Consider the following 85,166-nt stretch of genomic DNA (forward strand, 5'->3'; position numbering starts at 1 on the left):
GCTCTTCTCTAAATCGGCTTCTCTTCATCGTCTGTATCCTCAGTTGGGGAACAGGCTAACCTCAAAGTGAGGACTCTAAGGGGAGCACGTCAGCTTGGGGGAGATCCGAAATTTCTTCTCAACTATCGTTGGCGTGATCCTAATAGCAAAACAAATACAAATGCAGCTCCGAGAGAAGTCGTTACGATACCAACGGGCAGCTCCTGTGGCGCTAATAAAAGTCGAGACAGAATATCTGATGCGGTCAGCAAAATCGCCCCGACTAAAGCTGCGGTGGGCACCAGTAAACCGTGTAGCGGTCCAACGATACCCCGGGCGAGATGGGGTACCATCAGGCCAACAAAGCCAATGACACCTGCGACTGAAACAAAGGCAGCGGTTGCGAGCGCCGACACCATGAAGGACATCACTCGCAGCCGGTGTACCGGCACACCAAGACTGGTCGCGGTCAAATCCCCGGCCAGCAACGCGTCAAACCATCGGCGGCGATAGAAAGCATAGAAGAAGATCATAAGCAAAGCGCTGAGAACCAGTGGTAAGGACGCCCAGCGGGACAGGCCAAGCCCTCCCAGCATCCAGAAAATGACGGAATGCGCAGCACGATTGTCACCTGAGAAAATCAGATAGTTGGTCACTGCCGAGAATAGAAATGATACAGCCAGGCCAGACAATATGAGCTTTTCGGGAGCGCTGGTACGGAGACGTTGCACCAGCAGCAGCACGATGCCGGAGGCGATCATCCCCCCCACGAAGGCGGCTATTGGCAAGGTCCAGATCCCCAGCACATCGCCCGTGATCGTAATCACGAATACCGCCCCTGCTGCGGCTCCGGAGGAGAGGCCAAAGAGGAACGGATCCGCCAGATCATTGCGCGTGGTTGTTTGCAACACAACGCCCACAATCCCCAAGCCCGCGCCGATGATGGCGGAAAATAGCGCGCGCGGGAAGCGCAGATCAAAGACGATACGTCCCATTGGCGTTGGGTCTGCACTGCTCAGGCCAAGCCCTGTCGCAATTGCCGACAATGCATCTGCAGCTGGGATAGAGGTTGTTCCATAAAGCACGGACAGAAGAATGAGGGCGGCCAGAACGGCCACCCCCAAGATCAGTATCAGACCGGTTCGGCGCATATTAGAACAGATCCGGATGCATCGCGGACGCGACTTTCTGGATGGCATCAATATTGGCGGGTCCAGGTGTCAGCTCTTCGTAGCGCAGACCAATCCAGCGGCCATTTTTGACAGCATCTGTGTGCTGCATCACAGGATGTTCCTGCAGGAATTTAAATGTGCCCTCTGCGCCATCACCATTGGAGTAGTCCAGCAGGATCAGGAACTCAGGATTGGATGCGGCAACAGCCTCCCAAGAGGAACGGCCCCAGCTGGTGTCCATGTCATGGGTGACATTTGTTCCGCCCGCTGCGGCGATCATGGCATCAGGAATAGCGAACTTCCCAGCGGTGAATGGTGCATCGGCTGGACCATCAAGCAGGAATACGCGTGGCTTTGCCTGATCAGCGGTTTTGGCTTCAATCGCAGCAAGTTGCTCCTTCCAGCCAGACACCAATTCATCAGCTTTCTCAGACACGCCCATTACGGTGCCGAGACGGGTCACATCATCAAAGAGCAGGTCCATGGTGGCTTCTGGACGGTCCTTGTCCATATGGACACAGCTTTCGGTGAGGACCATGGTCTTGATGCCAAATGGTGCAAGCGTATCTGGGGTCACGTCACCACCGGGTTTCATGCCGTAATACCAGCCCGCGAAGAACATCTCCGGGGACACAGCCACAAGATTTTCAACAGTTGGGTATTTGGGGGCCAGTTCGGGGATGTCGCCACGCTGCGTGTCAAAATCTGGGCTTGTTTTGTACCAGCCGGTGATGCCGGTCAGACCAACGATCTTGTCCTGCAGGCCCAGCGCAAAGGCCATATCGGTCATGTTCATGTCATGCACAACGATACGTTCAGGGGATTTATCGAAGGTGAGAGTGTCGCCGCAGTTATCGACGCTGATTTCAGCCGAAGCTGCGCCAGCCAGCCCCAGCACAATTGCTGTGGACCAGAGAGTTTTCATTTTGTTGCTCCTTTAGCGGGTTATTTCAGTTTTACGAATATCGAGCGCCGGTATTTGCCGTCCCTCATGGGGTAAAAGCAGATAGTCGACGCCGAATGTCTGGCGTACGGCTGCGGGGGTTAGGACCTTTTCAACGGTCCCGAAATCCGTCAGCCGGCTGTCTTTGATGAGAGCCACATGGGTGGCAAATTCCGGGATCATTACCAGATCATGTAAGATTGTGACCACCGTGATCCCTAATCCTGCCACCAAGGAGAGCATGCGCCCTTTGGCATCTGGATCTAGGTGATTGGTCGGTTCATCCAGAAAGAGAAGCTTGGGGCGCTGTACCAAGGCGCGTGCAATATGGGCGCGTTGCTTTTCACCACCGGACAGACGGCCCATCGGCTTGTTCGCGAGATGGTGGATGCCGGTCAGATCCAAAATACTGGCAAGTGCCTCTGTGTGCTCGGCATTGGAAAAATCGCCCCAGATCGGCATTTGTCCCAGTGCTACGTAATCTCGCAACATAAGCCGCCCGTCGGGTTCTGATTGCTGCGAAACGGTGGCTATTTTGCGGGCGCGGTTGAGCGCGCTGAGGCTACGCAGGCTTTGGCCCTCAACCCTGACATCTCCATGGGTGATGTCAGCCATACCGGAAAGAAGATTGAGCAGCGTTGTCTTTCCTGCACCATTTGGTCCGGCGATGGCCAGCACAGCGCCTTGCGGCAAATCAAAGCATACATCGCGCAGCATCGCATTGCCATTTGGGGCAAAACATTCCAGCCCTTCAACGTGGAGAAACAACATCAGGTCTTACCTCCCAATAAATAGGGCAGGGAGGCGGGCAAGGGTCTTGTCTTGTAATGCTACCGGCCGCTCTGTGCTGCTGGTCCATCCAGTTTTGCTGTCAGCATATTGCAATGAGAACTCGGCAAATCCTGCGATTTCTTGTGGGGTGCTGATCGCGCCAAACAAATAACTGGCTTTGCCTGCGCCCTGAAGGCCAATCACCGGAGGGAAATCGCAGCCAGCGAGGCAATCCACCGCCCGAAACTTTGTTCCACTTGGCACATGGCCTGTCAGCGCGGCTTTGAGGTGGCGAGCTTCGCTAGCACCGCAACAGCGGCTACAGATCAAAATGGTTTGTTCAGATAAGTTTGTCACCACGACCCTAACGTAAAGCCAAACGTGGATCGAAGGTGCCTATTGCGTAAAGTGACTTACGTGGGTCCATAAAGCCTCCTTCCAAAGCGCCCCGCCCTGGGTTGGTGAAAGTGCAATGGCAGGTCTCCTGACTCGCGGGTCGTAGCTTGGCCAGCCTTCCCAGGAAGCACCCAGTGGCATGTATTGGCCTCGCTCTCCGCTCACAGTTGCGGGGGCAGTCACGGATTTGGCGCGTTTGAAAGGCACCGCACCGTGTTCCCTTTTCATTCTTTCAGGCATTTGCCTGTCAGAAACCATCGCGGCCTAGGTGCAGTACCAAAGAGTTTCTGTCAATAAAAAACTCCCGGTAGGCCGGAAAGCGCGCTTGATAGATCCGTCATGCAGGGGCGCACGTCCTATCTACAGGGTGTTTTTAATCTGATCTTGATCAAAATTGGCACCACATAGGAGGACGGCACTTGTTTGGTTTTTGTACTTTTCTGGAGCGTTCAGGTAAGGTGCTAGGGCAAGTGCGGCGGCGCCTTCGACAAGCATGTTGTCTTGCCAAGCGAGTGCTTTCAGGGCCTCGGCGATTTGAGCTTCATCGCAGTGAATGATTTCGTCGATAACCTCTGTGGCCATGGGGAGAGTCACAGACCCTTCATCCACACCGCCGGCAACGCCATCGGCCAGCGTATCGAAATGATCTGTTTCGACGATTTTACCTGCATTGATGGAGGCAGCCAAGGCCGCGGTGTTTAAGGCGCTTACGCCAATCACCTGTGTATGTGGCGAGAAGGCCTTCAAGACCGCGCCAATACCAGAAATGAGGCCCCCGCCGCCCATGGAGATAAAGATGTTATCAAGCCTTGGGAGTTGGTCGAGCAACTCGAGACCGATGGTGCCCTGACCTGCGATGACCCCAAGATCGTTGTATGGGGAAATATAGGTGTATCCTTCTTGCGTGGCCAGCTTTCGTGCATGTACTTCCGCGAGCGAAGAATCTGCGCCTGCGATGATCACGCGTGTCCCATAGCTTTCGATGGTTTCGCGTTTTTGTGTCACGACATTTTCTGGTAGGACCACCGTCAATTTATGCCCGGTTTTTTGCGCTGCAAAGGAGCAGGCGATGCCGTGATTGCCGGAGGAGGCTGTGATGACGGGCCGCTCTGTCGGAGTCGTGGTGAGCTTGGCTGTGGCACCGCGCAGCTTGAAAGATCCGGTAAACTGGAAGTTTTCCGTTTTATAGACCAGTTGCGTTCCCTCAGGCTGTGTCAGTCGGGATGGGATGATTGGTGTTTTGTTGATCAGCGGCGCGATGCGCTTGTGTGTGGTTACGGAAGCGGCAGCGGAGCGTAGGATTAGTTCGGAAGGCTTGGACATGGAGGGGCTCATAAAGATGTGTTTTGAAGATTGGCCGCGCGCAAGATCGCGAGGGACACGGCGGCATCCTGTACGGCCAGTCCTGTCAGGTCCGCGATGGTGATTTGAGTATCATTTGTGCGGCCGGGGTGATCCTGGTTTAGAACGTGACCGAGGCAGATTGGGCGGCTGTTTGGCGGGAGGTGTTGAAACTCGCCCAATTGCAGAGATTGAGAGGAAGCGTCACAAATCAAAAGCTCCGCAGATGTGATCAGGTTGATGGAGAGTTCCTGTTTGCCGGGGCTATCCGCACCAAGAGCCGTGATATGGGTGCCGGGCTCGATCCAGTCGCTTGTGATCAATGGCTTTCTTGAAGGCGTGCATGTGATAATGACCTCAGCGGCGCCACAGGCTTCAGCCAGATCTATGACCGACACGGCATCAATTCCGTGTTTCCGAAGATCTTCAGCGGTTGAATGAGCTTTGGCGGTGTCTCTTCCCCATATTTTAAAAGAGAGGCTCCGATCGGGGGTCAGCTGTTGCAAGCACCGGGCTTGATGACGGGCCTGCAAGCCTGTTCCAATCACCAGGACGGTGCCGAAGCCTGATTTTGCCAATGCCTTCGTGGCAAGTGCGCCGCCAAGTCCGGTGCGAATGTCGGTGAGCCAGCCTTCATCCCTAAGTATCGCCAAAGGCGCGCCTGTTTGGGCGCAAAAGACAAGGTTCATTCCATTTGAAGAGGGCAGGCCATTGTCTGGATTGCGGTAAAAGCCGGTTGAGACTTTCACAACAAAACCTTCTGTCCCCTCAATAAACCCGGTTTTGACACAGCATTCCCCTTGGGAGGCTGGAAATGCCAGTTGCGCTATGGGTGGGGTCTGTGTGTGGTTTTGAGCGGACGCGATAAAGGCGTTTTGGATCGCCTCTGATGCAATCGAAAAGTCGAACAGCTCTTGAATTTGGTCTTTGTTAAGGTCGATCACTGGAAAGTCTCTGTGGCGGCTCTGTCAGCGGGATTGACCGTTGACCTCTGTTTTGGACTAAAATATCTAAAATAGACATATGAGTCAATTGGGCGTGTCGCCAGACGTGCGTTGAAAGGACAGTTTCTTGTCTCTGATAACCTTGCGGGCCAACGCCTGTGCCACTGCGGATGCAATTGGATCTTTGTTTGGTCAAAGTGTCGAGGTTGTGGTGCATGATTTGGAAGCGGGCACGATTGCCCATATTGTGAACCCTTACTCACGTCGTGTTCCTGGAGATCCCTCAAACGTGCAGGACGTGGATTTCCGCGCTATGGATATGGTGATTGGCCCATATGAGAAAATCCACTGGGATGGCTCCATCTTACGTTCGATCAGTATTGTGCAGCGTACTGAGGAAGGGCGTGCGGCTTATATGATTTGTGTGAATTCGGATCAGTCTGGATTGCTGTCTCTACAGCGCGCTGTGCAAGCACTGCTTCCGAGCAAGGCCGCAGGATCGGATGTAGGGGATGTATTTCGCAATGACTGGCATGAGCGGCTCAATATCTTTGTTAGCGACTGGTGCCGCGTACGGGATGTTTCAATCGAACGGCTCGACCGTAGTATGCGTCGCGCGCTTTTAGCTGAGCTTGATGTGTCAGGCGCATTGAATGAACGCAATGCAGCCGCTTATGTTGGCCGCCTCTTAGGCGTGAGCCGCGCCACTATTTACAATGATCTAAAAGCAGGAGCCACTGATGTCTGATCTCCAAAATACGTTGAGCATTCTGGAACTCTTGGTTGGCTTTGCGACAGTTTCTGAGCGGTCCAATACAGACCTGATTGTCTATGTTGCCGAGTATCTCGAAGAGTTGGGGGTTGAGGCACATGTCTTCCCCGATGCAACCGGACAGAAACATGGCCTCGTTGCACACATCGGTCCCTTGGTCCCCGGCGGCGTTGTTTTGTCTGGACATACAGATGTTGTGCCGGTGACAGGACAGGATTGGCATAGTGATCCTTGGACCTTGACTGAACGAGGTGGCTGCTACTACGGGCGTGGCACATGTGACATGAAAGGGTTTCTGGCTCTGGTATTGGCGGCTGTTCCTAAAATGCTTGCCGCGCCTCTGCAAAAGCCGATTCAGTTGGCGTTGTCTTTTGATGAGGAAGTTGGCTGTACCGGGACTGTTCCATTGCTTGCAGAACTGCAGGCGCAGTATCCCATTGCCGACCGAGTGATTGTTGGTGAGCCGACCAACTGGCGTGTTGTGACAGGCCATAAGGGGGGCATTGATGTGACAACTGACATCAAGGGAAAGGCGGCCCACTCTTCCATGCCGCATTTGGGGGTTTCTGCGATCTCCGCCGCAGCCCGTCTTGCGGCATGGCATGAAGAAGAAATGCGGCGTTGTGCAGAACATGCGGATTTGACATCCGGTTTCATGCCTCCGCACAGCACATTACAGGTAGGGACCATTCATGGGGGTGTTGCCATGAATATTGTCCCTGACGCTTGTGTGATGGAGACGGATATTCGCTTTACGCCACCTGAAACGGCAGAGGAGTGGCTGCAACGCTACGGATGTTTTGCGGCTGAGGTTGAGCGTGACATGCAGGCACTGCACCCTGAAGTCAGCATCAACTTGCGTGGCATCGAGGTGATTCCCGCGATGATGCCGGAAAAAGAGGGGCCGGCGGAACGTTTGGCGCGTCAATTGACAGGAGACAATGCTGGTCATTGTGTGTCCTATCAGACGGAGGCGGGCCATTTTCAGAGTGCTGGGTATTCCACGGTGGTCTGTGGGCCGGGAGATATCGCACAGGCACATCAACCCAATGAATTCATCACGGCAGAACAGCTGCGGCGTGGGCAGGATGTGATGGAAAAGCTGATCGACAGATTGTGTTAAAGTCGGTTGAGCAAAGGGCCCAAGGCGGGCCCTTTGCTGCGCAGGTCAGATGGCGTGGCGCTTGAGGAAGGCAGAAAACTTGGCCAAGCCAGCAACCAGATCAGCTGTTGGATTGGTGTAGCCAAGTCGCAGCCAGCCCTCCATGTCCATTGCGCTGCCGGGGGTGAGCATCACACCTTCTTCTTTGAGCAATGTGACGCAGAGCTCGCGGGAGGTCATGGGCAGGTTGTACTTCAAGAGCGCGGTGGTGCCCGATTTTGGTTTGACCCAGCTGATCAGAGGCTCGTTTTCGAGCCAATCCTCAACAATCTGAAGGTTTTTGCGAGTGATGCTCTGCGCGCGCGCAAGAATTTTTTCGCGGTTTTCCAAAGCCATCGCCGCCAAGAGTTCATCAATCTGACCAACGGAAATTGTGTTGTAGTCACGATGGATCATCACATCATGCAGCATGTCTTTGGGGCCTGCGATCCAGCCGACCCGCAGGCCCGCGAGAGAATAGGCTTTGGACATGCCCGCAGTGCTGATGCCTTTTTCATACAGATCAGCGACTGCTGCGGTCATACCATCGCCGTCCTGATCTGTGCCGCGGTAGACTTCGTCACACAGCAGCCACGCATCAACTGACCGTGCGATTGCGACTATCTCTTCCAGCAGAGCCTTATCCATCAGCGCGCCGGTGGGGTTGTTGGGATTGTTGATGGCGATCAGTTTTGTGTCAGGGCGCACCATGCTGCGCAGTTTGTCCAGATCTGGTAAGAAGGCCTGCTCTGGGCGCAGATGCAGCAGTTCGATATCTGCCCCGATGCTTTCAGGGATGGAGTAATGTTGTTGGTAGGTGGGGATGACCGAAATCACATGATCGCCACGTGCAACAAGTGCTTGATGCACCAGAGAGTTGGCCCCAATTGTGCCATGGGTTGTCAGCACATTTTCACGATTTTGGGTGGTGTAGAGGCTGGCAATGGCATCGCGCAGCCGGTCAGAACCTTCGATGGCTCCGTATGTCATCTTCATGCCTGACAGTTGGTCTAGAATGCTGTCTTGCACGCCCGCCATCTCAAAGAGTTCACCAAGAGTGATGGATTCAACGCAGGTTTCAGCGAGATTGAGATCACATTTCGTCTCATACTCGTTCATCCACATTTCGACGCCAAAGGGACGAATATCCATTGGTTTGTCCTTTCTCAGCTTTGGTTCTTTGCCGCGTCATAAACGGCGCGGGCCATGAAAATATCTTCGAGCCCCAAGCCAATGGAGCGGAAGAAAATCGGTTTGTCGCCTGAAGGACTGGCACAGGATGCGGTTTGCAGCTCTGCAAGATCGCCACGGATGCTGTCAGCGGACCAGCCGGCTTCCGTTGCCAGCTTCATGTCACCGGCGGAGGCTGGAGTGGTTGCGCGATAATCGCAATAGACGTCGGCTTCAGAGAGAAATGCCGGGTCAACCTCATGTGCGTTGGCCACATTGGTGCTGATCGAGGTCACCAGTGTTGCGGGCGGGAGGTCGTTTGTGTTGAGGACAGGCGTGCCCGAAGAGGTGCAGAGCATGATCACATCGGCATCACGCGCTGCGGCTTCGGCGCTTTGGGCGCATTGCACGCGCGTGTCGAGAGCGTGCCAGTGTTGCTGAAGTTCCTGGTTCTCGTTCAGAGAGGGGGAGAAGACGTGAATGTCTGACCAGTTCCGCAAGGCTGCCGTATGGCGCAGGTGCGCTTGGGCCACTTTGCCCGACCCGATCATGGCCAGCTTTTTTGCATCCGATTTGGCAAGATGGTCGACCGCCAGAGCGGTGGTGCCCGCAGTGCGTTCTGTTGTCAGCTCGCCGGAGTCACACAGCAGGAGGGGTTGCCCGGTATCCATGGACATAAGAACGGTCCAAGCGGTGATCACCGGTTTGCCCGGTTGCACAAGATAGGGGGAAAGCTTGGCTCCAAAGAGGTTGGCACCGGTGCTGGCTCCCTGGTAGGTGATGAAATCCCCTTTGTCTTCGGGGAAAAGTGTCAGGGTTTGTGACGGTTGCACGGCCTGACCTTTGCCCAGCTCTGTAAAAAGTGCACGCATGGCACCAAGGGTGTCCACCTCGGGTAAAATTGACTGAACTGCAGCGGCATCCATGACCAAAGGGGTGGGGGAGGCGGTTGACATGTCTTTGTCTCCTGAACGGTTGGTCGCTTTTGAAGCTATATTGATTGGGCGGAGCGAAGGGATGGCTTGAACCAAATGCCTTTCGCAAATGTGCTTGGCGCTGCTTTATTCTGTGGGTTTCTTTGGGAACATTCGAAATATTGACCGGATGCATCGAAAATCTCGATGTTATGTCTCTAAGGGGGCCACCGCACCTGATTGTACAAGGTGATCTGTGAGCAATGGCTGTTCGCGTACCCGATTGATGAAGGATCGTAAGATGATGTTATGCTCAGCATTCTTGCGGTGGGCGAGATAGATTGGGGAAAAATACTGAAGCTCAGGTCCAGTTTTCAACGCAACGAGATTGGGGAGAGATGCACCGTAGTAATCTGGCAGAAACCCTACGAAGCGACCGCTGCGGATCAGAATGGCATGGGTTTCCATTTGATCTACCGTTGCCGAAGACGTGATGCTGCCATCGCTTGCATGGGCCGTTTTGCGTTTGTCTTTGCGAATGAAGGGGAAGCGTTGCAGTTCGCCGGGTGTAACAATCAATGAGTGCTGACTGAGCTCTTCGAAGCCGATGTGAGGCAGTTTCGTCAAGGGGTGGTGCGGCACCGCGTAGAGTGAGTGGCGTTCTTGAAAGAGGGGGATGTATTCAAGTCCAATACGTTTTTGCGGGAAGGGCCCAATAACAGCGTCCTGCTGCCCCTCTAGGATCTGGGCTTCCATGGTTGAGGGTGAGATGAGCGACAGGTCCACATGCGTGTCGGGCGCGCGTTCAGAAAAGCGTCCAAGCACATTGGGCAGCGGCCATGCCGTGTTGGCCAGCATCGCATCCATGATCCCAATGCGAAGCACGCCGCGCAGGTCACCTGAGATTGTCGCTGTTGCGTTTTGAAACCGGTCTGCTGCGGAGAAGAGATCTTCCAGCGCTGTCAGCAGCTTTTTACCCTCTGGGGTCACCGAAAAGCCGCTGCGCCCACGCTTGCACACCCTGAACCCAAGGCGCTTTTCCAGATCCGCCAATTGCGTCGACAGTGTGGATTGTGAGCAGTTCAGCGTTGCTTGGGCACCTGTGATCCCCCCCGCGTCCACGATGGCCTTAAAACTGCGCAGGAGTTTGAGATCAATGTCTTGTAGGCGTTTCATCTATGTTTCTCACCGGGGCTATTTGCATCGAAAAAGTAGATGTTACAGGCGTATTCCTCGACAAAAAAGATGAAATCAGTGCGCAAGGCGTGTCGCGCAGAAACCCACAAAAGCGCTCAAAAGTTGGAGACGGCCACTCGTATTTAGGGAGTAACTCAAAAATATACGGAGTTTTTGGTTGCATTGTTGGGTGGTTTTGTGGGTTATTGCCGGAAAATGACTGAATTTGGTTTTGGGTTCTATGGACGCTGGAAATTTTTCGCATCGGGAGCTGGAACTCCTCTCTGCTTTGCGCAACCTCGGAGGATCTGCACGTTCTTCCGAGTTAGCTAAGCACATGAATGTATCGGAAGAAACGATCCGTCGTGGCATTAAATCTCTGTCTAAGGCCGGTGCCTTGGAGCGCGTACACGGGGGGGCCTATCTGATTGGAGGGGTTGGGGATCCCAGCTACTTTCAGAGAATGGGGTTGTTTCAACAAGAGAAACGGCGCATTGCGAAACATGTGGCCAAGCAAGTTCGTGGGAATATGACCGTTTTTCTCGATGTTGGCTCGACCACGGCTTTTGTTGCAGAGCGGTTGCGCAAGCTGTCGGGGCTGACAATTGTCACAAACTCCATGGGGATTGCTCAGACACTGATGGGTACAAGCGACAACAGGGTGCATTTTTTGGGCGGTGAAATGCACAGCAAAGAGCGTGGTACTTTCGGGACGCAGACCGAAAAGCAGGCGCAGCGGTTTGTGTTTGACGTTGCTGTTCTGAGCGTGGACGGCCTTTCGGCAAAGCGTGGAGCGTCTTTTGCGAATGTGGCCGAAGCGACCTTGTCAGAAGTGGTGGCCGACTGCTCTGAGCGGGTCGTAATCGGTATGGATCATAACAAATTTGGCCTGAAGGCCCCGCATGTCGGGCTGTCGCCTAAGGCCATTCACAGTCTGATTGTGGATAAAAAGCCAGAAAAAGAAATGGCGCGTGCGCTGAAGTCTTGGGATGTGGCCCTTGTGGTTGTGCCCGATGAAAAAACGGATGGCGAAACGGATGCGTGTCTGGAGGACAAAGAGTGACAAACCTAGAAGAACTGGCCCAGCACGCGGCAACCATGGCAAAAACGATTGTGCCCACGGCGCTGTCGCATTTTCGCGGAGAGTTGGGTGTTGAATTTAAGTCCGATGAGAGCCCGGTGACACAAGCGGATAAAGCTGTGGAGGCGGATGTCAGAGCGTATCTTTCCAAGCATTTCCCGGAACACGGAATTTTCGGGGAAGAAGAGGGTATGGATCTCAAAGACAGTGCGCATCTTTGGGTGATTGATCCGATTGATGGGACGCGGTCGTTCCTTTCCGGAAATCCTTTGTTTGGGTTTCTGCTTGCGCATTTGATTGATGGGCGGGTGGAGATCGGGGTGATTGGTATGCCTGCGCTGGGGGAGGTCTTTATTGGTGTGCGGGGCACCGGTGCGCGGCTGAATGATGCGCCAGTCTCTGTGTCTGCACAGCGTGATCTGTCTAAAAGCGTTCTTTATGTGAATGAGGGTGACAAGATCTATCACAACCACCCGGAAGTTTTTGCGCGGTTGATGCAGGCAGGTCAGACGCGGCGCATGGCCTATGATTGCTATCCGCATGCGCTTTTGGCGATGGGGCATGTGGATGTGGTGGTTGACTATGATCTGCAACCTTATGACTACCTCGCGGTGTCCGCCGTCATCGAGGCCGCGGGTGGGATCATGACGGATTGGTCTGGCGCTCCTTTGACTCTGGAAAGTGATGGGCGCGTGGTTTCTGCTGCCACGCCTGAACTGCATGCACAGATTTTGAAAGTGTTGAACGACTGATGGAAATCTTGAGTTTTCTGCTGAGCCTGGCCGGTGCCACAATGCTCCTACTATTTGCCGTTCGTATGGTGCGTACGGGCATTGAGCGCAGTTTTGGGGCGTCATTTCAGAGGGTTATGACTGGCTCGCGCGGGCCTCTGGCGAATTCGTCTCTTGGTTTGGGGTTGGCGATGGTGCTGCAGAGTTCCGCAGCTGTCGCACTGTTGGCCACGGGGTTTATGGCGAGCGGATATCTGCAATTTCCCGCAGCCTTGGCGATTGTTTTGGGGGGAGATCTTGGATCTGCTTTGGTGATCCAGATCCTGTCTTTCCGCCTCGATTGGTTGGTGCCTCTGCTGCTTGCAGTGGGGGGATGGCTTTTTGTCAAAGTAGAAGAACGACGCTGGCGGCAGGCTGGGCGGATCCTAATGGGAGTTGCGTTCATCCTGATTTCGTTGCGCTTTTTGCGGGAAGCTATGGATCCGATACGGGACAGCGCTTTTTTGCCAGCGATTGCCGAGTATTTGGCGCGTGACTATGTGACTGCGTTCCTTGTTGGGGCAGCTTTGGCGTTTGTTATGCATTCCTCTGTGGCAGCTATTTTGATGTGTGTGACACTGGTTCAAATTGATGCCATTCCTTTCGCTGCGGGACTGTCGCTTGTCTTGGGGGCTAATCTGGGGTCTGCGTTTATCCCGGTCTGGCTGGCGCGTGGCATTGAGGGCGAGGCAAAGCTTTTGCCTTACACGAACTTGGTGCTACGCGGCGTTTGGGCTGTGATTTCTCTGTTTGTGGTTAATGTGTTGCTGCCAGAGGGCTTTTGGGGTGCCTCGCAATCTGGTCAGATGCTCGTTGTCGCGCATGTGACCTTCAACGCGGTTCTGGTTGTTTTGGCGATGCCTTTTGGCAAATTAATCGCGGCCACTGCTTTGCAATTCGCTCCGAAAAGGAAGACCGCCGCTGATTTCGTCGCTGATATTCGCCCGGGGTCAGCCTTGGACATTGAGAATGTTGGCACACCTGCTCAGGTGATTGCCAGCTTGAAGAAAGAGCTGCTGCGCATGTCAGAATTGGTGGAAGTGATGTTCCGACCAACACTTACGCTTTACCGAGATGGGGATCCTGAGCAGATCAAAGCGGTTCAGGAGATGGATCTTGAAGTGAACGCTTGCTTGCAGAACATTCGTGAATTTGTCGCCGTACTGCCGACCAAGAGCCTGGACAAAAGCAAGCAAAGGATGGCTCGCGATTTGATGGAATACGCCATCCGCCTGGAAACCGCTGGAGATGTCGTTGCAAAGCGCTTGTGTGTATTGGCTCAGGACCTGAATGAAGTGCACACCACGTTCTCAGATGATGGTTGGGCAGAGCTTACACGTATGCATGAAGCTATTCGCGCGAACCTCACGTTGGCGAGCAACACGCTTGTGTCCGATGATCTGGAAAGTGCACGTGTTTTGAGTTTGGAGAAAACCGAGATCAAACGCGCGGAGCGCAAGAGTCGAAAGCGGCATCTGAAGCGTCTACAGCTGGGGCAGGAAGACAGCTTTGCTACGTCGGACATTCATTTGGAAACACTGAGGGCTTTTCGCGAGTTCAACAGCCATATTTCCGCGATTGCTTACCCGCTGCTTTATAAACACGGTCAGTTGCTGGAGACCCGTTTGATTGAGGACATGCCGCCAGCCGAGGCTTGATAGGCCCTCTTGGGGCCTAAATGTCGGGCTGGTTGCTCGTGTACTCGACATTTCAAAATCCTGTGGTACGGAGGTCTTTGCCAGGAGACTCCTAGCCTCAACATACGGCGGTGCCTAAGTCCGGAAGATTGCGAAACCAGCCCTTTGGGGTGTGCCGTCTGAGGCGTATGTCCGCCTTATGTTGTTTTTCTTGAGCGAGGGAAGGCAGTATCATGTTTCAGACACCAAAAATGAATCGGCGCAATTTCTTGTGCGGGGCAGGTGCCTTGGCATTGGGGGGCTTGGCGGGTGTCAGTCAGATCCGAGCCAGTGCAGGGACGCCGCTGTCTTTTAGGACCCAAAAAACGGCCTATGCGATTGGGGAGCGCCCGGCGACAGAAGGGCTGTTCAGCTTCGCGGAAAACGCACCGCCTCCAGTTCTGCGCCTGAAACGCAATCAGGTGGCGCGGATTGATGTGACCAATGGATTGGAGGATTACACGAGCATCCATTGGCATGGGCTTAGGATTGCCAATGCAATGGATGGGGTGCCTTATTTGACCCAGTTTCCGATTGCTTCAGAAGAGACCTTTTCCTACGAATTTACGCCGCCAGACGCTGGCACGTTCTGGTATCATCCGCATTGCAACACGATGGAGCAGATGGCCTATGGGCTGACTGGCATTCTGATTGTGGAAGAGGATGAAGATCCTGGATTTGATGCGGATGTGCCGATCAATCTCAAAGACTTTCGCTTGGATGATGACGGCAGCTTGTTGCCGTATTTTACGGCGAGAGGCGCGGCGCGTGGTGGAACGTTAGGGACTGCGCGGACTGTGAATTGGCAGAGCGCACCTGAGTATGAGATCCCATCTGGAGGTTTGGTGCGGTTGCGCATTGTAAATACGGACCTCACGCGGGTCTATAAGGTGTTCCTGCCCAATACAGAGGGGCACATTATCGCTTGGAATGGCAATCCTCTGCGTGAAGGCATTGCTTGGCCGACCCAGGAGGCCCCCCTTTGGTTGGCACCTGGGGAGCGTGTTGATATTGCTCTGCGCGCGCCAGATGTGGCTGACGAGGTTGTGCAGGCACAAACCCTCATTGCGCGGCAAGCACAGCCCCTGTTTTCATTGCGGACCACTGGGGTCTCCAAGAAGCGCGATTTGGGAGAGTTGAAACCACTGGTTCCTGTGGAGGTGCGGGAGCCAGATCTCAGAACTGCCGAAACAAAGGACATCCTATTTGGTTGGTCGCCAGAGGGCACGGGCAGTAACAACGGTTTGTGTGGAGATTTCGGCTATACGTTTTGGTCCATAAACAGAAACCCATGGCCCGGGGATGCGATGAAGCGCAGTGGGCCGGTGGTCGAGCTCAAGCAAGGCGAGAGTTACATCCTGAAGCTCACCAACAAATCGCCAAATCTACATCCGATCCATTTGCATGGGCTCATTTTCCGCCCTCTCAGGTCTAACCGTAGGGCGCTTCCAAGCAACTGGACCGATACGATTTTGTTGTTGAAAGGTGAAGTGATTGAGGTCGCTCTCTTCGCGGATAATCCCGGAGACTGGGCATTTCATTGCCATGTCATTGAGCATCAGAAGTCGGGGTTGTCCGGCTATATCAGCGTTGTTTGAAACGCGTTTAGGTTACAGAGAGCAGACCGCCAAAAGAACGCGACCATGGCATATCATGCGGGTTGGGGGCAGCTGTGACGAGCCAAGAAAACAAGGCGCGCCGGCGCCTTGTACATTTGTCTTTCTGTCCCAATTCAGCGTTTACTGCGCAGCGTAATGCTGCGGTGTGTCCCAAGACGCAGGGAGGCGGTGCTTTGTTTGGAAGGAGATCGCATGTGATGCAGGCAGGCGGCAGGTAACAACAAAGTCGCCCTCTGCGTTAATCTGTGTTTCCATTTCGCCGCCGAGCGCGCTGCAGTTTGCGTGAAGTTCGCTCAGTTGCTCCACCCCGATGTTGAGGTAAGGGCCTAATAGTACATGTGTCATTGGTTTCCTTCCTGATGGATGTTTTTATGTGTCTTAGCTGAAGGCTTTGACGATGGCGGGCATCGAGAGGCGTTCTTCCAAAGCTTCGATACTCGCGGTTAAGAAGTGATCCCAGTTGTCGCGAATAGACAAAGCGCCGAGATTCAGCTCCGCGCGTACAGCGCGCTCTGCTTGTTGGGTCTCTGGACCGTATGTTCCGTCACATTCCAGTTCTTGGTCGAAGAGATAGCGCAGAGCATTTTGCAAAAACAAAGTACGGCTCTTGGAGTGTTTGCGAAATCCTATGGGATCACCGTTGTCAAAATGGATATGATCCTCAAATCTTTGATCGTAGCCATAGGTCAAAACGGTGCCAAAGGCGCGCCGTAGGTGGGCTTCGATGATCAGATATTCAAATCGCCGGGTGTTAAAGCTGTTTGCAACCCAAGTCTGACCGTCAGAAAAAACGAGGCCGTCCAAATCAAAGGCGCGCTTTCTTTCATGATAGCCAACGCCGCCACCTGAACGGGAGATGCCACCTGTGAGGATGGATGTCACCTCACCAACGCCCGCCGCAGCGAGGCTCAGGAACATCTCCTGAAATGCGCGGTCTGCCGCGACTGCAAATTTTGCATCGACATAAGGGCGTAGCGGGTACCCGGTGTGTCCATAATTGGAGTCAGGTTCGCGATCATATAGGATCGGAACACCTGCCAGAGCTTTGATGCGCTGAATTGGCATTTGGTCTTGTTTCCCGAAGAGGTTGCCTGGCGGATAAGCGTCAGGAGTAGGGTTCGAGGTCTCCATCCATGGAGAGCCTGAGTGGGGTGTCTATCGGCATGTAGTGCCCCTGCATAAGCCCGCATGCTGCGGATGGTGCAAAAGAGGCAGAGCTCAATAAACGCAAGATTGGTGCGGCACTTCCCCGCCCGCCTTTGCGATACTTCGGGAGAGGCCAGAGCATATCGATTTCCTCAATTGTGAGTCGCTTCTGCAACTTCGGTTCTTGAGTCAAATTAGAGATAGGTCGTGATGGCAGCGTGATTTTCCGCAAGAAAAAGCGCAGCATGTGTGGGGTGCACAAAAAAACGCCCGCTGTTAGGGAAGCGGGCGCAGGTACAGGGATTGATTGAAGGGGTTGCTTTACCGAGGCACTTTCGTGGCGCGCCCTTCTGGCACTACCCGCCCGGAGCCAATTTTTCTATCCACAACAGGGCATTTGAACCACCCGTCCTCAGCACGTTGACGCGTTGCTATGTTGGAGAGGAACCGATCAATCGAGATCGTTCCATACGGATCATGCTCCTTGTCCAGCCAAGCCTGCAAGATCACGCGTGTGGCCTGCGCGCTGGCGAAGCTGGTGCCTTGCATGGCAACGATTGACCCATCGCTTGCACCGTCGGCGAGAATGCCTAGATGGGCATACCCATCATCTGTTGGGAAGGCTGCGGTGGGTTGCGCGCGGCGATTTGCATTTGTCACCACACGTGGTCCAGTACTCGAGTAGGGCGCAGGACGACCGTCATTTGCGCGATATCCGGCAATGGTTGCGACAGCTTTGTTAGCCGAATAGCTATTCAGGCTGCCATGACGGCTTACCATATCTGCGGTGTCCAGATCCTTTGCTGGATCTGCGGACTGTGCCATTGTTCGGAACCCATAGCTGTAGGTGTCGCGGATCCGCCCATCGTCATTATAGGCTATGTATGTCGGATCAATGAGATAGGAGCTTCGTGGTTCGCTGGCACCCGGATGAGCGGCCTGATCCGTCTGGATCAGCAAGGATACAGTCACGGGGACACTTGTGGGGTTCTTGAGGTAAATGCGCCAGCGCCCGCTTGGTGGAGAGCTCCAAGTGTCGCTGCGGTAGCGATCTGGCGCAAGGCAGACCAGATACCGGAAACGCGTCATTGAACTGTCCGCAGTGTCGACACGTGCGCAGAAAATCTGCCCAAGGGGTTTGGCGGCGTTAGGCCCGCCTGCAAGCGTCTTGATTTGTGCGTCCATGCCCGCGGATGTACCTGATTGGGGCTGTCCTGGAGGGACAAGTTCAATTTCCAAGGGCGCGGTTGCTTGCGGCGCCGCGCTGGGCTGTTCGTTCCAGATCTCCAGAAAGTTGGAGGTGTCGTCATTTGGGGGGACCATCCAATCCAGATGCTTTTCTTCCCCCGGCTGAAGTATGACATGCGCGGCCGCGCGCTCAAGGTTTGAGTTTCCAGCTGCCAAGATTGCGTGAAAAGGCTCCGTACTGACCGCAGCATCCAGCGGCGGCACGTGATCCTGATCCAAGAGCTCGGCAACAAAGGGTTCTGCCGCATCTTTGGCACCCGCATGTTTCCCAATGGAAATATTGGTGACCAGAGGCAAAGGTTTGGACAATCCGGATTTCGCAGCAATGCGGGCATTCATTTCCAAAATCCAGCGCAACGCATAGATAAGGTAGAAATCCAGAAAAGTGCCACCTTCACCGAAGGCAAACTCTGGTGGCAGCGTCACCAAAAGGAAGCGCGTACGCTTGCTGAAGGTGCTTTGTAGTGGATCTTTGGCGTCTGCGCCGCCCACAAGGCCCATGACATGAGCGCCATGTGTTGCCCGCGTTGCCAAGCCTCGCTCGCCTTCTGGCAAATGAAAGTTCACCAGACCAGTGGCGCGGTTGAAGCCGTCTTGATCCAAGGGGCGGGAGAGATCTTGATCAACGCTAAATGCTTGGAGGGTGGCATTGATGTCAGCTTCCATCAATTGAGCGCCAAAAGGCAAGAAGGGTTGTTTTGGCGTGCCTGTGGTATCTGTTGGTACGGGGGCGCCTTGAAGCCAATGCCCTAAGACCCGTGTCTGGCCGTTTTCAAGTCGGAAGCGGCTGTGCCCCATTGGGAGCCCAATATCGATGATACCTGCGAGAAGCGTGTCTGCAGGAACCGTTGGGCACTCAAAATCCTTCGCAGGTGGCAACCAAGTGGATTTGTCGCTGCGATTATTCCACCATTTTGCAAACTTCTGGTTGGTCAGGTACGCCGGGGCGCGGATTACGAAAGGCGTAGATGGGCCGGCGGTCGTTTCTTCGGGGGCTGCAAGCGTGGTTTCAGCATGATCTAAAGTGTGAAACTGGTTCACAGCGCGCGGGACAACCTGTCTCACAAATTTCGGTTTGGGGCCAAGGCGGCCTTTATGGACCTTACGAAACCACGCCACATAGGGCGTTTCAGCCCCTTGTGGATGATCTCTCCAATTATTCCAGCTGTACATGATCATACCTCCGGATCGGTGCCGTTTTGTGGGAAGGCGGAGTTTTCGTTCCACGCTTTTGTGGCTTTTCTCCACTGCTGTGCGAGGAAGGATGGTGGTGCGGCGAATGCCGTGCCGTCCGCCCCCACGATGGCGCGTTTGAGCGTATCCGTTGTGCAGTCTTCATTGGTGATCACAGTGCCGTCTGGATCCAGTTTCACAAAACTGTCCGAGCGGAAGTTGAACGCCTTTGGTGCAGTTTCTGTGGCGTAGGCGGCAATCGCTTCGCCGATGCTGCACCCCAAAGTCGCACCAGCCAAGGAATCTACTGGATAGTGTACACCAGCAACGGTGCGATTAACCGCGATGCGGTGGGCGAGTTGAAAGACTTGTTTGCCTTCGGCGATGCCTTGCTGCGCGCTCTGTCCGAACTCTAGGCGGTTAAGAACCGTTGCGATGGCAAAGGCCTCAGTCGCGTGACCGGAAGGATAAGCACTGTGGTCTGGCGTATCGATCACCGGTTGGACCTTGTCTGAAAATAGTGCGGGGCGGGGGGATTGCAGCAGGTGTTTGACCTGCATTTCCACCATGATGCACAGGCTTTGTGTCAGTGCAACCAGCTCTGCGGATCCTGCGAACGTTGGCAATCCAAGTGGGCGTACAGCCATGAACGCAGTTGTGATATCATCCGCTTGCAGCAAAATTTCCGTCAGGCGGTCCGCGCGCAAATCTGCATAGGCTCTGAGCCAGGTCATTTGTGCGCCAAACTCGGCCACAGTCGGTTTTGTCATTGTGCAAATCGTGTTGTTGGGGTGACCTACGCTCACTTTTCCGCTGACATCTATTGATACCGGGAAAAGGGGCATCAGTGCGCCCAGCATGACGGTCAGGCGTCGTTGCACGCTCAGGTAATCCAGTTTCGCAGCATCAGGTTTCCAATGTGCACCGACATTCAGATTGCCTTCTGGTGGGGCCCAGTAGTTGGCCAGCGCGTCATGCGTGCTGATGCGAGCAGCGGCCACTGCGCCCGGGCTCCCCCCGATACCACCACCGATGCCACCACCAATACCGCCGCCGATGCCACCCCCGATACCGCCGCCGATGCCACCACCAATACCGCCGCCGATGCCGCCACCAATACCACCGCCGATACCGCCACCAATACCACCGCCAAGAAGATTGCCACCATTGCTCATTGAAGTGCCCCTTTAAAAATCGTTTAAAATCCTGACCTCACCATCAAGATGGAACCCTCCCTCCGTCAATTCTTAATTGTGTGGTTCACGCTGCGCTCACAAATGGCATTCCAACGTTCATGGGTTTCGCGTAAGGTTTTCCGGCATCTCTGAAGTGGGTTTTGATTGGGTGAAACAGACGTTGGAATATACTGGCACGCTAACCCTGCAGTTGACGGGACCTTTCTCTGTTACCGACGAGAGTGGCGTGGATTTTACCCCTCGTAGTCGGAAAGCACAGGCGTTGTTGGCACTCATTGCCACCTCCACGAAGCTCAGACGTAGCCGTACGTGGCTTCAGGACAAGCTCTGGAGCCAAAATGATGCGGCGCAAGGCAGTGCAAACCTGCGCCAAACTCTGACGACGTTGCGCAAAACACTGGGGCCCTATGCTCATGTTTTAGAAGCGACACGTTTGGATGTCGCTTTGAGCCCTACGGCCGTTGAAATTGCTTGGAACAGCGCAGAAAATGACGTGCAGGGGGAATTTCTGGAAGGTCTCGATGTTTCTGACCCTGAGTTTGAAACTTGGCTTCGGGTCATGCGTGGCAAAGATAAAGTTGTCGAGCCGGTAAGATCCGTTGCCGCACCGAGCGGCACTCGATGGAAGGTTGTGTTGCAGCATGAGGGTGGCGGGGAACACGCCGCTTTGGTGCAAAGCTGTGTTGATATGGTTGCACGCGTACTGCGCGAGCAAGGTGAACTGGAAATTACGGAAGATCCCCGAGATGTCGGTGAGGACCGCTTGGTCAGTGTTTATGTCAACATGGTGCCGGGGCCAAAGGGGGTATCGTCGTTACGCCTTGTCGCGCAAGATTTACAACTCAACAGGCAGATTTGGGCCCAGACATGGTCTGGCAGCATCACAAACCCCTACGAGTTGCAGGATCTGGACCTTCTGGGCATGATTTTCCAGCTGCAATCTGAACTCAGCCGTTACATGGCGCAATCACGCAATTTGTTGGAGGGAGATGGCGCGTCCCCGCTCGTTTTGGGTGCTGCGATCCCGCGCATTTTTTCTTTTCAGCCTGAGGAATTGGATCAGGCTGCGTTGATGTTGTCGGATGCGATGGACAGTCGCAATGCAGCTCAATTTCTTGGCTGGCAGGCGCAGATTGCGGTTATCAATCTGATCGAACAATTCACGGATGCGCCTGAGGCCTGCGTCGAGCAGGGCAAGATGCTGGCGGCTAAGGCCATCGAGATGGACCCTATGAACTCAGTGGTGTTGTCCACTGCGGCAAACGCACAGGTGTTGCTTGACCGTGGGGATGCGTCTGCTGGTGGGGATTTGGCCAAATTGGCGGTGCAGGTTAATCCAGCCAATCCCTTGGCTTGGTGGGCGTATGCAAATGTGGCGATCTATGCGGGTAAGACCGATGAAGCCCTTAAAAGTGCGCGGGTGGCTTCCAGGCTTGCTGCGCGCACCCCTCTGCAATTTTGGTGTGATTTTCAATTGGGATTGGCTGCCTTTAAGGCTGGTGATTTTAATGCCGCGCGCCGCGCGCTTGAAACTTCCGCAAGTCTGGCTCCGCAGTTTCGCCCGCCGCGCCGTTATTTACTGGCAATCTATGCCAATGAAAAAGAATTCGACAAGGCAGCACGTGTGCTTGTGCAGTTAAAAAAGCTGGAGCCGGGGTTCTCGTTGGATCACTTTGTCAATGATCCCAACTATCCCATTAGTCTTGTGCGGAAGCGAAACATGCTGTCCTGGAACCAGTTCCAACACCTTAGTACTATTGGTTAGGATCAGGTTCTGTTTTCGACATCTCCTCTCTTGAACTTGGTTTGATCAATTTGCATTTTCGCGCGGTTGCGGCCATGTACGATGGCGCGCCGCCCAATAGCTGAGGAGCCAATGACGTCCATTCCCAACTCCCATTTGTCTTTGGATCCGCACGGCGCAGAGTTCGCCCGAGATCCTTATGCGATCTATGAAGCCATGCGCGCTTTGCGTGAGCCATTTTACTATGATGACATCGAGACTTGGATGTTGACGCGCATGGCGGATGTCGAAGCGGTGGCTCTGAATAAGACGATGCTGCGCAACAACGAGGAGTATATTTCTGAGCAGGCGCGTTTGGCGCAGCAGAAAGCGCTGAATTTTCACGATATGCCTCATCACGAACGCTTCGTGCAGATCAACCTTTTGGAAAGTGAAGGCGACACCCACGCCCGCTTGCGCAAGGTTGTTTTCCGGGAGTTCACGCCAGCAATGATTTCCCGGCAGAGAGCGGCCATTCAGGCCTATGTGGATCACTTGCTGGATCAGCTCTCAGATCACGAGGAAATTGATTTTGTCGGAGATTTTGCAGCGCATGTGCCAGGGCATATTATTGGCCGCGTGCTCGGGGTTCCTGATGAAGATTGCGATCAGTTGCGCCATTGGTCTGAAGAGGTTGTGCGCTTCTTTGATCCGGGACGGGATGATGCGGACAAAGCGCGGGCGGAGCAGGCGACCAAAGAGTTTTACGAATATCTGCTGACGCTTTTGACAGAACGGGAGAAAAAACCGCAGGAAGATCTGCTTTCACGCCTTGTAGAGCAACGCAATGCGGGCAATCTCAGTCAAGATGAGTTGATTTCAACGGCAATGTTGATCCTTATGGCCGGGCATGGTTCGACCATTGATGTATTGGGCAGCGGCATGCATGCTCTCTTGCGTTTCCCTGATCAGCATGTGCGTCTGTGCGAGGATCCAAGCCTCATGAAGACAGCCGTGCAGGAGATGTTCCGCTTTGAATCCCCGCTGCCCTTTTTCCACCGCTTTGCGACGGAAGAAACGGAAGTTGGGGGGAAGACTTTCCCAGCAGGTACGCGCTTTGGTTTGCTCTATGGCGCGGCAAACCGTGATCCGGAACGCTTTGAAAATGCAGATCAGTTTGATGTGGGGCGGGTGCCCAACAGGCATATGGCCTTTGGAGGCGGTGCCCATTTTTGCCTTGGCAACCATCTCGCACGTCTCGACATGGATGTGATTTTCACAACTCTGAATACGCGGTTTTCTCAGATTGCTCTGGCAGACCCATCACCTGAATACAAACGCGGCCTGTCCGTGCGCGGGCCGAAGGCTCTGCGTGTGGGCTGGACCCGTGCCTGAGGAGGGCAATACCCAATGGTTAAAGTGATTTTTATCGAGGCAAGTGGCAACCGTATTGAGGCGGAAGGCTCGGTTGGTGATAGCGTGATGCAGGTGGCGGTTGCGGCTGGGGTTGAAGCGATTTCTGCGGATTGCGGTGGTGCCTGTGCGTGCGGCACTTGCCATTGCGTAATGAGCGAAGACTGGTTTGCCCGTTTGCCAGCACCTCAGAGCGATGAGGTGGATATGCTGGAATTTGTGATTGATCCCCAAAAAAACAGCCGTCTGAGCTGTCAGGTGACGCTTTCTGATGCGATGGAGGGGATCGAAATTCAGGTGCCTGCCAGTCAGATCTAAGCAGCACTTGGCGTAGCGGCCCCTTTCAAGGGGCCGAAGCGCTTAACGTCATCCGCCTGTGTGGCTCATGTGGCGCGACATTTGGCCGTCAACTTTCTGACGGGAATAGTCAAAGTCATGGCCTTTCGGTTTGAGCGCAATTGCGGCACGGATCGCCTCTTCCAGAGCCGCGTCGCTTTCGCTGCCTCTGAGAGGTGCGCGCAGATCGGCCATGTCTTCTTGCCCAAGACACATAAAGAGCTGCCCGGTACAGGTCAGGCGGACACGGTTGCAACTCTCACAGAAATTATGGGTCATGGGCGTGATAAAGCCGATTTTTTGCCCCGTCTCTTCCAGACGTACATAGCGCGCTGGGCCGCCAGTGCGCTCTTCCAGATCCGTGAGCGTATAGCGCTCAGCAAGCCGTGCGCGCAGATCTTCAAGGGACCAGTACTGATCCAGACGATCTTCGTTGCCAAGATCGCCCATGGGCATAACTTCGATCCAGGTCATGTCCATGTCCCGCTCCGCGCACCATTCGGCCATGGTGAATAGCTCGTCCTCGTTAAAGCCCTTGAGGGCAACAGCGTTGATTTTGATCCGTAGGCCGGCTTTTTGGGCCGCATCAATGCCGCGCAATACCTGAGGCAGGCGGCCCCAGCGGGTGATGTCGGCAAATTTGTTTTCGTCGATTGTGTCCAGAGAGACATTCACACGGCGCACGCCACAATCGTATAGCTCATCTGCAAAGCGTTCGAGCTGGGACCCATTTGTGGTCAGCGTCAGCTCTTTGAGATCACCACTCTCCAAATGCCGGGTCATACCACGGAAGAAAGTCATGATATCGCGGCGCACAAGCGGCTCACCGCCGGTAATCCGCAGCTTTTGCACGCCGAGACGCACAAATGTTGAACACATACGGTCGAGTTCTTCGAGCGTCAGCAGCTCTTTCTTGGGCAGAAATGTCATGTTCTCCGCCATGCAATAGACGCAGCGGAAATCACATCTGTCTGTGACGGACACACGCAGGTAGGAAACGGCGCGATGGAAGGGATCAATCAAAGGAGCGGTCATAGCCCATAATTAGTGGGCACCACTGAACAGGACAAGGGCGGCTAAAGTTGTAGGGCGATAAGTTTGCTGTAGGGGCGAAAATAGGGACAAAATGTCCAGCCCATTGCGTATCATCGCCCTATTGATCAGGTAAGATGCCTAGACGCTTCTTTCACAGCAAAGGGTTTCATTTCAGCGCTATTTGCCGTGAGAAAAGCGCGGGTGCGGTCTGGATCATGTTTGGAAAGGTCACGCAGCCACCAGGCCACCGCCTTTTGGATGAACCAGTCCTGATCCTGCACATAGCGCGCCGCCCAGCCCAAAACGCGATCCCGAATTTCGAGATCGGCGGGTTTGGGGAAATTCTGTTTGGTCCATGGCAGGGTGATGACCAAAGCGGCGCGGCGCGTCCACATGTGATCTGACTGTGTCCAGCTTTCCACGGTGTCGATCCGGCTAGGATCCGCCAAAAGACGGCGCTGCCCCGCCATACAGGCGTGGTCGGCGATCGCCCAACTGTCAAAATTGGGAACCCAGTGGCAAATCAACTGCCACGCCAGGTCATCCGGACGCAACCGTGCCTGCGTCAGCATCTTGGCGGCGACAATGCGCGCCTCAAAAATATCGGTGTCCCAAAGGCTTTCTGCCAACGTGACTCGGTCTTCAACCGAGAAGGACTGACGCCATGTCTTGCTGATGTCATTCAGCGCAGGATTGGTAATGCCTAGAACCTGTCGCGTCTGCTTGTGGTACGTGGCCATCCCTTCGGCGCGTCCCGGCTCGATGTGGTCACGCAAAACAGAGAGCGCGTCATCCAATGAGATCATAGAGTGCTTACTCCACCGTCACAGACTTGGCGAGATTTCGAGGCTGGTCCACGTCGGTGCCTTTGGCGATAGCTGTGTAGTATGCCAGAAGCTGCGCAGGAACGGCATAGAGGATTGGCGACAGCACTGGAGAGACCTGCGGCATCTGGATCGTTTGCCAAGTGCCTTCCGCGCCTTCCTTCAAGCCAGCGCTATCTGTGATCAGCAGGACCTTACCAGCGCGTGCCATCACTTCTTGCATGTTTGAGATCGACTTATCAAACAGCTCATCATGCGGCGCCATTACAACAACCGGCACATGTTTGTCGATCAGCGCGATCGGGCCGTGTTTGAGCTCGCCGGAGGCATAGGCTTCGGCATGAATGTAGCTGATTTCTTTAAGTTTAAGCGCGCCTTCAAGGGCAAGGGGGAACATGCGTCCGCGCCCCAGAAAGAGAATGTCACGTGCTTCTGAGAGCTTCTGAGCCACATCTTTGATGTGCGCCTCAGCACCCATGGCCTGGTTGATCAGGCCGGGAATGCCGCGCAGATCGCTCAGATGTTGCGCAAGTGCATCCGCAGAGAGGGCGCCACGATCTTCCGCAGCTTTCAGGGCCAGCATCAACAACACGGTCAGCTGGCATGTGAAAGCTTTGGTTGAGGCCACGCCAATTTCGGCACCTGCCAGAATGGGGAGAGCCAGATCGCTTTCGCGTGCGATGGAGCTTTCAGGCACGTTTACAACGGAAACAATGCTGTCCGCCTTGCCCGCACAATAGCGCAGAGCTGCGAGCGTGTCGGCGGTCTCGCCAGATTGCGATACAAACAAGGCCACGGTGCCATCCGTGATGGGCGGTTCACGGTAACGGAACTCAGAGGCCACGTCGACTTCGACGGGGATGCCTGCGATTTGTTCAAACCAGTATTTTGCAGTCAAGCAGGCGTAGTAGGCGGTGCCGCAGGCCACCATCGTCAAGCGGTTGATTTTAGTGAAATCCAACCCGTTGCCCGGCATGTTGACGGATTTACCGTCTTTGGACAGATAATGATCAATGGCCTGACCAAGGACCATTGGCTGTTCGCCAATTTCTTTGGCCATGAAGTGCTTGTGATTGCCTTTGTCCACCATCGATTGATCTATATTGATGATCTTGGCCTCGCGGGTCACTTCTTGGCCAGCTTCGTCCCGGATCAAAAGGCTGCTGCGTGTCACAACCGCGCTGTCGCCTTCTTCAAGATAGGTGATCTCATTGGTCAGCGGCGCAAGGGCAATGGCGTCAGAGCCCACATACATTTCCCCGTCGCCATGTCCAATGGCCAGCGGTGATCCTTTGCGTGCAGCGACGATCAGATCGTCCTCGCCTTCAAACAGAAACGCCAGGGCAAAGGCACCCTCAAGGCGGGACAGTGTTTTTAGGGCTGCATCGACAGGGGCGAGACCTTCGCTGACATAGCTTTGTGCCAGAAGCGCCACTGTTTCTGTGTCCGTTTCTGTGACGAAGGAAAAGCCCTTTTGGGCCAGTTCTTCTCGCAGATCGCGGAAGTTTTCGATAATACCATTGTGGACAACAGCGACAGGTCCTGCGCGATGTGGATGGGCGTTGACCACTGTTGGCGCGCCGTGGGTGGCCCAACGGGTATGGCCGATCCCGGATTTGCCGCGCAGCGGGTCATGCACCAGCAGGTCAGACAAGTTGACCAGCTTGCCCACGGCACGGCGTCTATCCAGTGCGCCGTCGTGCACAGTCGCAATGCCAGCACTGTCGTAGCCGCGATATTCCAGCCGTTTTAGGGCTTCTACAAGGATTGGGGCAGCTTCATGTGATCCAAGAACACCTACGATTCCGCACATTATTTTGCCTCCGATACCAATTTTTGTTTCTTTTTCTTTAACAAGTCGAACAATTTTCGTGCAACGCCGTGTTTGTTCACCTGATCAGTACGCGCCAAAGCCAGAGCTGCTTCTGGCACATCTTTGGTGATGACAGAGCCAGAGCCTGTCATGGCTTCGTCCCCTACAGTTACCGGGGCCACCAGCATTGTGTTGGACCCGATGAAGGCCCGGTTCCCGATGGTGGTGTGGTGTTTCATCACGCCGTCATAGTTGCAGGTGATGGTGCCCGCGCCAATGTTGGTGCCATTGCCCAAAGTGGCGTCGCCGATATAGGACAGGTGGTTGACCTTGGTGCCAGCGCCAATCTGTGCATTTTTGATTTCCACAAAATTGCCAATGTGCGTGTCCTCAGCAAGTTCCGCGCCGGGGCGTAGGCGCGCATAGGGCCCGACGGTGGCCCCACGAGAGACGTGACAGCCCTCGAGGTGAGAAAACGCACGAATGCGCGTGCCGCTTTCAACGGTCACGTCCGGGCCAAAATACACATTTGGCTCGATCACAGTGTCGCGCCCGATCACCGTGTCAAAAGACAACATGACGGTTTCAGGTTGTTGCAGGGTCACGCCTAAATCGAGCAGAGTGTCACGGGCGCGTGCCTGAAAAATCGCTTCGGCCTGTGCAAGATGCGCCCGCGAGTTGATACCCATGGTTTCGGCTTCGTCGCAAGCCACAGCGGTTACGCTCAGGCCTTGCGCGCGGGCCAGTCCAACCACATCCGTGAGGTAATACTCTTCTTGCGCGTTATTGGTTTCAATGGCTGCGATCAGATCGAACAGTGTTTTGCCATCTGCAAGCATGACTCCGGAATTGCAGAAGCTGACGGCACGTTCGGCTTCTGAAGCGTCTGCAAACTCGACAATACGCTCCAGACTGTCGCCCTGCATGATCAGGCGACCATATTTGCCCGGATCGGCTGCTTCAAACCCGAGGACCACAACGGCATTCTCCGCCTTTGCCGCAATCATTTTTTCAAGCGTTTCAGAAGAGACAAAAGGCGTGTCGCCGAACAACACAATGACGTCTCCGTCAAAATCTGCAAGCGCATCACGGCACATGTCAACAGCATGGGCGGTGCCCTTCTGCTCTTCCTGCAGCACAACCTGCGCGTCCGGATCATAAGTGGCGACGGCGGATTGGACCGCGTCAAAACCATGACCTGCGACGACCAGGATCCGCTCAGGTGCAAGCGCTTGACCCGCCTGAAGGGCATGGATCAACATAGGGGCGTTGGCGACCGGGTGCAGAACCTTTGGAAGGTCTGAGTTCATCCGGGTGCCTTTGCCTGCGGCCAGGATGACAAGTGCGATGCTCATGTGTTTTCTCTTTGAATTTCGATTGTGCCCGTTTTATCGCAGTGCAGATAGGGTGCAAGGCTCTGAAGGATCAATTCAGGTTGCGCCCTGTAACAGCGGTGCGCGGGATATCGCGCAATAACCTAAGGAAATGCGCATGAAAACCGTGATTTTTGATCTCGATGGTACGCTGGCAGATACCAGCGGCGATCTGATTGCCGCTGCGAATGTATGTTTTCGCGATATGGGGCATGGAGATGTGCTCACGGTGGCGCGGGATGCGGGCGTGGCTCTGCGGGGGGGGCGGCGCATGTTGACAGAAGGGCTGACGCGATTGGGCTGCATGGATGAGGCGGTGGTCTCGCAATACTATCCCGTGCTGCTGGAAGCTTATGGCGGTGCCATCGCTGAGCACAGCTATCTCTATGATGGGGCTATGGATGCTGTGGATGCTCTGAAATCCGCGGGGTACGGCGTAGGAATTTGTACCAACAAACCGGAGGCTTTGGCGGATCAATTGCTGAAAGCATTGGGCGTAAGAGACGCGTTTGGCGCGCTTGTCGGAGCGGACACTTTGCCGGTGCGCAAACCGGATCCTGCACCGTTGATCCAAACGGTAAGACGCCTTGGGGGAGATCCAGCGGCCACCACATTGGTCGGTGACAGCGATACAGATCGCAACACCGCAAAAGCAGCAGGTGTGCCCAGTATTCTTGTCACCTTTGGCCCAAGTGGGGAGGATATGGCGGCGCTCGAGCCTGAGGTCTTGCTACATGACTATGCGCGCCTTCCTCAGGTTGTGGATCTTTTGCTCGGACCGGCGGGCGCTTGATTGCAGGGCAGCAAGCTTTGCCCTAATGCTTGAGCAACGACAAAGGGCGCAAACCAGATGAGTGACGTGTTTACCGGCAATTTTACGCAGCAAGAGTCGATTTCCGAAGAGGCCATCGAGGCGGCTGTTGCGGTGCTGCGCAGTGGGCGGTTGCATCGCTATAACCTCACCGAAGGGGAAGTGGGCGAAACGTCCTTGCTGGAGCGTGAGTTCGCCGCTTATGTCGGTGCAAAATATTGTCTTGCTGTGGCCTCTGGCGGCTATGCGATGGGCTGTGCCCTGCGTGCTATGGGGGTAGAGCCGGGTGACAAAGTGCTGACCAATGCCTTTACGCTGGCACCGGTACCTGGGGCCATCGCCAGTGTTGGTGCGGTGCCCGTGTTTGTTGGTGTGACCGAGGATCTGGTGATTGATCTGGAAGATCTCAAGGCCAAAGCGGATCAGGCCGATGTGCTCATGCTGTCTCACATGCGGGGGCATATCTGCGACATGGAGGCGCTTATGGCGCTGTGTGATGCGACGGGCGTGCGCGTGGTTGAAGATTGCGCGCATACCATGGGAGGGGCCTGGAAAAGCACCGCATCGGGGCGTTGGGGCAGAATGGCTTGCTATTCGACGCAAACCTACAAACATATGAACTCAGGCGAAGGTGGGCTATTGATCAGTGATGATCCGGAGCTCATGGCGCGGGCGACGATGTTGTCGGGCAGCTATATGCTTTATGGGCGCAATGGCGCAGTGCCAGAGGCAGAGGTGTTTGAGGCGGTGAAATATGACACGCCTAATGTGTCCGGCCGTATGGATCACCTGCGCGCCGCAATTTTGCGCCCACAGCTGCGCAATTTGGATCACCAAGTTGCTGCGTGGAATGTCCGGCATGACGTCATTCTACAGGAACTGCGCGGCACACCGGGCTTAACGGTTGTGGAGCGCGCAGAGCACGAACACTACGTGGGAAGCTCCATTCAGTTCCTCCTGTTGGATTGGACTGAGCATGACATCCACGAGGCTTTGGCGCGTTGCGCGGCGCGTGGTGTTGAGTTGAAATGGTTTGGTGGGGCGGAACCTGTGGCCTTCACCTCACGCTATGACAGCTGGCGGTATGCCCCGAGCGCGCCGATGCCGAAGACGGATCGGATCCTGAAGGGTATTGTAGATATGCGCATCCCTTTGACGTTTTCGGTCGAGGATTGTGCCTTTATTGCCCAGATTATTCGCGCAGAGGTTGGCGCGGTCTTTCAGGGACAAAAGGGAACAGTTTAAGCACAGTTTGAGTACGGGGGCTGATTGTGCATGGGCCTCAGGGTAGGTGGGGGCCAGCCCCCACACCCCCGGAGTATTTCCTGTCAGAAGAAGTGCTGGAACACCGCTGGTTTCAGAGGATGTCCAGCACAGCTTCGGGAGGGCGCCCGATGGCGGCTTTGTTGTTGTCCATCACGATCGGGCGTTCGATCAGTATCGGATTTTCTGCCATCGCTTTGAGCAATGTCTCTTCGCTGTCCGCTTTGGAAAGCCCCATTTCTTTGAAGCGAGCTTCTTTGGGGCGCATCATGTCGATGGCATTTCCTCCCAGCAAAGACAGAACCTTCTGAAGCTCTTGCAGATTGGGCGCATCTTCGAGGTAACGGCGCACGGTCACTGTGCCGTTTTCTTCCAGAAGGGCCAAGGTCTGGCGTGACTTGGAACAGCGCGGGTTGTGCCAGATGGTGATCATAGCCAGTCCTTTCGTTTGCTGCCAATCGCTTCAGACACGTTTGCAAACCCATCACGCGCGAGAAGGGCATCAAGATCGCGGACAATTTTTTCTGCCAAAGAAAAACCGCCATAGACCAGCGCGGTGTAAAGCTGCACTGCGGAGGCACCAGCACAGATTTTGGCATAGGCCTGCTCTGCGGAGCTGATGCCGCCAACACCGATCAGAGGCAGCTTGCCTGCGCTTATGTCGGAAAGACGGGCGAGCACTTTGGTGGATTTCTCAAACAAGGGGGCTCCGGAGAGGCCGCCGGCTTCGCCTTTGTGAGCGCTGGCCAGACCGTCGCGAGAGAGGGTGGTGTTGGTGGCGATGATGGCGTCCAGATTGGCCTCCAGAGCGACTTCTGCAATTTCGGAGATTTCTGCGTCACTGAGGTCTGGAGCAATTTTCAGGAAAATCGGGATTTTGCGGCTTAGGCTGTCTCTGGTTTCCATCACGCCTTTCAAGAGCGCAGCAAGCGCGGCCTTGCCTTGCAGATCGCGCAGCTTTTCGGTGTTGGGCGAGCTGACATTGACTGTCGCGAAGTCCAGATGTGTGCCACAATGGGCCAGTACGCGCGCAAAATCTTCGGCGCGGTTGTCACTGTCTTTATTCGCACCAAGGTTCAGACCAATGACGGCGTTTTGGGGGCGTTTTGCAAGACGAGCGCCAATGGTCTCCATGCCGTCATTGTTAAAGCCAAAGCGGTTAATAGCCGCATGATCTTCGGAAAGACGAAACAGGCGGGGCTTCGGATTGCCAGGCTGAGGGCGTGGTGTAGCGGCCCCGACCTCGACGAAGCCGAAGCCGGATTTCGCCAACCCATTGAGGGCGGTGGCGTTTTTGTCAAAACCGGCGGCCAAGCCCACAGGGTTGGGCAGCGACAGGCCTGCAACGGTTGTTTTCAGTCGGGAAGAGGTGATTTCGCCCGGCGCATTGGCAAGGCCCATTTCCAACGCCCGAATGGCGAGGCCATGGGAATGTTCAGGATCAATATTGCGCAGGGCTTTCATGCCCAAGCCTTCAAACATTTTTGCGAGACTCATGACAGACTTCCTTCGGGGAATTGGTGATGACCATCGATCAGGGGCAGCTCTTTGGCCCAGAGAACATCGCTGAGTTTGAGTGTGCGATAGAGATGCGGGAAGAGGGCGCCGCCACGTGAGACCTCCCATTTAAGCGCATCGCCAAGCGTGTCTGCATCCACAGCCAGAAGGGTGAGGTCAGCTTCGCTTGCAAAATGCTTTGCGGCTGTCTCAGCAGCCTGTTCAGCGGTGGAGAAATGCACGTAGCCATCAGCCACATCGATAGGCGCGCCGGCGGTTTGCCCGTCTTCGCGCAGGGCCGACCATTCGTCGGCGCGGAAAATCTTGAAGATCAGCATGGTCTTGCTCATGCAACGCGCGTCAGGCAAGGTCAAGCACAGTAAGGGGGTGTTAATGTTTTGACATCTGTTGCTTTGAAACTGCACGATATTGATTGACTTATAAAACCTGAAGGGATTCTCCATGTTTGCTCGTTTGATGACTGGGGCGGCTGCGCTGGCCGTGACCGCCGGAATGGCCGCTGCCGATTACACTCTGCACATCGTTCACATCAACGATTTGCACAGCCGCATCGAACCCATCAACAAATATGATTCCACCTGTAAAGCTGAGGACAATGCGGAAGGTAAGTGCTTTGGCGGTTATGCCCGTGTGGCGAGTAAAGTTGCCGAGCTGCGCAAAGACTTGGAAGGGCAGAACCTGCTCGTACTGGACGCGGGCGATCAGTATCAAGGCTCCTTGATGTACACGACCTATAAAGGGGACGTGGAAATCGAAATGATGGAAAAGATTGGCTTTGATGCCATGGCCGTGGGCAATCACGAATTTGACGACGGACCAGAAGGTTTGCTGAAGCTCGTGGAGGGTGTCTCTTTTCCGGTGATTTCTGGCAATATTGATGTCTCACAATCGGATGTTCTGGCTGGCAAAGTCGCCAACCATGTTGTGCTTGAAGTGGGCGGCGAGAAAGTGGCCATCATTTCTGCCTTGGCAACGGACACGGCGGAGACCTCGAGCCCTGGTGAGGCGGTGATTTTTGAAGATGAGATCGCAGCTCTGCAAGCGGATGTGGATGCACTGTCCGCGGAAGGTGTGACCAAGATTATCGCCCTGAACCATGTCGGTGTGAACAAGGACATGGCGATTGCGGCAGCGGTGTCTGGCATCGATGCTGTGGTTGGTGGGCATTCGCATACGGAGTTCTCCAACACCAAGGAGGGCGCGATGGCCTATCCCACCATGGTGGGCAATGTGCCGGTCGTGCAAGCTTATGCCTATTCGAAATATGTTGGGCATCTTACGCTGACATTTGATGACGCGGGCAATGTGACGGCGGCGACAGGCGACACTATCCTACTAGATGCATCGGTTGCCGAAGATGCAGATATCGTGGCGCGTGTGGCTGAGCTTGCGGGGCCGATTGAAGACATGAAATCGCGCGTTGTGGCTTCAACGGATGCGGCGATTGATGGTGATCGCGGTTCTTGTCGGGCTGGTGAGTGTGCGATGGGCAACCTGATCACGGATGCGATGCTGGACCGCGTCAAAGATCAAGGTATTGAAATCGCGATCCAAAACGGAGGCGGTATCCGCGCGTCTATCGATTCCGGTGAAGTGACAATGGGCGAAGTGCTGACCGTTCTTCCATTCCAGAACACGTTGTCCACGTTCCAAGTGAGCGGTGAAACCATTGTGGCTGCGCTGGAAAATGGTGTGAGCCAGATTGAAGATGGCGCAGGGCGTTTTCCGCAGGTCTCTGGCATGACCTATACGTTTGACGCAAGCGCGGAAGCGGGCAGCCGTATCAGTGACGTGATGGTCGCAGGCGCGCCAATTGACCCCGCCAAAGTCTATGGGGTCGTTTCAAACAACTATGTGCGCAACGGGGGCGACGGCTATAAAATGTTCCGCGATGCCATGAATGCCTACGATTATGGCCCGGACCTTGCAGATGTGACGGCGGAGTATCTGGCGGCCAATGGCGCGAAGGCTGCTGTGTTGGATGGGCGTATCTCCAAGAAGTAAGTATGGGGTTGCTTGACCTTTTGAGCCTTCGCCGGGACACTGGCGAAGGCTTTTTCGTTTGGGGGTTTTATGGATCATCCGCTGATCGACCTGATCAATCAGAAAATTCGCGAAGCCGAAGAGGCGGGAGCGTTCGACAATCTGGAAGGGGCGGGAAAGCCTTTGCCCAGAGAGGTGGACCCTGAGAATGCTTTGCTCAATCGCCTTGTGAGGGAAAGCGGCGCGGTGCCAGAGTTTGTTTCTCTGTCGCGAGAGCTTGCGCGGTTGCGGGCAGAGCTGCGCGAGACGGGGGATCGCACCAAGCGGCGCGTCATAATGAAAGAGATGTCGCTGATGGAGGCCAAAATAGAGGTGGCGCGAAGGGCGCATCGCTAATGTGTGGACGCTTTGCAATCACGCTGCCCAACGATGCAATGGCGCAGATGTTTGGGGCTATGCCCGCCAATGATCTCCCGGAGGTGCCCAACTATAACGTTTGTCCCACGACCAAAATTCATGTTGTTTTGGGTGGCTCAGATATCGGTCGCCGGTTGGTATCGATGCGGTGGGGATTCCTGCCCAGCTGGTATAAATCACCGAGCGATGGGCCTTTGTTGATAAATGCAAGAGGGGAAACGATTGCCGAGAAGCCAGCTTTCCGAAACGCGTGTCGCGCGCGCCGGTGTCTGATCCCTGTCTCCGGGTTTTATGAATGGACCAAAGATGCCGCAGGGGAGCGTTGGCCGTGGTTTATACACAGTCACGGCACTTTGGCGTTGGCGGGTGTTTGGCAGAGTTGGGGGCAGGGTGAGGAGCAGGTGAATACCTGTGCCGTGGTCACGACCGCCGCAAATGAGACCATGTCTGACATTCATCACCGCATGCCTGTGGTCATAGATGAAGAAGATTGGGGGCTTTGGCTGGGGGAGAAGGGCCATGGAGCCGCGACTTTGATGTCAGCAGCGCGAGAAGATCTGTTATCTTTTCATCGGGTTGACCGCGAAGTGAATTCCAATAGGGCTGCAGGGGCTGAGCTTATCGAGCCGATCAAGTGATCGGAAAGCGATTTTCAAGAAATCCGCAATAATCCTTCAGCTTCCTTGGGGACGCTTCGGAGTTGGCTGCGATGACGCTCTTGAGGATGATGGGACAACCATATTCGGAGAGTTTTGCATGTCCCGTGCTCCTTACTATGCCCCTCAGGGGGGGCTGCCACCTCAGACACAATTGCTGACAGATCGTGCGATGTTCACGGAGAGCTTTGCAGTCATTCCAAAGGGCACATTGACCGATATTGTGACGTCCAATCTGCCGTTTTGGACAGGTACGCGCGTCTGGGTCATCGCCCGGCCCATGAGCGGGTTTAGCGAGACGTTTTCGCACTACATTGTTGAACTCAGCGCAGGGGGCGGCAGCGATCGGCCCGAGTTGGAGCCTCTGGCGCAAGGCGTGCTGTTTGTGGTGGAAGGGCAGATCTCCCTGACCATTGACGGCAAGGAACATGATCTTGCAGAGGGCGGATACGCCTATTTGCCTGCCGGTTGCCATTGGCAGGTTACAAATGCCAGTGATATTGCCGCGAAGTTCCATTGGATACGTAAGAAATATCAGGCTGTTGACGGGCTTGAAGCGCCGGAGGCTTTCGTCACCAGTGATGCAGACACCCCCATCCGTTTCATGCCAGATACAGATGGTGCCTGGGGCACCACACGCTTTGTGGACCCAGACGATATCCGCCATGATATGCATGTGAATATCGTGACCTTTGAGCCCGGCGGGGTGATCCCATTTCTGGAAACGCATGTGATGGAGCATGGGCTCTATGTGCTTGACGGCAAGGCGGTTTATAAGTTGAACAGGGAATGGGTCGAAGTGGAAGCCGGGGATTACATGTGGTTGCGCGCCTTCTGTCCACAGGCGTGTTATGCCGGTGGTCCGGGCAAATTTCGCTATCTGCTGTACAAGGATGTAAATCGCCACATGCCGCTTTGATTTGCTCAAGCTGGTCTGGTTCCGTCGGGGCAGGGGGCTTTTGCGGCATGATCATCACAAATGATAGCGATAACATGTGTTTTCTGTGCTCTTTCGCGCCTGATTTGGGCTGGCCTTTGCCGATCAAAACCGATCAATTGGCCATTCAAGACGCATGGGACTCAGATCATGGCAGAGCGCAGGATCAAAATCTTTATCAACGGTTTTGGACGCATCGGGCGAACGGTCCTGCGCATTCTTGCTACGGGGCAACATCCTGAGTTTGAGATTGTTGGCATCAACGATATCGAGCCGTTGGAGACCTGCGCCTATCTTTTTGAATTCGATAGTGTTTTTGGTGCCTATGCGGGAGAGGTGGAGAGTGACGCGGGGAAACTGTATGTGGACGCGCTCTCCATTCCGTTTTACGCGGAACGTGACCTAAGCGCATTGGATCTCAGTGACGTTGACGTCGTGCTGGAATGCACGGGCATGGCGGGCGCGCGTGCGATTGCGGAGCGCGGGCTGAGTGCTGGGGCTTCTAAGGTATTGATTTCAGGTCCGTCTGACGAAGCGGATGAGACGATTGTGTTAGGTGCGAATGATCATTTTCTGACCGATCAGAGGATTGTCTCTAATGCCTCTTGCACCACCAATGCACTGGCGCCTTTGATGCGCGCTCTGGATGATAGCTTTGGGTTGATCAGCGGGCATATGACAACGGTGCATTGCTATACCGGCAGTCAGCCCACGGTGGATAAGCCACGGGGGGATCTGGCGCGCAGTCGGGCTGCGGCTCTGTCGATGGTGCCGACGACCACTTCGGCACAACGGATGATTGATAAGGTTCTGCCGGCCTTGAAAGGGCGCGTGGAAGCGCGTGCTATCCGTGTGCCGACGGCGAGTGTTTCGGCAATTGATCTGACGATTCAGACGGAAAAAGACGTTTCTGTTGAAGCTGTTAACCGCGTGCTAAAGGCCGCGGCTGACCGCGATGGAATTCTGGGCTGGACGCAAAAACCGCTGGTCTCTACCGACCTGCGGGCGCGTCCTGAATCCCTGATTGTGAGCGAGAGAGAGACCAGTGTTTCTGTGGGCGGGCTGCTGCGCGTCTTTGGCTGGTATGACAACGAATGGGGCTTTTCCAACCGCATGTTGGATATGGCCAAACGTATGGGGCGGCGGTGAGCCGAGCGAGGGGACTTGGAGAGATAGAATGACGAGCACTAAAGATCAGGATCGCGCGCGCGAGGCTGCGCTGAAATATCACGAGTTTCCCAAGCCAGGTAAGCTGGAAATCCGGGCGACCAAACCGATGGCGACAGGCCGTGACCTGAGCCGAGCTTACAGCCCCGGGGTCGCGGAAGCCTGTCTTGAAATTGAAAAGAACCCTGCGGATGCAACGCGTTACACGGCTAAGGGCAATCTCGTTGCGGTGATTTCCAACGGCACGGCTGTGCTGGGGCTTGGCGACATTGGCGCGCAGGCGTCCAAGCCGGTGATGGAAGGCAAAGCGGTTCTCTTTAAGAAGTTTGCTGGCATTGATTGCTTTGACATTGAGGTCAATGAATCTGATCCGGAGAAACTGGCGGATCTGGTATGCCGCTTGGAGCCGACGTTTGGGGCGATCAACCTTGAAGACATCAAGGCGCCGGATTGCTTTTTGGTCGAGCGTCTCTGCAAAGAACGTATGAACATTCCTGTGTTCCATGACGATCAGCACGGCACGGCGATTGTGGCGGCGGCAGCAGCCTATAACGCGTTGATTGTTGCCAAGAAAAACGTCGAAGACATCAAGGTTGTGGCGCTGGGCGCGGGGGCGGCGGGGATCGCTTGCCTGAAGATGCTGATGACCATGGGTGTGCAGCATGAAAACATCCTCATGCTGGACAGCAAAGGCGTGGTGCACAAGCAGCGTAACGACCTGACACCAGAGAAGGCGGAATTTGCGCAAGCTACTGAAAAGCGGACCACAATGGAGGCCATGGAGGGCGCAGACCTGTTCCTTGGTGTGTCCGGTCCGGGGCTTTTGACCAAAGAAATGGTCGAGCAGATGGCGGATGATCCGATCATCTTTGCGCTGGCGAACCCGACGCCTGAGATCATGCCAGAGGAGGCGCGTGCGGCGGCGCCGGGGGCTTTGATCGCCACAGGGCGGTCAGACTACCCAAATCAGGTGAACAACGTCCTGTGCTTCCCCTTCATCTTCCGGGGCGCGCTTGATGCCGGGGCGACAGAGATCAACGATGCGATGAAGCTGGCCTGTGTGGAAGCGATTGCCGGTCTGGCGCGCGAAACCACCAGTGCGGAAGTGGGGGCGGCCTATAAGGGGGAAACTCTCACATTTGGTCCTAACTATCTGATTCCAAAACCGTTTGACCCACGTCTCTTGCCGACAATTGCGGTGGCTGTGGCCAAGGCTGCGATTGACTCTGGTGTGGCGACCAAGGAGCTGGATCTGCATGCCTATGAAGACAAGCTTCAGGCGCAGGTGTTCCGCTCTTCGATGATCATGCGTCCGGTCTATGAGGCGGCGAGCATGTCGCGTCGCAAGATCGCTTTTGCAGAGGGCGAGGATGAGCGGGTGCTGCGCACGGCGCAGGCGATGCTGGAAGAAACCGTGGACACGCCCGTGTTGATCGGGCGTCCGGAAGTTGTAGCGCATCGTATTGAAAAGGCTGGACTAAAGATCAAACCCGGCGTGGATTTTGAACTGATCAACCCGGAAAATGATGCTCGGTATCGGGACTATTGGACCCACTATCATGCCAAGCTGCGGCGGCAGGGGGTGAGCCCGGACAGTGCGAAGGCGATCCTGCGTACAAACAATACGGCGATTGCCGCGATTGCGGTGGACCGGGGGGATGCGGACAGCATGATCTGCGGCACCTTTGGCGAATATCGCTGGCACCTGCGCTATGTGACGGAAGTGTTGGAAAACAAAAACTTGCACCCAATTGGGTCGCTGTCTCTGATCATTTTGGACAAGGGGCCGTTGTTCCTTGCGGACACGCATATTCACATTGAACCCAATGCGGAGCAGATTGCGGAGACCGTGATTGCGGCGGCGCGCCATGTGCGGCGGTTTGGGGTCGATCCGAAGATTGCCCTGTGTTCGGGAAGCCAGTTTGGCAACCTTGACAGCCACTCTGGCCGGGTGATGCGCGGGGCGCTGGATGTGCTGGATCAGAGTGAGCATGACTTTGAATATGAAGGAGAAATGCACACTGACGCGGCGCTGGATCCAGAGTTGCGCGAGCGTCTGTTCCCCGGTGGGCGTCTTAACGGAAAAGCCAATGTTCTGGTCTATTCCAACACCGATGCGGCGGGGGCGACCCGCAACATTCTGAAGTCGGTGGCCGATGGGCTCGAAGTGGGGCCGATCCTGATGGGGATGGGCAACCGGGCGCATATTGTGACGCCATCTATCACGGTGCGGGGCCTGCTGAACATTGCCGCGCTGGCGGGCACTGAGGTTTCCACCTACGGGTGACAAACGCAATATTTTAGAGTGCGCAACAGCCCCCGTTAACCTTGGTTTTCGGGGGCTGTTTTGCGTCGGTATCCCGTCGGTATTGCGGAGGTGCGATTTTCGGGCCGTTCAAAAGGTTAAGGTAGCGCACGGTCGGATGCGCAATGGAGGGTGCGGGCGCGGTCCGGCTTTGTCGGGGGATTGGGTTACAGGGGCCAAAACACCAGAATGGCGGGGATCGACACGGCGACCACCAAGATCTCCAGCGGCAGACCCATGCGCCAGTAGTCGCCAAAGCTGTAGCCGCCGGGGCCGAGGATCAGGGTGTTGTTCTTGTGGCCGATGGGCGTGAGGAAAGCCGAGGAGGCCGCCACGGCCACTGCCATCAGGAAGGGATCCGCAGAGACACCCATGGCCTGTGCCATCTGAATGCCGACCGGGGCGGCGACGATGGTGGTGGCGGTGTTGTTGAGCACATCAGAGAGCGTCATGGTCACCAGCATGAGCACCGTCAGCACGGCCCAGGCGGGCAGGCCCGCAGTGAGAGACACAAGGCTGTTGGCGATGAGGGCGGTGCCGCCCGAGCTGTCCAGCGCGGCCCCAAGTGGGATCATCGAGCCCAACAGGACGACCACGGGCCATTCGACGTGATCATAAAGTTCGGAGAGCGGCACGATCTTGGCGAGCACATAGGCCACCACCACCAGCCCGAGCGCGATGGGCAGATAGATCACCCCCAGAGAGGCGGCGGCGACTGCGCCAACAAAGAGCCCAATGGCGAGCCACATCTTGCTATTGGCGGTGACCACCAGACCGCGGTCGGCCAATGGCAGACAGCCGAGCCAGTCGGTCACATCCGGGCCGCGATCTTTGTGGACAAGGATCAGGAGGATGTCGCCCGGCTGCACCACGGTTTTGCGGATCTGACTGCGGATGCGGCGGCCTTCGCGGGAGATCCCCATCAGGAGCGCGCCCTGACGCCAGGCCAGACCAAGTGCTGCGGCGGTTTTGCCCGCGATGCGGGCGGTTTCCGGCACCACCACTTCGATGATGTCCAGACCGTCGCCTGCAGCTTTGAGCTGTTCTTCGCGTTTTGCGTCCGAGAAGTTCAATGACAGCGCAGCGCGAAATTCATCCAGCGCGTCGGGGCTTGCCTCAAGCACCAGCGCATCGCCTTCGCGCAGGATGTTGTTGCGGGCGGTGCCATACATGCGTTTACCGCCCCGCATCAGGCCGAGGATTTGCACATCGGCCTCTTCGGCCTGTGGGTCGAGCTCTGCCAGACGTTTGCCGATCAGTTTGCTGTCGGCGGGCACGGTGAGTTCGGCGATGTATTGGCCCAGATCAGAGACTTTTTGGCCTGCGTCGTCGCGATCTGGGATCAGACGCCAGCCGATGAGGGCCACAAACAGCAGTCCCGCGATGGCGGTGAGACCACCTACAGGGGCGAAATCAAACATCTTGAAGGGCGCACCAAGCGCGTCTTCGCGGATGGAGGCGATGATGATGTTGGGGGGCGTGCCGATCAGGGTAGCCATGCCGCCAAGGATGGTGGCAAAGGACAGGGGCATGAGCGATTTGGCGGGGCTGCGGCCTGCTTTGCGTGCGGTCTGGATATCCACCGGCATCAGCAGGGCGAGCGCTGCGACATTGTTCATGAAGGCGGAGAGCAGCGCGCCGATGGCGCCGATGATGGCGATGTGGCTGCCCAGTTTGCGCGCGCTGTCCACAAGCGTGCGGGTGATCAGAAACACCGCGCCGGAGCGCACCAGCCCTGCGGAGACAATCAGCACCAAGGCGACAATCAGCGTGGCCGGGTGGCCAAAGCCGGAAAAGGCCTCTTTGGTGGGGACCACGCCAAGCACAACGCCCAGAAGCAGGGCGGTAAACGCCACCAGATCATAGCGAAACCGTCCCCAGAGCAGCATGACAAAGACGCCGCCAAAGAGGGCAAAGAGAATGATCTGATCGGTGGTCATGAAAGCGGCCTGTCGCGAAAATTGTTTCGCAGAGTCAATCGCAGGGGCGCAGGAAACGCAAGCGACTTGCGGATTTTGGTCGCTCTGACGTATAGAGACCCCTGACATAGAAAGACTGCCAAGAGTAACCCGGAGGCGAACCATGGCCGGCCATAGTAAATGGGCAAACATTCAGCACCGCAAAGGGCGTCAGGACGCTGCGCGGTCCAAGCTGTTTTCCAAACTTTCCAAAGAGATCACCGTTGCCGCGAAAATGGGCGACCCGGATCCTGAAAAGAACCCGCGTCTGCGTCTGGCGGTGAAAGAAGCCAAGAGCCAGTCCGTGCCAAAAGATGTGATCGAACGCGCGATCAAGAAATCTGTGGCGGGTGAAGGCGACGAATACGAAGAAATCCGCTATGAGGGCTATGGCCCCAACGGTGTGGCCGTGATCGTGGAAACCATGACCGACAACCGCAACCGCACCGCCTCGACCGTGCGCTCCACCTTCACCAAGAACGGCGGCAATCTCGGCGAAACCGGCTCTGTGGGCTTTATGTTCGACCGTAAGGGCGAAGTGACCTATCCGGCCGCTGTTGGGGATGCGGACACGGTGTTTGAAGCGGCGATTGAAGCCGGTGCGGAAGATGTGGAAAGCTCTGAGGAAGGCCATGTGATCTGGTGTGAAGACACCGATCTGAACGAGGTCTCCACCGCGCTGGAAGCGGCACTGGGGGAATCTGACAGCACCAAACTGGTGTGGAAGCCGACCACCACGACTGAAATGGATCTGGTGAGCATGCAGAAGCTGATGAAGCTGATTGATGCGCTGGAAGATGACGATGATGTGCAGCGTGTGACCACCAACTTTGAAGCCTCTGACGAGGTGATGGAGCAGCTCTAAGCGCTGTGCTCCGAGATGTGTGAAAAGGCCCGTAGCGATATGCTGCGGGCCTTTTGCTTTGTAGAGATTCGTTAGAGATGATCAGTTGGCCGTGATCACACCGCAGGCGATACGCCCGCCGGAGCCGCCAATTGGCTGGGTGAAATGATCATCCGGGTTGGCGTGGATGACCAGCGTGGAGCCGTCTTCATCGAGCACTTTGCCTGCGCCCTGATCCAGCATCAGCAGGTTGGTGTAGAGTTCCACCTCAGCTGTGCCATCGGCGCCAACAATGAGGTTGGGCAGGTTGCCCGCATGGGGCCCATCCACGTGAAAGAACCCATGCGGCAGGTTGCCGGGCATGATGTGGCCATGCGCACCTTTGAAACTGTCCAGCGGCGCGCAGTTGCCGACCGCGTGAAAATGCATGCCGTGTTTGCCGGGAGGCAGCCCTTCCACCGAGAGCTGGATCAGAATACCGCGCGGGCCTTGCATGAAAGAGGCCGCGCCGATGGTCTCGCCGGCGTTGTTGATCAGGGAGCTGCTGGCGGAAGCGGTGATCTGTGGGGCGTCGCCTGCGTGCAGCAGAGAGGCGGGGACAAGCATGGCTGCGATGAGTGCCCCTGTGCGCAGAGAGGTGTTCAGAATGGTCATCAAAGCGTTCCTTCGCGTTTGGGTGTCAAGCTGACGGTGTCTGGGCGAGGTGGGCGGACCAAGCGCGGGATGTGTCCCCAAGGGCAAAGAGCGCAGGGGACGCAAGTGGCGCTGGCGAAGCTGGCCTCATGATACAAACGCGAGGGGGCCGGATTTTATGCAAATTTTTTACAAATTCGCTTGGATGTGCGCGCTGGTGGTGTGTGACCACTGATCAACTGCGGCGGAGAAGGACTGTTTTTGTACCAAGTTTCGCCGTAATTTGGGGCTAGTCCGTTCTCTGACGGTAACGAGAATTAAGTGTGTGAGGGGGACGGCCGTGCGGTTTGACCTTCTGGATGGGGTGCGGGGGCACCTGTTGTTCATGATGATGCTGGCCCATTTGGCGGCGCAACCGGGCATGAGCTATCTGATGGATGTGCACCATGCGCGGGTGTTTCAGATTTTGGATGCTGAGTTTCTGGTGGTGCTCTCCGGCCTGTTGGTGGGCATTCTCTACAGTCTCAAGTTTCAGGATCCGGGGCGTTTGGCGCAGTTCCTGAGGCAGCGGATTGGCAAGATTTACCGCTATTACCTGATCTCGGCGGGGCCGTTTCTGATCCTGTTGGTGCTGGAGGGGGCGGGCTTGGGGCCGTTGGCTTTTGGGTTGGGGGAGGTGCTGCTTATTCAGGATGGCGGCGCGTATTCGGATATTCTGCCGATCTATATCTACTGTTTTGCGCTGCTGTTTGTATTGAGCTTTGCGCTGCGATTTGTGCCGCAGGGGGCGCTGTTGCTGCCCTCTGGGCTGATCTATCTGGTGAGCCTGTTCAACTACGAAGGCGGTGTCTTTGGCTGGGGCGGCAAGTTTCTGGTGTTTGATATCGCCGCCTGGCAGTTTCTGTTTTTCATTTCCTATTACCTTGGCCTGCATTTTCGCCAGATTTTGGACTGGCTGAATGGGGTGTCGGCGGGAGCGTATCTGTTTTTGGTGCTGGGCACGGGCGTGCTGGCACTGGGGCAGCGCTGGGCGTTTTGGTATCCGGTGATTGGCAACCTGCCGGAGGGGGTGGCGGAGAATTGGTTCCGCATGCAGCTGCATCCGGTACATTTGTTGCGCACTCTGGCAGTGGCTGCGTTTTTCACGGTGGCGCTTGTGCGGGCGGTGCGGGGCACAGCGTGGCTCACGGCCGTGCTGCGGTGGTATTTTTCACTGCCGCTGCTGCGCTATTGCGGGGTTTGGGCGATCCAGATGTTCGTGGCGCATGTGTATATGATTGCCCTATTTGCCGCCTTGCTGCCGACATGGGACGCGGGGCAGAGCTTTGTCTGGGCTGTGCTGTTTCAAGGGGCCTATATGGTTCTGCCCTTTGGCATCCACTATGTGATGGCATGGCAGAGACGGCGGGCGGCGGCGCTCAGTTGAGATGCTGACGCGCAATCTGTTGTAGGGCCTTGCTCAAGGGGGCCAATGCAGGGGCCAGCAGGCGGCTGGATTGCCAGAACAGAGGCGTGTCAAAGGGGGTGTCGGGCAAGAGCGGCACCAAGGCCCCGCTGTTGAGATGCGGGCGCACCAAAGGTTCCGGGTTCATGCCCCAGCCCAACCCGAGCAGGGAGGCGTCCACAAACCCCGGTGCCGAGGGCAGGTGATGGCTGGGCGGCGTGGGGGTGATGCCAAGGGTTTGTTGCATCCATTGGTGTTGCAGGCGGTCTTTGGAACTGAAGATCAATACGGGGGCTTTGCTGATCGCCTCCGGGGTCACGCCATTGGCAAAATGCTGTTTGACAAAGGCTGGGCTGGCAGAGGCGATATAGCGCATGGCCCCAAGCGGGAGGCTGTCGCAGCCTGCAATGGGCGCTTCATGGGCGGTGACCGCTGCGACCACCTCGCCCCGGCGCAGCCAGTCGGCGGAAAAATCCTGATCATCGACAACCAGATCCACCAGCAGGTCGGGCACCTGCGCCACCGCTTTGAGAAAGAAGGTGGCAAGGCTGTCTGCGGTGACAGCGATGCGCAGGCGGGCGCTGCGCGGTGACAGGGCGGCAAGGTCGCGCGCCAGAGCGCCTTCCAACAGGCCAACCTGATCCAGATGGGCGGCAAGGCGGCGGCCGGTTTCCGTGCCCACGCAGGGGCTGCCGCGCAGCACCAGCGGCATGCCAATGCGTTCTTCAAGCGCCTTGAGACGTTGGGAAATTGCGGATTGGGTCACGCCGAGATCCTGCGCGGCAGCGTCGAAACTGCCGGTGCGCAGGATGGCCGCCAGCGCGGCGAGATGAGCGTAGTCAATCTGCATTAGAGTTCCTAATGTGAGTGAAGATCTTTTAATTTGAGTAATTTTGATCGCTATCTTAGTCAAGACGCACGAACAGGAGAGACAGATGGCAGAGATGAGTATTTTGGGACCAGCAATCGCAGGGTTTGCACTTGGGTTTTCGCTGATCATGGCGATTGGGGCGCAGAATGCCTTTGTGCTGCGCCAAGGGTTGCGCGGCGAATATGTGCTGCCTCTGGTGCTGACCTGCGCCATTTCTGATGCCATCCTGATCACCGCCGGGGTTGCAGGCTTTGGGGTTCTGATCGCGGCCAATCCGGCCTTGTTGGACTGGGTGCGCTATGCGGGGGCGGCTTTTCTAATTGTTTATGGGGCGATGAATTTTCGCGCGGCGCTGAAAGGTGGGGATGCCTTGCAGGATAAGGGCGGCACAGCAGGTAGCCTTGGTGCGGCGGTGACAACCTGCCTGCTGCTGACTTGGGCGAACCCGCATGTCTATCTCGACACGGTGGTGCTGCTTGGGGGGATTTCGGCACAATATAGCCCAACATGGGCCTTTGGGTTGGGCGCGGCCGTGGCGAGTTTTACCTTTTTCTTCATGCTGGGGTTCGGCGCGCAGCTGTTGCGGCCGCTGTTTACCAATCCGCGGGCCTGGCAGGTGTTGGACGTTGTGGTGGGGGCCACTATGTGGGCGATTGCCGCCAAGCTGATCTGGGGCATGTGAGGCGGCTGCACAGGATCTGTGCGCGCGTGCGGATTTGGGCGCATGGTGTTTTGGCGTAGGTTGAGGGCAGCCACAGCCCCAAGAGGAGATGCGCCATGAGTTGGAACCCCGCCCTTGACCCCACATTGCCTGATGCGACGGCCTTGGAGGCCATTGAGACCGTGATTGTGCCGCGCGCCCGTGATTTGGGGGGCTTTTCCGTGCGGCGCGCCTTGCCTGCGCCGAGGCGGCAGATGGTGGGGCCGTTTATCTTTTTTGATGCGGTTGGGCCAGTGGAGTTTCTGACCGGGCAGGGCATTGATGTGCGCCCCCATCCGCATATCGGTCTGGGGACGGTGACCTATCTCTATCGCGGCGAGTTTGAGCATCGCGACAGTTTGGGCACCCATCAGATGATTTATCCCGGTGAGGTGAACTGGATGGTGGCGGGACATGGCGTGACCCATTCAGAGCGCACCAGTGCTGCCACACGTGCCGCTCCGAGTTCGCTGTTTGGCATTCAGACATGGGTCGCGTTGCCGGAGGCGCGCGAAGATGATCCGGCGATGTTTGAGCATCATGGCAAAGAGGCGCTGCCGTTTCTTGAAGGCGAAGGCAAAGAGGTCCGGCTGATCCTTGGGGATGCCTGGGGGGCGCGTGCGCCGGTGACGATGCTGTCAGAGACGTTTTATGCGGATGTGACGCTTGCGCCGGAGGCCAAGTTGCCGATGCCAGACAACCATGAGGATCGCGCGCTTTATGTGGTTTCCGGTGCGGTGGAAATCGCCGGGGATGTGTTTGAAGCGGGGCAGATGATGGTGTTTCGTCCCGGCGATGCGATTACGGTCACCGCAGGACCGTTGGGTGCGCGGTTGATGGCGTTGGGCGGGGCCACAATGAACGGACCACGGTATATTTCATGGAACTTTGTGAGCTCCAGCAAAGAAAAAATCGAAGCCGCCAAGGCCGATTGGGCCGCAGGGGACTGGGCGCATGGGCGGTTTCAACTGCCACCGGGGGATGCGGAGGAGTTTATCCCGTTGCCATAGCCTTGTGTGGTTCGTGCGGTGTGTTGTGCGGTGTCTCGACCGTCAGCAGAGAGAGCGCCTCGCCGCAAAGGGTGATGTTGTTCTGAGAGCCTTGCACGGCGGCTTCGGTGTTGTCGCGAATGGATTTGATCTCAGAGACAATGCCGGAATAAAGCGGCAATTGCTGACGGGTTTCATCGCTGTTTGAGGCGATGTCGGCGACGAGACTGGTGATGGTGGCCTGAATGTTATGCGTCAGGCTGCGACAGGCCTCGCCGCGTGCGAGGCTCTGCTGGGCGGCTTTGGCCACATTGGCGACGGTGGTGGAGAGATCGGCCTGCGCGTCGGTGAGATCATCCATGCGCGACAGAATGCGGGTGATGTCTGCATCTGCCATATCGGCCAGCTCGCGCACTTCGCCTGCGATGATGGCAAAGCCGCGTCCCTTTTCGCCAGCGCGCGCCGCCTCGATGCCGGAATTGAGCGCCAGCAGGCGAATACGGTCAGCCAGGCCGCGAATGGCCTCAGAGGCATTGGCCACCTCGGCCAGGGTTGTTTCGATCTTCTGCACCGGTTCAGCGATATGGGTGATCTGTTGGGTGGCGTCAGAGGCGAGATCAAGGAAACCATCGACCTCGCGGGTGACCTCCTGCACGGCAGTGCCTACGTCAGAGGCGGTGGCCGCAGAGTGGCTGGCCCCGTCGCAAAGTGTGTCAAAGGTGGTGCCGAGGGTTTCGGCCTGATCAATCAGGTTTGAGATGAAGGTGACCCGTTCGCGCGACGTGCGGTTCACGTTGGTGGCATTGTCGCGGATCGTTTCAACGCGCGCTGTGGCGTCGGTGAGCCCGTCTGGATAGATCAGACGCTCTTCCACGACGGTTTGCACCATAGGCTCTGCGGGGGGCATCGCCTCTGAGGTAGCCGGCTCTTGTGGCGCGGGTGGTGTCTTGGGTTGTGCCAGATAGGTGGAGAGTGCGCTGACGCAGAAAGGGACCAGAGTGGTGAGGCCAGCGGCGAGCCAATCCAGCGGTGCGCCCTGCGCGATATCCGCACTCTGATTGATAAAGGTCAGCACAGGGCCTACGATGCTGGCCGCAATCAGGCCGCGCTTGAGAGATATGCGCAGGGCGGAGCGGGGCGGTTTGTGGTGTGTTGCTTGGGACATGCGCGGGGCCTGTTCATTTCACAAGGGTGTCTATTTGCTAACAAGAAGAGGCAAAAACTTGGTAAACAGCAAATCACCTTTGCGCGCGCAGAGGCTGCGGAAAACCATTGTAACAGCCTTTCTCAGGGCGATCTCGGGGGGAAGACCGTTAACCTGTTTCCTATCTCGACTTTCCTGGTGACGCATGTCTATGTGGCGTCATGACGGATGAAGCAGCTTCTTTCCCGCTGAAGGGGGTCTTTTGGATGCTTGTCACGGGGCTTTGCTTTGTGGCGGTGACAGCTTTGGTGAAGCTGGTGGGCACCCGATTGCCTGCGGCGGAAACCGCGTTTTTGCGCTATGCGCTGGGGGCTGTGTTTCTGATCCCGATGATCCGCCCGATTGTGCAGGCACGGCTGAGCCGACGACAGCTTGGGCTGTTTGGCCTGCGCGGCGTGTTGCACACCGGCGCGGTGGTGGCCTGGTTTTTTGCGATGACGCGGATTCCGATCGCGGAAGTGACGGCGATGAACTATCTCTCGCCGGTCTATGTGACGGTGGGGGCTGCGCTGTTTTTGGGAGAAAAATTGGCGTTTCGCAGGATTGCGGCGGTGATTGTCGCCCTGATCGGGGTGGCGATTATTCTAAGGCCCGGATTTCGGGAACTCAGCCCCGGGCATTTTGCCATGTTGTTCACGGCGCTGGGCTTTGCCGGGGGCTATCTGATTGCAAAGAAGCTGAGCGAGGAGGTGAGCCCTACTGTGGTTGTCGGCATGTTGTCTGTCACCGTCACCATCGGGCTTGCGCCGCTAGCGTTGTCGGTTTGGGTGGCACCCACCTTTGAAGAACTGGTGATCCTGTTTGCGGTGGCCTGCTTTGCCACGGCGGGCCACTATACGATGACGCTGGCGTTCAAGGCGGCGCTGGTGACTGTGACACAGCCGGTGAGCTTTTTGCAGATGGTCTGGGCGGTACTGCTGGGATGGCTGGCCTTTGGGGAGCAGCCGGATGTCTGGGTGTTGGTGGGCGCGCTGGTGATCATTGGAGCGATCAGCTTTATCACCTGGCGGGAAGCGGTGCTCAAGCGGCGCCAGATCACACCTTTGGTGGGGCAGACCAAACTCTGAGAGCGGACGGCGCGCTTCGGCAATCCGCGACATGCTTCGTGTCGCGTTTGCGATTGTGTTTGCGGCCCGTGCGGCCCTAGTGTTGCGGCAGACAGCGCAGAAAGAGGAGCCGCCATGACCCGTCCTAATATTCTCATTTTCATGGTGGATCAGCTCAATGGGACGCTGTTTCCCGATGGGCCGGCAGACTGGCTACATGCGCCGAACCTGAAAAAGCTGGCAGCGCGGTCTACCCGCTTTCAGAATGCCTATACCGCCAGCCCGCTGTGTGCGCCGGGGCGGGCGAGCTTTATGACCGGGCAACTGCCAAGTGACACGCGGGTCTATGACAATGCGGCGGAGTTTGCCTCCTCCATCCCGACCTATGCCCACCATCTGCGCCGGGCGGGCTATCAGACCTGCCTGTCCGGGAAGATGCATTTTGTCGGGCCAGACCAGCTGCATGGTTTTGAGGAGCGGCTGACCACGGATATTTATCCGCCGGATTTTGGCTGGACGCCGAATTATCGCAAACCGGGCGAGCGGATTGAGTGGTGGTATCACAATATGGGTAGCGTCACCGGCGCGGGTGTTGCGGAAATCTCCAACCAGATGGAATATGACGACGAGGTGGCCTACCACGCCACGCGCAAGGTCTATGATCTGGCGCGGGGGCATGACGCGCGGCCCTGGTGTTTGACTGTCAGTTTCACCCACCCGCATGATCCTTATGTGGCGCGCAAGAAATATTGGGATCTTTATGAGGATTGCGAACATCTGCTGCCGGAGGTGGGGCCGATCCCTTATGAGGAGCAGGATGCGCATTCCAAGCGCATCTTTGATGCCAATGACTGGCGCAGCTTTGACATCACCGAAGAAGATGTGCGCCGCTCCCGCCGGGCCTATTTTGCCAATATCAGCTATCTGGATGACAAGATTGGCGAGGTGATGGAGGCGTTGGAGGCGACCCGTCAGGAGGCCATCATCCTGTTCGTGAGTGATCACGGCGATATGCTGGGCGCGCGCGGGCTGTGGTTCAAGATGAGCTTTTATGAAGGCTCGAGCCGGGTGCCGATGATGGTGGCGGCGCCGCAGATGCAGCCGGGGCTGGTGACAACGCCAGTGAGCAATATCGACGTCTGCCCCACGCTGTGTGATCTGGCGGGGGTGAGTATGGAGGAGGTCATGCCCTGGACCACGGGGGAGAGCCTTGTGCATCTGGGGCAGGGCGGCACGCGAGACACGCCGGTGGCGATGGAATATGCGGCGGAGGCCTCTTATGCGCCGATGGTCTCGCTGCGCTATGGCAAGTGGAAATACAACCGCTGTGCGCTCGACCCCGATCAGCTGTTTGATCTGGACGCCGATCCGCATGAGCTGACCAATCTGGCCGAAGTGGCGGACCATCAGGGCACGGTGCAGACGTTGCGTGCCAAATCAGAGGCGCGCTGGGATCTGGCGGCGTTTGATGCGGCCGTGCGGGAAAGTCAGGCGCGGCGCTGGGTGGTTTATGAGGCGTTGCGGCAGGGGGGATATTACCCTTGGGATTATCAACCGCTGCAGCAAGCCTCTGAGCGCTACATGCGCAACCACATGGATCTGAATGTGGTGGAAGAAAACCAGCGGTTCCCGCGCGGAGAATAGCGCGACGGGCGACATCACCCAATCTTAAAGGGTTTGCGCTTAGGCTCCGACCGGCCTGTCAGAGGAGAGCGCAAAGATGGGGAAATTAGGTGTATGGATGATGTCAGCCATGGCCGCTTGGGCGGGTGGGGCTGAGGCGCAGATGGTGATAGACAGTGGTATGCAGAGCGGGACCTATGGTGAGCCGCTCGAAGATGTGGCGCTGTTGCAGGGCTGTGTGTTTGAACAGGAGGTGCCCAGCTGTGAGCTTGCCAGCAATGGGTTTACCTATTGGGTGAGCTGGGATGACCCGACGCCGGGATACATCCTTGAGGCCATGGGCGCGCTTTATGTGAGTGCACCACTTTGGATCCGCGCGGATATTGTCTCTATGGGGGATATGTCTGCGGAGATTGCGGTGCATGCGCTGCGCCATGATGCGGCGCTTGATCCCTTTGCTGAGATCCGGGCCAATTTGCAGGGCAGCTGGGTGTTTGATGCGGATCCGGCCTATACGTCACGTGTCTGGGGAGATCGGGTCACTGAGGAGATCAACGGGGATTTTTCTGCGGAGTATAGCATGCAGATTGCCGAGAGCTGTGAAGCGTCACAAGGGCAGGGGCCTGTGCTGATCGCCCATATGGATCCATGGAGCACGCCGCCCTGTATGATCCTTGAGGCAGTGACGCCACAAAAGCTGATCCTGCAGATGGCGGGCGGCGATGGCACGTTGTTTAAATACCGGCGTCCGTAGCGCGCTCAGGTTCTGAAAGAATGGATCAGCTGGCGAGGCCTGTTTGCAGATGACAGCCATGGTTTTCCAGCATGAGAGCCGCCACATCGCGGGCCTCGGCACGGGCCTGCGCCGGGTTAAGTGGCGTGTCAGACTGCGCCGCTTCCAGCCAGACACCATCCATGTAGCATTGCAGCGCTTCGCGGAGGGTCTCGCGCCGCTCTTCGGGCACAAGGGCGCGCAATTCGGCGCGGAAATGCGCATTCACGCGGGAGCGGTTGATGCGATGCAGGCGCTGCAGGCTTTGGGAATAAGGGGCGTTGGCCCAGAACTGCATCCAGAGCGAGCATTGCTCATTGGTGAAGAGCCGGTCTGAAAAGTTGGCATCCAGCACCGCAATCAACCGCTCATGTGGGGTTGTGGCGGTGGCGTAACGCTCCAGCATGGCGTCTTTGAGCAGGGACAGGAGACGGCGCATGGTCGCCTCCATCAGTTTTTCCTTGGAGCCAAAGTAATAGTTGATCGAGGCGGCGGAAGCGCCTGCCTCGGCAGCGATTTCCGCCATGGTCACAACGGCATAGCCACGTTTGTGCACCGCCGTGATGGTGGCGTTGATCAACTCTTCATGACGGATATCGCGGATACGTGTACGGCCCATGACGCCACTTTAACGTGCCCGGCGTCAGGAGCAATATCGTTGTTTCATGAAAAAAATGAAATGGTCATTTAAAAAATAATAAGCCAGTGCTAGTCTGCCTCTCAAATTGAGATTCCGTGCCTTGAGCGCGGGCGAAAAAAGGAACGCGCCATGCAATTGCAACCGACGGCCAGTCACTTCATCAACGGCGCCTATGTGGAAGACACCGCAGGGGCGCAAATTGACATCATCTACCCGGCCACAGGCGCGGTGATTGGCAAGGTGCATGCGGCGACGCCGGCGATTGTGGAGCAGGCTCTGGAAAGCGCCAAGGCGGGTCAGAAGATCTGGGCGGCGATGACGGGGCGGGAGCGTGGCCGCATCATGTCCCGTGCGGCGGCCATGATCATGGAGCGCAACCATGAGCTTTCCGTGCTTGAGACCTATGACACTGGCAAGCCTTATCAGGAGACCAGCGTCGCGGATGCCACCAGCGGGGCCGATGCGCTGGAATATTTCGGCGGTCTTGCGGGCAGCCTGACCGGGGAGCACATCCCGCTGGGCGAAGACTGGGTCTATACGGTGCGCGAGCCGCTGGGGGTTTGTGTGGGCATCGGGGCCTGGAATTACCCGACGCAGATTGCCTGCTGGAAAGGCGCGCCTGCGCTGGCCTGCGGCAATGCGATGGTGTTCAAACCTTCGGAAACCACACCGATGTGTGCCTTGAAAGTGGCGGAGATCCTGCATGAGGCCGGAGTGCCTGCCGGGGTCTACAATGTCATTCAGGGGATGGGAGACCTGGGGGCCGCGTTGGTCAATGATCCGCGTGTGGACAAGGTGAGCCTGACCGGATCTGTGCCCACCGGCAAAAAGGTCTATGCGGCGGCCGCCAGCCACATGAAACATGTGACCATGGAGCTTGGCGGGAAATCTCCGCTGATCATCTTTGACGATGCGGATGTGGAGAACGCCGTGGGCGGGGCCATTTTGGGCAATTTCTACAGCTCTGGTCAGATCTGCTCCAACGGCACACGGGTGTTTGTGCAAAAAGGCATCAAGGAAAAGTTCCTGGCGCGGTTGGCCGAACGTCTGGGCACGGCGGTGATTGGCGATCCGCTGGATGAGGCCACGAGCTTTGGACCGATGGTCTCTGAGCGTCAGATGAACATCGTGCTGGGCTATATGGACAAAGGTGTGGAAGAGGGCGCGCGGCTGGTGTGCGGCGGTAAACGTCTGGCGCGGGATGGGTTCTATCTTGAACCCACCGTCTTTGCGGATGTCACCGATGAGATGACCATTGCCCGTGAGGAGATTTTTGGCCCGATCATGTCGGTGCTGGATTTTGAGGACGAGGACGAGGTGATTGCCCGCGCCAATGACACGGAGTTTGGGCTTTCTGCTGGGGTGTTCACCGCCGATCTGTCGCGTGGTCATCGGGTGATTGGCAAGCTGGATGCAGGCAGCTGTTTCATCAACTCCTACAATGACGCGCCGGTGGAGGCCCCTTTTGGCGGGGTGAAAGCCTCCGGTGTGGGCCGCGAAAACAGCAAGGAAGCCATAAAGCACTACAGTCAGGTTAAGTCGGTCTATGTGCGCATGGGTGACGTGGAAGCGCCTTACTAACAACGCGCTTTTGCGGCGCTCCCGCCCACCCACACCGCACCGCCAAAGCGCGTTGGGGTTGGGTGCTGGCGGCTCTGTCAGAGAAAGAAGATCATGCAGGCAGATTATGTGATTGTGGGCGCCGGTTCGGCCGGCTGCGCGATGGCCTATCGGTTGAGTGAGGCCGGGAAGTCGGTTTTGGTGATTGAGCATGGCGGCACGGATGCCGGCCCGCTCATTCAGATGCCTGCGGCGCTGAGCTATCCGATGAATATGCGCCTGTATGATTGGGGCTATAAATCTCAGCCGGAGCCGCATCTGGGCGGGCGGCGTCTGGTGTGTCCGCGCGGCAAGGTGATCGGCGGCTCCAGCTCCATCAACGGCATGGTCTATGTGCGCGGCCATGCGGGGGATTATGACCATTGGGCCGAAAGTGGCGCGGATGGCTGGTCTTATGCGGATGTGCTGCCCTATTTCAAGCGGATGGAGACCTGGCACGAAAGTGGGCAGGGGGGAGACCCGGATTGGCGTGGGAATGGTGGCCCGCTGCACATCAGCCGCGGCCCGCGTAACAATCCGCTGCATGCGGCCTTTGTGGAGGCCGGACGTCAGGCTGGTTACCCTGTGACCGATGATTACAACGGCGAGCAGCAGGAGGGCTTTGGCCCGATGGAGATGACGGTCTACAAAGGCCGTCGCTGGTCTGCGGCAAATGCCTATCTCAAGCCCGCGCTCAAACGTCCCAACTGTACCCTGATCAAAGGGCTGGCCCGCAAGGTGGTGCTGGAAAACGGCCGTGCGGTGGGTGTGGAGATCGAACGCGGTGGCAAGGTGGAGGTGATCCGCGCCAACAGCGAGGTCATTCTGGCGGCAAGCTCGCTCAATTCGCCCAAGCTGCTCATGCTCTCAGGCATTGGGCCTGCGGCGCATCTGGCGGAACATGGCATTGAGGTGGTCGCAGATCGCAAAGGTGTGGGCCAGAACCTGCAGGATCACCTTGAGGTCTATATGCAGGTGGCCAGCAAACAGCCGATCACGCTGTACAAATACTGGAACCTCTTTGGCAAAGGTATGATTGGGGCACAGTGGCTCTTCACCAAGAAAGGGCTTGGGGCCTCCAACCAGTTTGAAAGCGCGGCGTTCATTCGTTCTCGTCCGGGCATTTCTTATCCGGATATCCAGTATCACTTCCTGCCGATTGCCGTGCGTTATGATGGGCAGGCAGCGGCCGAAGGGCATGGATTTCAGGCGCATGTGGGGCCGATGCGCTCGCCCTCACGGGGGGCGATCACGCTGGCCTCCAAAGATCCGAAAGCGGCCCCAAATATCTTCTTCAACTACATGTCCACTGAGCAGGACTGGGAAGATTTCCGCGCCTGTATCCGCCTGACACGTGAGATCTTTGCGCAGGAGGCCTTTGCGCCTTATGTCAAACATGAGATCCAACCGGGCGCGGATTTGCAAAGCGATGCGGAGATCGACAGCTTCATTCGCGAACATGCAGAGAGCGCCTATCACCCCTGTGGCACCTGTAAGATGGGGCGCGCGGATGACCCGATGGCGGTTGTGGACAGTGAATGTCGGGTGATTGGTGTTGAGGGCTTGCGGGTGGCGGACAGTTCGATCTTCCCGCGCATCACCAATGGCAACCTCAATGGGCCGTCGATCATGACCGGGGAAAAGGCCTCAGATCATATTCTGGGCCGTCGCCTGCCGTCATCGAACGCGGCTCCGTGGTTTCATCCGGAGTGGGAAAATGCGCAGCGGTGATGCGTCTTTTATTCGGCGGATTTGATCGGAGTCAAAGTGGCGGCAAAACAGAGCGGGATAGGGTGTGTTCAAGCAAGACAAAAGGAGCGAACACATGTCCCATACCCCGCATGAGCTGTCCGAAGAATTCCCTGAATTCGTTGAGAAAATGAGCGAGCTGAAAGTCAGCGATGCGCATTTTGCCAAGATGGCGGCAGAGTATCACGAACTGAACCGCAAGGTGCACAATGCGGAGACCAATGTGGCCCCGCGTGAGGAGCTGGCGGAAGTGGATCTGCGCAAGCGGCGTGGCGTTCTCAAAGATGAGATCTACGCCTATCTGAAAGCCAATTAAGGCTTAGGGCACGCGAAAAACACGCCGCCAAGGGGACACTTGGCGGCGTGAAGTTGCATTTTCAGGCAGGCGGGGCGCTCAGGCCTGAAAACACCGAGGGAAAGACCCGGTCAGAGACCCGGATGTCTTAAAACTTGAAGCGCACCCCAAAATTCACAGATGTGTTGGAGATGTCGTCAGAGACACTGGCCGTGGTGCCATTGGGCGCGGTGCGGGTGCCGGTGACGTCAAAGCTGCGGGCGTAGCGCACATCCCCAAAGAGCGACGTGGTGTCGTTGAGCGCATAAGAGGTGCCCGCGATCAGCTGTGCGGTGAAGGCTTCGTCATCGCCACGGATGGTGACGTTGTTGTTGGCACCATAGACCACGTTTTGATCAATAAAGCCCACGCCGATACCGCCGCCCACATAGGGGGTGAATTTGCTGTTGGTTTCAAAATCCACGATGGCATTGGCCATCAGGAAGGTCGAACTGATGTCGCCACCCGGGTTGGCTTCTGCCCCTGCGCCATTGCCGGAGAAGTCCACGGCGTCGATGTCGTTGGAGCGGTAGGAGAGTTCGATCTCACCGCGCAGGGAGGCACCGTTGCCGATGCTGCCAAAACCGCGCCCAACGGAGATGCCGAGGTTCAGGTCTTCGTCAAAGTCGGTGGCAACAGTATTCGGGTTGCCGCCGATGTTGCCTGCGAATGTGGCGTCATCGGCATAGGAATACCCAAGGAAGCCCTGCACGTACCAGTCTTCGGCAAAGGCAGGGGCGGCGAGGGCGGCGGAGGCGATGAGTGTGGCGCTGAGGAGGGTGTGTTTCATGAGGGATGGCCTTATGTGGTAGGTTGCGTTTAATGTTGTTCGCAACCCACCACGCGGGCCGAGCGATGTCATTTCACAAGGACAAAAGACATCGTGTGGCCCTGTCAGTGAATAAAAAAGGACAGACAGGCGTTATGATTTTAAGCTTTTGTTTTAATTGAATTTAATTTCTCGTGCGCCCGTCAGATGGGCTCACATCGCGCGCAGGGGGGCTTATCTGTTGCAAAAAACCTCACGCAAAGCGGAGCGGGTGTGAGCCTAGCCAACATCATAGGGCAGCACGTCACGGGTGTTTTCGTTGATGGTCAGGCGGCGTTCCAGTGGCGGTACGGAGCGTTGGTGGCAATGGGTGCGCTCGCAGATGCGGCAGGAGATGCCGATGGGTTCAAAGGCCTGTGGATTGTCCAGCTCCATATGGTCGGCATATACCAGAGCGTCAGCATGGCGGATTTCGCAGCCCAGAGCGATCGCATAGCGGCGCACAGGGGCGCCGAAATGGCCGCCTGATTTGGACACATCTCGCGCGAGAGAAATATAGCGGACACCGTCCGGGGTTTCGGCCAGTTGGCGCAGGAAGCGGCCCGGCGTTTCAAAGGCGCGGTGCACGTTCCAAAGCGGGCAGGCCCCGCCAAAGCGGGCAAATTGCAGGCGGGTGGCAGAGTGACGTTTGGTGATGGTGCCAGCCTGATCGACGCGCACAAAGAAGAAGGGGATCCCTTTGTTGCCGGGGCGTTGCAGGGTGGAGAGGCGGTGGGCGACCTGTTCGATGGAGGCCCCAAAGCGATTGGAGAGCAGCTCCAGATCATGACGGGTTTCCCGCGCCGCTTCCAGAAAGGTCATGTAAGGCATGAGCGCGGCGCCTGCGAAATAATTGGCGAGGCCAATTTTTGCGATGGCGCGCGCGGCATCAGATTGAAAGCGGGCGAAATCCAGTGTGGCTTCCAGGAGTTTGCCATGTTGCAGTAGAGCAACCTGCAGGAGGAGCTGAAAGGTCTGGGTTTCGGGCTGTGCATAGCGCGAGATCTGAAGGCGCTGGGTTTCGGCATCAAAGATGCGGAGTTGCTCGATGTCGGTGAAGGCCACGGCAATGCCCGTGTCATGCAGGCTGGCGACGGCGGCGGCGCGGATGCCGCCGTGGTCGATGGCCTGCTGGGCAAAGCGCTCGGCCGCATGATCGACCGCGTCAATGTAGTTGTCACAATAGTGGAAGAAGTCGCGCACCTCATCCCAGGGGCTGGCCTGCATCTGAACGTCCTGACGCCCCAGCGCTTCGTCCAGCGAGGCGAGCCGTTCATGGGTCTGGCGATAGGCGCGGTGGAGCTCCAGAAAGGCACGTGCCAGTGCCGGGGCATTGGAGGCGGTGAGCCGCAGATCCGCGAGCGGCGCGGAGGTGTCTGCCAAGACCGGATCGGCAAGGGCTTCGCGCATGTCAGAGACCAGACGCTCGCTGTCGCCGGTGCTAAGCTCTGTGACATCAAGGCCAAATTCCTGTGCCAAGGCGAGCACAACCGTGGTGGAGACCGGGCGGTTGTTGTTCTCCATCTGGTTCAGATAGGGCAGGGAGACCCCGAGCTTCTGGGCAAAGTCTTTTTGCGTCAGTGTCAGCCGCGTGCGGATTTCGCGCAGCTTGGCGCCTGCGTAGAGTTTCTGCGTGGGCATGGCTGTCCTCTCGGTTGCATAGCTGCAAAGATAGCTTTGCAAACTGCTGGAGGCCAGAGCAAGAATGCGGGCCGGTGCGTTACAGGCCCAGCATCTTCTCGCGGCGGATCACCATGGCAATGGCCGTGACCCCCAAAACGGAGGTGGCCAGCATCAGCCAGAGCAGGGGGAAGGCCCCGGTTTCGGTGGTGAGCAATGCGCCCGCCAGTGCGGAGAGGGCGGCACCGCCGCCAATCATGATGGCACCAGAGAGTCCCGCAGCTGTGCCAGCGAGATGAGGGCGCACGGACAGGGCGCCGGCGGTGGCATTGGGGATGGCGAGGCCATTGCCGATGCCCACAAATGTCATGAAACCAAAAAAGATTTCAGCGGAGCCAAGGCCTGCCGCAAAGATCGAGAGCGACGCGGCAATACCCAATCCGCAGATGGCGCAGCCGGTGAAGACCATGCGGTTTACGCCAAAGCGCGCGGAATAGCGGCCCGACAGGAAGTTGCCGATAAAATACCCCAAGGCTGGGGCGCCAAAGTAGACGCCCATTTTGGTTGCGCTCATGCCGAAAAATTCGGTGGCCACAAAGGGGGCACCGCCGAGGTAGGCAAAGAAGGCTCCGGAGGTGAAGCCATTGGCCAGGGAGTAGCCCCAGAAGCGCGGGGAGGTCAGGAGTTCGGGGTATTCCCGAAACTGTTGCGGCAGTGTGAGGCCGGATGAGGTTTTTGTTTCGCCCAGATCGCGGTAGGTGATCCAGAAGATGGCGAGCCCCAGTAAAAAGAGCATCCAGAAGCTGGCCTGCCAGCCAAAGGTCGCATCCAGCAAGCCGCCAAGCGCCGGGCCGATCATGGGCACCACGGTCATGCCCATGGTGACATAGCCGATCATGGAGGCGGCCTGATCTGTGGGCACCATATCGCGCACCACGGCGCGTGACAGCACCATGGCGACGACCACGGCGGCCTGTAGCATGCGGAAGGTCAGAAAGATGGCGGCATTGGGCGCGTAGATGCAGCCAAGCGTTGCCAATAGGAAAATCGCCATTCCGCTCAGAATGACCGGGCGGCGGCCAAATTTGTCAGAGATTGGGCCAACGACGATCTGAAGCACCGCATTCACAGCGAGATAGACTGCGATGGACAGCTGCATGACGCCATAGTCTGTGTCAAAGTAGGCCGTCATGGAGGGCAGGCTGGGCAGGAAAATATTCATGCACAACGCAGAGACCCCTGCCAGCAGGATCAATGTGAAGATATTTGGTGGCGACCGGCGGTCCAGAAACTGACCCCGTGGCGATGTTTGTGAGCTCATGGCGTAAGAGGTAGGAGGCGGCGGGCGGAATGTCCATCGACAAGATTAAACTGTGAAGTATTTGCTAATTTGCAATTCGCAGCCCCTTTATTCTGTTCGATTTGCAAATTTGCTTAATAAGTCTTTTGCCGAGTCGGTCTGGCCCCTATGATCATTTAAAATCCGCCTAATTCGGGGGCATTTGCGCCTTGGGTGGGGGAAGAGATCAACGAGAGATCATAGAGAGATCACGGGGAACCGCCATGAAAGACATTTTGGAACAGTTGGAAGAACGCCGCGAGATTGCCCGTTTGGGGGGTGGTCAGCGCCGCATTGACAGTCAGCACGCCAAGGGCAAGCTGACGGCGCGTGAGCGGATCGAGCTGTTGCTGGATGAAGGCAGCTTTGAAGAGTTTGACATGTTCAAAACACACCGCTGCACCGAATTCGGCATGGAGCAGGAAAAACCCGCAGGTGATGGTGTGATCACGGGCTGGGGCACGATCAATGGTCGTGTTGTTTATGTGTTCTCTCAGGACTTTACCGTGTTTGGCGGCTCTCTGTCTGAGACCCACGCCCAGAAGATCTGCAAAATTCAGGACATGGCGATCCAGAACGGCGCGCCCATCATTGGTCTGAATGACTCCGGCGGCGCACGTATTCAGGAGGGTGTGGACTCTCTGGCGGGTTATGCCGAAGTGTTCCAGCGCAACATCATGGCGTCCGGTGTGGTGCCGCAGATCTCTGTGATTATGGGGCCATGTGCCGGTGGTGCGGTCTACTCGCCCGCAATGACCGACTTCATCTTTATGGTGAAAGACAGCTCTTATATGTTTGTCACCGGCCCGGATGTTGTGAAGACCGTGACCAATGAGGTTGTCACCGCCGAGGAACTGGGCGGGGCGTCTACGCACACCAAGAAGTCTTCTGTGGCGGATGGGGCGTTTGAAAACGACGTGGAGGCGCTGGCCGAAGTGCGCCGTCTGGTGGACTTCCTGCCGCTCAACAACCGCGAAAAGCCGCCGGTGCGCCCGTTCTTTGATGAGCCGGGCCGGATTGAGAAAAGCCTCGACACGCTGATCCCTGAAAACCCGAACACGCCTTATGACATGAAAGAGCTGATCACCAAGGTGGCAGACGAAGGCGATTTCTACGAAATTCAGGAAGATTACGCCAAGAACATCATCACCGGTTTCATCCGTCTGGAAGGGCAGACTGTGGGTGTTGTGGCCAACCAGCCGATGGTGCTGGCGGGCTGTCTGGATATCGACAGCTCTCGCAAGGCGGCACGGTTCGTGCGCTTCTGTGATTGTTTTGAAATTCCGATCCTGACGCTTGTGGATGTTCCGGGCTTCCTGCCGGGCACCTCACAAGAATATGGTGGCGTGATCAAACACGGTGCGAAGCTGCTGTTTGCCTATGGGGAAGCCACTGTTCCAAAGGTGACCGTGATCACCCGCAAAGCCTATGGTGGGGCCTATGACGTGATGGCGTCCAAACACCTGCGCGGTGATTTCAACTACGCTTGGCCCACGGCGGAGATTGCGGTGATGGGCGCGAAAGGCGCAACCGAGATCATTCACCGTGCGGATCTGGGCGATGCGGAGAAAATTGCGGCACACACCAAAGATTATGAAGACCGGTTTGCAACGCCATTTGTGGCGGCAGAGCGGGGCTTTATCGACGAGGTGATCATGCCGCAGAGCACACGCCGCCGTGTGAGCCGGGCTTTTGCGTCATTGCGCAACAAGAAGCTCGAAAACCCGTGGAAGAAGCACGACAACATTCCGCTGTAAAAAAATGCCGTCTAGCTCCTATCCCATAAGCTACGAGACCGAGAAGTACATTGCGGCCTCCATCGAGAACAATAAGTTTGCGATTGTTTTTGCTGGTGCTCCCTTCTTGTCAGTTTTCCTTTTCACATCGTTGAATGTGGATGGGTTGGAACTGGAGACTCTCGTTGCCTTGGCGATTGGAGCTAGCGGCCTCTTCTTGACGTTGGTTTATAGCATGTATCGCCTTGTAACCTTGCACCGATACCGTGCGCTCGTTTTGAGTGCTCTTGCTAGAGGGGAACGCGGGGAGATGGACATATCTCGTTCTCCTGCATGGCTAAGTGTGCTGCCGGGGGTAGCGCTTTTTATTGGCTATGGTTCATCTTTTTTCGCGCTCATTATCCAGTTGGTGCGGTCATGACCCAACTCCTCCAAGGCCAAACACTGACGATTTCCTATGCTGAGAGCTTGGGGTCATATGCCGCTGCGATTGTGATCGTATCTGGCGCGGCGTTGCCCGGATGAGCCGCAGCCGGTGGCATATCTTGCGTGAGGGCAATGCGCTTATCATGACGCGGCGGTTGCCGGTGCGTTGGGATGTGGTGGCGGAGACCACGCTGCCGGACGGTGGCCTGTTGCGGACAGCCCAGCAGGTGCGCCAGGACATGTGGCGGGCCTTGCAGGATCTGCGTGGCTTTGCGCCGATTGTCGAAGTGCGCCGATCTGGCGGGCTATTGCATCTGCGCGCCGGAGGCGCGGTGGATGGGAAGCTGGCCCAAGCCCATGTGGAAACGGTGATTTCTGAGCTTCTGAGCTGTTCAGATCGGCGGGCACGCTGGTGCCGTCATGCGCAACACAGAAAGGTTGTGGCATGATGATGCAGCCTGAAAATGCGCGGTTTGATCAAAAAACTCCTGCTGAGTGCACAATTTTTGGAGCTTTTACAAAAAATCTGTGCAAGCCTGCGACTCACGTTGCAGTTTCCGCCGCGTTAGGAGGGGCCCTTTCGGGCGCGGCCACGGCTGGGGTTTTGGAGGAGACCCCGGCCGTGCCCTCGGGCAACGAGATCCATCTTCAGGAAAAGCTTTTTGAAACCCGTGCCGATGGCACCCGTGTGGCGCGGTTCCGCTATGTCATGCCCCTCATGCGTCAGGGGATCGACTTTGCCGAGATTGAGGAAGACTTCTTTCACCTGTGCATCGGCGTCGCAGTGCCTTATTTGGCTGTTTCTGAAGAAACAGTCGATCAGGTGATCATATCCATGGCGGACAGAGAAACAGACTTTGGCGTGACAACACATCTCGCCAAGCAATATTTTGAAGCATTCAGCGTGCAAGATGGCACCTGCATCTGGGAGGGTTTCTGATGACACCACTAGATGTTGTCTCCGCATGCGCACCCGCAGAGCGCAATGCGACTTTGCAGTCACATCAGGTCAACTTGGGCCTGTATCTGTATCTTTTTGCAGAACAAACCCCTATCCTGCGCCCATGTCACAGTTCCGTGGCACAGAGGCAGGCAGGGTCAACGCGCCCTGCTTCACGTCAAAACAATGAGTGGAGAAACAGATGTCCAAGAGCATCAAGACATTCCTCGCGGTTGGCCTGGTGGCCGTGGTTGCCGCATGCGGTCAAAGCGCCCCAGTTGAAGAATACGTTGTGGTCGACCCAGAGCCGATCTCTTCTGAGCCAACCTACACCGGCAAATACAAGTAAGGCGCTTTGCCTCACTGGTTCTAAGACCGGCGGGCAGGCTTTGCGGCCTGTTCGCATTTCACACGGCGCAGCGCCCCTCCAAACCAACGAAGGAGGCGTGGCATGCTAAAGCACCGTGGCTTCCCCGGACGTCTTCCGGGCACAGATTTTCAATTCACCATTCGTCGTGCCAACCCCCGTGGGGTGACCGCGATCACGCGCCGTGAGCGGTTCAAGGATCGCAAGCCAGCGGATCGTCGGGCGGATATCGCCTTTATGCAGGCCCTGTGGGAGCATTTTGAAGATCAGCCTTTTGAGCGTGGCAATCTGGATGCCGGGCGGCTGAGCTGGCTTTTTGGGCGCGAAGTGATCGCAGCGGAAGAGGATTTTGATCCTGAAAGCTATGACGCGCTTCTGGTGATTGATGAAGCGGTGGCGCGGGCGTCCTTCCCGGATGCGTTCGAGGATTTCTGATGATGCACACGGGCGCATATCACATGGCGACCCCCATGGGCGTGGCCCCACCCGCAGAGAACTGCGGGCAGGGCCATGGCTTTGGTGTGTTGCGCTATGACCTGCGCCCGGCATCAGAAATTCAGTTGAACCGCCAGTTGAATGCGGTCGGCGTCAAACGTCTGTCCGGTGTTCACATCATCACGCTCCCCGATGAAGTATTCTGCGCTGAGTGTCAGATTGTCGGTGACTTTGTAGAACGCGTTGAGGTGGAGCGACTCCAACTCGGTGAAGGACAGGGCACCAGTGCTGGTGGCGAGGTCGTATTCCTCCCGTCCGTAGGCAATGCCCACGTTCCAGCGGTCTCCAATGTCCTGACGGAACTCCAGCGTGTAGCCGGTGACATCATTGGCGCGCCCACCAACAGCTGCGCTGCCACCCCCGTTCAGGATGGAGCCGAGCGCTTCGCCGTCCACATAGGTGGCCTGAAACAAGCCGCCTTCCCACGGACGTACGGCACCGGAGAGGGTGAAGCCGCTCTGGTCGATGTCAGTGTTGCCCACAAGGACACTGCCGGTGAGGGCCGCGACGCGCGCTGTGAAGAGATCGGTGTCATAAGACAGGGCCGAGGTGAAGGTCGGGTCATTGGACGCGGCGTTGTTTTCTTCGATCGAGGCGCTGAAGGTCAGGTTATCCCAGCTGTGGGTGTATCTGATCTGCGGGACGCGGGCGAAGGAGATGCCGACCGGGCCGGTGAATTCCACTGTGGTGGGGAACTGTCCAATAGGCATGAAGTTGGTCCAGTCCTGACCAATCAACCAGTGATCGCCAATTTGAACGCTGGCGTGGCGCAGGCGCAGTTCTGCGGTGCCGTTGGAGCCAAACAGGTCCAGTTCGAGGCGACCGGAGACCGTGCCGATGCCGGTTTCGGTGCTGGTGCGGAAGCCCAGTCGCGACTGGCGTGCGGTGGCGCCAAAGCTGCCATCGGTGGCATTGGTGGGTTCGCCAATGGCGCTGACGGAGGCAGAGTCGCCCTGGCGGAAGTCATTTTCATAGAAGAAGTCGGACTTCAGGTAGCCGTAGATGTCGACGCTGGTGCCCCCGACATTAAAGTCGCCGCTGCCTGTGCTGCGCGGTTCGCTGCCGGCCTCAAGAGCTTCTACGCGGGCGCGCAGAGCGTCCAGCTCGGCCTGCGCCCCTTGATCCTGTGCCTGCGCCAGAGTGCCTGTGGCAGCTATGGCCAAAGTGGCGACAGTCAAGAGGTGATGTCTGGTTATACTCATTTGGCGGGTCCTTTCCGTGACGTGCTACACCACATGGGTTTCACGGGTTTGCGCATTGACGAAATGACGTCACCGAGAGGGCGCGTGAGCCAAAACGCCCTGCTTTGTGATTGGGATGTGAAGCGGGGGTCTCGCGCGGGACTTACCTTGGGTAAGATGTTGGAATTCCACGCCACGTATCTGTTTGACCAAAGTGATCATCAGGGTCTTGAAACTGAACTTGTGTACCAATTGGTTCCTAATTTTCGCGGGTTTGTGACGGCCTGTGAGCACCATGCGGCGCAGATTGGTCTGCGTGCCGTCGGCGGGAAGTTGCCTTGGGTGGAACGGATTGGGCAAAATGCGGCCTATGGTGGCACCGCGTGGCAAATGCCGCTTTGGATTCAGCGTTTTGATGGCAGTATCAAATTTATGGGGCTGTGCTTTTTACCTCGCGGCCCCCGTAACAGTGTATTCCGTTACCCTTCCCCTGACGGGCGGTTCCTGTGTGTCCCTATGGAACCGTCCGATTTTTTCCTGAAGTCCCGTTTTGTTGTGGCTGAGGTCTGTGGTACGGAATGCGCGGTAGCAACAGCGGACAAGAGATCCGCGTCATCATCGGAAACAGGCACATGCGTATCAAAGCAACACTCATCGGACTTTTTGCTCTCTCAACTCTCGCCGCCTGCGGCGACACCTTTGGTGAGCAAGCGCTCATCGGTGCAGGTGCGGGCACCGCAACGGCCGCAGTCGTTGGCGGTAACCTCGCAGCGGGCGCCGTTGTCGGCAGCGCGGCCAATGTGGTCTACTGCAAAGAGTTCTCCGACAAATGCTAATCCTGTCGCGGCGCGCCCTCTGCATGCGGGCTTGCGTTGTGATCTGACCCCTCTGGCCGCAGCGCGTCCAGACCCGAAAACGAAGCCATCCCTCCGCACGTGCGGACGGGTGGCTTTTTTATTGCCAAACCAGACCGCGAAAGCGGCCTGACAAGACCAGAAGGACGAGACGATGTTCGATAAGATCCTGATTGCCAACCGGGGCGAGATTGCCTGTCGCGTGATCAAATCTGCCCGCAAGATGGGCATCAAGACGGTTGCGATTTACTCTGACGCCGACAAGCAGGCGCTGCATGTGCAAATGGCGGATGAAGCGGTGCATATTGGCCCGCCCCCAGCGAACCAATCCTACATCGTGATCGACAAAGTCATGGAGGCCATCAAGAAGACCGGCGCGCAGGCGGTGCATCCGGGCTATGGTTTCCTGTCTGAAAACGCGAAATTTGCCGAGGCGCTGGAAGCGGCTGGCGTGGCCTTCATCGGCCCGCCTAAAGGCGCCATCGAAGCCATGGGGGACAAGATCACCTCCAAAAAGATTGCACAGGACGCCAATGTGTCCACCGTGCCGGGCTATATGGGCCTGATTGAGGATGCGGATGAGGCCGTGAAGATCTCCAACGAGATCGGCTATCCGGTGATGATCAAAGCCTCCGCCGGCGGCGGTGGTAAAGGCATGCGGATTGCGTGGAACGATGAAGAAGCACGTGAGGGTTTCCAATCGTCCAAGAACGAAGCGGCCAACAGCTTTGGTGACGACCGTATCTTCATCGAGAAATTCGTGACCCAGCCGCGTCACATTGAAATTCAGGTGCTCTGTGATGCGCATGGCAACGGTGTGTATCTGGGCGAGCGTGAATGCTCGATCCAGCGCCGGAACCAGAAAGTTGTGGAAGAGGCACCAAGCCCGTTCCTTGATGAAGCCACCCGTAAGGCGATGGGTGAGCAATCTGTCGCGCTGGCGAAGGCGGTGGGCTATGCCTCTGCCGGGACCGTGGAGTTCATCGTGGATGGCGAGAAGAACTTCTACTTCCTTGAGATGAACACCCGTTTGCAGGTGGAACACCCTGTGACCGAGCTGATCACCGGAGTGGACCTTGTGGAGCAGATGATCCGCGTCGCCAATGGTGAGCCGCTGAGCATCACGCAGGACGATGTGAAGCTGCAGGGCTGGGCGATTGAGAACCGTCTCTATGCGGAAGATCCTTATCGCAACTTCCTGCCGTCCATTGGCCGTTTGACCCGTTACCGCCCACCAGCGGAAACCAAAGCCTATACCCCCGGTGTGCAACCCGGCGATGCTGGGGATGAAGTGGTGCGCAATGATACCGGCGTCTATGAAGGCGGCGAGATCAGCATGTATTATGATCCTATGATTGCCAAGCTCTGCACATGGGCGCCGACCCGTGACGCGGCGATTGAGGCGATGCGTGTGGCGCTGGACAGCTTCGAGGTGGAAGGCATCGGCCATAACCTGCCGTTCCTGTCGGCGGTGATGGATCACCCGATCTTCATCAAAGGCGATATGACCACTGCCTTTATCGAAGAACAGTATCCAGAGGGCTTTGAAGGCGCGGAGCTGCCAGAGGCGCAACTCAAGCGCGTGGCGGCTGCTGCGGCAGCGATGTACCGCGTGGCGGAGATCCGTCGCACCCGTGTGTCGGGCCGCATGGACAACCACGAGCGCCGTGTGGGCAAGAAATGGGTTGTGACCCTGCAGGGGCAGGAATTTGCCGTGAAGGTGAAGGCCGATAAGGATGGCTCTACCGTCAAGTTTGAGGATGGCAGCAAGCTGCGTGTGGCCTCTGACTGGACGCCGGGTGACCAGCTGGCAGAGGTCGATGTGGATGGTCGTCTGGTGCTGAAGGTTGGCAAAATCTCCGGTGGCTTCCGTCTGCGCACCCGTGGCGCGGATCTGAAGGTGCATGTGCGCACACCGCGTCAGGCCGAGCTTGCCAAGCTGATGCCAGAGAAGCTGCCGCCAGATACCTCCAAGATGCTGCTCTGCCCAATGCCGGGTCTGATCGTAAAGGTCGACGTGGAAGTTGGGGATGAGGTGCAGGAAGGTCAGGCGCTCTGCACGGTGGAAGCCATGAAGATGGAAAACATCCTGCGCGCCGAGAAGACCACTGTTGTGACCAAGATCAACGCAGCCGCGGGCGATAGCCTCGCCGTGGACGATGTGATCATGGAATTTGAGTGATCCTCTGATCACGACCAGACCCGGCGTACGCGCCGGGTCTGCGCCACGTGCTGTGGCGGAACAGTTTTAAGAAAGAAACAATGCGCGCCTCACTGACCCATATGACCCACGCTGTACTGTCAGCCCCATCCGGGAGGGGGCTGCGGGTCTGTGGTGCGTTTGATGGCGATGGCCTCAACGCTCAGGGCTGGCGTCGGTCGCGGATTTCCTGTTGGCGCAGTGGGTTTTTGTCGATGCTGGCGGAGATTTCGCGCACCGAATATGGGGCCGGTTTGCGCAGGTACACGACGCCGTCTTTGCCCATCAGCGCCAGCATGAAGCCACGTGGGCGTAGCTTTTTGCGCATGGCGGATTTGGCGGCGGGATCGGTGTCGGTGAGCACCACCACATCGCGTGTGCGCAGCGCATCGGGGAAGGCTTCGATCAGATCCATCTGTTGCACAAAGCGCGGATCGCGCTCTGTGTCGGCAAACACAAGCACAAGCCGGTTGCGCCAGAGATATTCATCTACGTCAACATTGAGACCAGATTGTATTAATTCGGACGTATTTTCCGGTGCTGCTGCGGCGGTCTCAGAGGCCGGGTTTGCCCCTGTATCGGGGGCGGTTTCGACGGTCTGCGCGATGCTGCCTGAAGCGGCGAGAAAGGCTGTCAGAACAAGGGGTAAGCGGTGTTTCATCATCTCTCCTGTTATGGCCAATATAAGCCCCTTGTCAGACAATACGATCCCCTTTGGCAAAGTGGGTCAAATTTTAACGTCGGTTAACAGCATCTCCATGGGTGTTAAGACATGATGGCGGCCTCTGCATATCCGGCCGCCCCTGCGGGTTTGGCCTTACGAAAGGTGCGCGCAGCCATGGACGTCATCCTACATGTCGGAAGCCATCTGTCTGGGGTTTCCACTCTCGCAAGCTATCTCAACCGCAATCGCAAGTTTCTGCGGTCGCGTGGGACGGCGGTCTGGACATCAGAGATCACCCGCAAAGGCCTGTTTGACGGGCTTACCCTGAAATCAGGTCTGGATGGTGTTGATCGGCGCCGTGCGCGTGGGGCAGGGCGGGTGCAATTGCGCTGTGCTTTGCTGGAGCGGGAGCGGGCCAAGGAGCTTCTGGTGCTGGATCCGGTGATGCTGGGCAGCATGGAGAACAATCTGGTCAGTGAGCGGCTCTACCCGGCGGCGGGGGAGCGCGTGGCGCGTATGGTGCATGCCTTTGGCGGGCGTGTGAAACGCGTCATTCTGGGCATTCGGGCGCTGGAAGACTATTGGGGCGGTGCCTTGGCGCATGGGCTGCAAAAGGGCGCGACCGTGCCTTGTGAGGCCACATTGGACCGTCTGGTCACCCAGCCGCGCAGTTGGCGCAAGGTGGTGATGGATGTGGCCTGTGCCGCGCCGGAGGCCGAAGTGCTGGTGGTGCCTTTTGAACGCTTGGGGCACCGGCCGCAGTCCATTTTGGGCTATGCGGTGGGGGGGCGCTTTGCTCCGCCGACCAACTTCCGCTTGAGCGGGCTTGCGCAGGTTCCGAAACTGCCGGAATTGCGCGATGTGCTCTGCGACCGCGGCGAAACCACGGATGTTTTGCCGCAGGGTATGGACCGCTGGCACCCCTTTGGGGGCTTGCAGGTCGACATTTTAAGAGAGATTTACGTTGAGGATCTGGCTTGGCTGCGTGCCGGGGCAGATGGTTTGGCGTATCTGATAGAAGACAGCGCGCCAGAACAGGCTGGCATGGCCAATCGGTTCGGCGCTTAGCAATACATGAGGATGACATCGATGACGGATACCAAGAAATGGGCCGAATTGGCGGAGAAAGAACTTCGTGGAAAGCCGCTGGACGATCTGAACTGGGACACGCTGGAAGGGATCAAGGTCAAGCCTCTCTATACGGCGGAAGACACGCAGGATCTGCCGCATGTGGGCACCATTCCGGGGTTTGCACCGTTCACACGGGGGGTGAAGGCGACCATGTATGCCGGGCGTCCCTGGACCATTCGTCAATATGCCGGCTTCTCCACTGCGGAAGAATCCAACGCCTTTTATCGCAAGAACCTTGCTGCCGGTCAGCAGGGTGTTTCGGTGGCCTTCGATCTGGCGACACACCGTGGCTATGACAGTGACCACGAACGTGTTGTGGGCGACGTGGGCAAGGCCGGTGTTGCGATCGACAGCGTTGAGGATATGAAAATCCTGTTTGATGGTATTCCGCTGGACAAGGTTTCTGTCTCAATGACCATGAACGGCGCGGTGATCCCGATCCTTGCGAGTTTCATCGTTGCGGGTGAGGAGCAGGGCCATGACAAGGCGCTGCTGGCTGGCACTATTCAGAATGACATTCTGAAAGAGTTCATGGTGCGCAACACCTATATCTATCCGCCAGAGCCGAGCATGCGGATCATTTCGGACATCATCGAATACACGTCGAATGAGATGCCGAAGTTCAACTCGATCTCGATCTCCGGCTACCACATGCAGGAAGCGGGCGCGAACCTCGTGCAGGAGCTGGCCTATACCATCGCGGATGGACGTGAATATGTGCGTGCGGCGATCAACGCCGGTATGGACGTGGACAAATTTGCCGGTCGTCTGTCGTTCTTCTTCGCCATCGGCATGAACTTCTTCATGGAGGCAGCAAAACTGCGTGCAGCGCGGACGCTGTGGTTCCGTGTCATGGAAGAGTTCGGGGCAAAATCCGAGCGCTCCAAAATGCTGCGCACCCACTGTCAGACCTCTGGTGTGTCTTTGCAGGAACAAGATCCCTATAACAACGTGATCCGCACCGCGTATGAGGCGATGTCAGCGGTGCTGGGCGGCACGCAGTCGTTGCACACCAACGCACTGGATGAAGCGATCGCGCTGCCGACCGAATTTTCGGCTCGTATCGCCCGGAACACCCAGATCATCCTGCAGGAAGAAACTGGTGTGACCAATGTGGTCGACCCGCTGGCAGGTTCTTACTACGTTGAAAGCCTGACCGAAGAGCTGATCGAAAAAGCCTGGGCGCTGATCCAGGAGGTTGAGGAGATGGGGGGCATGACCAAGGCTGTGGCCTCTGGCATGCCGAAACTGCGGATCGAGGAATCGGCGGCCAAACGTCAGGCGATGATCGACCGCGGTGAAGAGGTGATTGTGGGTGTGAACAAGCACCGCCTTGCCGAAGAAGACCCAATCGACATTTTGGATGTGGACAATGTGGCTGTACGCGAAAGCCAGATTGCCCGTCTGAAGCAGATCCGCGAAACACGGGATGAGGCGGCCTGCACAGCCGCATTGGAGGCACTGACCACAGGCGCCAAAGAAGGCGGCAACCTGCTGGCACTGGCGGTTGAAGCTGCCCGCGCCCGCGCAACGGTTGGGGAAATCAGCATGGCAATGGAGAAGGAATTCGGCCGTCACCGCGCCGAAGTGAAGACCCTCGCAGGCGTTTACGGCGCAGCCTATGAAGGCGACGAAGGCTTTGCCGCGATCCAGAAATCCATCGAAGACTTCGCCGAAGAGGAGGGCCGTCGCCCGCGTCTTCTGGTGGTGAAGATGGGACAGGATGGCCATGATCGTGGCGCCAAAGTGATCGCAACCGCCTTTGCCGACATTGGTTTTGATGTGGACGTTGGCCCGCTGTTCCAGACCCCTGCCGAGGCGGCGCAGGATGCGGTGGACAACGATGTGCATGTCGTCGGTATCTCGTCTCAGGCAGCGGGACACAAGACGCTGGCACCGCAGCTGATTGAGGCGCTCAAGGAGAAGGACGCGGAAGACATCATCGTGATCTGCGGTGGGGTGATCCCGCAACAGGATTACGACTTCCTCAAAGAGGCAGGTGTGAAGGCGATCTTTGGTCCGGGCACCAATATTCCAGAAGCGGCGCAGAATATTCTGCAACTGATCCGCGAAGCACGCAGCTGAGGCATCTTGTGGTAAGGCTGGGGGCTGTCTGCCCCCAGACCCCCGAGGGTATTTCGATCAAGAGGAAGGGGCGCGCAGGCGTCCCTTTTGCGTTGCGCCGCTGAAGGCTTTGCGGTTTGCTGCCAAAAAACAGGAGAGCGCAATGTTGCAACTGGATCATTTGGCCGTAGCTGGCGAAACGCTGGCAGAGGCGGTGGCGCATGTCGAGGCGGCGCTGGGTGTGGCGATGGGCCCCGGTGGGGAACATGCGCATTTTGGCACGCATAACCAGTTGATTGGCCTTTCAGACGGGCTCTATCTGGAAGCCATTGCGGTCAATCCAGCGGCGGAGGTTTTGCCCTATCGACGGTGGTTTGATCTGGATCGATTGTCTGGCGCGCCGCGCCTTGGCAATTGGATTTGTCGCAGTGATGATCTGGAGGCGGATTTGGCCCGGCTGGATGTGGAGGCTGGACGGCCTGTCGCGCTGACGCGGGGAGATCTGAAGTGGCGCATGGCGGTGCCTGAGAGTGGGGTGCTGCCCTTTGACAATTGTTTTCCGGCGCTGATGCAGTGGGATGTGGCGGTTACGCCGGCAGAGCTTCTTGCACCCTCTGGGGTGACATTGACGCGTCTGGAGGTGGCCCATCCGGAGGCGGACCATCTGCGCGCGGCTGTGGGGCTGGGCGATGCCCGCGTGGAATTTGTCACTGGCGCGCCAGCCCTGAGGGCCAGTTTTGACACGCCCCATGGCGTGCGGGTGCTGTGATGGATGTGAGGGTGGCCACGCCCGATGATGCCGAGGCCATTGCCGCCATTTGGAATGCAGAGATTCGCAGCGGTGTGAGCACCTTCACGACAGTGGAAAAAACGCCGCAAGATGTGGTGCGCGCCATAAAGGGCGCGGAAGTGTTTCTGGTGGCAGCGCAGGGCGCGGCTGTGCTTGGGTTTGGCACCTATGGGGCGTTTCGCGGTGGGCCCGGATATAGCGCCACGGTGGAGCATACGGTGTACCTGACGAAGGGCGCGCGGGGATGCGGGCTGGGGCGTCGGCTGATGGCGCGGCTGGAGACGGTGGCGCGGGTGCAGGGACATCATGTGATGGTGGCCGCGGTGGGGAGTGAAAACGCCGCAGGGGTTGCCTTTCACAAAGCGCTTGGTTTTCAGCAGGTTGGGCGCTTGGCGCAGGTGGGGCGCAAGTTTGATCGCTGGATGGATCTCATCTTGTTGCAAAAAATGCTGTGACGCAGCACTGGTCATTCTGGCGCGAGACGGTAATGTGAGCCCATGTCGATCTGGTCCCGTATATCTCAAGCGCTCTCTGCCCTCAGTCAGGGAGAGTCGCTCTCCACTGTTTTTGATCATCTGCGCGCGCCGCCGGAACGCTCTGTGGCTTTCACCATTGCGGTGATTGCGCTGGGTGCGAAGATGGCCAAGGCGGATGGTCTGGTAACACGCGATGAGGTGACGGCCTTTCGGGAGGTGTTTCAGATTGCGCCGCGCGATGAGGCCAATGCCGCCAAAGTCTTCAATATGGCGCGTCAGGATGTGGCCGGATTTGAGGAATATGCCAGCCGGATTGCCGGGATGTTTGGCGCGGTGCATGGGCGGCCTGATGACCTTATGGAAGGGTTGTTTCACATCGCGGTGGCGGATGGGGAGTATCATCCCAACGAAGATGCGTTTCTGACCCGTGTGGCGGAAATCCTTGGCATGCATGAGCTGTGTTTCAAAGCCATGCGGGCGCGGTTCGTGGCGGATGCGGAGCCGGATCCTTACCGGGTGTTGGGCGTGGAGCCTGACACGCCAATTGACGAGATACGCAAAGCCTGGCGGGCTTTGGTGCGAGAGACACACCCTGACAGCATGATTGCGCGCGGGGTGCCGGAAGAGGCGGTGAAACTGGCCGAAAAGCGCATGATCGATATCAACCGCGCCTGGGAACAGATCAACGAGGCGGCCTGAGCCATGCGGATTGCCACTTATAACGTGGAGTGGTTTTCCAGCCTGTTTGATGATGACAACGTGCTTTTGGAAGATACGGGGCCTTCTGGTCGCAAGGGGGTGAGCCGGGCGCAGCAGAGCGCGGCGCTGGGCCATGTGTTTGGCGCGCTCGATGCGGATGCCATCATGGTGGTCGAGGCCCCAGATCAGGGACGCAGGCGCGATACGGTTCTGGCGCTTGAGCATTTTGCCCGCCGCTTTGGCCTGCGCGCAAACCGTGCTCTGATAGGCTTTGCCAACAGCACGCAGCAGGAGATTGCCCTGCTGTATGACCCGGCGCGGCTGACCGTTGTGCATGACCCCGGTGGGGAGCCTTCTGGCCCGGACGGGGCCACGGGCGCGCCGAGGTTTGATGGTGTGCTGCGGATTGATCTGGATGTGGATGCCAAGGAAGATCATGTGGTGTTTTCCAAGCCACCGCTGGAGCTGTCCGTACAAACAGAGGCGGGGCGCAGGCTGCGCATGATTGGCGCGCATCTGAAATCCAAGGCACCACATGGCGCGCGCAGCCGGGATGATGTGATGCGGATTTCCATTGCCAACCGGCGCAAGCAACTGGCGCAGGCGATCTGGCTGCGGCGGCGCATTGAGGTGGCGCTGGCGGCGGGTGAGGATGTCATGCTGCTCGGTGATCTCAATGACGGTCCGGGGCTGGATGCGTTTGAAGATCTGTTTGGGCGCTCTTCTGTGGAAATTCTGATGGGCACCAATGGGGGGGCGCGCATGTATGACCCCCATGCGGAAGCGGCGTTGCGCCACAAACTTGCGGCCCAGCCCACCACCGCGCGGTTTCATATCGAGAATGAGGGGCGGTATCTGAACGCGTTGCTGGATTATGTGATGGTTTCTGACGGGCTGCGGTTGGCAAATCCACGCTGGCGCATTTGGCATCCGTTTGAGGATCAGGCATGTTGGCAGCAGGCGGATCTGAGGCAGGCGTTGTTGACGGCGTCAGATCATTTTCCGGTGGTTCTGGATATTGATATTTGATGTATGAGGATGCGGGAGGTGCCCCGATGCGACATTTGAGGATTCTGGCTCTGGTGGCGGCAGTTGCAATGCCGGTGACGGTGGCCACTGCACAGGAGAGTGCGGAGGGGCGCAGCCTTATGGAGGAGGGCATGCGCCTGTTCTTTGAGGGTTTACAGGAGGAAATGGCACCGACCCTGGAAGGGTTGCAGGGGCTGATGTTGGAGATCGGCCCGGAGTTGCAGAGCTTTATGGCAGAGATGGGCCCGAAACTTGGGGCGGTGATGTCCAAAGTGGACGACTGGAGCCAGTATCAGGCACCTGAGATTTTGCCCAATGGGGATATTATCATCCGCAAAAAGCCGGAGGAGCGCGCCCCTGAGGCACCACAGCAGGGGCCGCAAGACAGCCATACGGACAGCGACACCCCCGGCGTGGAGCTGTGAGCGGCGCTTAACCTTTGGAGCGTCAGTCTTTGACGCGCACAGAGGGGGTTGCGTTCAGCGCGGTTGCAAGGGCGTTGAAGCGGGCTTCGGCCACTTCCCCGTAAAGCGCACCGGTGGAGGTGGGCAGTTTCAGGTGCAGCTCAGCCTTTTTGGGGTGATAGCGGAGCGTGCCCATGTTGTCGCTGTCTTCCTGCCAGAGCATGGCGCCAAAGCGCATGGCCTTGCCGATGACCTCGGCATGATGGCGGTCTTTGTCGCTCAGCAAGGCGGCGAGTTCCTCAAAGCGGGTGCCCTCGGCCTTATTGCGGTAGCGGTGCAGCAGGGACAGGCCCAGAAACAGGCGCTCGCTGTGTTTGAGACCACCCAGATTGGCGCGGGTGGTGCTGTCAAACACGGTTTCGGCGCGGTAGTCTGGATGGGCGCGCCAGCTCACATCATGCAACAGGCAGGCGGCCTTGATCAGGCGCAGTTTCTCCGGGCGGGCGGATTTGAAGATTGGGAAGATGAACTTGTAGAGCGCCTTGCCAAAGCCCGGAATGCGGGCGTCTTTGGCCTCCATAAAGCGGCAGGCCTCAATCAGCGGGTCGCGCTCGCGGATGCGGTCTGACATCTGTTCATAAAGCACGCCTTCGCGGATGCCATACGAGCTGATGGCGATGTCATGGGGTTTGAAGCGGCGCAGCACGCCTTTGAGAACCTCAATGGCCAGAGGCACCAGTGCCATACGCGAGCCTGAAACGCCGCAGCGGGCGCGCAGCTCATCGGGATCCTGTTCCTGAATATAGCGGGCGGTGTCGCGCACGGAGGTGGCGGTCATGCGGTATTCATGCAGCACTTTGAGCGGGTAGTTCTGGCGCTCCATGTCGATGCGGGCAATGGCGCGCCAGCTGCCGCCAACCAGAAACAGGCGGTTTCTCTGGTTGCCCATCTGGGCATAGAGCTGATCCAGCGTTTCATTGATGAAGGCGCGGCGGCCTTTTTTGCCGCCTTTGACATCGCGCAATTTGAGCGGCCCCAGAGGGGAGGTCACCCTGCGGCCCACTTGACCGTCGTTGATTTCGGCAAGTTCCATGGAGGCGCCGCCGATGTCACAAATCAGGCCATAGGCGCCGGGCCAGCCGGTGAGCACGCCCTGTGCAGAGAGGCGGGCCTCTTCGGCACCGTCAATCACGTGGATGGTGACGTCGGTCTCTTGCTGCACCTGCGCGCAGAATTCCGGGCCATCGGAGGCTTCGCGCACGGCGGCGGTGGCCACGGCGGTCAGCTCATTGACCTGCATGGTGCGGGCAATCTGCGCAAAGCGGGCAATGGCGGCGAAGGCACGCTCGCGGCCCTTTGGGCTGAGCGTGCCGGTCTCGGCAATGCCCGCGCCAAGCGCACACATGATTTTTTCATTATAGAAATAGGCCGGGCTGCGGGCGGCGCCATCAAACACCACAAGGCGTACGGAGTTGGAGCCCACATCCACCACGCCGACACGCGACAGCGCCCGTGCATCTGGATCTTCGAAAATCGGGTGATCAAACAGGGCGTGATCCTGTTGGGGGAAATCGGGCATGTCTCGTCAGTCGTTGCCAAAAGGACGCGTGGGTGCACAGAAAGAGTGCGCCACGCCTCCTTTTGGGTCAATCACTTACTGAGGTCAATCGTCTGTGTGGGTGAGTTTGGGCACATCGGACGCGCCAGCAGATCCACGACCGGAGAGCGAAGGGTTTTCCATGAAGAACCGGTGGCAGTTGAAGGCAAAAGCCCCCTCTGGCACCGGGGTGCGCTCAAAGCTGCCATCGGGCTTCATGATCCAGCTCTGGGCCACATCGGCCATATTGGCCGCCATGACCTGTGACATGATCTGAGCTTTCACGGTGGCGTTTTTCACTTCCACAAGGGTTTCGACGCGGCGGTTGAGATTGCGGCCCATCCAATCTGCGGAGGACAAGAAGATCCGGGCTTTCTTGTTGGGCAGTTCCTGACCATTGGCAAAACAGACAAGGCGGGAATGTTCCAGAAAACGGCCGACGATGGATTTTACGCGGATGTTGTCGGACAAGCCTTCGATGCCGGGGCGCAGACAGCAGATGCCGCGCACCACCAGAGAGATTTTCACACCGGCCTGTGAGGCGGCATACAGGGCGTCAATCACCTCTGCATCCACCAGTGAGTTCATCTTGGCCCAGATGGCGGCAGGTTTGCCTGCGCGGGCGTTTTCCGCCTCCTGTCCGATCAGTTCAAGCAGGCGTGGTTTGAGCGTGATCGGAGAGATCGCGAGGTTGTCGAGTGTTTCCGGCTCCACATAGCCTGAGAGGTAGTTAAAGACCTTGTTGGCATCGCGCCCCAGATCCGCATCACAGGTGAACAGGCTGACATCGGTGTAAATCTTGGCGGTAATAGGATGGTAGTTGCCGGTGCCATAGTGGGTATAGATGACCAGTTGATCGCCTTCTCGGCGCACCACGGTGGAGATTTTGGCGTGGGTTTTCAGATCCAGAAAGCCGTAGACCACATGTGCGCCCGCGCGTTCCAGACGGCGGGATTGGCGAATATTGGCGGCTTCGTCAAAGCGGGCTTTCAGCTCTACCAGCGCGGTGACGGATTTGCCGTCTTCAGCGGCCTCACAGAGAGCCTCGACGATGGGGGATTTCTTGGATGTGCGGTAAAGCGTCTGTTTGATCGCCACCACATTGGGATCGCGCGCCGCCTGTTGCAGGAAGCGCACCACCATGTCGAAGGTCTCATAGGGGTGGTGCAGCAACATGTCTTTCTGACGGATGGCCGCAAACATGTCGCCGTCAAAATCCTGCACCCGCTCTGGTACCCGTGGTGTGAAAGACGGCCAAAGCAGATCCGGGCGGCTGTCGACCACCAGTTCCTTGAGGTCGGCGAGGCCGATCATGCCGTCGATATCCACCACTTCGTCGCCGGTGACCTCCAGCTCCTGCATGATGAGTTTTTTCAGCGCGCCGGGGGCATCGGCGGAAATTTTCAGGCGGACAACTTCGCCACGGCGCCGGCGTTTGAGCGCCACTTCGAATTCGCGCACGAGATCTTCGGCTTCGTCCTCAACCTCAAGATCGCTGTCGCGCAGGACGCGGAAGGCACAATGGCCTTTGGCTTTGTAGCCGGGGAACACGCTGTCCAGATGTACCAGAAGCAGTTCTTCGAGCGGAAGGGCGCGGATGATGCCCTGTGCGGCGGGCAGGAAGACAAAGCGGTCAATCTGATTTGGGATCGGCAGGAGCGCTTTGAGCGTGCGCTTGTCTTTCTTGCGCTCCAGCTGCAGGGCGAGCGAAAAGCCGGTGTTGGGGATGAAGGGGAAAGGGTGGGCCGGGTCGATGGCCAGTGGGGAGAGAATCGGAAACACCCGCGTCATGAAGACGTCGGCGAGAAAGGCGAGATCCTCCTCTGAGAGCGCAGTGCGATCCAGAATTTGAATGTTGTTGCCTTCAAGCTCCTCGCGAAGATTGTTGAAGATGCGCTGCTGATCCTGAAGCAGATGGCGGGCGTCGGCGTTGATCAGCACCAGCTGTTCGGCGGGGGAGAGCCCATCCTGCGCCGGGGTGGTGTTGCCTTCGCGGACAAGCTCACGCAGGCCCGCGACGCGCACGGTGTAAAACTCATCAAGGTTGGTGGCAGAGATCGACAGGAAGCGCAGGCGTTCCAGCAGGGGCACGCGGAGGTTTTCGCTTTCCTCCAGCACACGCCAGTTGAAGCCCAGCCAGCTGAGCTCGCGGTTGTGGAAACGGTCAGGGCCCGTGAAGTCGGCATCAGGCAGCGCAACGGCGGGCGGGAAGGTGGAGGTCAGAAAGTCAGCTTGAGTCATGGGGCTCTCATGCCATTGGCAGGTAACGAGAAGATGACTGTAGGCGGGTTTATCTGTGGGGTCCAGAGCAGGTGCAAGCGCCCGTGCCGCGCCAGAGGTGCCTGTTTGTTTTATGAGTTGTCCGGATTGCCCAGCAGTTGTTTGACCAGCGCTTTGGTGATCGGACGTTTCTGTGCCATGGAGAGGTGATCAAGCGCGGCCACCACATGAATGGTATCCACAAAGCTGCGGTTCATGTTCTTGGCAATATAGGTCAGCACATCTGGCGGCGGGGTCAGTTGCCGGTCGACAAACTGTTTTGCCATGACGGCCATCAGCAGAATGTCGTCAGGTTGTTCCAATGTGGCGATGGTGGTGCCTTGCACCCGTGACAGCAGATCCGGCAGAGTCAGACCCCATTGCAAAGGCGCACCCACGCCGGTGAGCAGCAGGGTTTTGCCTTCGGCGAGGATCATGTTGTGCAGGTGAAACAGCGCGGTCTGGGCATCGGGGTTGTCTGAGATCAGATGCACATCTTCCACGGCGACGGGCTTCTTGATCAGCGCGGGCACCACTTCTTTGGTCAGGCCGCTGGCGGTCACGATATGCGCATCGGCCATGGCCGCCCAGACATGGGTGAGGTGGGTTTTGCCTGCGCCCTGTGGCCCGGACAGCACCAGTTTGCCCCCGGCCCAGTTTGGCCAGAGGTCCACAAGACCAAGGGCCATGGCGTTGGCGGGGCTGACGTAGAAATCATCACGCCCGAGGGCTGCCCTTACGGGCAGGTCAAAATTTAGCTGTTCAGCCATGTGCTTTACGGGCGTCCTGCGCGCTTTTAGATCTCTGAGTCGCTCTCTTTTTCGCTGAGTCCGCGATAGAGCTTGGAGGACATGTATTGGCCGGTGACGAAACGTGCAAGCACACCGATGGCCGCAGCAACAGGAACCGCCACCAACATGCCGACAAATCCAAACAATGCGCCAAAGACGGAGAGGGCCAGCAGCAGCCAGACCGGATGCAGCCCAACGGATTTGCCCACCAGTTTGGGGGTGAGGATGTTGCCCTCAACCATTTGACCAATCATGAAAATCGCCGCCACGAGCCCGATATTGAACCATTCCCCCCAGAACTGAAACAGGGCAAGGCCAATGGCCAAAGCGCCGCCAATCAGGGCGCCGAGATAGGGAATGAAGGTGACAAGCCCGGCAATAAAACCAACCACCAGACCAAAATTCAGCCCCACCACCATGAGGGCAACCGCGTAATAGGTGCCCAGGATCAGGCAGACGGTGCCCATGCCACGCACAAAGGAGGCGAGGGTTTTGTCGATGTCAGCGGCCAGACGGCGAATGATTGGGGCATGATCTCGGGGCAGAAGCCGGTCGATTTCTGCAATCATGCGATCCCAGTCGAGCAGGAGGTAAAAGGCGACCACGGGGGCAATCACAAGCAACATCAGCACATTGAGCAGTGACATGGCCGAGCTGAGTGCCCCTTGAAGCACTTCTCCACCGCGTTCTTGGAGGAGTGTGCCAATTTGGTGCAGGGTCTGGCTCATCACCGAGTCTGGCTGTGTGAGGCTGGGGAAGCGCTCGGAGACAAATGTGCGCAGCTGTGCAAAGACTTCTGGCAGCGTGTCTACAAGCTCTGTGGCCTGGCTGATCAGCGACGGCACCACAGCGAGAATGCCAACCACAAAGATCAAGAGGCCCAGAACGGTGATCACAGCCGTTGAGGCAGCACGTGACAGGCCGCTGTCTTCGAGACGGTCGGCGAGCGGATCCAGAAAATAGGCAATGGCGCCCCCCAGAATGAAGGGCAAAAGCACATCCCCAAGCGCCCAGAGGATCAGGGCGAATACAACAATAAAAATACCCCAGAACTGAAACTGCTTATGGGCGGGTAGGGCCATGACTGCGGGCTCCGTCACATGAATGTCTGTTGCAAGTCATCGCCGAAGCGGCCTCAGGTTGCAAGTCATAGGGGGGAAGGCACGCGGGTAGCGGCCACTCTATGCACGGGTTTCGCAAAAACTGAGCAAATCGGCGCGAGTCAGAGGTTTGCTGAGGCAGTGGTCAAACCCGGCTTGCAAATAGGCCTGTTGCTGGTGCGGCATGGTGTTTCCAGTCACGGCGACCAGCGCCATTTTGCGGGGGCGCAGGCAGCGTTCCATTTCTGCGCGCAGGGTTTGAGCCACGTCCTCGCCGCTCATGCCGGGCATGTGGATATCGAGAAACAGCATGTCAAAATTGCCGTCCTGCGCTTTGGTCAGTGCCTCCGTGCCATCTTCCGCATGTGTTACTGAGGCGCCGAGTGTTTCCAGTTGCTTGCCCAGCACAAGGCGGTTTGACGCGCAATCATCGGCCACCAGCACTTTGGTGTGCGCGAGTGGTTTGCAGGGTGTTGGCAGGGGTTCCCCTTCGGTTGCGGAGGCGGGTGCCTTGGGCATGGGAAGGGTGACAGTGAAGGCGCTGCCAACGTCGGGCGTGCTTTTGGCTGTAATCGTGCCGGACATGATCTTCACGAGTTTCTGCACAATGGACAGGCCCAGCCCGGTCCCGCCCTTGCGGCGCGCGACAGAGATGTCTGCCTGTTGGTAGGGATTGAAGATCGTGGAGAGTTGAGAGGGGGTCATACCACAACCAGAGTCCAGCACGCTCACCTCAAGCAGATCGCCTTTGATGTCCAGGATGACTTCGACAAAGCCGTTTTCGGTGAACTTGAGGGCATTGGAAATCAGATTGGTGAGAATCTGCCGCAGCCGGAAGACATCGCCAAGGCGCAACTGCCTTTCGGCTTCGGGCGGGCAGGAAAAACTGAGGTCTACGGCCTTGGCCTCAGCGCTGGCACGGTAGAGCGTGAGCACATCTGACAGGGCCCTCTGGGGGGAGAAGGGCAACACTTCCAGTTGTAGATGCCCTGCGTCAATCTTGCTGATGTCGAGGGTGTCGTTGAGTATGCGGATCAGCCCTTTGGCGGAAGCTTCGACCGTCACCAGGAGCTCGGGCCAGTCATCGCTGTCGGGATTGTCTGTCAACTGTGTTGAGATGAGATCCACCGCGCCGATGATGCCATTGAGGGGCGTGCGGATTTCATGGGCGACATGGGCCAGAAAATCTTCTCGGGCGCGGGCGGCTGCGGTGGCCTGTTCCTCGGCCTGCTGCGCAAGGCGCGCGGCATTTTTCAGGGCGATCTGCTCATTGGCGCATATGGCGATCTGTTGCAGAACCTGATGGTCTTCAGGGGACCAGTTGCGCGGTTTGTCATCAATTACGCAAAGGGCGCCAATCGGGGTGCCATCTGGCAGATGGATGGGCATGCCCAGATAGGAGATCACATTGATGTCTTTGACCGCGCCATTGTAGCGCAGCACCGGGTGTTGGCGGGAATCATCAACAGAGAGCGGCGCATCTGTGGCGCGCACATATTGACAGAAAGAATGGCTCAGCGGGGTCTGTCGCGCGGCGGCGACTGTCTCCGGAAGGCCCAGATGGCTTTTGAAATACTGACGGTCGTGGCGCGGCTGAACAATACTGATCAACGCCACAGGGGCATCGACAACACGGCGGGCCAGAGAGGTCAGATTGTCAAAGGTTTGTTCGATGGGGGCGTCCACGAGACCGAGGTCGATCAGAAGCTGATCGTCGGCGGGCGCCACGCCAAGATCTGCGTGAGCTGATTGTTTCATTCTGTTACTCGCAACTGAGCGGTGACCGCTACTCTTTACAAAAAAGCGGCTTATGGGCGGAGATATGGGATATTTGACCCCTCAGTGCCGCATTCTGCAGCCGCTGGGGATATCTGAGCGCAAAAGCGTTAAGCCTTCCTAAATTTTTGATCAGGGCGGTTGGCGTTATGTGTCAGATTTTTAAGCAAATGATAGCGTTCTGATCTTGGCGAAGGGGCTGCCTGAGGCCGGGTTGCGCGGGGTGTGACGCGGTGCCGTGCTCTGCGGGAAGAGGGCGGAGGGCGCGTTCGTTTTGCGGGCTTGGCTTGCCACGCGCAGTTGATTGGGCTAGCCCATGGCGAAAGTCGATCCATGGTTGGTGGCCTTGCGGGCTTCTGACCCCATCCGAGAGAGTGAGTGCCGATGCGCCTGTCCCGCTATTTCTTGCCTGTGCTGAAGGAAACACCTGCTGATGCACAGATTGTCAGCCACCGTTTGATGCTGCGTGCCGGCATGATCAAACAATCCAGCGCAGGGATTTACTCCTGGTTGCCGCTGGGCTTCAAAGTGCTGCGCAAGATTGAGAATATCGTGCACGAAGAACAGATGCGGGCGGGCCATATTCCGATGCAGATGCCAACGCTGCAGTCTGCGGATCTGTGGAAGGAAAGCGGGCGTTATGATGCATACGGCGAAGAGATGCTGCGCATCAAAGACCGCCACGACCGCGACATGCTCTATACGCCAACTGCAGAAGAACTGATCACGGATATCTTCCGCTCCAATGTGAGCTCTTACAAAGATCTGCCGCTGACCATGTATCAGATCCAGTGGAAATTCCGCGATGAAATCCGCCCGCGTTTTGGCGTGATGCGTGGCCGCGAATTCTACATGAAAGATGGCTACAACTTTGACCTCACCAAAGAGGATGCGCTGCACGCCTATAACCGCCATCTGGTGAGCTATCTGCGCACCTATGAGCGCATGGGGCTTCAGGCGATCCCGATGCGTGCGGATGGGGGCCCGATTGGCGGCGATTATACCCATGAATTCCTCGTGCTGGCGGAAACCGGTGAATCTGAGGTCTTCTATGACAGCGCGGTGACCGATCTGACCTTTGGCGATCGTGAGATCGACTATGATAGCGTGGCGCAGTGTCAGGGTGTGCTGGAGGAATTCACCTCCAAATATGCGCGCACCGATGAGACCCATGATGAGGCGCTGTTCAACGAGATCCCGGAAGAGCGCCGCCGTGTGGCGCGTGGCATCGAGGTGGGGCAGATTTTCTATTTCGGCACCAAATACTCTGACGCGCTGGGCGCACAGGTGCAGACCACCGAAGGTGAGAAGGTCTCCGTGCACATGGGCAGCCATGGCATTGGCGTGAGCCGTCTGTTGGGTGCGATCATCGAAGCCAGCCATGACGACAAAGGCATCATCTGGCCAGAGGGTGTGACGCCATTCCATGCGGGTATCGTGAACCTCAAGCAGGGTGATGCAGAGGCCGATGCGGCCTGTGAGGCGATTGAAAAGGCGCTGGTCGCCGCTGGGCTTGAGCCGCTTTATGATGACCGTAAAGAGCGTGCGGGGGGCAAGTTTGCCACCATGGATCTGATTGGTCTGCCATGGCGCATCACCGTGGGGCCACGGGGCCTGAAGAATGGCGTCGTGGAGCTGACCAGCCGCCGCACTGGGGAAAGCGAGGAGCTGGCACCGGAAGCGGCGGTGGCCAAGTTGATCGAGATCTACGCCAACCACCGTGTGGTTGGGCTGTAAACTCCGCGAAAATGAGCGCCTTGCGGCGCGCTGATTTGAGAAAACCCCGCCTGTGGCGGGGGTTTTTTCCTCCGG

General features: G+C 57.3%; 78 protein-coding genes and 1 riboswitch. Of the genes, 43 read left to right on the top strand and 35 right to left on the bottom strand.

Translation table 11 applies throughout. The annotated features are described in order from the left end of the window. Positions 1-122: 122 nt before the first annotated feature. The 6 genes from SHM7688_RS10795 to SHM7688_RS10820 form a co-directional block, all read right to left on the bottom strand. Complete coding sequence (locus SHM7688_RS10795) at positions 123-1,130, bottom strand: FecCD family ABC transporter permease (protein WP_058239960.1); 1,008 nt, start codon at positions 1,128-1,130, stop codon at positions 123-125. A 1-nt stretch (position 1,131) separates the two neighbouring features. Next, positions 1,132-2,076 carry an ABC transporter substrate-binding protein gene (locus tag SHM7688_RS10800; protein WP_058239961.1) on the bottom strand — a complete coding sequence of 315 codons (945 nt, stop codon included), beginning with the start codon at positions 2,074-2,076 and terminating at the stop codon, positions 1,132-1,134. A 12-nt stretch (positions 2,077-2,088) separates the two neighbouring features. Further along, positions 2,089-2,865, bottom strand: coding sequence for an ABC transporter ATP-binding protein (locus tag SHM7688_RS10805; RefSeq protein WP_058239962.1), 777 nt, complete (start codon positions 2,863-2,865; stop codon positions 2,089-2,091). A gap of 6 nt (positions 2,866-2,871) precedes the next feature. Further along, complete coding sequence (locus tag SHM7688_RS10810; RefSeq protein ID WP_306341265.1) at positions 2,872-3,225, bottom strand: DUF1636 family protein; 354 nt, start codon at positions 3,223-3,225, stop codon at positions 2,872-2,874. 97 nt (positions 3,226-3,322) lie between these two features. Continuing rightward, positions 3,323-3,535: riboswitch (cobalamin riboswitch) on the bottom strand. Positions 3,536-3,621: 86 nt separating this feature from the next. Then, positions 3,622-4,584: a pyridoxal-phosphate dependent enzyme gene (locus tag SHM7688_RS10815; protein WP_058240227.1), complete on the bottom strand. Its 963-nt coding sequence runs from the start codon at positions 4,582-4,584 to the stop codon at positions 3,622-3,624. Between the two features lie 8 nt (positions 4,585-4,592). Next, complete coding sequence (locus tag SHM7688_RS10820; RefSeq protein WP_058239963.1) at positions 4,593-5,546, bottom strand: ornithine cyclodeaminase family protein; 954 nt, start codon at positions 5,544-5,546, stop codon at positions 4,593-4,595. A gap of 127 nt (positions 5,547-5,673) precedes the next feature. Here SHM7688_RS10820 and SHM7688_RS10825 point away from each other — a divergent pair, with 127 nt between their 5' ends. Both SHM7688_RS10825 and argE read left to right on the top strand, forming a co-directional pair. Beyond that, positions 5,674-6,294: a helix-turn-helix transcriptional regulator gene (locus SHM7688_RS10825; RefSeq protein WP_058239964.1), complete on the top strand. Its 621-nt coding sequence runs from the start codon at positions 5,674-5,676 to the stop codon at positions 6,292-6,294. Further along, a complete protein-coding gene (gene argE / locus SHM7688_RS10830) occupies positions 6,287-7,441 on the top strand; it encodes an acetylornithine deacetylase (RefSeq protein ID WP_058239965.1) in 1,155 nt (384 codons plus the stop codon). Before SHM7688_RS10825 ends, argE begins: the two co-directional genes overlap by 8 nt. A 45-nt stretch (positions 7,442-7,486) precedes the next feature. On the opposite strand, the gene SHM7688_RS10835 is transcribed toward argE, so the two are convergent. The 3 genes from SHM7688_RS10835 to SHM7688_RS10845 all read right to left on the bottom strand — a co-directional run bounded on the left by SHM7688_RS10835 (position 7,487) and on the right by SHM7688_RS10845 (position 10,719). After that, positions 7,487-8,611, bottom strand: coding sequence for an aminotransferase (locus tag SHM7688_RS10835; RefSeq protein ID WP_058239966.1), 1,125 nt, complete (start codon positions 8,609-8,611; stop codon positions 7,487-7,489). 14 nt (positions 8,612-8,625) lie between these two features. Continuing rightward, positions 8,626-9,585: an ornithine cyclodeaminase family protein gene (locus SHM7688_RS10840; RefSeq protein WP_058239967.1), complete on the bottom strand. Its 960-nt coding sequence runs from the start codon at positions 9,583-9,585 to the stop codon at positions 8,626-8,628. Positions 9,586-9,753: 168 nt separating this feature from the next. After that, positions 9,754-10,719: a LysR family transcriptional regulator gene (locus SHM7688_RS10845; protein ID WP_058239968.1), complete on the bottom strand. Its 966-nt coding sequence runs from the start codon at positions 10,717-10,719 to the stop codon at positions 9,754-9,756. A 2-nt stretch (positions 10,720-10,721) separates the two neighbouring features. Between SHM7688_RS10845 and SHM7688_RS19615 the strand changes: the two genes are divergently transcribed. The 5 genes from SHM7688_RS19615 to SHM7688_RS10865 all read left to right on the top strand — a co-directional run bounded on the left by SHM7688_RS19615 (position 10,722) and on the right by SHM7688_RS10865 (position 15,844). Then, positions 10,722-10,943, top strand: coding sequence for a hypothetical protein (locus SHM7688_RS19615; RefSeq protein WP_144432561.1), 222 nt, complete (start codon positions 10,722-10,724; stop codon positions 10,941-10,943). A gap of 17 nt (positions 10,944-10,960) precedes the next feature. Continuing rightward, the gene (locus SHM7688_RS10850; protein WP_058239969.1) at positions 10,961-11,782 is read left to right on the top strand and encodes a DeoR/GlpR family DNA-binding transcription regulator; all 822 of its coding nucleotides are present in this window, start codon (positions 10,961-10,963) and stop codon (positions 11,780-11,782) included. Beyond that, positions 11,779-12,552 carry an inositol monophosphatase family protein gene (locus tag SHM7688_RS10855; RefSeq protein ID WP_083499021.1) on the top strand — a complete coding sequence of 258 codons (774 nt, stop codon included), beginning with the start codon at positions 11,779-11,781 and terminating at the stop codon, positions 12,550-12,552. Before SHM7688_RS10850 ends, SHM7688_RS10855 begins: the two co-directional genes overlap by 4 nt. Then, positions 12,552-14,228, top strand: a complete 1,677-nt coding sequence (locus SHM7688_RS10860) for a Na/Pi cotransporter family protein (RefSeq protein ID WP_058239970.1) — start codon at positions 12,552-12,554, stop codon at positions 14,226-14,228. The genes SHM7688_RS10855 and SHM7688_RS10860 overlap by 1 nt, the downstream gene beginning before the upstream one ends. A 212-nt stretch (positions 14,229-14,440) precedes the next feature. Next, positions 14,441-15,844 carry a multicopper oxidase family protein gene (locus tag SHM7688_RS10865; protein WP_223229202.1) on the top strand — a complete coding sequence of 468 codons (1,404 nt, stop codon included), beginning with the start codon at positions 14,441-14,443 and terminating at the stop codon, positions 15,842-15,844. Between the two features lie 141 nt (positions 15,845-15,985). Here SHM7688_RS10865 and SHM7688_RS10870 read toward each other — a convergent pair whose 3' ends face one another. The 4 genes from SHM7688_RS10870 to SHM7688_RS10885 all read right to left on the bottom strand — a co-directional run bounded on the left by SHM7688_RS10870 (position 15,986) and on the right by SHM7688_RS10885 (position 20,607). Then, positions 15,986-16,210: a hypothetical protein gene (locus SHM7688_RS10870; RefSeq protein ID WP_058239971.1), complete on the bottom strand. Its 225-nt coding sequence runs from the start codon at positions 16,208-16,210 to the stop codon at positions 15,986-15,988. Positions 16,211-16,243: 33 nt separating this feature from the next. After that, on the bottom strand, positions 16,244-16,930 hold the full coding sequence (locus SHM7688_RS10875; RefSeq protein ID WP_058239972.1) for an extensin family protein: 687 nt from the start codon (positions 16,928-16,930) through the stop codon (positions 16,244-16,246). 402 nt (positions 16,931-17,332) lie between these two features. Next, on the bottom strand, positions 17,333-19,432 hold the full coding sequence (locus tag SHM7688_RS10880; RefSeq protein ID WP_158500692.1) for a S8 family serine peptidase: 2,100 nt from the start codon (positions 19,430-19,432) through the stop codon (positions 17,333-17,335). A 2-nt stretch (positions 19,433-19,434) separates the two neighbouring features. Further along, the gene (locus SHM7688_RS10885; RefSeq protein WP_058239974.1) at positions 19,435-20,607 is read right to left on the bottom strand and encodes a phosphatase PAP2 family protein; all 1,173 of its coding nucleotides are present in this window, start codon (positions 20,605-20,607) and stop codon (positions 19,435-19,437) included. A 169-nt stretch (positions 20,608-20,776) separates the two neighbouring features. Between SHM7688_RS10885 and SHM7688_RS10890 the strand changes: the two genes are divergently transcribed. From SHM7688_RS10890 to SHM7688_RS10900, 3 genes are all read left to right on the top strand, one after another. Then, positions 20,777-22,393, top strand: a complete 1,617-nt coding sequence (locus SHM7688_RS10890) for a hypothetical protein (RefSeq protein WP_144432563.1) — start codon at positions 20,777-20,779, stop codon at positions 22,391-22,393. A gap of 111 nt (positions 22,394-22,504) precedes the next feature. Next, positions 22,505-23,746 carry a cytochrome P450 gene (locus tag SHM7688_RS10895; RefSeq protein WP_058239976.1) on the top strand — a complete coding sequence of 414 codons (1,242 nt, stop codon included), beginning with the start codon at positions 22,505-22,507 and terminating at the stop codon, positions 23,744-23,746. Positions 23,747-23,761: 15 nt separating this feature from the next. Next, positions 23,762-24,082, top strand: a complete 321-nt coding sequence (locus SHM7688_RS10900) for a 2Fe-2S iron-sulfur cluster-binding protein (protein ID WP_058239977.1) — start codon at positions 23,762-23,764, stop codon at positions 24,080-24,082. Between the two features lie 48 nt (positions 24,083-24,130). Here the strand turns inward: SHM7688_RS10900 and moaA are convergent, their stop codons facing one another. The 4 genes from moaA to glmU all read right to left on the bottom strand — a co-directional run bounded on the left by moaA (position 24,131) and on the right by glmU (position 29,127). After that, positions 24,131-25,135: a GTP 3',8-cyclase MoaA gene (gene moaA / locus SHM7688_RS10905; protein WP_058239978.1), complete on the bottom strand. Its 1,005-nt coding sequence runs from the start codon at positions 25,133-25,135 to the stop codon at positions 24,131-24,133. A gap of 125 nt (positions 25,136-25,260) precedes the next feature. Continuing rightward, entirely contained in the window at positions 25,261-25,938 is a 678-nt protein-coding gene (locus SHM7688_RS10910; protein WP_058240230.1) for a DNA alkylation repair protein, read from the bottom strand. Positions 25,939-25,948: 10 nt separating this feature from the next. Further along, the gene (gene glmS, locus SHM7688_RS10915; protein ID WP_058239979.1) at positions 25,949-27,772 is read right to left on the bottom strand and encodes a glutamine--fructose-6-phosphate transaminase (isomerizing); all 1,824 of its coding nucleotides are present in this window, start codon (positions 27,770-27,772) and stop codon (positions 25,949-25,951) included. Beyond that, a complete protein-coding gene (glmU, locus tag SHM7688_RS10920) occupies positions 27,772-29,127 on the bottom strand; it encodes a bifunctional UDP-N-acetylglucosamine diphosphorylase/glucosamine-1-phosphate N-acetyltransferase GlmU (protein WP_058239980.1) in 1,356 nt (451 codons plus the stop codon). The genes glmS and glmU overlap by 1 nt, the downstream gene beginning before the upstream one ends. A 136-nt stretch (positions 29,128-29,263) precedes the next feature. Here glmU and SHM7688_RS10925 point away from each other — a divergent pair, with 136 nt between their 5' ends. Further along, entirely contained in the window at positions 29,264-29,938 is a 675-nt protein-coding gene (locus tag SHM7688_RS10925) for an HAD-IA family hydrolase (RefSeq protein WP_058239981.1), read from the top strand. A 57-nt stretch (positions 29,939-29,995) separates the two neighbouring features. Beyond that, the gene (locus SHM7688_RS10930) at positions 29,996-31,201 is read left to right on the top strand and encodes a DegT/DnrJ/EryC1/StrS family aminotransferase (RefSeq protein WP_058239982.1); all 1,206 of its coding nucleotides are present in this window, start codon (positions 29,996-29,998) and stop codon (positions 31,199-31,201) included. Positions 31,202-31,313: 112 nt separating this feature from the next. Here the strand turns inward: SHM7688_RS10930 and arsC are convergent, their stop codons facing one another. From arsC to SHM7688_RS10945, 3 genes are read right to left on the bottom strand one after another with little or no spacing between them, the layout of a single operon-like run. Next, positions 31,314-31,652 carry an arsenate reductase (glutaredoxin) gene (gene arsC / locus SHM7688_RS10935; protein WP_058239983.1) on the bottom strand — a complete coding sequence of 113 codons (339 nt, stop codon included), beginning with the start codon at positions 31,650-31,652 and terminating at the stop codon, positions 31,314-31,316. Then, entirely contained in the window at positions 31,649-32,716 is a 1,068-nt protein-coding gene (locus SHM7688_RS10940) for a quinone-dependent dihydroorotate dehydrogenase (RefSeq protein WP_058239984.1), read from the bottom strand. Before SHM7688_RS10940 ends, arsC begins: the two co-directional genes overlap by 4 nt. Beyond that, positions 32,713-33,054 (bottom strand): DUF952 domain-containing protein, encoded by a 342-nt coding sequence (locus SHM7688_RS10945; protein ID WP_058240231.1) that lies wholly within the window; start codon positions 33,052-33,054, stop codon positions 32,713-32,715. The genes SHM7688_RS10940 and SHM7688_RS10945 overlap by 4 nt, the downstream gene beginning before the upstream one ends. Before the next feature lie 124 nt (positions 33,055-33,178). Between SHM7688_RS10945 and SHM7688_RS10950 the strand changes: the two genes are divergently transcribed. The 6 genes from SHM7688_RS10950 to SHM7688_RS10975 all read left to right on the top strand — a co-directional run bounded on the left by SHM7688_RS10950 (position 33,179) and on the right by SHM7688_RS10975 (position 40,184). Further along, entirely contained in the window at positions 33,179-34,741 is a 1,563-nt protein-coding gene (locus SHM7688_RS10950) for a bifunctional metallophosphatase/5'-nucleotidase (RefSeq protein ID WP_058239985.1), read from the top strand. A gap of 69 nt (positions 34,742-34,810) precedes the next feature. After that, a complete protein-coding gene (locus SHM7688_RS10955; RefSeq protein WP_058239986.1) occupies positions 34,811-35,116 on the top strand; it encodes a DnaJ family domain-containing protein in 306 nt (101 codons plus the stop codon). Further along, positions 35,116-35,775 carry an SOS response-associated peptidase gene (locus SHM7688_RS10960; RefSeq protein ID WP_058239987.1) on the top strand — a complete coding sequence of 220 codons (660 nt, stop codon included), beginning with the start codon at positions 35,116-35,118 and terminating at the stop codon, positions 35,773-35,775. Before SHM7688_RS10955 ends, SHM7688_RS10960 begins: the two co-directional genes overlap by 1 nt. A 118-nt stretch (positions 35,776-35,893) precedes the next feature. Further along, complete coding sequence (locus tag SHM7688_RS10965; protein WP_058239988.1) at positions 35,894-36,712, top strand: bifunctional allantoicase/(S)-ureidoglycine aminohydrolase; 819 nt, start codon at positions 35,894-35,896, stop codon at positions 36,710-36,712. 168 nt (positions 36,713-36,880) lie between these two features. Then, positions 36,881-37,879: a type I glyceraldehyde-3-phosphate dehydrogenase gene (locus SHM7688_RS10970; protein ID WP_058239989.1), complete on the top strand. Its 999-nt coding sequence runs from the start codon at positions 36,881-36,883 to the stop codon at positions 37,877-37,879. A gap of 28 nt (positions 37,880-37,907) precedes the next feature. After that, positions 37,908-40,184 carry an NADP-dependent malic enzyme gene (locus SHM7688_RS10975; protein WP_058239990.1) on the top strand — a complete coding sequence of 759 codons (2,277 nt, stop codon included), beginning with the start codon at positions 37,908-37,910 and terminating at the stop codon, positions 40,182-40,184. Between the two features lie 185 nt (positions 40,185-40,369). Here the strand turns inward: SHM7688_RS10975 and SHM7688_RS10980 are convergent, their stop codons facing one another. Next, positions 40,370-42,142 (bottom strand): SLC13 family permease, encoded by a 1,773-nt coding sequence (locus tag SHM7688_RS10980; protein ID WP_058239991.1) that lies wholly within the window; start codon positions 42,140-42,142, stop codon positions 40,370-40,372. Positions 42,143-42,284: 142 nt separating this feature from the next. On the opposite strand from SHM7688_RS10980, the gene SHM7688_RS10985 reads away from it, so the two are divergent. Then, on the top strand, positions 42,285-43,025 hold the full coding sequence (locus SHM7688_RS10985; RefSeq protein ID WP_058239992.1) for a YebC/PmpR family DNA-binding transcriptional regulator: 741 nt from the start codon (positions 42,285-42,287) through the stop codon (positions 43,023-43,025). Between the two features lie 81 nt (positions 43,026-43,106). Here SHM7688_RS10985 and SHM7688_RS10990 read toward each other — a convergent pair whose 3' ends face one another. Then, positions 43,107-43,658 (bottom strand): superoxide dismutase family protein, encoded by a 552-nt coding sequence (locus SHM7688_RS10990; RefSeq protein ID WP_058239993.1) that lies wholly within the window; start codon positions 43,656-43,658, stop codon positions 43,107-43,109. 319 nt (positions 43,659-43,977) lie between these two features. Here SHM7688_RS10990 and opgC point away from each other — a divergent pair, with 319 nt between their 5' ends. After that, positions 43,978-45,063, top strand: coding sequence for an OpgC domain-containing protein (opgC, locus tag SHM7688_RS10995; RefSeq protein ID WP_058239994.1), 1,086 nt, complete (start codon positions 43,978-43,980; stop codon positions 45,061-45,063). Here opgC and SHM7688_RS11000 read toward each other — a convergent pair. Continuing rightward, a complete protein-coding gene (locus tag SHM7688_RS11000; RefSeq protein WP_058239995.1) occupies positions 45,056-45,931 on the bottom strand; it encodes a LysR family transcriptional regulator ArgP in 876 nt (291 codons plus the stop codon). The two genes, opgC and SHM7688_RS11000, sit on opposite strands and share 8 nt — an antisense overlap. A gap of 85 nt (positions 45,932-46,016) precedes the next feature. Between SHM7688_RS11000 and SHM7688_RS11005 the strand changes: the two genes are divergently transcribed. Further along, positions 46,017-46,634 (top strand): LysE/ArgO family amino acid transporter, encoded by a 618-nt coding sequence (locus SHM7688_RS11005; RefSeq protein ID WP_223229203.1) that lies wholly within the window; start codon positions 46,017-46,019, stop codon positions 46,632-46,634. A 95-nt stretch (positions 46,635-46,729) separates the two neighbouring features. Continuing rightward, positions 46,730-47,662 carry a pirin family protein gene (locus SHM7688_RS11010; RefSeq protein ID WP_058239996.1) on the top strand — a complete coding sequence of 311 codons (933 nt, stop codon included), beginning with the start codon at positions 46,730-46,732 and terminating at the stop codon, positions 47,660-47,662. On the opposite strand, the gene SHM7688_RS11015 is transcribed toward SHM7688_RS11010, so the two are convergent. Further along, positions 47,646-48,806 carry a methyl-accepting chemotaxis protein gene (locus SHM7688_RS11015; protein WP_058239997.1) on the bottom strand — a complete coding sequence of 387 codons (1,161 nt, stop codon included), beginning with the start codon at positions 48,804-48,806 and terminating at the stop codon, positions 47,646-47,648. The two genes, SHM7688_RS11010 and SHM7688_RS11015, sit on opposite strands and share 17 nt — an antisense overlap. Positions 48,807-49,006: 200 nt before the next feature. Between SHM7688_RS11015 and SHM7688_RS11020 the strand changes: the two genes are divergently transcribed. The 3 genes from SHM7688_RS11020 (at position 49,007) to SHM7688_RS11030 (ending at position 52,268) form a co-directional block, all read left to right on the top strand. Beyond that, positions 49,007-49,912, top strand: a complete 906-nt coding sequence (locus tag SHM7688_RS11020; protein WP_058239998.1) for a DMT family transporter — start codon at positions 49,007-49,009, stop codon at positions 49,910-49,912. A gap of 114 nt (positions 49,913-50,026) precedes the next feature. Further along, the gene (gene betC / locus SHM7688_RS11025) at positions 50,027-51,535 is read left to right on the top strand and encodes a choline-sulfatase (protein WP_058239999.1); all 1,509 of its coding nucleotides are present in this window, start codon (positions 50,027-50,029) and stop codon (positions 51,533-51,535) included. A 76-nt stretch (positions 51,536-51,611) separates the two neighbouring features. Further along, positions 51,612-52,268 carry a hypothetical protein gene (locus SHM7688_RS11030; RefSeq protein WP_144432564.1) on the top strand — a complete coding sequence of 219 codons (657 nt, stop codon included), beginning with the start codon at positions 51,612-51,614 and terminating at the stop codon, positions 52,266-52,268. 25 nt (positions 52,269-52,293) lie between these two features. Here SHM7688_RS11030 and betI read toward each other — a convergent pair whose 3' ends face one another. After that, positions 52,294-52,905 carry a choline-binding transcriptional repressor BetI gene (gene betI / locus SHM7688_RS11035; RefSeq protein ID WP_058240001.1) on the bottom strand — a complete coding sequence of 204 codons (612 nt, stop codon included), beginning with the start codon at positions 52,903-52,905 and terminating at the stop codon, positions 52,294-52,296. A gap of 150 nt (positions 52,906-53,055) precedes the next feature. Between betI and betB the strand changes: the two genes are divergently transcribed. The 3 genes from betB (at position 53,056) to SHM7688_RS11050 (ending at position 56,590) form a co-directional block, all read left to right on the top strand. Further along, complete coding sequence (gene betB / locus SHM7688_RS11040) at positions 53,056-54,507, top strand: betaine-aldehyde dehydrogenase (protein WP_058240002.1); 1,452 nt, start codon at positions 53,056-53,058, stop codon at positions 54,505-54,507. Positions 54,508-54,600: 93 nt separating this feature from the next. Beyond that, the gene (betA, locus tag SHM7688_RS11045) at positions 54,601-56,256 is read left to right on the top strand and encodes a choline dehydrogenase (protein ID WP_058240003.1); all 1,656 of its coding nucleotides are present in this window, start codon (positions 54,601-54,603) and stop codon (positions 56,254-56,256) included. A gap of 94 nt (positions 56,257-56,350) precedes the next feature. After that, positions 56,351-56,590, top strand: coding sequence for an HP1242/YdcH family protein (locus SHM7688_RS11050; protein ID WP_058240004.1), 240 nt, complete (start codon positions 56,351-56,353; stop codon positions 56,588-56,590). Positions 56,591-56,717: 127 nt separating this feature from the next. Here SHM7688_RS11050 and SHM7688_RS11055 read toward each other — a convergent pair whose 3' ends face one another. From SHM7688_RS11055 to SHM7688_RS11065, 3 genes are all read right to left on the bottom strand, one after another. Continuing rightward, positions 56,718-57,398 carry an outer membrane protein gene (locus SHM7688_RS11055; protein ID WP_058240005.1) on the bottom strand — a complete coding sequence of 227 codons (681 nt, stop codon included), beginning with the start codon at positions 57,396-57,398 and terminating at the stop codon, positions 56,718-56,720. Positions 57,399-57,656: 258 nt separating this feature from the next. Next, a complete protein-coding gene (locus SHM7688_RS11060) occupies positions 57,657-59,057 on the bottom strand; it encodes a helix-turn-helix domain-containing protein (RefSeq protein WP_058240006.1) in 1,401 nt (466 codons plus the stop codon). Between the two features lie 79 nt (positions 59,058-59,136). Then, a complete protein-coding gene (locus SHM7688_RS11065; protein ID WP_058240007.1) occupies positions 59,137-60,357 on the bottom strand; it encodes a multidrug effflux MFS transporter in 1,221 nt (406 codons plus the stop codon). A gap of 242 nt (positions 60,358-60,599) precedes the next feature. Here SHM7688_RS11065 and SHM7688_RS11070 point away from each other — a divergent pair, with 242 nt between their 5' ends. The 5 genes from SHM7688_RS11070 (at position 60,600) to SHM7688_RS11090 (ending at position 64,279) form a co-directional block, all read left to right on the top strand. Continuing rightward, positions 60,600-62,132, top strand: a complete 1,533-nt coding sequence (locus SHM7688_RS11070; protein WP_058240008.1) for an acyl-CoA carboxylase subunit beta — start codon at positions 60,600-60,602, stop codon at positions 62,130-62,132. A 500-nt stretch (positions 62,133-62,632) separates the two neighbouring features. Next, complete coding sequence (locus tag SHM7688_RS11080) at positions 62,633-62,986, top strand: hypothetical protein (RefSeq protein ID WP_058240010.1); 354 nt, start codon at positions 62,633-62,635, stop codon at positions 62,984-62,986. Between the two features lie 2 nt (positions 62,987-62,988). Continuing rightward, positions 62,989-63,477 carry a DUF6497 family protein gene (locus SHM7688_RS19620; RefSeq protein WP_223229210.1) on the top strand — a complete coding sequence of 163 codons (489 nt, stop codon included), beginning with the start codon at positions 62,989-62,991 and terminating at the stop codon, positions 63,475-63,477. Between the two features lie 202 nt (positions 63,478-63,679). Next, positions 63,680-63,826 (top strand): hypothetical protein, encoded by a 147-nt coding sequence (locus tag SHM7688_RS19870; protein ID WP_188128106.1) that lies wholly within the window; start codon positions 63,680-63,682, stop codon positions 63,824-63,826. Positions 63,827-63,928: 102 nt separating this feature from the next. Further along, on the top strand, positions 63,929-64,279 hold the full coding sequence (locus SHM7688_RS11090; RefSeq protein ID WP_058240012.1) for a hypothetical protein: 351 nt from the start codon (positions 63,929-63,931) through the stop codon (positions 64,277-64,279). Between the two features lie 113 nt (positions 64,280-64,392). Here SHM7688_RS11090 and SHM7688_RS11095 read toward each other — a convergent pair whose 3' ends face one another. Further along, positions 64,393-65,541 (bottom strand): DcaP family trimeric outer membrane transporter, encoded by a 1,149-nt coding sequence (locus tag SHM7688_RS11095; RefSeq protein ID WP_058240013.1) that lies wholly within the window; start codon positions 65,539-65,541, stop codon positions 64,393-64,395. Positions 65,542-66,152: 611 nt separating this feature from the next. On the opposite strand from SHM7688_RS11095, the gene SHM7688_RS11105 reads away from it, so the two are divergent. Together SHM7688_RS11105 and SHM7688_RS11110 are read left to right on the top strand one after the other, a co-directional pair. Beyond that, the gene (locus tag SHM7688_RS11105) at positions 66,153-66,356 is read left to right on the top strand and encodes a hypothetical protein (RefSeq protein ID WP_058240015.1); all 204 of its coding nucleotides are present in this window, start codon (positions 66,153-66,155) and stop codon (positions 66,354-66,356) included. A gap of 172 nt (positions 66,357-66,528) precedes the next feature. Then, positions 66,529-68,556 carry an acetyl-CoA carboxylase biotin carboxylase subunit gene (locus tag SHM7688_RS11110; RefSeq protein ID WP_058240016.1) on the top strand — a complete coding sequence of 676 codons (2,028 nt, stop codon included), beginning with the start codon at positions 66,529-66,531 and terminating at the stop codon, positions 68,554-68,556. Positions 68,557-68,737: 181 nt separating this feature from the next. On the opposite strand, the gene SHM7688_RS11115 is transcribed toward SHM7688_RS11110, so the two are convergent. Further along, positions 68,738-69,235, bottom strand: a complete 498-nt coding sequence (locus tag SHM7688_RS11115) for a DUF4174 domain-containing protein (protein WP_083499025.1) — start codon at positions 69,233-69,235, stop codon at positions 68,738-68,740. 177 nt (positions 69,236-69,412) lie between these two features. Between SHM7688_RS11115 and SHM7688_RS11120 the strand changes: the two genes are divergently transcribed. From SHM7688_RS11120 to SHM7688_RS11150, 7 genes are all read left to right on the top strand, one after another. After that, positions 69,413-70,306, top strand: coding sequence for a hypothetical protein (locus SHM7688_RS11120; RefSeq protein ID WP_144432566.1), 894 nt, complete (start codon positions 69,413-69,415; stop codon positions 70,304-70,306). A gap of 21 nt (positions 70,307-70,327) precedes the next feature. Next, on the top strand, positions 70,328-72,454 hold the full coding sequence (gene scpA, locus SHM7688_RS11125; protein WP_370733344.1) for a methylmalonyl-CoA mutase: 2,127 nt from the start codon (positions 70,328-70,330) through the stop codon (positions 72,452-72,454). A 142-nt stretch (positions 72,455-72,596) separates the two neighbouring features. Beyond that, positions 72,597-73,202 carry a VOC family protein gene (locus SHM7688_RS11130; RefSeq protein WP_058240234.1) on the top strand — a complete coding sequence of 202 codons (606 nt, stop codon included), beginning with the start codon at positions 72,597-72,599 and terminating at the stop codon, positions 73,200-73,202. 11 nt (positions 73,203-73,213) lie between these two features. Beyond that, on the top strand, positions 73,214-73,678 hold the full coding sequence (locus tag SHM7688_RS11135; RefSeq protein WP_306341266.1) for a GNAT family N-acetyltransferase: 465 nt from the start codon (positions 73,214-73,216) through the stop codon (positions 73,676-73,678). A 42-nt stretch (positions 73,679-73,720) separates the two neighbouring features. Further along, on the top strand, positions 73,721-74,398 hold the full coding sequence (locus SHM7688_RS11140) for a TerB family tellurite resistance protein (protein WP_058240020.1): 678 nt from the start codon (positions 73,721-73,723) through the stop codon (positions 74,396-74,398). Between the two features lie 3 nt (positions 74,399-74,401). Then, positions 74,402-75,427, top strand: a complete 1,026-nt coding sequence (locus SHM7688_RS11145; protein WP_058240021.1) for an endonuclease/exonuclease/phosphatase family protein — start codon at positions 74,402-74,404, stop codon at positions 75,425-75,427. 26 nt (positions 75,428-75,453) lie between these two features. After that, positions 75,454-75,852, top strand: a complete 399-nt coding sequence (locus tag SHM7688_RS11150; protein WP_058240235.1) for a hypothetical protein — start codon at positions 75,454-75,456, stop codon at positions 75,850-75,852. 22 nt (positions 75,853-75,874) lie between these two features. On the opposite strand, the gene SHM7688_RS11155 is transcribed toward SHM7688_RS11150, so the two are convergent. The 5 genes from SHM7688_RS11155 to SHM7688_RS11175 form a co-directional block, all read right to left on the bottom strand. After that, positions 75,875-77,410 (bottom strand): Ppx/GppA family phosphatase, encoded by a 1,536-nt coding sequence (locus SHM7688_RS11155; RefSeq protein WP_058240022.1) that lies wholly within the window; start codon positions 77,408-77,410, stop codon positions 75,875-75,877. An 84-nt stretch (positions 77,411-77,494) separates the two neighbouring features. Continuing rightward, entirely contained in the window at positions 77,495-79,669 is a 2,175-nt protein-coding gene (locus SHM7688_RS11160; protein WP_058240023.1) for an RNA degradosome polyphosphate kinase, read from the bottom strand. Between the two features lie 110 nt (positions 79,670-79,779). Continuing rightward, the gene (locus SHM7688_RS11165) at positions 79,780-80,457 is read right to left on the bottom strand and encodes an HdaA/DnaA family protein (RefSeq protein ID WP_058240024.1); all 678 of its coding nucleotides are present in this window, start codon (positions 80,455-80,457) and stop codon (positions 79,780-79,782) included. Between the two features lie 26 nt (positions 80,458-80,483). Continuing rightward, on the bottom strand, positions 80,484-81,560 hold the full coding sequence (locus SHM7688_RS11170) for an AI-2E family transporter (RefSeq protein ID WP_058240025.1): 1,077 nt from the start codon (positions 81,558-81,560) through the stop codon (positions 80,484-80,486). 99 nt (positions 81,561-81,659) lie between these two features. Further along, positions 81,660-83,336, bottom strand: coding sequence for a GAF domain-containing hybrid sensor histidine kinase/response regulator (locus SHM7688_RS11175; RefSeq protein WP_058240026.1), 1,677 nt, complete (start codon positions 83,334-83,336; stop codon positions 81,660-81,662). A 402-nt stretch (positions 83,337-83,738) separates the two neighbouring features. Here SHM7688_RS11175 and proS point away from each other — a divergent pair, with 402 nt between their 5' ends. Further along, on the top strand, positions 83,739-85,091 hold the full coding sequence (gene proS / locus SHM7688_RS11180) for a proline--tRNA ligase (protein ID WP_058240027.1): 1,353 nt from the start codon (positions 83,739-83,741) through the stop codon (positions 85,089-85,091). Positions 85,092-85,166 lie beyond the last annotated feature (75 nt).

Origin of the sequence: Shimia marina (genome assembly GCF_001458175.1) — a bacterium.
Taxonomy (GTDB): Bacteria; Pseudomonadota; Alphaproteobacteria; order Rhodobacterales; family Rhodobacteraceae; genus Shimia; species Shimia marina.

Excerpts from the sequence above, each read along its gene's own strand:
- SHM7688_RS10795 (WP_058239960.1), bottom strand. The coding sequence starts at position 1,130 with ATGCGCCGAACCGGTCTGATACTGATCTTGGGGGTGGCCGTTCTGGCC.
- SHM7688_RS10800 (WP_058239961.1), bottom strand. The coding sequence starts at position 2,076 with ATGAAAACTCTCTGGTCCACAGCAATTGTGCTGGGGCTGGCTGGCGCA.
- SHM7688_RS10805 (WP_058239962.1), bottom strand. The coding sequence starts at position 2,865 with ATGTTGTTTCTCCACGTTGAAGGGCTGGAATGTTTTGCCCCAAATGGC.
- SHM7688_RS10815 (WP_058240227.1), bottom strand. The coding sequence starts at position 4,584 with ATGTCCAAGCCTTCCGAACTAATCCTACGCTCCGCTGCCGCTTCCGTA.
- argE (WP_058239965.1), top strand. The coding sequence starts at position 6,287 with ATGTCTGATCTCCAAAATACGTTGAGCATTCTGGAACTCTTGGTTGGC.
- SHM7688_RS10835 (WP_058239966.1), bottom strand. The coding sequence starts at position 8,611 with ATGGATATTCGTCCCTTTGGCGTCGAAATGTGGATGAACGAGTATGAG.
- SHM7688_RS10840 (WP_058239967.1), bottom strand. The coding sequence starts at position 9,585 with ATGTCAACCGCCTCCCCCACCCCTTTGGTCATGGATGCCGCTGCAGTT.
- SHM7688_RS10845 (WP_058239968.1), bottom strand. The coding sequence starts at position 10,719 with ATGAAACGCCTACAAGACATTGATCTCAAACTCCTGCGCAGTTTTAAG.
- SHM7688_RS19615 (WP_144432561.1), top strand. The coding sequence starts at position 10,722 with ATGTTTCTCACCGGGGCTATTTGCATCGAAAAAGTAGATGTTACAGGC.
- SHM7688_RS10850 (WP_058239969.1), top strand. The coding sequence starts at position 10,961 with ATGGACGCTGGAAATTTTTCGCATCGGGAGCTGGAACTCCTCTCTGCT.
- SHM7688_RS10860 (WP_058239970.1), top strand. The coding sequence starts at position 12,552 with ATGGAAATCTTGAGTTTTCTGCTGAGCCTGGCCGGTGCCACAATGCTC.
- SHM7688_RS10865 (WP_223229202.1), top strand. The coding sequence starts at position 14,441 with ATGTTTCAGACACCAAAAATGAATCGGCGCAATTTCTTGTGCGGGGCA.
- SHM7688_RS10870 (WP_058239971.1), bottom strand. The coding sequence starts at position 16,210 with ATGACACATGTACTATTAGGCCCTTACCTCAACATCGGGGTGGAGCAA.
- SHM7688_RS10875 (WP_058239972.1), bottom strand. The coding sequence starts at position 16,930 with ATGCCAATTCAGCGCATCAAAGCTCTGGCAGGTGTTCCGATCCTATAT.
- SHM7688_RS10880 (WP_158500692.1), bottom strand. The coding sequence starts at position 19,432 with ATGTACAGCTGGAATAATTGGAGAGATCATCCACAAGGGGCTGAAACG.
- SHM7688_RS10885 (WP_058239974.1), bottom strand. The coding sequence starts at position 20,607 with ATGAGCAATGGTGGCAATCTTCTTGGCGGTGGTATTGGTGGCGGTATC.
- SHM7688_RS10895 (WP_058239976.1), top strand. The coding sequence starts at position 22,505 with ATGACGTCCATTCCCAACTCCCATTTGTCTTTGGATCCGCACGGCGCA.
- SHM7688_RS10900 (WP_058239977.1), top strand. The coding sequence starts at position 23,762 with ATGGTTAAAGTGATTTTTATCGAGGCAAGTGGCAACCGTATTGAGGCG.
- moaA (WP_058239978.1), bottom strand. The coding sequence starts at position 25,135 with ATGACCGCTCCTTTGATTGATCCCTTCCATCGCGCCGTTTCCTACCTG.
- glmS (WP_058239979.1), bottom strand. The coding sequence starts at position 27,772 with ATGTGCGGAATCGTAGGTGTTCTTGGATCACATGAAGCTGCCCCAATC.
- glmU (WP_058239980.1), bottom strand. The coding sequence starts at position 29,127 with ATGAGCATCGCACTTGTCATCCTGGCCGCAGGCAAAGGCACCCGGATG.
- SHM7688_RS10925 (WP_058239981.1), top strand. The coding sequence starts at position 29,264 with ATGAAAACCGTGATTTTTGATCTCGATGGTACGCTGGCAGATACCAGC.
- SHM7688_RS10930 (WP_058239982.1), top strand. The coding sequence starts at position 29,996 with ATGAGTGACGTGTTTACCGGCAATTTTACGCAGCAAGAGTCGATTTCC.
- arsC (WP_058239983.1), bottom strand. The coding sequence starts at position 31,652 with ATGATCACCATCTGGCACAACCCGCGCTGTTCCAAGTCACGCCAGACC.
- SHM7688_RS10940 (WP_058239984.1), bottom strand. The coding sequence starts at position 32,716 with ATGAGTCTCGCAAAAATGTTTGAAGGCTTGGGCATGAAAGCCCTGCGC.
- SHM7688_RS10945 (WP_058240231.1), bottom strand. The coding sequence starts at position 33,054 with ATGCTGATCTTCAAGATTTTCCGCGCCGACGAATGGTCGGCCCTGCGC.
- SHM7688_RS10950 (WP_058239985.1), top strand. The coding sequence starts at position 33,179 with ATGTTTGCTCGTTTGATGACTGGGGCGGCTGCGCTGGCCGTGACCGCC.
- SHM7688_RS10955 (WP_058239986.1), top strand. The coding sequence starts at position 34,811 with ATGGATCATCCGCTGATCGACCTGATCAATCAGAAAATTCGCGAAGCC.
- SHM7688_RS10960 (WP_058239987.1), top strand. The coding sequence starts at position 35,116 with ATGTGTGGACGCTTTGCAATCACGCTGCCCAACGATGCAATGGCGCAG.
- SHM7688_RS10965 (WP_058239988.1), top strand. The coding sequence starts at position 35,894 with ATGTCCCGTGCTCCTTACTATGCCCCTCAGGGGGGGCTGCCACCTCAG.
- SHM7688_RS10970 (WP_058239989.1), top strand. The coding sequence starts at position 36,881 with ATGGCAGAGCGCAGGATCAAAATCTTTATCAACGGTTTTGGACGCATC.
- SHM7688_RS10975 (WP_058239990.1), top strand. The coding sequence starts at position 37,908 with ATGACGAGCACTAAAGATCAGGATCGCGCGCGCGAGGCTGCGCTGAAA.
- SHM7688_RS10980 (WP_058239991.1), bottom strand. The coding sequence starts at position 42,142 with ATGACCACCGATCAGATCATTCTCTTTGCCCTCTTTGGCGGCGTCTTT.
- SHM7688_RS10985 (WP_058239992.1), top strand. The coding sequence starts at position 42,285 with ATGGCCGGCCATAGTAAATGGGCAAACATTCAGCACCGCAAAGGGCGT.
- SHM7688_RS10990 (WP_058239993.1), bottom strand. The coding sequence starts at position 43,658 with ATGACCATTCTGAACACCTCTCTGCGCACAGGGGCACTCATCGCAGCC.
- SHM7688_RS11000 (WP_058239995.1), bottom strand. The coding sequence starts at position 45,931 with ATGCAGATTGACTACGCTCATCTCGCCGCGCTGGCGGCCATCCTGCGC.
- SHM7688_RS11005 (WP_223229203.1), top strand. The coding sequence starts at position 46,017 with ATGGCAGAGATGAGTATTTTGGGACCAGCAATCGCAGGGTTTGCACTT.
- SHM7688_RS11010 (WP_058239996.1), top strand. The coding sequence starts at position 46,730 with ATGAGTTGGAACCCCGCCCTTGACCCCACATTGCCTGATGCGACGGCC.
- SHM7688_RS11015 (WP_058239997.1), bottom strand. The coding sequence starts at position 48,806 with ATGTCCCAAGCAACACACCACAAACCGCCCCGCTCCGCCCTGCGCATA.
- SHM7688_RS11020 (WP_058239998.1), top strand. The coding sequence starts at position 49,007 with ATGACGGATGAAGCAGCTTCTTTCCCGCTGAAGGGGGTCTTTTGGATG.
- betC (WP_058239999.1), top strand. The coding sequence starts at position 50,027 with ATGACCCGTCCTAATATTCTCATTTTCATGGTGGATCAGCTCAATGGG.
- SHM7688_RS11030 (WP_144432564.1), top strand. The coding sequence starts at position 51,612 with ATGGGGAAATTAGGTGTATGGATGATGTCAGCCATGGCCGCTTGGGCG.
- betI (WP_058240001.1), bottom strand. The coding sequence starts at position 52,905 with ATGGGCCGTACACGTATCCGCGATATCCGTCATGAAGAGTTGATCAAC.
- betB (WP_058240002.1), top strand. The coding sequence starts at position 53,056 with ATGCAATTGCAACCGACGGCCAGTCACTTCATCAACGGCGCCTATGTG.
- betA (WP_058240003.1), top strand. The coding sequence starts at position 54,601 with ATGCAGGCAGATTATGTGATTGTGGGCGCCGGTTCGGCCGGCTGCGCG.
- SHM7688_RS11050 (WP_058240004.1), top strand. The coding sequence starts at position 56,351 with ATGTCCCATACCCCGCATGAGCTGTCCGAAGAATTCCCTGAATTCGTT.
- SHM7688_RS11055 (WP_058240005.1), bottom strand. The coding sequence starts at position 57,398 with ATGAAACACACCCTCCTCAGCGCCACACTCATCGCCTCCGCCGCCCTC.
- SHM7688_RS11060 (WP_058240006.1), bottom strand. The coding sequence starts at position 59,057 with ATGCCCACGCAGAAACTCTACGCAGGCGCCAAGCTGCGCGAAATCCGC.
- SHM7688_RS11065 (WP_058240007.1), bottom strand. The coding sequence starts at position 60,357 with ATGAGCTCACAAACATCGCCACGGGGTCAGTTTCTGGACCGCCGGTCG.
- SHM7688_RS11070 (WP_058240008.1), top strand. The coding sequence starts at position 60,600 with ATGAAAGACATTTTGGAACAGTTGGAAGAACGCCGCGAGATTGCCCGT.
- SHM7688_RS11080 (WP_058240010.1), top strand. The coding sequence starts at position 62,633 with ATGAGCCGCAGCCGGTGGCATATCTTGCGTGAGGGCAATGCGCTTATC.
- SHM7688_RS19620 (WP_223229210.1), top strand. The coding sequence starts at position 62,989 with ATGCAGCCTGAAAATGCGCGGTTTGATCAAAAAACTCCTGCTGAGTGC.
- SHM7688_RS19870 (WP_188128106.1), top strand. The coding sequence starts at position 63,680 with ATGTCCAAGAGCATCAAGACATTCCTCGCGGTTGGCCTGGTGGCCGTG.
- SHM7688_RS11090 (WP_058240012.1), top strand. The coding sequence starts at position 63,929 with ATGCTAAAGCACCGTGGCTTCCCCGGACGTCTTCCGGGCACAGATTTT.
- SHM7688_RS11095 (WP_058240013.1), bottom strand. The coding sequence starts at position 65,541 with ATGAGTATAACCAGACATCACCTCTTGACTGTCGCCACTTTGGCCATA.
- SHM7688_RS11105 (WP_058240015.1), top strand. The coding sequence starts at position 66,153 with ATGCGTATCAAAGCAACACTCATCGGACTTTTTGCTCTCTCAACTCTC.
- SHM7688_RS11110 (WP_058240016.1), top strand. The coding sequence starts at position 66,529 with ATGTTCGATAAGATCCTGATTGCCAACCGGGGCGAGATTGCCTGTCGC.
- SHM7688_RS11115 (WP_083499025.1), bottom strand. The coding sequence starts at position 69,235 with ATGAAACACCGCTTACCCCTTGTTCTGACAGCCTTTCTCGCCGCTTCA.
- SHM7688_RS11120 (WP_144432566.1), top strand. The coding sequence starts at position 69,413 with ATGGACGTCATCCTACATGTCGGAAGCCATCTGTCTGGGGTTTCCACT.
- scpA (WP_370733344.1), top strand. The coding sequence starts at position 70,328 with ATGACGGATACCAAGAAATGGGCCGAATTGGCGGAGAAAGAACTTCGT.
- SHM7688_RS11130 (WP_058240234.1), top strand. The coding sequence starts at position 72,597 with ATGTTGCAACTGGATCATTTGGCCGTAGCTGGCGAAACGCTGGCAGAG.
- SHM7688_RS11140 (WP_058240020.1), top strand. The coding sequence starts at position 73,721 with ATGTCGATCTGGTCCCGTATATCTCAAGCGCTCTCTGCCCTCAGTCAG.
- SHM7688_RS11145 (WP_058240021.1), top strand. The coding sequence starts at position 74,402 with ATGCGGATTGCCACTTATAACGTGGAGTGGTTTTCCAGCCTGTTTGAT.
- SHM7688_RS11150 (WP_058240235.1), top strand. The coding sequence starts at position 75,454 with ATGCGACATTTGAGGATTCTGGCTCTGGTGGCGGCAGTTGCAATGCCG.
- SHM7688_RS11155 (WP_058240022.1), bottom strand. The coding sequence starts at position 77,410 with ATGCCCGATTTCCCCCAACAGGATCACGCCCTGTTTGATCACCCGATT.
- SHM7688_RS11160 (WP_058240023.1), bottom strand. The coding sequence starts at position 79,669 with ATGACTCAAGCTGACTTTCTGACCTCCACCTTCCCGCCCGCCGTTGCG.
- SHM7688_RS11165 (WP_058240024.1), bottom strand. The coding sequence starts at position 80,457 with ATGGCTGAACAGCTAAATTTTGACCTGCCCGTAAGGGCAGCCCTCGGG.
- SHM7688_RS11170 (WP_058240025.1), bottom strand. The coding sequence starts at position 81,560 with ATGGCCCTACCCGCCCATAAGCAGTTTCAGTTCTGGGGTATTTTTATT.
- SHM7688_RS11175 (WP_058240026.1), bottom strand. The coding sequence starts at position 83,336 with ATGAAACAATCAGCTCACGCAGATCTTGGCGTGGCGCCCGCCGACGAT.
- proS (WP_058240027.1), top strand. The coding sequence starts at position 83,739 with ATGCGCCTGTCCCGCTATTTCTTGCCTGTGCTGAAGGAAACACCTGCT.